The sequence below is a fragment of the Sphingomonas phyllosphaerae genome (assembly GCF_036946485.1).
GTDB classification, from domain to species: domain Bacteria; phylum Pseudomonadota; class Alphaproteobacteria; order Sphingomonadales; family Sphingomonadaceae; genus Sphingomonas; species Sphingomonas phyllosphaerae_E.
Window position 1 is genome coordinate 192,501 of the sequence record NZ_JAQIJA010000005.1, and the last position, 111,222, is coordinate 303,722.

112 protein-coding genes, 1 tRNA gene and 1 pseudogene (2 of these 114 running past the window's edge) are annotated in these 111,222 nt (G+C 68.0%); 48 read left to right on the forward strand and 66 right to left on the reverse strand.

What is annotated here, in order from left to right; translation table 11 throughout:
• From PGN16_RS09430 to PGN16_RS09440, 3 genes are all read left to right on the forward strand, one after another.
• Nucleotides 1-1,612 carry the 3' portion of a DUF3772 domain-containing protein gene (locus tag PGN16_RS09430; RefSeq protein WP_335309150.1) on the forward strand. The gene continues 749 nt to the left of window position 1, outside the view, so 1,612 of the gene's 2,361 nt are visible here — the last part of the coding sequence; its start codon lies beyond the left edge, outside the window; it ends in the stop codon at nt 1,610-1,612.
• Nucleotides 1,613-1,673: 61 nt separating this feature from the next.
• Nucleotides 1,674-3,629, forward strand: coding sequence for a putative bifunctional diguanylate cyclase/phosphodiesterase (locus PGN16_RS09435; RefSeq protein ID WP_335309151.1), 1,956 nt, complete (start codon nt 1,674-1,676; stop codon nt 3,627-3,629).
• Nucleotides 3,630-3,719: 90 nt separating this feature from the next.
• Nucleotides 3,720-4,910 (forward strand): MFS transporter, encoded by a 1,191-nt coding sequence (locus PGN16_RS09440; protein WP_335309152.1) that lies wholly within the window; start codon nt 3,720-3,722, stop codon nt 4,908-4,910.
• A gap of 49 nt (nt 4,911-4,959) precedes the next feature.
• Here the strand turns inward: PGN16_RS09440 and PGN16_RS09445 are convergent, their stop codons facing one another.
• The 3 genes from PGN16_RS09445 to PGN16_RS09455 are packed head-to-tail and all read right to left on the reverse strand — an operon-like array spanning nt 4,960 to nt 7,374.
• Nucleotides 4,960-5,751 carry a LysR family transcriptional regulator gene (locus tag PGN16_RS09445; RefSeq protein ID WP_335309153.1) on the reverse strand — a complete coding sequence of 264 codons (792 nt, stop codon included), beginning with the start codon at nt 5,749-5,751 and terminating at the stop codon, nt 4,960-4,962.
• 4 nt (nt 5,752-5,755) lie between these two features.
• Nucleotides 5,756-6,154, reverse strand: coding sequence for a Co2+/Mg2+ efflux protein ApaG (gene apaG / locus PGN16_RS09450; RefSeq protein WP_335310312.1), 399 nt, complete (start codon nt 6,152-6,154; stop codon nt 5,756-5,758).
• Between the two features lie 14 nt (nt 6,155-6,168).
• On the reverse strand, nt 6,169-7,374 hold the full coding sequence (locus PGN16_RS09455) for a trans-sulfuration enzyme family protein (protein WP_335309154.1): 1,206 nt from the start codon (nt 7,372-7,374) through the stop codon (nt 6,169-6,171).
• Between the two features lie 116 nt (nt 7,375-7,490).
• On the opposite strand from PGN16_RS09455, the gene PGN16_RS09460 reads away from it, so the two are divergent.
• Entirely contained in the window at nt 7,491-8,726 is a 1,236-nt protein-coding gene (locus PGN16_RS09460) for a glycosyltransferase family 39 protein (protein WP_335309155.1), read from the forward strand.
• Between the two features lie 90 nt (nt 8,727-8,816).
• Here the strand turns inward: PGN16_RS09460 and PGN16_RS09465 are convergent, their stop codons facing one another.
• The 13 genes from PGN16_RS09465 to PGN16_RS09525 form a co-directional block, all read right to left on the reverse strand.
• Nucleotides 8,817-9,911 (reverse strand): glycosyltransferase family 2 protein, encoded by a 1,095-nt coding sequence (locus PGN16_RS09465; protein ID WP_335309156.1) that lies wholly within the window; start codon nt 9,909-9,911, stop codon nt 8,817-8,819.
• Between the two features lie 120 nt (nt 9,912-10,031).
• Nucleotides 10,032-11,084, reverse strand: a complete 1,053-nt coding sequence (gene leuB / locus PGN16_RS09470) for a 3-isopropylmalate dehydrogenase (RefSeq protein WP_335309157.1) — start codon at nt 11,082-11,084, stop codon at nt 10,032-10,034.
• Nucleotides 11,085-11,113: 29 nt separating this feature from the next.
• Nucleotides 11,114-11,845, reverse strand: a complete 732-nt coding sequence (gene recO, locus PGN16_RS09475) for a DNA repair protein RecO (protein ID WP_335309158.1) — start codon at nt 11,843-11,845, stop codon at nt 11,114-11,116.
• Nucleotides 11,846-11,968: 123 nt separating this feature from the next.
• Complete coding sequence (gene uvrC, locus PGN16_RS09480) at nt 11,969-13,888, reverse strand: excinuclease ABC subunit UvrC (RefSeq protein WP_335309159.1); 1,920 nt, start codon at nt 13,886-13,888, stop codon at nt 11,969-11,971.
• Nucleotides 13,889-14,185: 297 nt separating this feature from the next.
• Nucleotides 14,186-15,991: a DUF885 domain-containing protein gene (locus PGN16_RS09485; RefSeq protein ID WP_335309160.1), complete on the reverse strand. Its 1,806-nt coding sequence runs from the start codon at nt 15,989-15,991 to the stop codon at nt 14,186-14,188.
• A 247-nt stretch (nt 15,992-16,238) separates the two neighbouring features.
• The gene (locus tag PGN16_RS09490; RefSeq protein ID WP_335309161.1) at nt 16,239-16,856 is read right to left on the reverse strand and encodes a F0F1 ATP synthase subunit B family protein; all 618 of its coding nucleotides are present in this window, start codon (nt 16,854-16,856) and stop codon (nt 16,239-16,241) included.
• Nucleotides 16,849-17,343 carry a F0F1 ATP synthase subunit B family protein gene (locus PGN16_RS09495; RefSeq protein WP_335309162.1) on the reverse strand — a complete coding sequence of 165 codons (495 nt, stop codon included), beginning with the start codon at nt 17,341-17,343 and terminating at the stop codon, nt 16,849-16,851. The genes PGN16_RS09490 and PGN16_RS09495 overlap by 8 nt, the downstream gene beginning before the upstream one ends.
• 60 nt (nt 17,344-17,403) lie before the next feature.
• The gene (locus PGN16_RS09500) at nt 17,404-17,631 is read right to left on the reverse strand and encodes a F0F1 ATP synthase subunit C (RefSeq protein ID WP_019515901.1); all 228 of its coding nucleotides are present in this window, start codon (nt 17,629-17,631) and stop codon (nt 17,404-17,406) included.
• Between the two features lie 41 nt (nt 17,632-17,672).
• The gene (locus PGN16_RS09505) at nt 17,673-18,461 is read right to left on the reverse strand and encodes a F0F1 ATP synthase subunit A (RefSeq protein WP_335309163.1); all 789 of its coding nucleotides are present in this window, start codon (nt 18,459-18,461) and stop codon (nt 17,673-17,675) included.
• A 26-nt stretch (nt 18,462-18,487) separates the two neighbouring features.
• Nucleotides 18,488-18,820: an AtpZ/AtpI family protein gene (locus tag PGN16_RS09510; protein ID WP_335309164.1), complete on the reverse strand. Its 333-nt coding sequence runs from the start codon at nt 18,818-18,820 to the stop codon at nt 18,488-18,490.
• Nucleotides 18,821-19,152: 332 nt separating this feature from the next.
• On the reverse strand, nt 19,153-19,524 hold the full coding sequence (locus PGN16_RS09515; protein WP_335309165.1) for a YdbL family protein: 372 nt from the start codon (nt 19,522-19,524) through the stop codon (nt 19,153-19,155).
• Nucleotides 19,525-19,533: 9 nt separating this feature from the next.
• The gene (locus PGN16_RS09520; protein WP_335309166.1) at nt 19,534-19,722 is read right to left on the reverse strand and encodes a YnbE family lipoprotein; all 189 of its coding nucleotides are present in this window, start codon (nt 19,720-19,722) and stop codon (nt 19,534-19,536) included.
• Between the two features lie 23 nt (nt 19,723-19,745).
• Nucleotides 19,746-22,817, reverse strand: a complete 3,072-nt coding sequence (locus PGN16_RS09525) for a YdbH domain-containing protein (RefSeq protein ID WP_335309167.1) — start codon at nt 22,815-22,817, stop codon at nt 19,746-19,748.
• Between the two features lie 110 nt (nt 22,818-22,927).
• Here PGN16_RS09525 and radC point away from each other — a divergent pair, with 110 nt between their 5' ends.
• Nucleotides 22,928-23,617, forward strand: coding sequence for a RadC family protein (gene radC, locus PGN16_RS09530; RefSeq protein WP_335309168.1), 690 nt, complete (start codon nt 22,928-22,930; stop codon nt 23,615-23,617).
• A gap of 3 nt (nt 23,618-23,620) precedes the next feature.
• On the opposite strand, the gene PGN16_RS09535 is transcribed toward radC, so the two are convergent.
• Genes PGN16_RS09535 through pdxH form a run of 3 tightly spaced genes read right to left on the reverse strand, consistent with a single transcriptional unit; the run spans nt 23,621 to nt 25,954 of the window.
• Nucleotides 23,621-24,415 carry a PhzF family phenazine biosynthesis protein gene (locus PGN16_RS09535; RefSeq protein ID WP_335309169.1) on the reverse strand — a complete coding sequence of 265 codons (795 nt, stop codon included), beginning with the start codon at nt 24,413-24,415 and terminating at the stop codon, nt 23,621-23,623.
• A 13-nt stretch (nt 24,416-24,428) separates the two neighbouring features.
• The gene (locus tag PGN16_RS09540) at nt 24,429-25,376 is read right to left on the reverse strand and encodes a cation diffusion facilitator family transporter (protein ID WP_335309170.1); all 948 of its coding nucleotides are present in this window, start codon (nt 25,374-25,376) and stop codon (nt 24,429-24,431) included.
• Nucleotides 25,373-25,954, reverse strand: coding sequence for a pyridoxamine 5'-phosphate oxidase (gene pdxH / locus PGN16_RS09545; protein WP_335309171.1), 582 nt, complete (start codon nt 25,952-25,954; stop codon nt 25,373-25,375). Before pdxH ends, PGN16_RS09540 begins: the two co-directional genes overlap by 4 nt.
• 84 nt (nt 25,955-26,038) lie before the next feature.
• On the opposite strand from pdxH, the gene PGN16_RS09550 reads away from it, so the two are divergent.
• The 12 genes from PGN16_RS09550 (at nt 26,039) to PGN16_RS09605 (ending at nt 38,844) form a co-directional block, all read left to right on the forward strand.
• The gene (locus tag PGN16_RS09550; protein ID WP_335309173.1) at nt 26,039-26,287 is read left to right on the forward strand and encodes a type II toxin-antitoxin system ParD family antitoxin; all 249 of its coding nucleotides are present in this window, start codon (nt 26,039-26,041) and stop codon (nt 26,285-26,287) included.
• Nucleotides 26,284-26,568: a type II toxin-antitoxin system RelE/ParE family toxin gene (locus PGN16_RS09555; RefSeq protein ID WP_335309174.1), complete on the forward strand. Its 285-nt coding sequence runs from the start codon at nt 26,284-26,286 to the stop codon at nt 26,566-26,568. Before PGN16_RS09550 ends, PGN16_RS09555 begins: the two co-directional genes overlap by 4 nt.
• Before the next feature lie 63 nt (nt 26,569-26,631).
• On the forward strand, nt 26,632-27,525 hold the full coding sequence (gene ku / locus PGN16_RS09560) for a non-homologous end joining protein Ku (protein ID WP_335309175.1): 894 nt from the start codon (nt 26,632-26,634) through the stop codon (nt 27,523-27,525).
• 27 nt (nt 27,526-27,552) lie between these two features.
• Nucleotides 27,553-29,991, forward strand: coding sequence for a DNA ligase D (gene ligD / locus PGN16_RS09565; protein ID WP_335309176.1), 2,439 nt, complete (start codon nt 27,553-27,555; stop codon nt 29,989-29,991).
• A 73-nt stretch (nt 29,992-30,064) separates the two neighbouring features.
• A complete protein-coding gene (locus PGN16_RS09570) occupies nt 30,065-32,536 on the forward strand; it encodes a circularly permuted type 2 ATP-grasp protein (protein WP_335309177.1) in 2,472 nt (823 codons plus the stop codon).
• Nucleotides 32,537-32,700: 164 nt separating this feature from the next.
• Nucleotides 32,701-33,600: a transglutaminase family protein gene (locus tag PGN16_RS09575; RefSeq protein ID WP_335309178.1), complete on the forward strand. Its 900-nt coding sequence runs from the start codon at nt 32,701-32,703 to the stop codon at nt 33,598-33,600.
• Nucleotides 33,601-33,660: 60 nt separating this feature from the next.
• On the forward strand, nt 33,661-34,614 hold the full coding sequence (locus PGN16_RS09580; RefSeq protein ID WP_335309179.1) for a DnaJ C-terminal domain-containing protein: 954 nt from the start codon (nt 33,661-33,663) through the stop codon (nt 34,612-34,614).
• A 6-nt stretch (nt 34,615-34,620) separates the two neighbouring features.
• Nucleotides 34,621-35,574, forward strand: coding sequence for a YihY/virulence factor BrkB family protein (locus tag PGN16_RS09585; RefSeq protein ID WP_335309180.1), 954 nt, complete (start codon nt 34,621-34,623; stop codon nt 35,572-35,574).
• Between the two features lie 13 nt (nt 35,575-35,587).
• Entirely contained in the window at nt 35,588-36,391 is an 804-nt protein-coding gene (gene fabI, locus PGN16_RS09590; protein WP_335309181.1) for an enoyl-ACP reductase FabI, read from the forward strand.
• An 11-nt stretch (nt 36,392-36,402) separates the two neighbouring features.
• Nucleotides 36,403-36,921, forward strand: coding sequence for a GNAT family N-acetyltransferase (locus tag PGN16_RS09595; protein ID WP_335309182.1), 519 nt, complete (start codon nt 36,403-36,405; stop codon nt 36,919-36,921).
• 55 nt (nt 36,922-36,976) lie between these two features.
• Complete coding sequence (locus tag PGN16_RS09600) at nt 36,977-37,297, forward strand: hypothetical protein (protein WP_335309183.1); 321 nt, start codon at nt 36,977-36,979, stop codon at nt 37,295-37,297.
• On the forward strand, nt 37,294-38,844 hold the full coding sequence (locus tag PGN16_RS09605) for a methyl-accepting chemotaxis protein (protein WP_335309184.1): 1,551 nt from the start codon (nt 37,294-37,296) through the stop codon (nt 38,842-38,844). The genes PGN16_RS09600 and PGN16_RS09605 overlap by 4 nt, the downstream gene beginning before the upstream one ends.
• A gap of 77 nt (nt 38,845-38,921) precedes the next feature.
• Here PGN16_RS09605 and PGN16_RS09610 read toward each other — a convergent pair whose 3' ends face one another.
• The 5 genes from PGN16_RS09610 to PGN16_RS09630 all read right to left on the reverse strand — a co-directional run bounded on the left by PGN16_RS09610 (nt 38,922) and on the right by PGN16_RS09630 (nt 43,250).
• Nucleotides 38,922-39,326 carry a reverse transcriptase-like protein gene (locus PGN16_RS09610; RefSeq protein WP_335309185.1) on the reverse strand — a complete coding sequence of 135 codons (405 nt, stop codon included), beginning with the start codon at nt 39,324-39,326 and terminating at the stop codon, nt 38,922-38,924.
• The gene (locus PGN16_RS09615; protein WP_335309186.1) at nt 39,323-39,862 is read right to left on the reverse strand and encodes a pseudouridine synthase; all 540 of its coding nucleotides are present in this window, start codon (nt 39,860-39,862) and stop codon (nt 39,323-39,325) included. Before PGN16_RS09615 ends, PGN16_RS09610 begins: the two co-directional genes overlap by 4 nt.
• Entirely contained in the window at nt 39,859-41,472 is a 1,614-nt protein-coding gene (locus PGN16_RS09620) for an NAD(P)/FAD-dependent oxidoreductase (RefSeq protein WP_335309187.1), read from the reverse strand. The genes PGN16_RS09615 and PGN16_RS09620 overlap by 4 nt, the downstream gene beginning before the upstream one ends.
• A 218-nt stretch (nt 41,473-41,690) precedes the next feature.
• Nucleotides 41,691-42,707 carry an LLM class flavin-dependent oxidoreductase gene (locus PGN16_RS09625; RefSeq protein WP_335309188.1) on the reverse strand — a complete coding sequence of 339 codons (1,017 nt, stop codon included), beginning with the start codon at nt 42,705-42,707 and terminating at the stop codon, nt 41,691-41,693.
• Nucleotides 42,708-42,860: 153 nt separating this feature from the next.
• Nucleotides 42,861-43,250 carry a winged helix-turn-helix transcriptional regulator gene (locus PGN16_RS09630; protein WP_335309189.1) on the reverse strand — a complete coding sequence of 130 codons (390 nt, stop codon included), beginning with the start codon at nt 43,248-43,250 and terminating at the stop codon, nt 42,861-42,863.
• A gap of 90 nt (nt 43,251-43,340) precedes the next feature.
• On the opposite strand from PGN16_RS09630, the gene PGN16_RS09635 reads away from it, so the two are divergent.
• From PGN16_RS09635 to PGN16_RS09650, 4 genes are all read left to right on the forward strand, one after another.
• Complete coding sequence (locus PGN16_RS09635; protein ID WP_335309190.1) at nt 43,341-44,465, forward strand: NADH:flavin oxidoreductase; 1,125 nt, start codon at nt 43,341-43,343, stop codon at nt 44,463-44,465.
• Between the two features lie 394 nt (nt 44,466-44,859).
• Nucleotides 44,860-45,384, forward strand: coding sequence for a ferritin-like domain-containing protein (locus PGN16_RS09640; RefSeq protein ID WP_335309191.1), 525 nt, complete (start codon nt 44,860-44,862; stop codon nt 45,382-45,384).
• Between the two features lie 88 nt (nt 45,385-45,472).
• Nucleotides 45,473-45,931, forward strand: coding sequence for a hemerythrin domain-containing protein (locus tag PGN16_RS09645; protein WP_335309192.1), 459 nt, complete (start codon nt 45,473-45,475; stop codon nt 45,929-45,931).
• Between the two features lie 48 nt (nt 45,932-45,979).
• Entirely contained in the window at nt 45,980-46,228 is a 249-nt protein-coding gene (locus PGN16_RS09650) for a hypothetical protein (RefSeq protein ID WP_335309193.1), read from the forward strand.
• Nucleotides 46,229-46,330: 102 nt separating this feature from the next.
• Here PGN16_RS09650 and PGN16_RS09655 read toward each other — a convergent pair whose 3' ends face one another.
• Nucleotides 46,331-46,591, reverse strand: coding sequence for a hypothetical protein (locus tag PGN16_RS09655; RefSeq protein WP_335309194.1), 261 nt, complete (start codon nt 46,589-46,591; stop codon nt 46,331-46,333).
• A gap of 126 nt (nt 46,592-46,717) precedes the next feature.
• On the opposite strand from PGN16_RS09655, the gene PGN16_RS09660 reads away from it, so the two are divergent.
• From PGN16_RS09660 to PGN16_RS09685, 6 genes are all read left to right on the forward strand, one after another.
• A complete protein-coding gene (locus PGN16_RS09660; protein ID WP_335309195.1) occupies nt 46,718-47,227 on the forward strand; it encodes a 2Fe-2S iron-sulfur cluster-binding protein in 510 nt (169 codons plus the stop codon).
• Nucleotides 47,224-48,189, forward strand: a complete 966-nt coding sequence (locus PGN16_RS09665) for an FAD binding domain-containing protein (protein ID WP_335309196.1) — start codon at nt 47,224-47,226, stop codon at nt 48,187-48,189. Before PGN16_RS09660 ends, PGN16_RS09665 begins: the two co-directional genes overlap by 4 nt.
• Nucleotides 48,186-50,435: a xanthine dehydrogenase family protein molybdopterin-binding subunit gene (locus PGN16_RS09670; RefSeq protein WP_335309197.1), complete on the forward strand. Its 2,250-nt coding sequence runs from the start codon at nt 48,186-48,188 to the stop codon at nt 50,433-50,435. Before PGN16_RS09665 ends, PGN16_RS09670 begins: the two co-directional genes overlap by 4 nt.
• Before the next feature lie 266 nt (nt 50,436-50,701).
• Nucleotides 50,702-51,625, forward strand: a complete 924-nt coding sequence (locus PGN16_RS09675) for an XdhC family protein (RefSeq protein ID WP_335309198.1) — start codon at nt 50,702-50,704, stop codon at nt 51,623-51,625.
• Nucleotides 51,612-52,283: a nucleotidyltransferase family protein gene (locus PGN16_RS09680; RefSeq protein WP_335309199.1), complete on the forward strand. Its 672-nt coding sequence runs from the start codon at nt 51,612-51,614 to the stop codon at nt 52,281-52,283. The genes PGN16_RS09675 and PGN16_RS09680 overlap by 14 nt, the downstream gene beginning before the upstream one ends.
• Before the next feature lie 86 nt (nt 52,284-52,369).
• On the forward strand, nt 52,370-53,269 hold the full coding sequence (locus PGN16_RS09685) for a diguanylate cyclase (protein ID WP_335309200.1): 900 nt from the start codon (nt 52,370-52,372) through the stop codon (nt 53,267-53,269).
• 204 nt (nt 53,270-53,473) lie between these two features.
• Here PGN16_RS09685 and PGN16_RS09690 read toward each other — a convergent pair whose 3' ends face one another.
• A complete protein-coding gene (locus PGN16_RS09690) occupies nt 53,474-53,893 on the reverse strand; it encodes a DUF2147 domain-containing protein (protein WP_443019612.1) in 420 nt (139 codons plus the stop codon).
• Between the two features lie 24 nt (nt 53,894-53,917).
• Between PGN16_RS09690 and PGN16_RS09695 the strand changes: the two genes are divergently transcribed.
• The 4 genes from PGN16_RS09695 to PGN16_RS09710 all read left to right on the forward strand — a co-directional run bounded on the left by PGN16_RS09695 (nt 53,918) and on the right by PGN16_RS09710 (nt 58,962).
• Complete coding sequence (locus tag PGN16_RS09695; protein ID WP_335309201.1) at nt 53,918-54,799, forward strand: phosphorylase family protein; 882 nt, start codon at nt 53,918-53,920, stop codon at nt 54,797-54,799.
• A 308-nt stretch (nt 54,800-55,107) separates the two neighbouring features.
• Complete coding sequence (locus tag PGN16_RS09700; protein WP_335309202.1) at nt 55,108-56,409, forward strand: Nramp family divalent metal transporter; 1,302 nt, start codon at nt 55,108-55,110, stop codon at nt 56,407-56,409.
• A 180-nt stretch (nt 56,410-56,589) separates the two neighbouring features.
• Nucleotides 56,590-57,690: a redox-regulated ATPase YchF gene (ychF, locus tag PGN16_RS09705; protein WP_335309203.1), complete on the forward strand. Its 1,101-nt coding sequence runs from the start codon at nt 56,590-56,592 to the stop codon at nt 57,688-57,690.
• A gap of 303 nt (nt 57,691-57,993) precedes the next feature.
• Complete coding sequence (locus PGN16_RS09710) at nt 57,994-58,962, forward strand: hypothetical protein (protein ID WP_335309204.1); 969 nt, start codon at nt 57,994-57,996, stop codon at nt 58,960-58,962.
• Between the two features lie 37 nt (nt 58,963-58,999).
• Here the strand turns inward: PGN16_RS09710 and PGN16_RS09715 are convergent, their stop codons facing one another.
• Nucleotides 59,000-59,257 carry a hypothetical protein gene (locus PGN16_RS09715; protein ID WP_335309206.1) on the reverse strand — a complete coding sequence of 86 codons (258 nt, stop codon included), beginning with the start codon at nt 59,255-59,257 and terminating at the stop codon, nt 59,000-59,002.
• An 87-nt stretch (nt 59,258-59,344) separates the two neighbouring features.
• On the opposite strand from PGN16_RS09715, the gene PGN16_RS09720 reads away from it, so the two are divergent.
• The 7 genes from PGN16_RS09720 to bfr all read left to right on the forward strand — a co-directional run bounded on the left by PGN16_RS09720 (nt 59,345) and on the right by bfr (nt 67,178).
• Nucleotides 59,345-60,697 (forward strand): ectonucleotide pyrophosphatase/phosphodiesterase, encoded by a 1,353-nt coding sequence (locus PGN16_RS09720; protein ID WP_335309207.1) that lies wholly within the window; start codon nt 59,345-59,347, stop codon nt 60,695-60,697.
• Nucleotides 60,694-61,014: an ArsC/Spx/MgsR family protein gene (locus PGN16_RS09725; protein ID WP_335309208.1), complete on the forward strand. Its 321-nt coding sequence runs from the start codon at nt 60,694-60,696 to the stop codon at nt 61,012-61,014. Before PGN16_RS09720 ends, PGN16_RS09725 begins: the two co-directional genes overlap by 4 nt.
• Entirely contained in the window at nt 61,011-62,438 is a 1,428-nt protein-coding gene (locus tag PGN16_RS09730) for a phospholipase D-like domain-containing protein (protein ID WP_335309209.1), read from the forward strand. Before PGN16_RS09725 ends, PGN16_RS09730 begins: the two co-directional genes overlap by 4 nt.
• Nucleotides 62,439-62,842: 404 nt before the next feature.
• Nucleotides 62,843-65,059, forward strand: a complete 2,217-nt coding sequence (purL, locus tag PGN16_RS09735) for a phosphoribosylformylglycinamidine synthase subunit PurL (RefSeq protein WP_335309210.1) — start codon at nt 62,843-62,845, stop codon at nt 65,057-65,059.
• Between the two features lie 118 nt (nt 65,060-65,177).
• Nucleotides 65,178-66,350, forward strand: a complete 1,173-nt coding sequence (locus tag PGN16_RS09740) for a DUF418 domain-containing protein (RefSeq protein WP_335309211.1) — start codon at nt 65,178-65,180, stop codon at nt 66,348-66,350.
• A gap of 52 nt (nt 66,351-66,402) precedes the next feature.
• Nucleotides 66,403-66,573 (forward strand): (2Fe-2S)-binding protein, encoded by a 171-nt coding sequence (locus PGN16_RS09745; RefSeq protein WP_028966957.1) that lies wholly within the window; start codon nt 66,403-66,405, stop codon nt 66,571-66,573.
• Between the two features lie 89 nt (nt 66,574-66,662).
• Nucleotides 66,663-67,178 (forward strand): bacterioferritin, encoded by a 516-nt coding sequence (gene bfr, locus PGN16_RS09750; protein ID WP_058755479.1) that lies wholly within the window; start codon nt 66,663-66,665, stop codon nt 67,176-67,178.
• A gap of 75 nt (nt 67,179-67,253) precedes the next feature.
• On the opposite strand, the gene PGN16_RS09755 is transcribed toward bfr, so the two are convergent.
• From PGN16_RS09755 to PGN16_RS09790, 8 genes are all read right to left on the reverse strand, one after another.
• A complete protein-coding gene (locus PGN16_RS09755) occupies nt 67,254-67,739 on the reverse strand; it encodes an Hpt domain-containing protein (protein ID WP_335309212.1) in 486 nt (161 codons plus the stop codon).
• 65 nt (nt 67,740-67,804) lie between these two features.
• Nucleotides 67,805-69,169, reverse strand: a complete 1,365-nt coding sequence (der, locus tag PGN16_RS09760) for a ribosome biogenesis GTPase Der (protein ID WP_335309213.1) — start codon at nt 69,167-69,169, stop codon at nt 67,805-67,807.
• Nucleotides 69,170-69,349: 180 nt separating this feature from the next.
• On the reverse strand, nt 69,350-70,675 hold the full coding sequence (locus PGN16_RS09765) for a PQQ-like beta-propeller repeat protein (RefSeq protein ID WP_335309214.1): 1,326 nt from the start codon (nt 70,673-70,675) through the stop codon (nt 69,350-69,352).
• Nucleotides 70,672-71,409, reverse strand: a complete 738-nt coding sequence (locus PGN16_RS09770; RefSeq protein ID WP_335309215.1) for a tetratricopeptide repeat protein — start codon at nt 71,407-71,409, stop codon at nt 70,672-70,674. The genes PGN16_RS09765 and PGN16_RS09770 overlap by 4 nt, the downstream gene beginning before the upstream one ends.
• Before the next feature lie 69 nt (nt 71,410-71,478).
• Nucleotides 71,479-72,357, reverse strand: a complete 879-nt coding sequence (gene panB, locus PGN16_RS09775) for a 3-methyl-2-oxobutanoate hydroxymethyltransferase (protein WP_335309216.1) — start codon at nt 72,355-72,357, stop codon at nt 71,479-71,481.
• A 23-nt stretch (nt 72,358-72,380) separates the two neighbouring features.
• Complete coding sequence (locus PGN16_RS09780; RefSeq protein ID WP_335309217.1) at nt 72,381-72,818, reverse strand: hypothetical protein; 438 nt, start codon at nt 72,816-72,818, stop codon at nt 72,381-72,383.
• Nucleotides 72,819-72,821: 3 nt separating this feature from the next.
• Nucleotides 72,822-73,562, reverse strand: coding sequence for a Crp/Fnr family transcriptional regulator (locus tag PGN16_RS09785; RefSeq protein WP_335309218.1), 741 nt, complete (start codon nt 73,560-73,562; stop codon nt 72,822-72,824).
• Nucleotides 73,563-73,747: 185 nt separating this feature from the next.
• Nucleotides 73,748-73,824: transfer RNA gene (locus PGN16_RS09790), tRNA-Pro, on the reverse strand.
• A 167-nt stretch (nt 73,825-73,991) separates the two neighbouring features.
• Between PGN16_RS09790 and yajC the strand changes: the two genes are divergently transcribed.
• The 4 genes from yajC (at nt 73,992) to PGN16_RS09810 (ending at nt 77,378) form a co-directional block, all read left to right on the forward strand.
• A complete protein-coding gene (yajC, locus tag PGN16_RS09795) occupies nt 73,992-74,330 on the forward strand; it encodes a preprotein translocase subunit YajC (protein WP_335309219.1) in 339 nt (112 codons plus the stop codon).
• Between the two features lies 1 nt (nt 74,331).
• Nucleotides 74,332-75,933 (forward strand): protein translocase subunit SecD, encoded by a 1,602-nt coding sequence (gene secD, locus PGN16_RS09800; protein WP_335309220.1) that lies wholly within the window; start codon nt 74,332-74,334, stop codon nt 75,931-75,933.
• Between the two features lie 61 nt (nt 75,934-75,994).
• Nucleotides 75,995-76,969, forward strand: a complete 975-nt coding sequence (gene secF / locus PGN16_RS09805; protein WP_335309221.1) for a protein translocase subunit SecF — start codon at nt 75,995-75,997, stop codon at nt 76,967-76,969.
• 22 nt (nt 76,970-76,991) lie between these two features.
• Nucleotides 76,992-77,378 carry an Mth938-like domain-containing protein gene (locus tag PGN16_RS09810; RefSeq protein ID WP_335309222.1) on the forward strand — a complete coding sequence of 129 codons (387 nt, stop codon included), beginning with the start codon at nt 76,992-76,994 and terminating at the stop codon, nt 77,376-77,378.
• Nucleotides 77,379-77,625: 247 nt separating this feature from the next.
• Here PGN16_RS09810 and PGN16_RS09815 read toward each other — a convergent pair whose 3' ends face one another.
• From PGN16_RS09815 to PGN16_RS09915, 21 genes and pseudogenes are all read right to left on the reverse strand, one after another.
• Nucleotides 77,626-78,039 (reverse strand): DUF983 domain-containing protein, encoded by a 414-nt coding sequence (locus PGN16_RS09815; RefSeq protein WP_335309223.1) that lies wholly within the window; start codon nt 78,037-78,039, stop codon nt 77,626-77,628.
• 44 nt (nt 78,040-78,083) lie between these two features.
• On the reverse strand, nt 78,084-78,362 hold the full coding sequence (locus PGN16_RS09820) for a DUF1467 family protein (RefSeq protein ID WP_335309224.1): 279 nt from the start codon (nt 78,360-78,362) through the stop codon (nt 78,084-78,086).
• 28 nt (nt 78,363-78,390) lie between these two features.
• Nucleotides 78,391-80,031, reverse strand: a complete 1,641-nt coding sequence (locus PGN16_RS09825; RefSeq protein WP_335309225.1) for a ribonuclease J — start codon at nt 80,029-80,031, stop codon at nt 78,391-78,393.
• Nucleotides 80,032-80,115: 84 nt separating this feature from the next.
• On the reverse strand, nt 80,116-80,904 hold the full coding sequence (locus PGN16_RS09830; RefSeq protein ID WP_335309226.1) for a type III pantothenate kinase: 789 nt from the start codon (nt 80,902-80,904) through the stop codon (nt 80,116-80,118).
• A gap of 13 nt (nt 80,905-80,917) precedes the next feature.
• Nucleotides 80,918-81,664 (reverse strand): biotin--[acetyl-CoA-carboxylase] ligase, encoded by a 747-nt coding sequence (locus PGN16_RS09835; RefSeq protein ID WP_335310314.1) that lies wholly within the window; start codon nt 81,662-81,664, stop codon nt 80,918-80,920.
• Nucleotides 81,642-83,102, reverse strand: a complete 1,461-nt coding sequence (gene nuoN, locus PGN16_RS09840; RefSeq protein ID WP_335309227.1) for an NADH-quinone oxidoreductase subunit NuoN — start codon at nt 83,100-83,102, stop codon at nt 81,642-81,644. The genes PGN16_RS09835 and nuoN overlap by 23 nt, the downstream gene beginning before the upstream one ends.
• Complete coding sequence (locus PGN16_RS09845) at nt 83,102-84,640, reverse strand: NADH-quinone oxidoreductase subunit M (RefSeq protein ID WP_335309228.1); 1,539 nt, start codon at nt 84,638-84,640, stop codon at nt 83,102-83,104. Before PGN16_RS09845 ends, nuoN begins: the two co-directional genes overlap by 1 nt.
• A 16-nt stretch (nt 84,641-84,656) precedes the next feature.
• A pseudogene (gene nuoL, locus PGN16_RS09850) lies at nt 84,657-86,771 on the reverse strand (NADH-quinone oxidoreductase subunit L).
• Nucleotides 86,772-86,777: 6 nt separating this feature from the next.
• Nucleotides 86,778-87,092: an NADH-quinone oxidoreductase subunit NuoK gene (gene nuoK, locus PGN16_RS09855; RefSeq protein ID WP_037489584.1), complete on the reverse strand. Its 315-nt coding sequence runs from the start codon at nt 87,090-87,092 to the stop codon at nt 86,778-86,780.
• 8 nt (nt 87,093-87,100) lie between these two features.
• The gene (locus tag PGN16_RS09860; protein ID WP_335309229.1) at nt 87,101-87,712 is read right to left on the reverse strand and encodes an NADH-quinone oxidoreductase subunit J; all 612 of its coding nucleotides are present in this window, start codon (nt 87,710-87,712) and stop codon (nt 87,101-87,103) included.
• 85 nt (nt 87,713-87,797) lie between these two features.
• On the reverse strand, nt 87,798-88,283 hold the full coding sequence (gene nuoI, locus PGN16_RS09865; protein WP_184038686.1) for an NADH-quinone oxidoreductase subunit NuoI: 486 nt from the start codon (nt 88,281-88,283) through the stop codon (nt 87,798-87,800).
• A 1-nt stretch (nt 88,284) separates the two neighbouring features.
• Complete coding sequence (gene nuoH, locus PGN16_RS09870; RefSeq protein WP_335309230.1) at nt 88,285-89,331, reverse strand: NADH-quinone oxidoreductase subunit NuoH; 1,047 nt, start codon at nt 89,329-89,331, stop codon at nt 88,285-88,287.
• Nucleotides 89,328-91,346, reverse strand: a complete 2,019-nt coding sequence (gene nuoG, locus PGN16_RS09875) for an NADH-quinone oxidoreductase subunit NuoG (protein ID WP_335309231.1) — start codon at nt 91,344-91,346, stop codon at nt 89,328-89,330. Before nuoG ends, nuoH begins: the two co-directional genes overlap by 4 nt.
• A complete protein-coding gene (nuoF, locus tag PGN16_RS09880) occupies nt 91,346-92,650 on the reverse strand; it encodes an NADH-quinone oxidoreductase subunit NuoF (protein ID WP_335309232.1) in 1,305 nt (434 codons plus the stop codon). Before nuoF ends, nuoG begins: the two co-directional genes overlap by 1 nt.
• Nucleotides 92,647-93,342: a complex I 24 kDa subunit family protein gene (locus PGN16_RS09885; RefSeq protein WP_335309233.1), complete on the reverse strand. Its 696-nt coding sequence runs from the start codon at nt 93,340-93,342 to the stop codon at nt 92,647-92,649. The genes nuoF and PGN16_RS09885 overlap by 4 nt, the downstream gene beginning before the upstream one ends.
• Nucleotides 93,342-93,680, reverse strand: coding sequence for a nuclear transport factor 2 family protein (locus PGN16_RS09890; RefSeq protein WP_335309234.1), 339 nt, complete (start codon nt 93,678-93,680; stop codon nt 93,342-93,344). The genes PGN16_RS09885 and PGN16_RS09890 overlap by 1 nt, the downstream gene beginning before the upstream one ends.
• A complete protein-coding gene (locus PGN16_RS09895) occupies nt 93,677-94,957 on the reverse strand; it encodes an NADH-quinone oxidoreductase subunit D (RefSeq protein WP_335309235.1) in 1,281 nt (426 codons plus the stop codon). Before PGN16_RS09895 ends, PGN16_RS09890 begins: the two co-directional genes overlap by 4 nt.
• Nucleotides 94,954-95,802: an NADH-quinone oxidoreductase subunit C gene (locus PGN16_RS09900; RefSeq protein WP_335309236.1), complete on the reverse strand. Its 849-nt coding sequence runs from the start codon at nt 95,800-95,802 to the stop codon at nt 94,954-94,956. The genes PGN16_RS09895 and PGN16_RS09900 overlap by 4 nt, the downstream gene beginning before the upstream one ends.
• Nucleotides 95,799-96,368, reverse strand: a complete 570-nt coding sequence (locus PGN16_RS09905; protein WP_443019614.1) for a NuoB/complex I 20 kDa subunit family protein — start codon at nt 96,366-96,368, stop codon at nt 95,799-95,801. Before PGN16_RS09905 ends, PGN16_RS09900 begins: the two co-directional genes overlap by 4 nt.
• A complete protein-coding gene (gene ndhC, locus PGN16_RS09910) occupies nt 96,359-96,733 on the reverse strand; it encodes an NADH-quinone oxidoreductase subunit A (RefSeq protein WP_058755455.1) in 375 nt (124 codons plus the stop codon). Before ndhC ends, PGN16_RS09905 begins: the two co-directional genes overlap by 10 nt.
• 105 nt (nt 96,734-96,838) lie before the next feature.
• Nucleotides 96,839-97,303 (reverse strand): NUDIX domain-containing protein, encoded by a 465-nt coding sequence (locus PGN16_RS09915; RefSeq protein WP_335309237.1) that lies wholly within the window; start codon nt 97,301-97,303, stop codon nt 96,839-96,841.
• Between the two features lie 100 nt (nt 97,304-97,403).
• Between PGN16_RS09915 and dcd the strand changes: the two genes are divergently transcribed.
• Entirely contained in the window at nt 97,404-97,958 is a 555-nt protein-coding gene (dcd, locus tag PGN16_RS09920) for a dCTP deaminase (RefSeq protein WP_335309238.1), read from the forward strand.
• Nucleotides 97,959-98,352: 394 nt separating this feature from the next.
• Here the strand turns inward: dcd and PGN16_RS09925 are convergent, their stop codons facing one another.
• The 5 genes from PGN16_RS09925 to PGN16_RS09945 all read right to left on the reverse strand — a co-directional run bounded on the left by PGN16_RS09925 (nt 98,353) and on the right by PGN16_RS09945 (nt 101,463).
• Nucleotides 98,353-98,517, reverse strand: coding sequence for a hypothetical protein (locus tag PGN16_RS09925; RefSeq protein WP_335309239.1), 165 nt, complete (start codon nt 98,515-98,517; stop codon nt 98,353-98,355).
• A 376-nt stretch (nt 98,518-98,893) separates the two neighbouring features.
• Entirely contained in the window at nt 98,894-99,322 is a 429-nt protein-coding gene (locus PGN16_RS09930) for an ExbD/TolR family protein (protein ID WP_037488544.1), read from the reverse strand.
• Nucleotides 99,323-99,338: 16 nt separating this feature from the next.
• The gene (locus PGN16_RS09935) at nt 99,339-99,809 is read right to left on the reverse strand and encodes an ExbD/TolR family protein (RefSeq protein ID WP_335309240.1); all 471 of its coding nucleotides are present in this window, start codon (nt 99,807-99,809) and stop codon (nt 99,339-99,341) included.
• Nucleotides 99,810-99,920: 111 nt separating this feature from the next.
• Nucleotides 99,921-100,718 carry a MotA/TolQ/ExbB proton channel family protein gene (locus tag PGN16_RS09940; protein WP_028966990.1) on the reverse strand — a complete coding sequence of 266 codons (798 nt, stop codon included), beginning with the start codon at nt 100,716-100,718 and terminating at the stop codon, nt 99,921-99,923.
• A 70-nt stretch (nt 100,719-100,788) separates the two neighbouring features.
• Nucleotides 100,789-101,463, reverse strand: coding sequence for an energy transducer TonB (locus PGN16_RS09945; RefSeq protein ID WP_335309241.1), 675 nt, complete (start codon nt 101,461-101,463; stop codon nt 100,789-100,791).
• Between the two features lie 225 nt (nt 101,464-101,688).
• On the opposite strand from PGN16_RS09945, the gene PGN16_RS09950 reads away from it, so the two are divergent.
• Nucleotides 101,689-102,579 (forward strand): hypothetical protein, encoded by an 891-nt coding sequence (locus tag PGN16_RS09950; protein WP_335309242.1) that lies wholly within the window; start codon nt 101,689-101,691, stop codon nt 102,577-102,579.
• Here PGN16_RS09950 and PGN16_RS09955 read toward each other — a convergent pair.
• Nucleotides 102,554-102,934, reverse strand: coding sequence for a dihydroneopterin aldolase (locus PGN16_RS09955; RefSeq protein WP_335309243.1), 381 nt, complete (start codon nt 102,932-102,934; stop codon nt 102,554-102,556). The two genes, PGN16_RS09950 and PGN16_RS09955, sit on opposite strands and share 26 nt — an antisense overlap.
• Nucleotides 102,931-103,563 (reverse strand): glutathione S-transferase family protein, encoded by a 633-nt coding sequence (locus PGN16_RS09960; protein WP_335309244.1) that lies wholly within the window; start codon nt 103,561-103,563, stop codon nt 102,931-102,933. Before PGN16_RS09960 ends, PGN16_RS09955 begins: the two co-directional genes overlap by 4 nt.
• Before the next feature lie 120 nt (nt 103,564-103,683).
• On the opposite strand from PGN16_RS09960, the gene PGN16_RS09965 reads away from it, so the two are divergent.
• From PGN16_RS09965 to PGN16_RS09980, 4 genes are read left to right on the forward strand one after another with little or no spacing between them, the layout of a single operon-like run.
• Nucleotides 103,684-104,193 (forward strand): GNAT family N-acetyltransferase, encoded by a 510-nt coding sequence (locus PGN16_RS09965; RefSeq protein WP_443019615.1) that lies wholly within the window; start codon nt 103,684-103,686, stop codon nt 104,191-104,193.
• Nucleotides 104,194-104,230: 37 nt separating this feature from the next.
• The gene (locus PGN16_RS09970) at nt 104,231-104,791 is read left to right on the forward strand and encodes a DUF1285 domain-containing protein (protein WP_335309245.1); all 561 of its coding nucleotides are present in this window, start codon (nt 104,231-104,233) and stop codon (nt 104,789-104,791) included.
• Complete coding sequence (locus PGN16_RS09975) at nt 104,788-105,372, forward strand: CoA pyrophosphatase (RefSeq protein WP_443019616.1); 585 nt, start codon at nt 104,788-104,790, stop codon at nt 105,370-105,372. Before PGN16_RS09970 ends, PGN16_RS09975 begins: the two co-directional genes overlap by 4 nt.
• Complete coding sequence (locus tag PGN16_RS09980) at nt 105,360-106,556, forward strand: CCA tRNA nucleotidyltransferase (RefSeq protein ID WP_335309246.1); 1,197 nt, start codon at nt 105,360-105,362, stop codon at nt 106,554-106,556. The genes PGN16_RS09975 and PGN16_RS09980 overlap by 13 nt, the downstream gene beginning before the upstream one ends.
• Here PGN16_RS09980 and PGN16_RS09985 read toward each other — a convergent pair.
• From PGN16_RS09985 to gcvA, 3 genes are all read right to left on the reverse strand, one after another.
• Nucleotides 106,526-108,157, reverse strand: coding sequence for a putative bifunctional diguanylate cyclase/phosphodiesterase (locus PGN16_RS09985; protein ID WP_335309247.1), 1,632 nt, complete (start codon nt 108,155-108,157; stop codon nt 106,526-106,528). The genes PGN16_RS09980 and PGN16_RS09985 overlap by 31 nt on opposite strands.
• 165 nt (nt 108,158-108,322) lie before the next feature.
• Nucleotides 108,323-110,572 (reverse strand): DNA topoisomerase IV subunit A, encoded by a 2,250-nt coding sequence (parC, locus tag PGN16_RS09990; protein WP_335309248.1) that lies wholly within the window; start codon nt 110,570-110,572, stop codon nt 108,323-108,325.
• A gap of 52 nt (nt 110,573-110,624) precedes the next feature.
• Nucleotides 110,625-111,222: the 3' portion of a transcriptional regulator GcvA gene (gcvA, locus tag PGN16_RS09995; RefSeq protein WP_335309249.1), read on the reverse strand. 317 nt of this gene lie beyond the right edge of the window; 598 of the gene's 915 nt are visible here — the last part of the coding sequence; the start codon falls outside the window, past its right edge; the stop codon is at nt 110,625-110,627.

Below are 111,222 nucleotides of genomic sequence, written 5' to 3' on the forward strand. Positions count from 1 at the left end.
GGCACCATTTTTCGCCGTCACGCTGCTGATGGCCGGCCTGCGCTGGTCGCAATGGTTGCCCGCCGTCTGGGAGCCGATCGCGGACGATCTGACGATCGCTGCCACCTACGCCTTCTTCGCGTCGTCGGTCACCGGCGCGCTGCTGTTGCGTGGCCAGCCGAGCTGGCGAGTCGCGCCGATCGCCGACGATGTCGCCACCGAATTGCGCCCCTATAGCTGGCTGCTCGCCGCAACCGCCTTCGTCAGCTACATGCTGGAGCGCACGAACGTCGAGATCGGGATCAGCCCGGCGGCACAAAGCGCGACGCAGGTGCTGGAGATCATCCTCCATCTCGTGGTGCTCGCCGGCGCCTTGCTGGCGCTCGGGCGGTTGCGCGCGAACCGCGCCGAGGAATCGGCGACCGCGCCGGCGCGCGCCGGACTGGGCGCGGCGGCATTGCTCGCCTGGGTGGTGGCGCTGGCCACGCTGGCGGCGCTGCTCCTCGGCTTTCTCGGCTTCGCGCTCTTCACCATGAAGCTGGTCGGGTGGAGCATCGTCCTGGCGACGGCCACGTATCTCCTGATGGCCGCGGCCGACGATCTGGCCGTGACGCTGTTCGCGCGCGACAGTACGCTCGGCCGGGCGGTGTCCCGTGGATTGGGTCTGCGCGGCGCGGTGGTCGACCAGTTCGGCGTGCTGCTGTCCGGCGTGACGCGCGTGACGCTCGCCCTGATCGCGCTGGGGCTCTTCTTCGTGCCGTTCGGTGCGGGCAGCGGGATCGGCACGTTGGTCGCGCGGATCGGATTGCTCGCACAAGGCGTGCAGGTCGGCGGCATCGCGGTGTCACCGGGCGCGATCGTGCGCGGCGTCGCGGTGCTGTTCATCGGGCTGACCCTGGTGCGCGCGTTCCGCCGCTGGCTTGAGGAGAAATACCTGCCCGCCACCGATCTCGACGGATCGGCGCGCAATTCGGTGGGGCTGGTCGCCCGCTATGTCGGCATCGCGCTGGCGGTGATCTGGTCGCTCGCCTCGCTGGGGATCGGCATCGAACGGATCGCGCTGCTGCTGTCGGCGCTGTCGGTCGGGATCGGGTTCGGGCTTCAGGCGATCACGTCGAACTTCGTCTCGGGGCTGATCCTGCTCGCCGAGCGGCCGATCAAGATCGGCGACTGGATCCGCGTCGGGGCCGACGAGGGCGACGTGAAGCGGATCAGCGTCCGCTCGACCGAGATCGCACTGGCCGACCACTCGACCCTGATCGTTCCGAATTCCGAGTTGATCACCAAATCGGTGCTCAACAAGACGCTGGCCGGGCCGCTCGGTCGCATCCAGGTGCAGTTCTCCGTCCCGCTGGAAACCGATGCCGACCGCGTGAGCGCGATCGTGGCGGACACGTTCGCGCAAGAGGCCGAGGTGCTCGACGATCCCGCGCCGAAAGTGTTCGTCGATTCGATCGCGGACGGCCGGATCTTCTTCAACTGTTTCGCGCATGTCGCGTCGCCGCGCGTCGCCTATGGGACGCGTAGCGCGATCCTGACCATCCTGCTGCGGCGGTTCCGCGCCGAAGACATTGATATCGGGACGATGCCGCAACGCATGGAATTGATCGGAGGCCAGCAAATCTCCTCTTAGCCTCTTGTTAACCTTTTAGCGTTAATATCCGATCCGGGGTATTCAAACGCGGGGGACGCGCGTGCGCGGAGGGAAATGCTGGCGGCTGTATCGCTGGTATGCCGACCTGGGGAGCGATCCGCGACTGGCCGTCGCGCAAGCCGTGTCGCTGCAACGGCAATTGCCCTTCCTCTACGCCTTGCTGCTCGTCAACTCGCTGGCGATCGTGGTGACCCACCGGCACGCCGCGCCCTTCGCGATCAGCACGACGATCCCGCTTTGCCTGTTCACGCTCAGCAGCGTGCGGCTGCTCCACTGGTGGCGCCGCGCGCACTGCGCCGACCATGTCGACGCCGAGGCCGCGCGCCGCCGGCTGCGGATGATCACGCTGCTCGGCACGTTCCTGGCGGCCGCCTATATCGCGTGGTCGATCGCGCTGCTCGGTTACGGCAATGCCATCCAGAAGGCGCACGTGATGATCTACGTCACGACCACCGCCATCGGCTGCATCTTCTGTCTGGGCGCCTTGCCACAGGCGGCGTTGCTCGTCGGATTGATCGTGATCCCGACCTTCATCGGTGCGTGCCTGGCGCGACAGGACACGATGTACACCGTGATCGCGGTGAACGTCGCGCTGGTGCTGATCGTGCTGCTGCATGTCCTGTTCAACAACTTCGATCACTTCCGAAAGCAGGTGATCGCGCAAACCCGGCTCGGGCGCCAGCACGACGAGCTGATCCGCCTGAACCACGACAACGAACGGCTGGCGCATACCGACAGCCTCACCGGCCTGCCCAATCGCCGCCGCTTCCACGACGACCTCGCCGAACTGGTCGCCAGCGGCGAGACGGGGCCGTTCGCGGTCGGGCTGCTCGATCTGGATCGGTTCAAGCCGGTCAACGACACGTTCGGCCACCACGTCGGCGACATCCTGCTGGTCCAGTTGGCGGAACGGATGCGCCCGATGCTGTCGGGGGGCGCGAGCATCTACCGACTGGGCGGCGACGAATTCGGCGTGCTCGTCCCCGGCAACGTGCGGACGGCGGCGATGGTCGGCGCGCGGCTGTGCGCGGCGCTCGAAGAGCCGTTCGCGATCGGCGAGCTGACCGTCTCGGTCGGCGGCTCGCTGGGCATCGCCCAGTTTCCCGACGTCGGGCAGGTCGCCACCGAATTGTTCGATCGTGCCGATTATGCGCTCTATCACGCCAAGCGGATGCAAGGCGGCGGGTTGTGCATCTTCACGCCCGATCTGGAAAGCGCGATCCGCCGCGACCGTGCGATCGAGGCCGCGTTGCAGGCGTGCGTCTTCGACGAGGAACTGCACCTCTACGGTCAGCCGATCGTCGGCGCGCGCACCGGACAGGTCGAGGCGATCGAACTGCTCGCACGCTGGCGCAGCCCGCTGGTCGGCGAGATCGCCCCCAGCGACTTCATCACCATCGCCGAGCGGTCGACCCTGATCCACGGCATCACGCTCGCGATGTTCCGCAAGGGGCTGGCGGCGGCGCGGCTGCTACCGTCCGACATCGCGCTGTCGTTCAACATTTCGGCCTGCGACCTGCATTCGCCCGCGACGCTGGCCGCGATCGAGCGTGAACTGCTCGCGTCGGGGGTGGCGGCGTCGCGGATCTGGATCGAGGTCACCGAAACCGCCGTGATGCGCGATCCTGCTGCGGCGGCGCGGGTGCTGCAACGCCTGCGGCGCCTGGGGATGAAGGTCGCGCTCGACGATTTCGGGACCGGCCATTCCAGCCTCAGCAACCTTCACCAGCTACCGCTCGACAAGGTCAAGATCGACCGCAGCTTCATCAACGATCTGCAGGCGCAGCGCGGCTGGGCGGTCGTGGAGGCGATGGTCGGCCTGTGCCGTGCACTGTCGCTCGAATGCGTGGCGGAGGGCGTGCAGACCGCCGAACAGCTCGAGACGCTGCTGCGGATGGGGTGCGAGCATATGCAGGGCTTTCTGTTTACCGAGCCCCTGCCTGTCGCCTTGCTGCCCGAGGCGGTTCGTATCATCGGCCGCCGCGCCGCCGCCTGATCGCGCCGGCCTATCGACGGGACGGCGCGTGCCGCATCACGGCGAGATGATCCCTTTCCCCTGATGACACAAGGCTCTACCGCGCCCGCGATGGTGCGTCCCCTCCCCCCTGGCTATCGGCTGCTCGCGGCCTTCTCGCTGGCACATGCCGGGGTGGTGATCGGCTACCTGCCGTTCCTGTCGCTGCTGCTCCCGCTCAAGGTCGATGAACTGGCCGGCGACGCCCGGATCGGCTGGCTGACGGTGGCCGTGGTGCTCGGCGCGGGCATGGCGAGCGGGGCGAACATCTTCTTCGGCTGGCTCAGCGACCGTCATTATGCGCGGGGCGGCGGGCGGCGCGGCTGGATCGCGGGCGGGCTGATCGCACTGACGGTCAGCTATGCGGGGATCGCGCTGGCCGCGCAGCCCGCGACCCTGATCGTCGCGGTGCTGGCGTTCCAGCTTGCGGTCAACGCCGTCCTCGCGCCGATGATGGCGATCATGGCCGACGAAATTCCCGACGATCAGCGCGGCTTGGCCGGCGGCTTGCTGGCGATCGGCCCGCCGGCGGCCGGGGCGGTGTCGGCCCTGCTCGTCGCCGATCCCCACTGGAACGACGCCGCAAGGTTTGCCTTGATCGTCGGCCTCACACTGGCGACGGTCGTGCCGCTGCTCGCGATCCGTCGACCACCGGTCCCCGCCGCGCCCGTCATGCGCGACGCCGCACCTGCCCACCGTTTGTGGGTGGCCAGCCTCTCGCGATTGCTGGTGCAACTCGCGGGCGGCGCGCTGTCGCTTTACCTGCTCTATTACTTTCAAAGCATCGTCGGCGCGGTGCCGCCTGCCACGCTGGCGGCGCGGGTCGGCACGCTGCTGACGATCAGCTACATCCTTCCGCTCCCGGTCGCGGTTTTCGCAGGACGGTTGTCCGACCAGGCGGCACGCCGCACACCCTTCCTGTTCGGCGCGGCGATCGCGGCGACGCTCGGGCTGCTGGCGATGGCCACGCTCACCCATCCGATCGGCGCGGCGATCGGTTTCCTCGTCTATTCGGTCGCCGCGGCGGTGTTTCTTGCGCTGCACCAGGCATTTGCGGTGCGCCTCCTCCCCGATCCGCGCCATCGCGGCCGTGATCTGGGCATCATCAACCTGTCGAACACCGTGCCGTCGTTGCTCGGCCCGCTGCTGACCTGGGCGCTTGCCACGCCGGGCGACTTCACCCCGCTGCTGCTCGTTCTCGCCGCGCTGACGCTGGCAGGCGGCGTGCTGATCCTCCCGCTGCGGCGGGGCAAACGCAGGTAGGTCGCGTTCCATTCCGCCGTTGCGAGCGCAACGCGGCGGGACACCGAGGCTAGCGTCCGAGCGTCTCGACCAGCACCTGCACCTTGCGCTGCCGCCATTGCGGGGTCGGCGCGACCAGCCAATAGCCCATCCGCGATGGCTGTGCTTCGCCGACCACCACCACCCGCCCCGCGGCGATGTCGCGCGCCGCCAGCATCTCGGGCACCGTGGCGCGCCCCAGTCCGGCCGCGGCGGCGTCGATCGCCAGCCCGGCGTCGCCGACCCGCACCTGCCCGGCGCTGTCCGGCTCGGGCGCGCCGGGCCACAGGATCACGGTGTCCGCCGCCCCTTCGGCGCGCGCGACCGTTACCAGCCCCTCGCTCTCGATCGCCTCACCCTCGTGGGTACCCGGGCCCTCGCCCCAGCGGATCGCGAGGTCGAGGTTCGCCTCGGTGAAATCCATCCCCTCGTCCGCGGCGACCAGCACGAAGCGCAGATCGGGGTCGGCGGCCGCGATCTCGGCGAGCCGCGGGAGCAGCCATTTCTCGGTCACGTCGCGCGGGGCGGCGATCGTCAACGACTTGGACGATTGCCCGGCCTGCATCGCGCGCACCGCTTCCTCGAACTCGAGGAACGCCTGTCGCAGCGGCGCGAGCCCCGCCTCACCCTCCGGGGTCAGCTCCAGCCCCTTGGTGGTGCGGCGGAACAGCACGACGCCGAGCGTATCCTCGAGCGCGCGGATTTGCTGCCCGACCGCCGCCGGGGTCACCGCCAGCTCGTCGGCGGCGCGGGTGAAGGACAGATGGCGCGCCGCCGCATCGAGCACGCGCAAGCCGTTGAGCGGAAGGTGGGTCCGCTTCACTGCCTTACTCCGCCACCGCCGGCGCATGGAGCGCGAAGCGCGGGATCGCGACGTCGAACACGCGCCCGTCCTCGGCGACCATCCGGTAGCTGCCCTGCATCGCGCCGCTCGGCGTCGCGAGCGGACAGCCGGAGACGTAATCGTAGCTGCCCTCGGGCTGGATCACCGGCTGCTCGCCGACCACGCCCTCACCCTCGACGGTATGACGCGCGCCATTGCCGTCGGTGATGATCCAGTGCCGCGTCAGCAATTGCACCGCGCCCGCGCCATCGTTCTCGATGCGGATGTGATAGGCCCAGAACCACCGCCCGCGCCCCGGCTCCGACTGTTCGGAGAGATAGCTGACCGAGACGCGGACGGTGACGTCCTCGGTCGTGGCGGCATCGGTGAACAACGCCTCCATGCCGGTGGCGGTACTCACAATCCGACCTGCCCCAAGGCACGGTCGAGATCGTCGATCAGATCCTGCGGATCCTCCAGCCCGACGTTGAGCCGGAGCAGGCCCTCGGTCACGCCCATTTCGGCGCGAGCCTCTGCGGAGACGCCATAATGGGTCGTCGACGCGGGGTGCGTCATCAGCGAGCGCGAGTCGCCGATGTTGTTCGAAATGTCGATCAGCTCCAGCGCGTTGAGCAGGGCATGGGCCTGCACGCGGTCGGCAACCTCGAACGCGAAGATCCCGCCGACCGCGCTCATCTGCGACATGGCGAGGTCGTGCTGCGGGTGGCTCGGCAGCCCGGGGTGGAGGATGCGCGGGACGCGGCCTTCGAGGAAGCGTCCGACCGCCAGCGCATTCTCCGACTGGCGGCGGATACGCAGGTCGAGCGTTTCCAGCCCCTTGAGCACCACCCAGGCATTGAACGCGCTCAGCGTCGGGCCGGTGTTGCGCGTGAACGGCAGCAAGGTGTTGTCGATGAAGTCCTGCGTCCCGCACACCGCGCCGGCGAGCACGCGGCCCTGCCCGTCCATCATCTTGGTCGCGGAATAGGCCGTCACGTCCGCACCGAATTCCATCGGCCGCTGGAGTGCCGGCGTGGCGAAGGCATTGTCGACGACGCTGGTGATCCCGCGCTCGCGCGCGATCCCGCACACCGCGCGCAGATCGACCACGTCCATGGTCGGATTGGCGGGGGTTTCGAAGAAGAAGACCTTGGTGTTGGGGCGCACCGCATCCTCGAACGCCTGCGGATCGCGCGCGTCGACGGTAGTGCTCTGGATGCCGAACTTCGGCAGCAAGGTATCGACCAGCCAGCGGCACGAGCCGAACGCCGCGCGCCCCGCGACGACGTGATCGCCCTGTTGCAACTGGCAGAGCAGCACCGCGGTCATCGCCGCCATGCCGGTCGCCATCGTCCGGCACGCCTCGGCCCCCTCCAGCAGCGCGATCCGCTGTTCGAGCATCTCGACGGTCGGATTTTGGAGTCGCGAATAGGTCATGCCGGTCTGTTCGCCGGCGAAGCGCGCCGCCGCATCCTCGGCGCGATCGTAACAATAGCCCGATGTCAGGAACATCGCCTCGGATGTTTCGCCAAATTCCGATCGGGCGGTGCCGCCGCGAACCGCGAGGGTCGCAGGGCGCCAGTTCTGGGTGATCGAACGATCCTGTCCGCTATGCCGCTTCATGCCTCCGCTTAGCCTCCGCGCCCCCGCCAGAACAAGTCAAACCGTCATCGCCCGGGCTTGTCGCCGCGGCCCGCCTGTCGCAAGCCCGCGCAGGGCGTGGCGGAGGATTGGCAGCGGTGACGAGGTTCGAAGATCGACGGGCAAAGCCGCGGCTGCTGATGCTCGGCATTGCGCTATCGAGCTGGCTGTTCTTCGTCTTTCGCCTGTCGGTGCCGGCCAAGCCGGTGTTCGACGAGGTCCATTACCTTCCCGCCGCGCGCGCGCTGCTCGCGTTGTCGGGGCCGACGAACATCGAACATCCTTTGCTTGCCAAGGAGTTGATCGCAGCCGGCATCCATCTGTTCGGCGACGTGCCGTTCGGATGGCGGATCGCCTCGACGCTGGCGGGCAGCGCCACGGTCGCGGGCGTATTCGCGCTGACCCATTTGCTGACGCAGCGTATCCGACCGGCGCTGCTCGCCACGACCTTCGCGTTGCTCGGCTTCACGATCTACATCCAGGCGCGGATCGCGATGCTCGACACGTTCATGGTCGCATTCCTGATCTGGGGGATCGTGTTGCTCAGTTCGGCGATCCGCGACGGCAGCGTCGTGCGATGGTGTGCGGGCAGCGTGCTGATGGGGCTCGCCACCGCGTGCAAATGGGCCGCCGCGCCCTATGTCGGCGCGGCAGCCGTCACCTTCGTGCTGATGCGCCGCGAACGGCCGCAGCGTTGGCCCGGGCTCGGCACCGTGCCGGCGCTGGCGCTGCTCGGCGGATTGTCGGTGGCGAGCTACTTCCTGACCTTCGCGCCCGCGTTCTTCTACGCCAATGACGCGCTGACGCTGCACACGCTCCCGCACTTCCAATGGGACATGTACCTGCGCCAGACGCAGAAATTGCCGCCGCACACCTATCAATCGACGTGGTGGACCTGGCCGCTGATGATCCGCCCGATCTGGTATCTGTATGAGCCGGTCGACGGGGCGCAGCGCGGCATCCTGCTGCTCGGCAATCCGGCGGTGATGTGGGGCGGGCTGGTCGCGGTGCTCGCCTGCTATCAGGCGTGGGTGCGGACCGGCGCGGCGCGGCTGCTTGCCCCCGCCGCGCTCTGGACCTTCTCGGTGGCGATCTTCGCGATCATCCCCAAGTCGCTCGGCTTCTATTATTACTACTATCCGTCGAGCGTGCTGCTGTGCGTCGCGCTGGCGGTGGCGATCGATCATCATCGCGCCGCGCTCGGGCGGTGGGTCGAGCTGTTCCTGCTGCTGGTGTTCGCACTGTGGCTGTACTTCCTGCCGGTGCTCAGCGCACAGGCGCTCGCCAATCCGGCGGCGTTCCATCGGTTTACGTGGTTCAATAGCTGGGTGTAGTTCTCACCCAAAGCCGTTCGTGCTGAGGAGGCATTGAGCCTGTCGAAATGCCGTCTCGAAGCATATGCCCTTCGAACGGAAGTGGAGAGTTCACCGATACCGCCCCCACGTAAACCGCGACGACAGCGCGTAATTCCACACCGCGCCGACCAGCACGCCGAGCAACGCCGACGCCGCCCATGCCCCCTGCCGCACGTCGTGGAGGAACGCCGCGACCCCGACGTTCGCCACCGCCCCGACCGCGCAGACGAGGCAGAACGCCACCCAGCCATCGAGCAGCGCGCGCGCGCCGCGCAGCCGCCGGTCGCGATAGGTGAGCGCGTTGTTTAGGAAGAAGTTGAACGTCATCGCCGCAAAGGTCGCGACGATCTGGCCGGTCAGGAACGACAACCCGGCGGCGACGTAAAGCAGCGACAGCACGCTCATATGCACCCCCGCGCCCAATGCCCCGATCATCGAGAACATCGCGAAGCGCACCGGCACGACGCGCCCGAGCCGCCGGTCGTAGAGCGCGATCAGATATTCCATCGCCACGACATGATCGAGCTTGCTCTCCCCGACTGCGCGGGTGCGAAACACATAGGGCAGTTCGACGAAGCGCAAGGGTCGTGGCGAAGCGCCGATGATGTCGAGCAGGATCTTGAAGCCGATCCCGCCGAGCTGCGGCACCAGCCCGCGCAACACCTCGGTGCGGATCGCGAAGAAGCCGCTCATCGGATCGCTCAAGTCGGTATGCACCACCCGCGCCGCGATCCGCGTCGCCAGCGCCGATTTCGCGACCCGATCGCGGTCCCACTCGCCGGTCCCGCCGCCCGCGACGAAGCGCGACCCGATCGCGAGATCGAGCGCCGGGTCGTCGCGCAACGCGGCGACCATCTTTGGCAGCAGCGTCTCGTCATGCTGGAGGTCGCCGTCCATGACCGCGACAACCGGTGCGGCGGTTGCGCACATCCCCTCGATGCAGGCGCTCGACAGCCCGCGCCGGCCGATCCGCTGGATGACGCGGACGCGCGGGTTCTCGAGGGCAAGATCGCGGGCGATCTGTGCGGTGCCATCGGGGCTGTCGTCGTCGACGAACAGAACCTCCCAGTCGAGCCCGTCGAGCGCCGCCGCCAACCGCGCGACCACGGCCGCGACGTTGCCGCGCTCGTTGAAGGTCGGGACGATGACCGCGAGGTCGAGCATCAGCGCCGCTTCGTCATTGCGAGCGTAGCGAAGCAATCCAGCGCCGGATCAGGACGCCCTGGATTGCTTCGCTACGCTCGCAATGACGTGTCATCTTTGCTCCGGTGGTTGTTGGTGCGCCTACAGCGCCGCCAGCACCGCATCGCCCATCGCGCGCGTCGTCGCGGTGCCACCCAGATCGGGGGTACGCGCGCCGGTCGCGAGCGCCGCCGACACCGCCGCCTCGATCCGGTCCGCCGCGTCGCCGGCGTCGAGCGAATGGCGCAACATCATCGCCGCCGACAGGATCGCCGCGCACGGATTGGCCTTGCCCTGCCCGGCGATGTCGGGCGCCGATCCGTGGATCGGCTCGTACAGCCCCTTGCCGTGCGCATCGAGCGACGCCGAGGGCAGCATCCCGATCGACCCGACGCACATGCTCGCCTGATCGGAGAGGATGTCGCCGAACAGATTGCCGGTCACGATCGTGTCGAACGCGCCCGGGTTACGGACGAGCTGCATCGCGGCATTGTCGACATACATGTGCGTCAGCTCGATCTGCGGGTATTCGGCCGCGACCTCGATCACCACGTCGCGCCACAATTGCGAGGTTTCCAGCACATTGGCCTTGTCGACCGAGCAGAGCTTGCCGCGCCGCTTGGCCGCGGTCTGGAAGCCGACATGCGCGATGCGGCGGACCTCGCTTTCGTCGTAGCGCATCAGGTCGTGACCCTCGCGCAGCCCCGCGTCGGTGGTGCCGCGGCCCTTGGCGCCGAAATAGACGTCGCCGTTCAGCTCGCGGACGATCACCAGATCGATCGCATTCGCCACCTCGGGCTTGAGCGTCGAGGCGTCCTCCAGCCCGGCGAACATCTTGGCGGGGCGAAGATTGGCGAAGGTCGTCAGGTTCTTGCGCAGCCCGAGGATCGCCTGTTCGGGACGCAGCGCGCGTTCGAGCGAGTCGAACTCGGGGTCGCCGACCGCGCCGAACAACACCGCGTCGGCGCGCTTGGCCAACGCCAGCGTCGCCTCGGGAAGCGGATGGCCGCTGGCGCGAAAGCCCGCGCCGCCGACCGGCGCCTCCTCGAACACCAGCCCGAGATCGAGCGCGTCGAGCACGCGCCGCGCCTCGGCGGTCACTTCGGGGCCGATCCCGTCGCCGGGCAGGATTGCGATGAGCTTGCCGTGTGTCATGGCCGCACCGCATGGCGCGCCCGCGCGCGTCACGCAACCGCCCTCTTCAATCGTTCGACCAGCCGCGCGCGCGCCGGCAACGGATCACGGCGGCGTTCGAGCAGCACGTCGCGTGCGAGGAAATGGCCGGTGATCGCCAGCGCCTCAAGCACTTGCGCGCCGTCCGCCGCCCCGCCGTCGCGCAGGAACGCGGGCAGCGGGAACAGCCGCGCCTCATATCCCGCCGCCGCGCCGCGCGACACCGCCGCGCCGCTCTTCGGGCTGACGAAGGCGAGGTCGTCGGTGGCGCCGGTCGCGACGCACGTCGTCAGGTCGAGCCCGAAGCCGAGTTCGGCGAGCACCAGCAGTTCGTAGCGCGCCATCGCCGCCGCCCAGCCGCGCGCGCTGGGGGCCGCTTCAATCGCGTCGAGCACGCCGCCGAGCGCGTCGTAGAGATACGGGTAAGGCTGCGCCTCGGGGAGCGCCGCGGCGGTCAGCGCGGTCAGCCAGTCGAGCCCCGCCGCCGGGAGCGCCGATTCGTGGAGCGCCGCGCGGCTGTGCACCAGTTCGCAGGTCAGCGCGGCAAGTTGCTCCTCGGTCCGCGCGCGCCACTCGCCGCGGATGAGGTTGCCCGGCTGGAGGACCGGGCGCAGCCCGCGCGCATGGCCGCCGCGGACGTAGCCGGGACGGACGCCATCCTCGCGCGTCAACGCCCGCGCCACCGCGCCATGCTCGCCGTGTGCGCGGACCGAGAGCAGGATCGCGTCGGCGGTCAGGTGCATGAGGATCGGGGCGCGGCACTCCCCTCACCCGTCGCCCCGGACTTGATCCGGGGCCCCGCTTCTTCTTGCAGGCGATGGGAGAAAAAAGCGGGGCCCCGGATCAAATCCGGGGCGACGAAGCGCTCACTTCGCATGATAGAAGTCGTACACCTGCTGCGCGACCGCGGCGCTGACCCCCGGTGCCTTGCGCAGATCCTCCAGCGAGGCGTTGCGCACCGCGCGGCCGGTGCCGAAGTGCATCAGCAACGCCTTCTTGCGCGCCGGGCCGATCCCCGGCACCTCGTCGAGCGGGCTCGCGCCGATCGCCTTGGCGCGCTTGGCGCGGTGCGCGCCGATCGCGAAGCGGTGAACCTCGTCGCGCAACCGCTGGAGATAGAACAGCAGCGGCGCATTGACCGGCAGCGTAAGCTCGCGCCCGTCCATGAGGTGGAAGACCTCGCGCCCCTCGCGCCCGTGGTGCGGCCCCTTGGCGACGCCGACCAGACAGACGTCCTCGATCCCGAGATCCTCCAGCACCGCCTTGGCCGCATTCAACTGCCCGCGCCCGCCGTCGAGCAGCACCAGATCGGGCCACGTCTCGCCGTCGCGATCGGGGTCTTCCTCCAGCGCGCGCGCGAAGCGGCGCGTCAGCACCTCGCGCATCATCGCATAATCGTCGTCGGTCGCGGCCTGTTTGATGTTGAACTTGCGATACTGGCCCTTGCGGAAGCCCTCCGGCCCGGCGACGACCATCGCGCCGAGCGCATTGGTGCCCTGAATGTGGCTGTTGTCATAGACCTCGATCCGGTCGGGCGGGTCGCCCAGCTCGAACAGCTCGGCCAGCTCGCGATGCAGCCGCGCCTGCGTCGTGCTTTCGGCAAGGCGACGCTCCAGCGCTTCCTTGGCATTGCGGGTCGCCTGATCGAGCAGCCGCTTGCGTACCCCGCGTTGGGGCACGGTCATCTCGACCTTGCGCCCGGCCTGTTCCGACAGCGCCTGCACCAGCACCTCGGCGTCGGGTAGCACGCGATCGATCAGGATCGTCCGCGCCGGCGGCACCTCCTCGTAGAATTGCGCCATGAACTGCGTCAGCACCTCGTCCTCGGGCACATCGGCGGTGTGCGCGGGAAAGAAGCTGCGGTGACCCCAATTCTGCCCGCCGCGGATGAAGAACGCCTCGATCCCGATCAGCCCCTCATGGCACGCGAGCGCGAAGATGTCGGCGTCGCCGACCCCCTCGGCATTGATGAACTGCGTGCCCTGGATGAAGGTCAGCGCCTTGAGCCGGTCACGCAGGATCGCGGCCAGCTCGAAGTCCATGTTCTCCGCCGCCGCCTGCATCTGCGCGCCGAGCTTGGCCTGCACGTCGGTCGCCTTGCCGGCGAGGAACTTCTTCGAATCGCTGACCAGTTCGGCATAGCCTGCCTCATCGATCCGCCCGACGCACGGCGCCGAGCAGCGCTTGATCTGGTACAGCAGGCACGGCCGGTCGCGGGTCTTGAAGAAGCCGTCGGTGCACGACCGGAGCAGGAACAGCTTTTGGAGCGCGTTGAGCGTGTTGTTGACGCTCCCTGCGCTGGCGAACGGGCCGTAGTAATCGCCCTTCGCGCGCCGCGCGCCGCGGTGCTTCTGGATGCGCGGGAACTGGTGATCGGCGCGCAACAGGATGAACGGGAACGATTTATCGTCGCGCAGCAACACGTTGTACGCGGGGCGGTAGCGTTTGATGAGCTGCGCTTCGAGCAGCAGCGCCTCGGCCTCGTTGTTGGTGGTGACGATCGTCATCGACCGGGTCTGCGCGACCATCCGCTGGAGCCGCTTGGGCAGCCGGTCGACCTGCACGTAACTGCCGACGCGGTTCTTCAGCGCGCGCGCCTTGCCGACGTACAGCACATCGCCCTTGGCATCGTGCATCCGGTAGACACCGGGCTTGAGCGGCAGCGTCTTGAGCACGTTGCGGATCGCCGCCACCCCGCCTTCCAGATCGGGCGCATCGGCGCCGCGGATCGCGTAGGTGGCCTTTTCCTCGTTGAAGCGGTCGGGGGGGCCGTAGCTGCCTGTCATCACCCGCGATCTAGGAAGTGCGGCGGGGTGGGGCAACGGGGAGAGCGTCGCCCCTGCGCAGGCAGGGGCCTATGTCTCTGTCGTGCGTCGGAGAGTGTGACACAGGGAACGTGCTGCGTGTGTCAGACCGACCTCGTCAATCGACAGACATGGGCCCCTGCCTGCGCAGGGGCGACGGCTTTACGTGGCGGTCCAGCTCCTATTTGTCGCCCCGGACTTGATCCGGGGCCCCGCTTCTTCTCCGCAACCAGAGTAGAAGCGGGATCCCGGATCGAGTCCGGGATGACGGTAGAAAGCTTACTTGCCCCCCGCCTTCACCCAGTCGGCGATCTTCTTCTCCAGCACCGGCATCGGCAGCGCGCCGGTGTCGAGCACCTGCGCATGGAACGCGCGCGGATCGAAGCGCGCGCCGAGCTGCTTCTGCGCATCCGCCTTCACGCGCGAGATCGTCAGTTGCCCGATCTTGTACGCCAGCGCCTGCCCGGGGATCGCGATATAGCGCTCGACCTCGGCGGTCGCGTCGGTGCGCGACATCGGCGAGTTGGCGAGCATATACTCGATCGCCTGATCGCGCGTCCAACCCTTGGCGTGGATGCCGGTGTCGACCACCAGCCGCATCGCGCGCAGCATCTCGTCGTTGAGCCCGCCCATCCGCTGGTACGGATCGGTCTCCATCCCGAGCTGCGGCCACAGGGTTTCGGAATAGAGCGCCCAGCCCTCGACATAGGCGGTGTTGCCGCCGAAGCGCATGAACGCGGGCAGCGCGTCATTCTCCTGCGCGAGGCTGATCTGGAAGTGATGCCCCGGCACCGCTTCGTGGAGGTAGAGCGTCTCCATCTCCCACATGTAGCGCGTCGGCAGATCGTAGGTGTTGTAATAGAAGACGCCGGGGCGCGAGCCGTCCGGGGTGCCCGACTGATAGGAGCCGCCGGCGTCGGTCTTCTCCTTGAACGCCGGCACCGGGCGGATCTCCAGCCGGGTCTTGGGAATCAGCGAGAATTGCTCACGCACGCGCGCATCGACGCGGCGGCCGATCGCCTCATAGCCTTCGCGGAGCTGGGCTGCCGAGGACGGCTGGAAGCGCTTGTCGGTGCGCAGGAAGGTGAAGAATTCGGGCAGCGTGCCCTTGAAACCGACCTTAGCCTTTTGCGTCTCCATCTCGCGGGTGATCCGCGCGACCTCGGACAGGCCGAGCTTGTGGACCGCATCGGCCTTGAGCGGCAGCGTCGTGTTCGATTCGATCAGATAATCGTAGAGCTTTGCGCCGCCCGGCATCGCCGACAGCCCGACGCTGTCGCGCGCGACCGGCAGATACTCGTCCTGCAGGAAGGTGCGCAGCCGCTGCTGGACCGGGTTGAGCACCTCGCTGATCTGGCGCGTATAGGCAGCGCGCAGCCGGGTCTGGTCGGCGGCGGGGATCGCGGCGGGGAAGGTCTTGACCGGACCGTAGAAGGGCGACGCCTCGACACCACCGGCGAGCAGGTTGTCGAGCTGGCCGATCATGTTGCGGACCACCAGCTTAGGCTGGACGATCCCGCTCTTCATGCCCTCGCGGAAGCGTGCGATCGCGGCGTCGATCTGCGCGGCATATTGCGCGTTGCGCTTCAGGTTGTTGTCGTAATCGGCGACGGTCTTGAACGGTGCCGCGCCCTGCCCGGACGCCAGTTCGGGGTAGAAGGTGTGCAGCCCGAAGAAATGGTCGAGCGGGCGGACGATCTGCACCGCGATCAGATCGGGTGCATAGCCGCGCAGGTTCAGCTCGGCCTGCTGTTTGAAGACGTCATAGGCGATCTGGTCGACCGGGGTGAGCTTGGCGCGGTCGATCGTCGCGAGCGTCGCGAGATCCTGCCGCGTCGCCGCTTCCTCGGCGGCGAGATGCGCGTCGGAGAAGAAGTCGCCGAGCTGGTCGGCGTAGCGCATGTCGCCGCGGAACAGCGCCTGCACCGGGTTGCGGCGCAGGCTGCCCTCGTCGCTGTCATGGAAGAGCTGGCGGAGCCGCGCGTCGGCGCTGGCGGGCGCGGTGCTTCGTGCGGCAGGTGCCTGCGCGATGGTCGGCGCGGCGACCGAGGCGAGCAGCAAGGCGGCGGTGATCGAGAAACGCATCATGGGCTTCCTTCGGGTCGGACGGCACTCGCCTGACGCGTCATTGCGAGCGGAGCGAAGCAATCCAGGGCCGGACCAGGACGCCCTGGATTGCTTCGCTCCGCTCGCAATGACGGATGAAGGTCTCTTGTCAACGCGGTATCGCCACGGCTGCGGGCAGACAGGGAAATTGCCCGCTCAAAGGCCCGCTAATACGAAAACGGGCGCCATTGGCGCCCGCTCCGTTCCGTCCTCGACAACCGTCAGCTCAGTTGAGGCGCCCGACGCCGGAAATCGCGCGATCGACCAGCGCGCGGTCGGCGCCGGCATCGTGGCGCTCGGCGATCAGTGCCGCAGCGGCGGCGGTCGCCGCTTCGGCGGTGCGCGCGCGGACCTCGGCAATCGCGGCGCGCTCGGCGGCGGCGATCTTGTCCTCGGCCATGCGCGTGCGACGCTCCATCAGCGCCTCGGTATCGCGCTTGGCCTTGGCGAGGATCTCGGCGGCCTCGTGATGCGCATTGTCGCGCATCTTGGCCGCGTCAGCCTCGGCACCCCGGGCGCGCGCGGCATATTCGTCGCGCAGCGCCTCGGCTTCCTTGCGGAGCGCGGCGGCCTCGTCGAGCTGGTGGCGGATCTCGCCGATGCGCTTGTCGAGCATCGCGCCGATCGCCGCCGGTACCTTCCACACGACCATGCCGATCAGCACGACCAGTGCGGCAATGCCGACCCAGCCGGTGTCGTTGAGGCCGAGCGCGGTCGGCGCGGCGTGCGACTCGCCGTCGCCCGCGCTGGTGCCGGCGTGGATGCCGCTGCCGTTCGCCATGTCCTGATGCTCGAGCGGCTGCGCTTCGAGATCCTGCGCCAGCGTGGAAGAGGGATTAGCCATGATTCAGCTGCCTGCGGACCGCCTCGTTGGCGGCGTCCGTGGGGACCGCGACGCCCGACAGGCGCTGCACCAGCTCCTGCGCGGCTTCGGTCGCGATCGTCTGTACGTTGACCATCGCCGCCGCCTTGGCGTTGCCGATGGCGACATCGTGGTGTGCGATACGCTCGGCCAGATCGGCGTCGGCGCTGCGCAGCTGCGCCTCGGCGGCGGCCTGCGCCTTCGCCTTGGCGGCAGCGACCTCGGCCTGCGCCGTGGCGCGCGCCGCGTCCATGTCGGCGTTCCATGCCGCCTCGGTCCGGTCGGCCTCGACCCGTGCCGCCTCGGCACTGGCAAGGTCCTGCGCGATCTTCGATTCGCGCAGCTCCATCACGCCCTGCACCCTGGGCACCATCATCTTGCCGATCCCGAAATACAGGATGCCGAAGGTGATGAGCAGCCAGAAGAGCTGCGAGGCGTAGGTGGCGGCGATCTGACTGATTTGAGGCATGGTGATCCGCTTCCTAGGTCAGCCCCGCCCGACGCGGGCGGAGCCATGTCGTCGGCGTGGTTACGCGACGAACACCAGGATGATCATCGTCACGAAGGCGAGCAGGCCCAGAAGCTCGGCACCGGCAAAGCCGATGAACAGGCGGCCCTGCTGGCCGTCGGCGGCACCCGGGTTGCGCAGCGCGCCTTCGAGGAAGGCGGCGAACACGTTGCCCACGCCCAGCGCGGCAATGCCCATGCCGATCGCGGCGAGACCGGCGCCGAGCAGCTTGGCGGCGTTTGCGTCCATGATAATAACTCCCGTTGAAACTCAGTGGTGGAAAAGGAAACTCAGTGCAGGTTGACCGCGTCGTTCAGATAGACGCTGGTCAAGAGCGCGAAGACATAGGCCTGGATCGCCGCGACCAGCAGCTCCAGCAGCGTGATGCCGATCATCAGCACGAAGCTGGGCAGCGACACGATCGCGATATAGCCCGGCCCGAGATTGATGCCGTTGATGACGAACGCCGCCAGCACCTTCAGCAGGATGTGCCCCGCGGTCATCGCGACGAACAGTCGCAGACCCAGCGAGAACGGGCGGACGAGGAAGCTCAGCAGCTCGACGACGAAGATCAGCGGGATCATCGGCAGCGGCGTGCCGTGCGGCACGAACAGGCTGAAGAAGTGGAAGCCGTGCTTGCCGAAGCCGACGATCAGCACGATCGAGAAGCTGATGATCGCCAGCACGCCGGTGACGGTCAGGTGGCTGGTGATCGTGAACGGGTGCCAGCCCGGCACGATGCCGACCGGCATCAGGCCCAGCACGTTGGCGAACAGGATGAACATGAACAGCGAGAAGACGTAGGGAACGAAGCGCTTGCCCTCCGGCCCGACGTTCGAGGTCAGCATGTTCTGGACGAAGCCGGTGAAGCCCTCCACCGCCGCCTGCCAGCGGCCGGGCACCAGCTCGCGCTTCATCCCGCCGAGCATGAACAGCCACAGCGCGACCAGCGTGATGACCATCCACAGCGCCGAATTGGTGAACGACAGATCATAGCCGCCCACGATCCAGGGCCGACCGAGCACGGGCTCGATCAGGAACTGGTGCATCGGATCGATCTTGCCGCCTTCTGCCGCCACTGCGAGGTTCCCGTTTCTCACATACGTCAAGCGCCCGGATCGCCCGGGCGCCTGTTCGTCAACCGAATGATTTGCCTGAACGCCACCGCGATTCCGAGGAACAGCATGACGATCAGCCCCCACGGCGCGGTGCCGATCCAGCGGTCGATACACCAGCCGATCAGCGCCGATCCGACGAGACTTCCGATCAGGGCGGCGAGCACGCGGTTGCCGAGCGAATACCCTGCATCCGCGTCGCTGCGTACCGTTCCCTGCCGAATCGCTTCGTCCCGGCGCGCCTGTTCCAGTCGACGATCGAGCTGGGTCAGGCGCGGGTCGTCCGCGTCGTGGAAATCCCGTCCGGAACCGTTCTCCGCCACGCAGCCACCCTCACCCTGGTTTTTTCTCGCCGGGGACAAGGGTGCGCGCAAGCGGCGAGCAGCCCCGCCAAGGCCCGGTCCGGTTAGACGGGGGGTTAAGGGGTGTCAACCGTTGCGAACACCGGCGGATGGGAGGAACCACCCTCGCCGTCGCTCCTGCACTCCCCTCACCGTCGCTCCTGCGGAGGCAGGAGCCTATGGCTGTGTCGTACCGGGAGACCCTTGACACAAGGAGGCCGGCGCATGTGTCAGACCGCAGCGATGAACGGTACAGACATGGGCCCCTGCCTGCGCAGGGGCGACGGCGTGGAACGAAACCGCCTCCCCTACCGTCAGACGCAGCGCGGATCGCGCTGGGGAGCGCCGGCGCCGCGCGTCTGCCACGATCCATCCGGCGCGCGATATTTCTCGCCCGGCTTGGTCTGCGCGATCAGGTTGCAGCCGCTGGTGAAGGCGAGCTGCTCGACCGTCGCGCCCGACGCCTGCGCCTTTTGCGTATAGGCCGCCTTGCGCTGGATGTTGATGTTGCTGACCAGCGCGCGCAGCGACGCCGATCCGCTGCCGACCACGCCGAGATAGCCGTCGGGCTGCTCGCCGACCTCGCCGGCCGCGCGCGCGGCGGCATAGGCCGGATCGCGCTGCGCCCAGGCGGCGACCGGCACCGCGACCGCGGCCAGCGCGGCGATCAGGACAAGGCTCTTCATACGCATGGCTTAGAAAATCCCCGGATTCTGCTGGATCAGCGACTTGGCGTCATTGTCGAGACGGTACACCACTTCCTGCGTCACGTTGATGTTGAGGTTGATCTGGATCGGCTTGTCGGGCGCGGAAATGTTCACGCACCCTCCCAGTCCGCCGGCCAGCGTCAGCATCGCGATCAGGGCATAGGTCGTGGGGCGCATCGCGTTCGTCAATCCTGTTGCCGTCATGGTACATTCTCGCTTGCGGGCGGCTGAACGCCCGTCTTCCGGTTCTGCTCGTCGATCAAGGCCTGCAGGTTACGCTTCACCAGCCGCTGCGGATCGTAGAAGCTCGCCGCCGAATCGATCAGCCCACGGAATGGTGCGCGGATCGTGATGTTGAAGCGGATCGGCAGGCGGGTCAGGCGGCGGAGCAGGAAATTGCTCTTCGCGCCTTCGCCCTGCTTGATCCCGGTGAAGCTGACGCCGGTGACCATCTCCCCCGCCAGTGGCCCGTTCATCTGCACGTCGAGGCTGCGATAGGTCAGCGAGCGCAGTGACTGGAAGGCGAGATTGCCCCAGAAGCCGAGATCCTTCTCGGTCAGCTCGCCCAGATAGGCGATCGATCCGCCGCCCTCACGCGCGGTCAGACGTCCGTCGGCGATCCGCCCGCCCTGGTCGTCGAAGATCATCGGCAGCACGCCGTCAAAGGTGCCGGTGGCGTTGAGATTGGAGAAGTCGAACTGTTGCAGGAACTTGCCGGCATCCATCCCATCGACCCGGAACGTCATCCGCCGTGCGGCGTCCGATCCGAAATCGAGCGTCGTCGGATCGAGCGTCAGCGTGCCGCCGGCGAACGGCCAGCGCGCGGTCTCGACCTGTACCTTGAGGTCGGGGAGCAGCCGGTAAACGATCCGCCCGTCAGTGACCGCGATGCCCGGATTGATCGAGGTCACCGTCGCGACCTGATCGGGGGCGCTCACCAGCCCGAGCAGGTCGGTGAAGCGGATCGTCCCCGCCAGCCCCGTCACCGGCCCGAAGGCGGCGGCGAGGTTCATCGCTTCGGTCGAAAAGGTGCCGGTGCTGTCGACACCCTGCGGCGTCCAGCGGATGTCGCCCTGGCCCCGCATCGTCCCCGCGACATCGGCGATCACCCCGAAGGTGAGGCGGGTGAGCAGCTCGGGCTGGAAGCCCTTGGCGAAGGTGATCCCGGGCACCGTCAGCTTCGCCGCGCCGCTGCCGGTCGACAGTCGATGATCCATCGCCACCCGGGCGACCGGCGTGCTGGTGGTCGGCTCGACCAACTGGCCGGTCGCGCGGATCGAATCACCATCGAGTGCGAAGGCGATGTCGCGTGCTGCCATCGGCTGGAAGCGTGGTGCCGCAGCGGTATCGGCGACGCGCATCGCACCGTCCAGTACCAGCCGCCGCCCGTCGAACCGCCAATTGCCCTCCCCCGCGCTCATCAGCAGCGGCACGGTCCCGACCTGCCCGCCGCCACCCGCGAACGTGCCTCGTGCGCCGCCGCCGGTGACCGTTCCGGCCAGCCGTGCCGCCACGATGCGGGTCGTACCGATCACGGTGGCGACATCGGTCAGCACGAAGCCGCGATCGGCGAGCGCCAGCGTCGCGCCGCCGGCGTCGAACCGGAACGCCGATCCGCCCAGGGTCCCTTCAAGACGGGTCGCGCCGAGCCGCGCCCCGCCACTCACCCCACCGGGCGTCACCGCGACCAGCCCAGCGCCGGTCGGGCACAGCCGCAGCGCGCCGCGGTCGAGCGTCAGGCTGGAGATCGACAGCCGCTCGAACCCGATCGGTGTGCAATCGCGGTTGACCGTCAATTGCCCGCGCCGGTCCCACAAGGCGGCGACGGGCACGCGCAGCCGCTCGACCCGTCCGCCGGCCAGCGGCCCGCTCACCACCGCTTCGGTCGTGATCCGCGTCGCGCCGCCGCCGCCGGTCCTGAATAGCACCGGCGCCAGGGCCAGCGCCGCGCCATCGCGTGCATAAGGAGCGATATCCGCCGTCCCGTTGATCGCCGCGCCGGGCGCTGCCTGCGCGAGGCGGATCGTCGCGCCGGGGAGCCCGCCGCCGCCGAGCGTGATCCGCCCGGCAAGCTGCACCCCGGCCGGGTGCCCGATCGTCACCGCGCCGTCGTCGAGCGTTGCGCGCACACCCGTGGCGGCGGTCACCGTGGCGCGCTCGATCGTCAGCAACGTGCGATCGCCAGTCGCCAGCGCCAGTTCCGCCGCGACCTGCATGTCACGACTGGCACGCGCCGCATCGCGCGCCGCCCCCGCGAGCAACGGCGTCACGGGCAGCCCCGCCGCCCCGTCACCGAGCGTCGCGATCGCGCGCTGGCGGGTGGCGGCCAGCGCGACATGCTGCGCGGTGAGCCGCCCCGACAGTGTCGCGCGACCATTGGCCAGCCGCCACTGACCATGCCAATCGGTCGCGCCGCTGGTGACCGCCACGGTCCGCACACCGTCCACCATCGCGGTCGCGATGCCGGTCGTACGGTCGGCATCGCCGCGAAAGCGTGTCGCCAGATTGACGTTACTAAGCGTCGCCGCCGCGGTTTCGACGCGCGCAGCCGTCAATTGCGTCCGCCCGAACCAACGATCGAACTGCGGCGACAACCCGAGGTCGAGGTCGCCGGCCAGCGCCCGCGCCGCCGCACCGTCGCAGGCGATCGCGGCCGCGCGCGCCGGTCCGGCGACCCGCGGGGCGGTCGCGGTGATGCGCAGCGCCATATCGGCCTGCAGCGCGTCGATCCGGCATCCCGCGACCGCCAGCCCCGGTGCGGTCGCCGCCAACCGCCCGCGGAACCCGTCGTTGAGCCGTCCGCGCCCGCTCAAGCGCAGCCCGGCCGCGCCATAAGGCGTGTCGAGCGCGATCCGCGCCTCCGTGACATCGACGTTCAAGGCCGGCAAGGCGAATGGCCCGCCCGACGATTCCGGCAACAGGCGATCGATCGCGCCCAGCGACAGCTTGCCGTCGCGCAGCCGCGCCGCGATGCGGACATGCCCGGCGCGCACGCCGATCAGCTTCGGTCCCGACAGCGTCAGATCGGTCTGCGTCTCCACCCAATCCGCGACCAGATCGGGGCGCGCCGGATCGCCGATCACGACATCGGTCAGCCGCTGCCGTCCCAGCCCCAGATCGGCGATATGGTAGCGCGCCGGCACGCCCTTGGCCGACAGTTCCTTGTCGATCACCCGCGTCGCGATCGGCACGCGCGACAACCACAGCCCGCCGCCGGCCGCCAGCGCCAGCACCGATACCGCCACCGCCATGCGCCGGGCCGCGTCGCTCACACGCGCCCTGTCGGTTTCTGGCCTGCGTCGCTCATGCTTTCGCCGTCATAGGGCAGCGCGCGCGGCACACGCAATTGCGTGGCGCGCCGAACCGACCTAGGCCGACGCGCATGGCCGACGACGAGACGCGCGCGCTGGATGCGAAGGGGCACCGCGCCCGACTGCGTGCGCGGCTGCTGGCCGATCCCGACGGCCTTCTCGACCACGAACTGCTCGAATATCTGCTCGCGCTCGCGATCCCAAGGCAGGATACCAAGCCGCTTGCCAAGATACTGCTGCGCGAATTCGGTGGCGTGGCGGGCGTGTTCGCCGCCGACCCCGCCGCGCTCGCGCGCGTTCCCGGCATGGGCGAAACCAGCACCGCGGCGGTCCGCATCGCGCACGCGGTCGCGATCCGGCTGGTCCGCAGCCGCACCCGTGCGGCACCGATCCTGTCGAACTGGCAGGCGCTGTCCGATTATCTTCATGCCGATATGGCGCACGACATGGTCGAACGGTTCCGCGTCCTGCATCTAAATACCCGCAACATGCTCGTCCGCGACGAGGTCATGGCGCGCGGCACGATCGACGAAGCGGCGGTGCACGTCCGCGAGGTGATCAAGCGCGCGCTCGATTTCGGCTCCGCGGCGCTGATCCTGGTCCACAATCATCCGTCGGGCGATCCCTCGCCCAGCCGGGCCGATATCGACATCACCCGCGCGATCGTCGCCGCCGGAAAACCGCTCAACATCGCGGTCCACGATCACCTGATCGTCGGTCTGAACGGTCAGGTCAGCCTGCGCGCCAAGGGGTTGATCTGACGATCAGGGCAGCAGGAAGACGCCTTCGATCGTGGTGACGCAGGTGCCGCTGAGCACCACGCGCCCGCCGTCGAACCGGCAGCCGAGCCGTCCGCCGCGGGCGCTGGCCTGATACGCAGAGAAATCGTCACGTCCCAGGCGCTCCGCCCAATAAGGCACGATCACCGCATGGGCGCCGCCGGTGACCGGATCCTCCGGGATGCCGAACGCCGGGGTGAAGGCGCGACTGACGATGTCGGTCGTGTCGCCGGGGGCGGTGACGATCACCAGCAAGCGCCCCTCCTGTTCCAGCGCGCGTTGGTCCGGGTTGCAGGCGCGCACCTCAGCCTCATCGGCGAGCACCGCGACCGCATAGCCGCCGTCGTGCCACAGCGTCTCGTGCGCCGTGACGCCCAGCGCGGCGACGACACCGGGCAGGTCGCGCGGCGCCGGGGTCAGGGCCGGGAGCGCCAGGGCATAGCCCGCGCCGTCGCGCGCGACCTCCAGCACGCCCGACTGCCGCGTCGCGAAGCGGACACGCGCGCGATCGGGATCGGAGGAGAGCACGACATGGCCGCTGGCAAGCGTCGCATGGCCGCACAGCGCGATCTCCGCGGCCGGCGTGAACCAGCGCAATTCATAATCGGTCGCGCCGCTGGAATCGGGGACCAGAAAGGCGGTTTCGGACAGGTTGTTCTCCTGCGCGATCGCCAGCAACGTTGCGTCGTCGAGCCATGTCGGCAGCGGCATCACCGCCGCCGGATTGCCGCCGAACGCCTGCTCGGCAAAGGCGTCGACCTGGGTGAACGGGATGCGCATCGTCGGCGGCTTTCTACAGGCGTTTCGAGAACCAGTGCGGCGTGACGTCCGCCTCGACCAGCGGATTGTCGGTGTCGACATGCCCCTCCGGATCGAGGTGGATCAGCGTTTCGACGCGCGGGAAGGTATCGCGCAGCGCACGCTCGACCCGCTCGACGATGTCGTGCGCGGCGCGCACCGACAGGTCGGCATCCACTTCCATATGGAATTGCGCGAAATCATGGCTGCCGGCGCGCCGGGTGCGGAAATCGTGGATGCCGCGGATACCGGGCTGACGCGCGGCGACCTCCATGAAGGCCGCGCGTTGCGCCTCGGGCCACTCCTTGTCCATCAGCATATCGATCGCCTGGCTCGACGCCTGAAAGGCTCCGAACGCCAGCCAGGCCGCGATCGCGATGCCGAACACCGGATCCGCGCCGGAGATGCCGAGATATTGATCGAGCACCAAGGCCGCGATCACCGCGACGTTGAGCAGCATATCCGACTGATAATGGACGTTATCCGCCATGATCGCGACCGATCCGGTCTGGCGGATGATGCTGCGCTGATAAGCGAGCAACGCAAAGGTGGCGACGATCGCGGCGATCGACACGCCGATCCCCAGCCCGGCATCCTCGTTGGCGACCGGATCGGAGAAGCGCCGGATCGCCTGCACGGCGATCCCGATCGCCGAGGCGGTGATGAGCACCACCTGGAACAGCGCCGCCAACGCCTCCGCTTTGCCGTGACCGAAGCGATGATCGTGGTCGGCAGGCTCGGCCGCGAGCTTGACGCCGTACAAGGTGACGAGGCTGGCGAGCAGGTCGAGCGCGGTGTCGGCAAGGCTGCCCAGCATCGCGACCGAACCGGTGTGCCAGGCGGCATACGCCTTCACGATCAACAACGTGCACGCCATCGCCACGCTCGCCAGCGCGGCGCGCATCGCGAGCGGGACAATGCGGCGGCGTTCGTCGCGGGTCATGGGAACAGCAATCCTTCGCGCCACCCGCCCCGACCATCGGGGGTGAAAATGCGCCGTTCGTGCAGCCGATGGGCGCGGTCGTGCCAAAACTCGAAATGGTCGGGCGTGACGCGATAGCCACCCCAATTGGGCGGGCGCGGCACGTCCTGCCCGTCGAAGCGCGCCTTCACCTCCTCGAACCGCGCCTCGAAGGTGGCGCGATCGTCGAGCGGCCGCGATTGCTCCGAGGCCCAGGCGCCGAGCTGCGAATCACGCCCGCGCGTTGCAAAATAGGCGTCACTTTCCTCATCGGTGGCGTGATTCACCACGCCCTCGATCCGGATTTGGCGGCGCAGAGACTTCCAGTGAAAGAGCAGCGCCGCCTGCGCATTGGCGGCCAGGTCGCCCGCCTTGCGGCTGCCGCGATTGGTGTAGAAGACGAACCCGTCAGGCCCATGCCCCTTCAACAGCACCATCCGCACCGACGGACGCCCATGCGCATCGGCGGTTGCGAGCGCCATCGCGTTCGGATCGTTCGGCTCGCTGTCGCGCGCCTCGGCGAACCAGCGGTCGAATAGCGTAAAAGGATCGTCGGCCATGCCGGCGCTCTTACCCCGACCGCGCGCAAAGGTCATCATTGTCGTGATCGCCGGTATTGATTATTATCACCATGGAGGTGGCAGATGGCGAGCAGCGTGAAATTGGGCGAGCGGCTGGAAAGCTATGTCGACGAACTGGTCCAGAAAGGCCGCTATGGCTCGCGCAGCGAAGTGCTGCGGGAGGGCGTGCGACTGATTCATGAGCGCGAGGCGTGGCTGGAGATGGTGCAGGCACAGGTCGACGAAGCGCGGCTGGACGTCGCCGCGGGGCGTTTCCAAACCGTCTCGGAGCTTCGGGCGGAGATGCGGGACCTGTTCGGCGACCCGCGTTGATCGTCGTTCTGTCACCGCGAAGTAGCAGGAACCTAATCGAGATCGGTCGTTATATCGCGCGCGACGATCCCGACCGCGCAGCGAGGTTCGTCGCGGAACTGCTAAGCGCCTGTGACGATCTGTCGACGTTCCCGCGTGCCTATCCCGCCGATCCACGCTTTGGACCTGCGGCACGTCGCCGCACGTTGGGCAATTACCACATCATTTACGATGTCCTTGACGACCGGGTCGTCGTGCTCACGATCGTTCACGCCGCGCGCGACCCCGACGCGATGCTCTGACGAACAGCGGAACCCTGCCCTCTCCGAAGGATTGAATCGCCCTCGCAACGAGAGGCTGATCCGATGGCGGCGCGCGCATACTGGCAGGGGCAGATCCGGTTGGCGCTGGTGTCGATCCCGGTCGAAATCTACTCCGCCACCAAATCCGGGGCGCAGGTCGCCTTTCACCAGATCCACGAACCCACCGGACAGCGGATCAAATATGAGAAGGTCGCGCCAGGCGTCGGCCCGATCGACACCGACGAGATCATGAAGGGATTCGAGATCGAGAAGGGCGAGTACGTCCTGCTCGAACAGGACGAAATCGATGCGGTCAAGCTCGAGTCGAAGAAGACGCTGGAGCTGACGCAGTTCGTCGACGCGCACGAAATCGACGTGCTGTATTACGAGAAGCCCTACTTCGTCGTGCCCGCCGACGATCTCGCCGAGGAAGCGTTCATCGTGCTGCGCGAGGCGCTGCGGCGGACGAAGAAGGTCGGCCTGGGCCAACTGGCGATGCGTGGACGCGAATATGTCGTCAGCCTGAAGCCGTGCGGGCGCGGCATGATCCTGGAGACGTTGCGCTACGCCGACGAGGTGCACCGCGCGCAGGGCTATTTCCGCGACATCCCCGACGACAAGCCCGATGCCGAATTGCTCGATCTGGCCGAGGCGCTGATCGAGAAGAAGGCCGCCGCCTTCGATCCGGCCGAGTTCCACGACCGCTATGTCGATGCGCTGAAAGACCTGATCGAGCGCAAGCGCAAGGCGAAGGGCCGCAAGATCATCGAGGACAAGGGTGACGATGGCGCGCGTTCCGGCTCGAACGTCGTCGACCTGATGGCGGCGCTCAAGAAGTCCATGGAGGGCAAGGGCGACGCCGCGGAGAAGAAGACAGCGACGCGCAAGCCTGCCGCCCGCAAGCCGGCGGCGAAGGCGTCGACCAGCAAGGCATCGACGGCGAAGAAACGTGCTTGAGCCGCACGGCCCTGACAGGAGGATTGGATGACGACCGATCCGCTCGCCTCCTACAACGCCAAGCGCGACTTCGCGAAGACCGCCGAGCCGGCCGGGACGCTCGCGCCGGGCAAGGGTAACAGCTTCATCGTCCAGAAGCATGACGCGACACGGCTGCACTGGGACTTCCGGCTCGAGGTCGACGGCGTCCTGAAAAGCTGGGCGGTGACGCGCGGCCCCAGCCTCGACCCGAACGAGAAACGCCTCGCGGTCCGCACCGAGGATCACCCGCTCTCCTATGCGACGTTCGAGGGCACAATTCCGGCGGGCGAATATGGCGGCGGGACGGTGATGTTGTGGGACCGCGGCACCTGGTCGCCGGTCAAGGGCAAGAGCGCCGCCGACATCGACAAGGGCCACCTCCACTTCATCCTCGACGGCGAGCGGATGAAGGGCGAATGGCTGCTGATCCGGCTACGCCCGCGCGGCAAGGAGAAGCGCGAGAACTGGCTGTTGCGCAAGATCGAGGATGCCGAAGCCGGCGGCACCGACACGCTGGTCGAAACCGCGCTGACCAGCGTCGCGACCGGCCGGACGATGCAGGAAATCGCCGAGGGGAAGAAAGCGAAGCCCGCCCCGCGCGCGGGCAGTCGCCCGAAGCCAGCGCCGGCGAGGAAGCGCAGCGCCGCCAAGGCACCCGCCTTTGAACCGCCGCAGCTCTGCACGCTGGTCGATCACGTGCCGACCGGCGGCGAATGGATCCATGAGGTCAAATACGACGGCTATCGCGCGCTGGTCGCGATCGGGGGCGGCACGGCGAAGGTCTATACGCGCAGCGGGCTCGACTGGACCGACAAGTTCGCGGGGATTGCCGAAGCCGCCGCCGCGCTTCCGGCGGCGACAGCGCTGATCGACGGCGAAATCGTCGCGTTCAAGGACGGCAAGCCCGATTTTTCGACGCTAAAGGACGCGATCGGCACGGGTCGCGCGATGACGCTATTCGCGTTCGATCTGCTCGAACTCGATGGCGAAGATTTGCGCGACCAGTCCAATGTCGCGCGCAAGGAACGGCTGCGCGCGCTGGTCGGCGATGGCGAGGAGCGACTGCGCTTCGCCGAGCATATCACCGGTTCCGGCGAGCAATTGTTCGAGACGATGTGCCGCGAAGGCTATGAAGGCGTCGTCTCCAAGCGCGCCGATGCGCCCTACCGGGGGCGGCGCACCCAGGCGTGGCTGAAGATCAAGTGCATCCGGCGGCAGGAATTCGTGATCGTCGGCTGGTTGCCGTCGACCAAGTCGCGCGGGCTGCGGTCGCTGCTGCTCGGCGTGCATGACGGGGACACGCTGCGCTATGCCGGCAAGGTCGGCACCGGGTTCGACGCCGCGATCATCGACGAGTTGCGGACGCGCCTCGACAGACTGGCGCGCAAGACCGCCACCGTCGAAGCGCCGCGCGCCGCAGTGAAAGGCGCGCATTGGGTCAAGCCAGAATTGGTGGCCGAGGTCGCCTTCGCCGAGACGACGCCCGATGCCGTCTTGCGCCATTCCAGCTTTATCGGGCTGCGCGGCGACAAGCCCGCGAAGGAAGTCGTCGCCGAACGGCCCGCCCCGACACCCAAGGTCGACTCGCGAATCAAGATCACCAACCGCGACCGCGTGATCTTTCCGGAGAGCGACGTCACCAAGGGGCAGCTTGCCGATTATTACGCCGCGGTCGCGGGGATCATGCTGCCCTGGGCCGGGCACCGGCCGGTCAGCCTCGTGCGCTGCCCGCAAGGTCGCGCACGGCAATGCTTTTTCCAGAAGCACGACGCGGGGTCGTTCGGCGACGCCGTGCATCAGGTGCCGATCCGCGAGAAGGACGGCAGCACCGAAAACTACCTCTATGTCGACGATGCCGACGGGCTGGTCGCCTGCGTGCAGATGGGGACGATCGAGTTCCATGGCTGGGGATCGCGCGTCGATGCGCTCGAATACCCCGACCGGATGGTGTTCGACCTCGACCCCGACGAAGGGCTCGGCTTCGAGGAAACCAAGCGGGCGGCGGTGCACCTCAAGGAACAGCTCGCCGAACTGGGGCTGGTCAGCTTCCCGCTATTGTCGGGCGGCAAGGGGGTGCATGTCGTCGTGCCGCTGACCCCCAAGGCGGAATGGCCGGCGGTGCGAGACTTCGCCGAGCGGTTCGCGCGTGCGCTGGCCCATGCCGACCCGGAGCGGTTCGTAGCGGTGATGAGCAAGGCCAAGCGCAAGGGGCGGATTTTCATCGACTATCTGCGCAACCAGCGCGGCGCGACCGCGATCATGCCCTATGCCGCCCGCGCGCGGGCCGGGGCGCCGGTCGCGGCCCCCGTGTCGTGGACCGAGCTACGCGATCTCGACAGCGCGGCGCACTGGCATGTCGGCGATGCCGAGGCGCTGATCGCGCGCGCCAACGGGCGGTCGCTCAAGGGCTGGGGCGTCGCCGATCAGGTGTTACCCGACCTTTGAGGTCGCCGGGGCGATTCCGATTGCTTAACCCGATTGCGGCATTAGGGTCCGCCCCGGTTGGCTGAAGGAGGAAATGCTGGCCACGCAGCCCCTCTTCGACAACAGCACCCTCGCCCGCCGCCGGTTCGACGACTATGCCGGGACGCCGTCGGACACGATGCGCGCCGGTGCCGCCGCACCGTGGCTGGCGGTGCTGGAGGAATTGTCCGCGGTCGCGGGTGACGATCTCGGCCATGCGCGCGAGCGGGTGCAGCGGCACGCGATCGACATCGGCACCGGTTTCCGCATCATCGGCGAGGACAGCGAGCGGCCGTGGCCGGTCAGCCCCGTCCCGCTGCTGATCGAGGCGCAGGAATGGGCGCGGATCGAGCGCGGGATCGTCCAGCGCGCCGATCTGTTCGAAACGATCCTACGCGATCTCTATGGCCCGTCCAAGCTGGTGGAGCGCGGGCATTTTCCCGCGACGCTCGTCACCGGCAGCCCGTTCTTCCTGCGGCCTTTGGTCGGGCTCGCGCCGCCGGGCGGGCACCATCTGCATTTCGTCGCGATCGATCTCGGGCGCAGCCCGTCGGGCGAGTGGCGGGTGCTTGCCGACCATCTGCGCGCGCCGACCGGGGCGGGCTATGCGCTGGAAAACCGGCTGGCGGTCAGCCGCACGCTGGGCGGGTTGCAGGCGCGGCTCAACGTGCGTCGGCACGCGCCATTTTTCGCCGCCTTTCGTGAGGGGTTGGCCGCTGCGTGCCGGCGCAGCGATCCGCGCATCGGGCTGCTGACGCCGGGGCGCTACAATCCCAGCTACCCCGAACAGGCGCATCTGGCGCGCTATCTGGGGCTGTTGCTGGTCGAGGGCGACGACCTCGCCGCGCTGGAAGACCGGCTCTACGTCCGCACGATCGCAGGGCTGAAGCGCGTGGACGCGTTGTGGCGGCGGCTCGACCCGCGGCTGCTCGACCCGCTGGCGTTCGATTCGCATTCGCGGATCGGGGTGCCGGGGCTGATCGACGTCTGGGCGCAGGGCAATGTCGTGCTCGCCAATGCGCCCGGCGCGGGCGTGCTGGAAAGCCCTGCGTTCGGGGCGTTTTTGCCGCAGCTCAGCACGCGGCTGACCGGCGCGGACCTGATCCTGCCCAATATCGCGACCTGGTGGTGCGGGCAGCCGCGCGAGGCAGCGCATGTCGCGGGCGAGTTCGGGTCGATGCTGCTGTCACCGGCGTTCGGCGCGCGGACGCTGGGGCTGCCCGGCGACGCGCCTGTGGCGGGGGCGGACCTGACGGCCGAGCAGCGCGCGGCGTTCCTCGACGATCTCACGCGGCGGCCGCAGGATTATGTCGGGCAGGAAATCGTCCGGCTTTCGACGATGCCGGTGATCATCGAGGACCGGCTGGAGCCGCGTCCGTTCACCTTGCGGGTGTTCGCGGCGCGCGATGCGCACGGAAACTGGCAGGTTTTGCCGGGCGGGTTCGCACGGATCGGCGAACATCCCGACCCACGGGCGGCAGTTCTGGGCGAAGGAACATGGTCGGCGGACGTCTGCGTGCACGGCGCGGAGCCGGTTTCGCCGGTTTCGTTGCTGCCCGCACCCGATTCGCTGCACGTCCGGCGCAATCCGGGCACGTTGCCGAGCCGCGTTGCGGACAACTTCTTCTGGCTCGGGCGCTATCTGGAACGCGGCGAGGCGCTGCTGGCGGCGATCCGGGTCATGCTCGGCCATTCGATTGACGCCGACACCGGCGCGGCCCCCGACGACGCGACGATCGCCAAGCTGGTCGCCGAAATCGTCGACAGCGGCGCGGCCCCGGCCCCGACCGGCTTCCGCCGCGCCGAGCTGATCGCGTTCGCGCGCACCGCGATGGAGGCGCGCGACGGCGGGTGGCAGTCGGTGGCGGCGATCAACGCCCATGCGCAGCGGATCGCGGGCGGATCGCGCGACCGGCTGTCGGTCGACATGGTGCGGCTGCTCGACGCGCCCTTCCCCACCCACCGCGGGATGCTCGACCGCGCCGGCTCGCTCCAGCGCCGCTATGCCGCGATCGCCGGGCTGTCCGCGGAGCATATGGGGCGGACCGCGGCGTGGCGGTTCCACGATCTCGGACGACGGATCGAGCGCGCGCGGGCGATCACGCGCGCGGCGCGGATCTTCGGGATGAGCGGCGCGTCGGCGGGCGACCTGTCGACCTTGCTCGATCTCGCCGACAGCCAGATCAGCTATCGCCAGCGCTACCTGACCGGGATCGCGCGGGTGCCGGTGGTCGATTTGACCGTGCTCGATCCGGGCAATCCGCGCGCGCTGGCGTTTCAGGTCGAGCGGATCCGCGAGCATCTCGCCGCGCTGCCGGTGCTCGACGACGATGGCATGGCCGAGCCGCAGCAGATCGAGGCGACCGAGTTGCACGCGTTGGTCGCCCCGGCGCAGGCGGCGCTGCTCGATCCGGAGACGCTGGCCGAGGTGGAGCACCGGCTGTTCCGGCTGTCCGAGGCGATCGCGCGGCGGTATTTCCTGCAAGGCGCGGAGCCGTTGCGGGCGAGTGGGTTGACGTTGGCGTGAGGCCGGTCGTTCTTTCGGCCACGCCCGTTCGCCCTGAGGAGGGGCTGAGCCTGTCGAAGCCTCGTCTCGAAGGGTGCGCGCCTCAAGGTGCTTCGAGACGGCATTTCGACAGGCTCAATGCCTCCTCAGCACGAACGGGGATTGGGACGGGACACGCCTGACCGATGCGCTATGACATCCGCCACATCACCCGCTTCGATTATGGCAATGCGGTCAAGTTCGCGCGCTGCAACCTGCGGTTGAAGCCGATCGACTGGCCGGGGCAGAAGCTGGAGCAATATGCCCTCCACGTCGCGCCGTCCGGGCGGACGACCGAGGCGCACGCCGAGGCGGGGCTGGCGCATGTCACGCGGCTGGTGGTCGACGAGCGCGTCCGGCGGCTGACGATCGAGAGCGTCGCGCGGCTGACCGTCGACCGGCTGGTGCCGGTGCCCGACGCCGGCGACCCGACGATCGCCGAGGTCTGCGCGCTGGCCCGCGCGTCGGGCGACGTGTCGGCGGCGGGGCCGGCGGCGTATCTGTTTCCCTCCCCGCTGATCCCGCTCGACCGCGCGATCGCGGAATATTGCGCCCCCGACCTGTCGCCCGACCGCAACGTATTGGAGGCCGGGATCGCGCTGGCGCGGCGCATCCAGCGCGACTTCGCGTTCGATCCCGCCGCGACGCTGGTCGACACGCCGCCGCACGAGGCGTTCGCCAAGCGCAGCGGCGTCTGTCAGGATTTCGCGCAGATCATGCTCACCGGGTTGCGCGCGGCCGGGCTGCCCGCCGCTTACGCCTCGGGCTATATCCGCACCATCCCGCCGCCCGGTCAGGAGCGGCTGGTCGGCGCGGATGCGACGCACGCCTGGGTGCTGATCTGGTGCGGGCCGGTGCGCGGCTGGGTCGGGGTCGATCCGACCAACGGCATCTGGATGGCGGGCGATCATATCGTGGTCGCGATCGGGCGCGACTATGCCGAGATCGCACCGGTCGACGGCGTGGTGCTGGGATCGGGCGCGCAGGCGATGGAGGTCAGCGTCGACGTCGCGCCAATTGCGGAGCCGATCGGAGAGCCCGCGTAACGATTGCGCTTCGCGCATCCCTGCCCCACATAGGCGAGTAACACACCAACCGGGGACGACATGGCCGATCCATATGCGACGCTGGGCGTGGCGCGCGGCGCCAGCGAGGCGGACATCAAGAAAGCGTATCGCAAGCTCGCCAAGGAGCTGCATCCCGACCGCAACCGCGACAATCCCAAGGCGGCGGAGAAGTTCGGGCAGGTCACCAGCGCCTATGACCTGCTGACCGACAAGGACAAGCGCGCGCGCTTCGACCGCGGCGAGATCGACGGCGACGGCAACCCGACCGCGCCGTTCGGCTTCGGCGCGGGCGGGCGCGGGCAGGCCGGCAACGGCGGCTTCCGGCCTGAGGGCTTCGACATGAGCGGGATGGGCGGCGGTGCCGGCGGCCCGGACATGAGCGACATCTTCGAGGGACTGTTCGGCGGCGGCCGCGCCCGCGGCGGCGGTGGCGGCGGGTTCGCCAGCGGGTTCGGCCGGCGGCAGCCGCCGCCGAAGGGCGGCAACGTCGCCTATTCGCTGCGCGTGCCGTTCACCGATGCCGCGACGCTCGCGCCGCAGCGGGTGACGCTGGCGAGCGGCAGCACCATCGACCTCAAGCTGCCGGCCGGGGTCGAGACCGGTACGCAGATGCGGCTCGCCGGCAAGGGCGACGAGGGGCCGGGTGGCCCCGGCGACGCGATCGTGACGATCGAGGTCCAGCCGCATCGTTTCTTCACGCGCGACGGCGACGACGTGCGCCTCGACCTGCCGATCACGCTGAAGGAAGCGGTCGAGGGCGGCAAGGTGAAGTGTCCGACGGTCGACAAGCCGGTGATGATCACGGTGCCGACCGGGGCAACCTCCGGCAAGACATTGCGTTTGAAGGGAAAAGGCTTTCACCGCAAAGGTGGCGAGCGCGGCGATCAGCTGGTGACGCTGATCGTCGACGTGCCCGCCGACGATGCGGCGCTGAAGGCGTTCGTCGCCGGCTGGGACGGCGGCGGGAACCCGCGCGCGGCGATGGGCGTCTGATCGTGCGTGACCGACGCCCCGCTATCGCTGACGCCTGAGGACCGCGGGCGCCAACACGGCGCCGCGCGTCGCCGGCTCGACCGCCAGCTCGCGCATCTTCGCCCCGGCGCCTATGCATGGGAGGTGTTCAAGCGCGCGGCGATCGGGGTGTGGACCGACGGGTTCATCTACGCCGGCAACCTCGCCTATCTCGCGCTGATGACGGTCTTTCCGTTCTTCATCGTCGCCGCCGCGGTGGCGTCGCTGTTCGGGCAGAGCGACGAGGTGCAGCACGGCCTCGCCAGCTTCCTGTCGGTGCTGCCGCACGACGTCGCGGAGGTGTTGCGGACGCCGATCGCCAATGTGTTGCAGGCGCGGACCGGGCCGTTGCTCTGGTTCGGCGCGCTGGTCGGGCTGTGGACGGTCGGCAGCTTCGCCGAGACGATCCGCGACATCTTCCGCAAGGCCTATGGCACGCGCTCGTCGCAATCCTTGTGGCGTGCCCGGCTGGGGCTGAGCATCGCGATCATCGCCTCGGTGGTGATCGCGCTGCTGGCGTTTCTGGTGCAGGGCATCCTTACCGCCGCCGAGCAATTCATCTATCGCCTGCTGCCGGTCGCGCAGCACGTCGCCGAATGGCTCAACATCGCGCGGCTGGTGCCGGCGGCGATCATGTTCGGTGCGCTCTACATGCTGTTCTATTCGGTGACGCCGGGCAAATACCGGCGCAGCGACGCGCGCAAATGGCCCGGCGCGCTGTTCACGACCCTGTGGTGGGTGAGCATGACCGCGGGGCTGCCCTGGGCATTGTCGCAGCTCGGCGGCTATGACCTGACCTATGGCAGCCTGGCGGGAGTGGTGGTCATGCTGTTGTTCTTCTATCTGATCGGGCTGGGACTGGTCTTCGGCGCGCACCTCAACGCGGCACTGGCGGAGCCGCCCGAACCGGTTGTAGAGGGGACCGGACAGGGTGAATCATAATGCAGGTACACGCGTGAACGGATTGATGGCGGGCAAGCGCGGGCTCATCATGGGGCTGGCCAACGACAAGTCGCTGGCCTGGGGGATTGCCAAGAAGCTAAGCGAGGCCGGCGCGGAACTCGCCTTTTCCTATCAGGGCGCGGCGATGGAGAAGCGCGTCCGCCCGCTCGCCGAGCAACTGGGGGTCGCACGGCTGTTCGATTGCGACGTGTCGGACATGGAGGCGCTCGACGCAACCTTCGCGGCGCTGGCCGAGGAATGGCCGACGATCGACTTCGTGGTCCATGCGATCGGCTTTTCGGACAAGTCGCAGCTGCGCGGGCGCTATTACGACACGACGCTCGACAATTTCCTCATGACGATGAACATTTCGGCCTATTCGCTGGTCGCGGTGGCGCAGCGCGCGCGGCGGATGATGCCCGAGGGCGGGTCGATCCTGACGCTGACCTATTACGGCGCGGAAAAGGTGATCCCGCACTACAACGTGATGGGCGTGGCCAAGGCGGCGCTGGAGACGAGCGTGAAGTATCTCGCGGTCGATCTCGGTCCCGACAACATCCGCATCAATGCGATCTCGGCCGGGCCGATCCAGACGCTGGCGGCGCGCGGGATCGGCGACTTCAATTACATCCTCAAGTGGAACGAGCTGAATTCGCCGCTGCGCCGCACCGTCACGATCGAGGATGTCGGCGGCGCGGGGCTGTACATGCTGTCCGACCTGGCGAGCGGCGTGACCGGTGAGATCCACCATGTCGACGCCGGCTATAACGTGATCGGCATGAAGGCCGAGGACGCGCCGGACATCGCGCTGGCATAAGGACGACGGGCGTGACGATCGCGATCCGTCCGGCGGCGGGCGGCGATGTCGCCGCGATCGACGCGCTGCTCCGCGAGGTCTTCCCGCGCGCCGACGAGGCCGATCTGGTGCGGCAATTGTGCGTCGACGGCGACATGGTGCTGATGATGGTCGCGGTCGATGAGGACAGCGGCGCGCTGGCCGGAACGGTGGCATTCAGCCGGATGGCGGTCGAGGTCGGCGGCAAGGCGATCGCCGCGGTGGCGCTCGCACCGGTCGCGGTCGCGGAAGGCTATCGCCGGCAGGGTGTCGCCGAGGCGTTGATCCAGGCCGGGATCGAGCGGATCGAGGCGGCGCGGATCGTGCTGTGCTTCGTATTGGGCGAGCCGGGTTTCTACGAGCGGTTCGGCTTCCACGCCGATTATGCGAAGAATTTCGCCTCGCCTTATGCGGGCGAGTATCTGATGGCCTTGCCGGTGCAGGGCGGTTTGATGCCGTGCGGCGCGCGCGGCGCTGCGACCCACGCGGCCGCGTTCGCACGGCTCGGCTGAGCGCGGATTCCGCGTCGATTACACTCCGTTAAGCACCAAATCTTACAAGGCACGGATGGATCACCCTTCCGACCGGCTCTTCCTCGCTGCGCAGGTGACGGCCGGCATCACCGCGCTGGCGGTCATGAGCCTGTACCCGCCCGCCGAGGGGCGCATCCTGCTGGTTCCGGTCATGGAGCGCGACGTCAACGCCACCGCGCGGCTGGCGCTGGCCTCCGGCGCTGCGCTGCTCGGCGAAGGGCCGCTGCGCGGGTCGCTGGTGGTGATCGGGAGCCGCGCGCGGATCGCGGCGCACAGCCGTCCGTGGCGCATGCTGATGCTGGCCGCCCCGCCCGCCGGATGCGGCTCCGCCCCGATACGGGCGCGTGTCGCATGACCGGGCAGAGCGATCCGCTCGACCGGATGCGCATCTATGGCGTGAAGGGTTGGGCCTGGGGCGGCTGGATCGTGCTCGCCGGACTGTGCATGGGGGACCTGCTGATCGGCGGGGGCAAGCTGCCGGTGGTGCTGGCGATCGGGCTGCTCGCCAATATCGGGCCGACCGCGATGATGGTGGTCGGGCGGCACGACGCCGCGGCGCGCGCGACGATGGGCGTGCTGGCGACGGTGCTGCCGGCGCTGCTGGTGTTCATCCTGCAAGGGCGCGCGTGGCAGATGGACGCGCACATGTATTTCTTCGTCGCGATGGCGGCGTTGCTGGTGCTCGCCGACTGGCGGCCGATCCTGATTTCGACCGGGCTGACCGCGGTGCATCATCTGCTGCTCGAAGGGTTCGCACCCGATTGGGTGTTCGACGGCAACGGCGATCTGACGCGGGTGCTGTTCCATGTCGTCGCGGTCGGGTTGCAGTTCGGTGCGCTGACGGTCGTGACGCTGATGCTGGAGCGGTTGTTCGCCGCGCAGGAGCGCAGCCTGCGCCGCGCGCGTGAGCTGACCGCGATCGCGGAGGAGGGCCGACGCGCAACCGAGAGCGCGCTGGAGCAGGCGCGGCTGGCCGAGGAGCGCGCGGGGCGCGAGCGGCGGCGACGCGAGGAACAGGCGGCGCAGGTCGCGCAGGAGCGGCGCGGCGAGTTGATGATGCTGGCGGGCGAATTCGAACGCTCGGTCACCTCGATCGTCGGCGGGATCGCGCAGGCCAGCGAGCGGCTGGAACAGGCGGCGATCCAGCTCGAAGGCGGCACCACCGCCGCGCGCGGCGACGCGGTATCGGCCGCGACCAGCGCGGGCGAAGCGGCGGCCGACATCGCGCAGGTCGCGGCGTCGATCCGCGACCTCACCCACTCGATTCAGACGATCGCGGTCGCCGCCGAGCGCCAGTCGCACTTGACCGACGGCGTCAGCACCGCCGCCCAGCGCAGCGTGCAGACCGCCGCGATGCTGGAGGAACAGGCGGTGCAGATCGAGGGCTTCCTCGACGACATCCGCCGGATCGCGGCGCAGACCAACCTGCTGGCGCTCAACGCCACGATCGAGGCGTCGCGCGCCGGGGAGGCGGGGCGCGGCTTCGCGGTGGTCGCGGGCGAGGTGAAGGCGCTGTCCGCCGACACCACGCGTGCCAGCGACCGGATCGGCGTGCTGATCGCGGGCATCCGCGAGGGCGTGGCGGAGACGGGCGACAAATTGCGCAGCGTGACGCAGGCGGTCGCCGAAGTGTCCTGCGCGGCGCGCGGGATTGCGGTGGCGGTCGGCGAACAGCGCAGCAGCGCACTGGCGGTCGACGGCGGCGCGGCGCGCGCGGCGACCATGGCGGAGGCGATCGGCGGTGGGATCGGCGCGCTGGTCGAGACGGTCGGCAAGGCCTCGACGCTGTCGGCGACGGTGCGCAACAGCGCGAGTGCGCTGGCGACCAGTGCGCGGGACCTGCACGGGTCGACCAACCGGTTCGTGGCGTTCCTGACCGGCGAGCGGACGACGGCGGAGTAAGGAGGTCATCGTCGCCCCGGACTTGATCCGGGGTCTCGCTTCTTTCTCGGTCGTGCAAGAAGAAGCGGGGGCCCGGGTCAAGCCCGGGACGACGGAAAATGAGGGCTCGGGTGCGGTGGAGCCCAGCGCTGCACCGCCTCCAGCGCGATGCCCGCCAGATTCTGCGTGCGCTTGATGTAGCGGATGCGCAGCCGTCCGGCGGGGCGCGGGAGCGAGTGGAAGCGCTCGTAATGCTCGCGGTACGCTGGCGGACAGCGGATCGCGCCATGCGCCTGCGCGATCACCGCCGCGGCGTCGCCGAGCAGCACCGCCTCGGGCAAGCCGAGATCGTTGGCGAGCGTCAGCGCGGCGATCAGCGCCAGCCACTCGGCCTCCATGCTGCTTCCTTCGCCGAGATTGCGGCGCATGTAGGTCCGCCCGCCTGCGACCAGCGCATATTCCATCCCGGCGGGTGAGTAGCCGCCGTCGAAGAAGATCTTCATGCCCGCCGCCACGCCCCCGGCCCGAGATCGCCGAGCGACCAGTCCCCGACGCGCCAGCGGATCAGCCGCAGCGTCGGGTGGCCGACCGCGGCGGTCATGCGCCGCACCTGCCGATTGCGTCCCTCGCGGATCGTCAGCGCGATCCACGAGTCGGGGATGCTGGCGCGGAAGCGGATCGGCGGCGTGCGGGGCCACACATCTGGGCTCTCCAGCCGCTCGACCTCGGCGGGGCGGGTCATGCCGTCCTTAAGCAGCACGCCGGTGCGCAGCGCCGCCAGTGCGGCCGCGTCGGGGACGCCCTCCACCTGTACCCAATAGGTCTTGGGCAGCTTGAACTTCGGATCGGCGATCCGCGACTGAAGCCGGCCGTCGTCGGTGAGCAGCAACAGCCCCTCGCTGTCGCGGTCGAGCCGGCCGGCGGGGTAGACGCCGGGCACGTCGATGTGATCGGACAGCGTCGCACGCGTCGTCGGGGAGCCGCGATCGGTGAACTGGCTCAGCACGTCATAGGGCTTGTTGAACAGGATCAGTGTCATGCGCGCGCGATCTGCTGCGCCACCGCCTCCGCGACCCGGATGCCGTCGACCGCCGCCGACAGGATGCCGCCGGCATAGCCCGCCCCCTCGCCCGCCGGGTACAGGCCGCGCGTGTTGAGGCTCTGCATGTCCTCGCCGCGCGTGAAGCGCACTGGCGAGGAGGTGCGCGTCTCGACCCCGGTCATCACGACATCGGGATGGTCGTAGCCCTTGATCTGGCGGCCGAACACCGGGATCGCCTCGCGCATCGCCGCAATCGCGAAGTCGGGCAGCACTTCGGCGAGGTCGGTGGGGGTGACGCCGGGCTTGTACGACGGGACGACGCTGCCGAGCGTCGTCGAGGCACGGCCGGCGAGAAAGTCGCCGACGCGTTGTGCAGGAGCGTGATAGGTCGAGCCGCCCGCGACGAAGGCCTTCGCCTCGATCTCACGCTGCAGCGCGAGCCCGGCGAGCGGGTCGCCGGGATAGTCGCGCTCCGGGTCGATCGCGACGACGAAGCCGGAATTGGCGTTGCGCTCGTTGCGCGAATATTGGCTCATGCCGTTGGTGGCGACGCGGCCTTCCTCGCTGGTCGCGGCGACCACAGTGCCGCCGGGGCACATGCAGAAACTGTAGACGGTCCGCCCGTTCGAGCAGTGATGCGAGATGTGATATTCGGCCGCGCCGAGGATCGGATGCCCGGCGTCGGGGCCGAAGCGCGCGCGGTCGATCCACGATTGCGGATGCTCGATGCGGACGCCGATCGAGAAGGGTTTGGCCTCGGCATGGACGCCGGCCTCGACCAGCATCCCGAACGTGTCGCGCGCGCTGTGGCCGATCGCCATCACGACATGCTCGGCCGCCAGATAGCCGCCGTCGTGGAGGTGCAGGCCCTTGATGCGGCGTGCTCCCGCCGTTTCCTCGACATCGAAGCCGGTGACGCGGGTCGAGAAGCGGTATTCGCCGCCGAGTTCCTCGATCGTCGCGCGCATGCTCTCGACCATCGTCACCAATCGGAAGGTGCCGATATGCGGATGCGCCTCGGTGAGGATTTCCTCGGGCGCGCCGGCCTTGACGAATTCGGTCAGCACCTTGCGGTTGAGGTGGCGCGGGTCCTTGATGCGGCTGTAGAGCTTGCCGTCCGAGAAGGTCCCTGCCCCGCCCTCTCCGTACTGGACGTTCGATTCGGGGTTGAGGACGCTGCGCCGCCACAGGCCCCAGGTGTCCTTGGTCCGCTCGCGCACCACCTTGCCGCGTTCGAGGATGATCGGGCGGTAGCCGGCCTGGGCGAGGATCAGCGCGGCGAACAGCCCGCACGGGCCGGCGCCGATCACCACCGGGCGCGGCGCGCCGTCTTTGGCGGGCTCCGGCGCGCGGTAGCGGGTGTCGGGGGTGAGCGACACGTCGCGGTCGCGGCGGTTGCGTGCGAGCACCGTGCCCTCGTTCTTCACCGCGACGTCGACGGTGTAGACGAGCTGGATGCGGCCATGTTCGCGTGCATCGTTGCCGCGCCGCGCGACCGTGAAGCGGATCAGGTCGCGCGGGGTGATGCGCAGCCGCTTGACGATCGCGGCGGGCAGCGCCTCGTCGGCATGGTGGAGCGGCAGTTTGAGGTCGGTGATGCGGATCATAAAGGCGGGGCTTTAGCGGGGTTCGCGGGGGGAGGCGAATGTTGTGAATGTTGAGACGAAAGCGGGGGTATGCGTCGGGTCGGCGGCTCGGGAATGAATAGCCGATTGCGGGTGATGTAGGACATCGCCTGCCCCGTCATTGCGAGCGTAGCGCGGCAATCCAGTGCCGGATCAGGACGCCCTGGATTGCTTCGCTACGCTCGCAATGACGGCAGGCCTCACCGCCACCCCAGCGCCGGGGCGACATGGCGGAGGATGTTCTCCAGCATGTGCGCGTTGTAGTCGACGCCGAGCTGGTTGGGGACAGTCAGCAGCAGCGTGTCGGCTTCGGCGATCGCCTCGTCGGCGCGCAGCTGTTCGATCAGCCGCTCGGGCTCGGCGGCATAGGAGCGGCCGAACACCGCGCGCATATTGTCGATCACGCCGATCTGGTCGCCGCCACCGTCGCGCCCGAAATAGGCGCGGTCGCGATCGTCGGTCAGTGCGAAGATCGAGCGCGACACCGACACGCGCGGGGTGCGGGTATGGCCCGCCTCGGCCCACGCCTCGCGATAGGCGCGGATCTGCTTGGCCTGCTGGACGTGGAACGGCTCGCCGCTTTCGTCCGCCTTCAAGGTCGAGCTTTGCAGATTCATTCCCATCTGCGCCGCCCAGATTGCGGTCGCGTTCGACGCCGAGCCCCACCAGATCCGCTCGCGCAAGCCTTCGGCGTGCGGCTCGAGGCGGAGCAGCCCGGGCGGGTTGGGGAACATCGGCTGCGGGTTGGGCTTGGCGAAGCCCTCGCCCTGCAACAGCCGCAGGAATAATTCGCTGTGGCGGCGGCCCATGTCGGCGTCGTTCTCCCCGGCGGCGGGGGCGTAGCCGAAATAGCGCCAGCCCTTGATCACCTGCTCGGGCGAGCCGCGGCTGATCCCGAGTTGCAGCCGGCCGCCTGCGATCAGGTCGGCCGCGCCGGCATTCTCGGTCATGTAGAAGGGGTTTTCGTAGCGCATGTCGATCACGCCGGTGCCGATCTCGATCGTGCGCGTCCTCGCGCCGACCGCCGCGAGCAGCGGGAACGGCGAGGCGAGCTGCTGCGCGAAATGGTGGACGCGGTAATAGGCGCCGTCCGCGCCGAGTTCCTCCGCCGCGACCGCGAGGTCGATCGACTGGAGCAGGACGTCGCTGGCCGAGCGGGTGGCGGAGCCGTGTGCGTTCGACCAATGGCCGAAGGAGAGGAAGCCGATCTTTTTCATGGTGAGTCCTTTCCATCCTCCGTTCGCCCTGAGGAGGGGCTGAGCCTGTCGAAGCCCCGTCTCGAAGGGCACGCGCGGAGCGGTGCTTCGAGACGGCATTTCGACAAGCTCAATGCCTCCTCAGCACGAACGGGAGGGGGCGGGTAAAGGGGGTTACGCCGCCACCTTCTCGTCGAAGCTGCGGCGCGCCTCCTCGACGTGCGGCATGTTCTCGATCGTCCAGCGGTACAGCGCCTTGAACGGCTGGTGGAGCGAGCGGCCGAGCGGGGTGATCGCATATTCGACCGCGACCGGCGACGCCGGGATCACGCGGCGCGAGACCATGCCGTTGCGCTCCAGCCGGCGCAGGCATTGCGTCAGCGCCTTTTGCGTCACGCCCTCCAGATGGCGGCGGATCGCGTTGAAGCGCATCGGGCCGGCGTCGAGCACGGTCAGCACCATCATCGACCATTTGTCGGCAATCTGGTCGAGCAGCGCGCGGCTCGGGCAATCGACCGAGAAATGCTGGCAGACGTGCGGTGGCGGGAGCGTGGCGGTTTCCATCAGTATACCTAGTCGATCGCAGGTGCGTTATTGACCTCAGGTTTCCGATATATACCTGAAGGGCCGCAATCACAAGAAAAGGCGCCGTGGATGTCCTCCGCTTCGGTCGATACGTTGTTCCGTCCCTTCTCGCTCGGCTCGCTCGAGCTGCCCAACCGCATCGTCATGGCGCCGATGACGCGCACGATGGCGCCGGGCGGCGTGGTCGGCGAGGCGAACGCCGCTTACTATCGCCGCCGCGCCGAAGGGGGCGTCGGGCTGATCCTGTCCGAAGGAACGGTGATCGACCGGCCGTCGTCGCGCAACCATCCGGGTATCCCGTTCTTCCATGGCGACGCAGCGCTGGCGGGCTGGAAGGGCGTGATCGACGCGGTGCACGCGGCGGGCGGCAAGATGGGGCCGCAGATCTGGCACACCGGCGCGACCAATGGTCCGCCCGCGGGTGACTGGGCGCCGCCGCAGCCGGTCGAGAGCCCATCGGGCTATAACGCGCCCGCGGAAGCGCGCGGACAGGCGATGAGCGACGAGGATGTCGCCGACACGATCGCCGCCTTCGCGCGCGCGGCGGCGGACGCCAAGGCGCTCGGCTTCGACACGGTCGAGATCCACGGCGCGCACGGCTATCTGATCGACCAGTTCTTCTGGGGCGGCACCAACCAGCGCAACGACACGTATGGCGGCGCGACGATCCGCGAGCGCTCGCGGTTCGCGGGCGAGGTGGTCAAGGCGGTGCGCGCGGCGGTCGGCCCCGACATGCCGGTGATCCTGCGCGTCAGTCAATGGAAGCAGCAGGATTATCGCGCGCGGCTCGCCGAGACGCCGGAGGCGATGACCGACTGGCTGCTGCCGCTGGTCGAGGCGGGCGCGAACGTGCTGCATTGCTCGCAGCGGCGCTTCTGGGAGCCCGAGTTCCCCGAGCTGGACGGCGAGGGCGGGCTCAATTTCGCGGGCTGGGCCAAGAAGCTGACCGGCGCGACGACGATCAGCGTCGGCTCGGTCGGGCTGTCGGGCGAGTTCCTCGCGGCGTTCGGCGGCGAGGGGTCGACCAGCACCGATCTCGACCGGCTGGTGGCGCGGATGGAGCGCGACGAGTTCGACCTGATCGCGGTCGGTCGTGCGCTGATCAGCGACCCGGAATGGGTGGCGAAGGTGCGCGCGGGCGACGCCGCGGGGCTGAAGGGCTTCGAGGCGAGCGCGCTGGCCGAACTGGTGTGAGCCAGGGCCGATCGACAGTCGCTATTCTCGTGACTGACCCGCCATTTGATGGATCGTCAGCCTCCTTCTTTCGTCGCCCCGGACTTGATCCGGGGCCCCACTTCTTCGGCAGCCGCAGCAAAAGCGGGATCCCGGATCAAGTCCGGGATGACGAAGGAGAGGGGAGCGCGGTGAATGTCGATCAACCCTAAGCCTTTATAGTCGTTATCCCGAACCCGATCCGGAATCCCGCTTCCCGCCTCTGCGCAAGGAAGAAGCGGGGCCCCGGATCAGGTCCGGGGCGACGACAAACAGGGTACAGCGATCTGGATCAGGTTGTTTTTGCTCGATTTTTCAGGAACGTCGCCGCCGGGGCACGGGTTCCTTTCCCATCCAGAACGGGAGAAGAACCACGATGCCGACCGATCAGGACACGCTGCGCGAATTGTTCGTGACGGGGCTGCGCAACGCGCATGCCGTCGAGAAACAGGCGCTGTCGATCATGACGCCGCAGGTCGCGCGGCTGGAGCATTATCCGGAGGTCGCCGAGCGGCTGCGGCTGCACATCGACGAGACCAACGGGCAGATCGAGCGACTCGACGAACTGTTGGCGTCGTTCGAGACGAGCGGGTCGGTGCTCAAGGACGCCGCGCTAAGCATGAGCGGCGGGATGGCCGCGATCACGCACACGTTCGCGGGCGACGAGATCGTCAAGAACAGTTTCGCGAACTTCGCGTTCGAGCATTTCGAGATCGCGGCGTACAAGTCGCTGCTGGTGCTCGCCGAGGATGGCGGGTTCGGGCAGGCGATGACCCCGCTGCGCCAGACGCTCGACGAGGAACAGTCGATGGCGCAATGGATCGACGAGGCGCTGCCGACCGTCACGCGCCGCTATGCCGAATTGTACGCGACCGGCGGCAGCAGCCAGGCGAAGGTCTGAGCGATGGCGACGAACACGCGCAGCGGCGTCGCGGTCGCCGCCGGGATTCGCGCTCGGGCTGGCGGCGCACTGGCTGCGCAAGGCGGCGGTGCAGGGCGCGAGCGCGGCAACCGGCGCATGGGACACCGCGCTGGCTGCCGAACATGCCGCCGCGCTGCGCGTGTTCGACCTGATCGAGCAAACCGACACGCACCAGGGCGCGCGGCGCAAGGTGCTGCTGGCGTCGCTCAAATATGCGATCGCGCGGCACGCGTTTCAGGAAGAGAATGTCATCTACACGATGATGCGCGACCACGGGCTGACCGAGGCGGCGGATCACCTCAACCACGATCACGGCTATGTGAAGCAATATTTCTTCGACCTCGGCGAGATGCCGGCGGACAGCCCGGATTGGCTGCCCAAGGTGCAGGAGTTCCGCGCGATGATCGTCGAGCATATGCGCGAGGAGGAGGACGAGCTGTTCCCGCGGCTGCGCGGGGCGCTGTCCGAGGCGCAGAACCGCCATGTCACGGTCGCGATGCATCGCGAGGGCGTCAAGCTGGCGTAGCTGCGTCCGTTTGGCGACCCCGTGCGTAGGGGACGTCTGGAGGATCTCATGACCGACAAGCAACCGATGCAGGCCGATGGCGAGGGCACCGCGCCGCACAATCCCGATGCCAGCGGCGAAGTGGCGAGCCGGCGCGACAGCAGCGGCGAGAGCCAGGGCGGCGCCTATCCCAACCCGCACACCGGCAAGGAAGGCGGCCACTTCAAGGGCGGCCAGTCCGAGCGGGGCTATCACGGCGGCAATCAGGCCGGCGAGGAAAAGGACGGGCCGCAGCCGAACGCGCCATCGACGGAGTGAAATTCTTGCCGTCACCCCGGACTTGATCCGGGGTCCCGCTTCTGCCCGACCGCAGAAAAGGAAGCGGGGCCCCGGATCAAGTCCGGGGTGACGATACTCAGGTCAGTAACGCGCCGGCAGGCGCTGCCCCTGATTACCGTCCGCCTCGCAGGTATCCGGATGCTTGCGGCATTCCTTGTCGCGTTTTTCCTGTTCCTTGCGCATCTTGCGGACGTATTTCTCGTCACGCTCCTTGGGGCTGGTCGTCAGCACATCGGCGGTCTTGCCGACCGCCTTCACCGGCAGCGTCGCGACGTTCCACGCGGTGCGCACGCACCCGCTGGTCGCCAGCAGCACCGCGCCTGCCATCATCACCGTACGCATCATACCGACCTCCCGCCTTTGCGCGCCGCATAGCAGCGCAAAGCTGAACGAATCCCATGAGAATCGTTCGCACGGACCTCCCCTCGCGCGCCGACGTTCTTGGCGGGTCAGCGAGAGGCGGATTCCATGCATTTCACGATCAATGGCCAGTCGTTCGAAGCGGAGGTGGACGTCCGCACCTCGTTGCTCGACCTGTGCCGCGAACATCTGGGGCTGACCGGCTCCAAGAAGGGCTGTGACCACGGGCAGTGCGGCGCGTGCACGATGCTGGTCAACGGGCGACGGATCAATTCCTGCCTGACGCTGGCGGTGATGCACCAGGACGACGAGATCGTGACGATCGAAGGACTGGGCACGCCGGAGAACCTCCACCCGCTGCAATCGGCGTTCGTGCGGCACGACGGCTATCAATGCGGCTATTGCACGCCGGGGCAGATCTGCTCGGCGGTCGGGATGCTCGACGAGGTGAAGAAGGGCTGGCCGAGCCATGCCTCGGCCGATCTGACCAGCGCCCCGCTCGACAATGCCGAGATCAGCGAGCGGATGAGCGGCAACATCTGCCGCTGCGCCGCCTATCCCAACATCGTCGATGCGATCCGTGAGGTCGCCGACGCCAGCGCGAAGGTGGACGCATGAAGACCTTCGACTATGCGCGTGCCGACAGCGTCGAAGGCGCCACGCGCGCGGGCGGGCGGTTCATCGCCGGGGGCACCAACCTGCTCGACCTGATGAAATTGCAGGTTGAAACTCCGGACAAGCTGGTCGACATCAGCCGGCTCGATCTCAACACGATCGAGGAGCGCGAGGATGGCGGGCTGACGATCGGCGCTTTGGTGCCGAACAGCGACCTTGCCGCCGACCCGCGCGTGATCGCCAAGTACGAGGTGCTGAGCCGCGCATTGCTGGCCGGTGCGTCAGGGCAGTTGCGCAACAAGGCGACGACCGGCGGCAATCTGCTCCAGCGGACGCGCTGCTATTATTTCTACGACACCGCCGCCGGGTGCAACAAGCGCCAGTCGGGCAGCGGGTGCGAGGCGATCGGCGGGTTCAACCGCATCCATGCGATCCTCGGCACCAGCGACCAGTGTATCGCGACGCACCCCGGCGACATGCCGGTGGCGATGCGCGCGCTCGACGCGGTGATCGTCACGCAGAAGGCGGACGGCGACAAGCGTCGCGTGCCGATCGGCGACTTCTACCGGCTGCCCGGCGACACGCCGCACATCGAGAACGTGCTGGAGGCGGGCGAACTCATCACGCATGTCGAGCTGCCCGCGCCGACCGGCGGGCGGCATCTGTATCGCAAGGTGCGCGACCGCGCGTCCTATGCCTTCGCGCTGTTCTCGGTCGCGGCGGTGGTGACGGTCGAGGACGGGGTGATCGCCAAGGCGGCGCTGGCGTTCGGCGGGGTCGCGCACATGCCGTGGCGGAACCCGGCGGTCGAGGCGGCGCTGGTCGGCAAGGCGCCCTCCGACGACGCCTTCAACGCCGCGGCCGATGCGCTGCTCGACGGCGCGAAAGGCTTCGGCACCAACGACTTCAAGATCCCGCTGGCGCGGCGCACGTTGATCGCCAGCCTGCGCGAGGTGACGCAATGACGCTGATCGACAAGGTGCTCGGGCGCGAGGACACGCGCTCGCTGACGATGAACGAAGCGCATCCGCACAGCTGGCTCGATGCCGGCACGCAGGGTGTGATCGGCAAGCCGCTCGACCGCGTCGAGGGCCCGCTGAAGGTGTCGGGCAAGGCGACCTATGCCGCCGAATATCCCGCCGAACGGCTGAGCTATGGCGTGCTGGTGCGCGCGCCGTTCGGGTCGGGAAAGATCACCGACGTGGTCGCCGATGCAGCGCGGCGCCTGCCCGGCGTGATCGACGTCATCACCGATTACCCCAGCTTCATCCGCAACCCGCAGCAGGGCGGCGAGAAGAAGGCGCCGACTCAGGGGGTCGAGAAGGTCGATTATCACGGCGAGATCGTCGCGATCGTCGTCGCCGAGTCGTTCGAGGCGGCGCGCGATGCCGCGGCGCAGGTCGAGGTGACGTACGAGCCGCGCGAGGGCCATTACGTCTTCGCCGCGCACCGCGATCAGGCGGACCGCCCGCCCCCCGACCAGATCCCGCCGCATATGGCGAAGGGCGATCTCGACACGGCGATGGCGGAGGCGGCGTTCACGATCGACGCGACCTACACCACGCCGAGCCAGAATTCGGCGGCGATGGAGCCGCATGCCTCGATCGCCGAATGGAAGGACGGCACGCTGGTCCTGCACGGCAGCTATCAGATGGTCGCCTCCGACCAGATGCAGCTCGCCGCGGCGCTGGGAGTGGCCAAGGACAAGGTGCGGATCATCTCGCGCTATGTCGGCGGCGGCTTCGGGTCGAAGCTGGGGATCGCGCCGGAGAGCGTCGCGGCGGCGATCGCGGCGAAGCGGCTCGACCGGCCGGTGAAGGTCGCGATGGCGCGCCAGCAGGTGTTCGACGCCACCGTGCGCCGCTCGAACACCGAGCAGCGGATCCGGCTGGCGGCCGACGCGCATGGCAAGCTGACCGGGCTCGGGCATGAGACGCTCGCCAGCAACTTGCCGGGCGAGGATTATTTCGAGCCGGCCGGGATCGGCACGCAATTCGCCTATGCCGCCGAGAATCGGCTGATCGATCACAAATTGGTGCGGCTGAACTGGCTGTTGTCGGGATCGATGCGCGCGCCGGGCGAGGCGGTCGGGATGCTGGCGCTGGAAGCGGCGATGGACGAATTGGCGTACAAGGTCGGGATCGATCCGATCGAGCTGCGCCGCCGCAACGAGCCGGCGATCGATCCGACCAACGACGTGCCCTTCTCGACGCGGCAGTTGATCCCGTGCCTCGACAAGGGTGCGGAATTGTTCGGCTGGTCGGATCGCAAGGCCGAGCCGGCGAGCGACCGGCGCGGCGAGTGGCTGCACGGCGTCGGGGTCGCGGCCGCGGTGCGGTCGAACATGCTCCAGAAGTCGTCGGCGACGGTCGAGCTGACGGCGGACGGACGCGCGATCGTCTCGACCGACATGACCGACATCGGCACCGGCACCTACACGATCCTCGCGCAGATCGCCGCCGAGACGCTCGGGCTGCCGCTCGATCGCGTAATAGTTCACCTCGGCGACGGTGCTGCCCCGCCTGCCGCCGGGTCGGGCGGATCGTGGGGCGCGAGCTCGTCGGGCTCGTCGGTCTATCTCGCGTGCGAAGGGCTGCGAGAGAAGCTCGCCAAGGCGATGGGCGTCGAGGTCGGCGCGATGACGCTCAAGGACGGGCGCGCGATCGCCGAGAACCGCGCGATCGACATCGCCGAGCTTGCCGGAGACGGCATGACGGTCACCGGCACGATCGCGCCGGGCAAGCAAGAGAAACTGCATCGCCAGGCCAGCTATGGCGCGCATTTCGCCGAGGTGAAGGTGAACGTGACGACCGGCGAGGTGCGCGTCGAGCGGATGCTCGGTGTGTTCTCCGCGGGGCGCATTCTCAACGCGAAGACCGCGCGCTCGCAATGCCTCGGCGGGATGACGTTCGGGATCGGCGCGGCGCTGACCGAGGAGCTGGTCCACGATCCGCGCAACGGCAAGGTGGTGAACCGCGATCTCGCCGAATATCATGTGCCGGTGAACGCCGACATTCCGCAGCTCGAGGTCGAATTCCTCGACGAGCGCGACGTCCACGCCAATCCGATCCACGCGAAGGGGATCGGCGAGCTGGGGATCTCGGGCGCGGGCGCGGCGATCGCCAATGCGATCTACCACGCGACCGGCGTGCGGGTGCGCGACTATCCGATCACCTGCGACAAGTTGCTGGCGGAGCTGCCGGCGGTTTGAGGGTGAGTGGTCTGGGTTGCTCATTCCCCTCGTTCGTCGCCCCGGACTTGATCCGGGGCCCCGCTTCTTCGTCGGGCGGTGAGAAGAAGAAGCGGGATCCCGGATCAAGTCCGGGATGACGGTGTTGGGCAGGTCAGCGTTTCAGTCGATCGGCTCCAAACCCTTGCCGTCATTGCGAGGAGCGCAGCGACGCGGCAATCCAGGGCAGCGCGCGAAACCCTGGATTGCTTTGCTCCGCTCGCAATGACGAACAACAGAGACACTGTATGGCCGACAACGATTCCGTCTTCGCCGCCGCTGCCGCCTGGAAGGGCGAGCCGCTGGCGCTCGCCACCGTCGTCTCGACCTGGGGCTCGGCGCCGCGGCCGCGCGGGAGCCATATGCTCGTCCACGCCGACGGGCGCTTCGAGGGCTCGGTGTCGGGCGGGTGCGTCGAGGGCGACATCCTCGACACCGCCGCGCAGGTGATCGCGGGCGCGCCGTTCGCGGTGAAGACCTATGGCGTCGCCGACGACAGCGCGTGGCAGGTCGGCTTGCCGTGCGGCGGCGAGATTTCGGTGATGGTGCAGCCGGTCAGCGCCGACGGCTTCGACCCCGAATTGTTCGACCGCATCGCCGAGGCGCGCGCAGCGGGCCAGTCGCTGACCGTCACCACCGATCTGTCGACCGGCCATGCCGACCTGCGCCCCCAGGAAACGGGCGAGGTGTTCGTCAACCGCTACGACCCGCCGCGCCGGCTGCTGATCGTCGGCGCGGTGCAGATCGCGCAAAGCCTCGCCGCGCTCGCGACGACGCTGGGGATCGAGGTGGTGGTGATCGACCCGCGCGGGCGGTTCCTGACCGAGGAGCGCTTCCCCGGCGTGACGCTCGACGATCGCTGGCCCGACGAGGCGGTAACGGCGTGGAAGCCGGGGCGCGCGACCGCGGTCGTGACGCTCAGCCACGACATCAAGATCGACGATCCGGCGCTGACCGCCGCGCTGGCGAGCGATGCCGCCTATGTCGGCGCGCTGGGCAGCCGCCGCAGCCATGCCGCGCGGCGGGAGCGACTGGCGGCGTCGGGCGTTGAGGCAGATCAACTCGACCGCATCGATGGCCCGGTGGGCATCGACATCGGCGCGATCGGCCCGGCGGAGATCGCATTGTCGATCGCCGCCGCGATGGTGGGAGCCTTTCATGATCGCCGTTGAAGACACCGTCCTGATCCTGCTGGCCGCCGGCCGCTCCGACCGGTTCGGCCCGGGCAACAAGCTGGAGGAGCCGTTCCTCGCGCGCCCGCTCGGCCTGCATGTCGCGGTCGCGCTGGAGGACATGCCGTTCCGCGAGCGGATCGTGGTCGTCGACGGCTGCACGATCGATTACGCCGCGCACCATTTCAGCGTGCTCCACAACGATGCCACAGATCGCGACATGGCATCGTCGGTGCGGATGGGGGTCGATTGCGCCCGCGCGCGCGACGCCAAGGCGGTGCTGATCGCGCTGGCCGACATGCCGCGCGTCACCGCGGCGCACATCTACCGGTTGTTCGACGCCGCCGCCGATCTCGACGGGCAGGCGGTGGTGGCGTCGAGCGACGGCACCACCCCGCGCCCACCGGTGCTGTTCGGGCGCGACCGGTTCGAGGAAGTGCTGGCGATCACCGGCGATCAGGGCGCGCGCGACCTGATCCAGGCGGGCCGGCACGTCGTGGCCAACGCCGCCGAGCTGATCGACGTCGACACCCGCGAGGATTTGGAGCGGCTGCGCGAACTGGTCCATGCGCCCGAGGCGCTGCTGCGCCCCGATTCCCACCTGCTGCGTGCTGGGTCGAGCGAGGAACGTCGCGCCGCCTTCGACCATCTCGAATGACGGCCCAGCGAGCGCTTTACCAAAATTAACCACGCTTTTACTGTTTGCCGCTACCACCGTCCTCTGGTGCAAACGGCGAACGTTCGATGTCCAACCCCGGAACCAGCGTCAGCAAATCCCTGTTCGAACTGGCGCTCGACTCGCTGCCCGACGGGGTGGTGCTGATCGATGCCGATCGGCGGGTGATCTACAGCAACGCCGCGCTGATCCGCCAATGGGGCGTGCCGGAGGAGATCGCAGCGACCCGCGACGAGCATTTGATGCTGGGTTATGCCTGTCAGCAGCTGGTCGACCCGGCGCAGTTCCTGAACGAGGTCGATCGCGTCACCCCAACCAACGAGCCGGTCGAGGACGAGTTGTTGCTGCGCGACGGCCGAATCCTGATGCGGCGCAGTGTGCCGTTCGTCACCGACGGCGCGTTCGCGGGGCGGCTGTGGGTGTTTTCTGATGTCACGGAGGCGCGGTCGGCACGACTCGATCCGTTGTGCGGCATCGCCAATCGCCGCGCCTATTCGGCCGACTTCCCCGCCTTTGCCGAGGGGGCGCCCGACGGATCGGTGCGATCGGTCGGGATTCTCGATGTCGACAATTTCAAGGCCTATAACGATCTGTACGGCCATGCCGCGGGCGATCTGGTGCTGCGGCAGATCGGCGCGCTGCTGCGCAAGCGGATCGCGCCGGTCGACGATATGGCGTTCCGGATCGGCGGCGAGGAGTTTCTGGTCGCCTGCCGCGTCGCCGAGGAAGGCGATGCGGTGGCGTTCTTCGAGGCGTTGCGCGCGGCGGTCGCCGGGCTCGACCTGCCGCATGAAGGCAATGCGCCGCACGGCAAGGTGACGATCTCGATCGGGATCGGCACGTTCCGCGAGCCGCAGCCCGCCAACGATCTGTTCACGCAGGTCGACGCCGCGCTGTACCGCGCCAAGCGCGACGGCCGGAACCGGATCGAGCGCACTGAAAGAGCAGCGTTGCAGGCGTCGGGGTGAGTTGCACTTTTCCTCTCCCCTTCAAGGGATCGTGGCACAAGTCGCCCTTCCAGCTCCCCTCAGGCTCCAACGCGGCGCACGCCGGGATCCAGTTTCAGCAAGATCCGAGCTACTTACCGACGCCTTCCCAACTGAATCGCGGCTTCTGCTGGAACGGCGGAGTGAGCTTCGCAACGGTTCCCTGAAGGGGAGGAACGACGTTACTTACTTCGCCGGCCGCCAGGTCTGCGTCTGGCAGAAGAAGGCGATGCAGCCCTTTACCGCCAGCGTGCCGTCGGCGTTCTTCGCCACGATCGACTTGTAGGTCTTGCCATTGCGCGGATCGTAGATCTTGCCGCGCCAGTCCTTGCCCGCGTCCTTGAACTCCGACAGGATCGGCATTCCCAGAACGGGACGGCTGCGCAGGCTGGCGTCGCTGTTGTTGACGTCGGTATCGGCGGCGCCGGGCCGCTTCTTGAGGATCGTCGTCAGCTTGCCGCAGGTCGTGCTGCCGCACGAACCGATCGTGACGATCCCGGCCCCGTCCTCGGTGACGTAGCGTCCGGCGATCGGGGTGGCGGCAAGGGCGGTCTCGGGGACGGCGGCGGCGAGCAGCGCAAGCGCGGCGGGGAGCATGATACGCATGGCCGGAACTATCGGAGATCAGTGATGAACACGCAATGGACCATCGGGATCATCGGCGGCTCGGGCCTGTATGCGATTGACGGACTGGAGGATGCCGAATGGCGCACGGTCGCGACGCCGTGGGGCTCCCCCAGCGACCAGATCCTGTTCGGACGCGTCGGCGATGTCGCGATCCGCTTCCTGCCGCGTCATGGCCGCGGGCATGTCCATCTGCCCGGCGACATTCCGGTGCGCGCCAATATCGACGCGCTGAAGCGTGCGGGCTGTACCGATCTGATCGCGATCTCCTCGGTCGGGTCGCTGCGCGAGGAGTTGCCGCCGGGCACGTTCGCGATCGTCGACCAGTTCGTCGATCGCACCGTGCAGCGCGCGGCCTCGTTCTTCGGCAGCGGGCTGGTCGCGCATGTCTCGCTGGCCGATCCGACCTGCGAGCGGCTGGGGGCGTTCGCGGCGGCGGCGATCACCGCGGCGGGCGGACGCGTCGCCGAGGGCGCGACCTATCTGGCGATGGAAGGGCCGCAATTCTCGACGCGCGCCGAAAGCCGGCTCTATCGCGACTGGGGCTGCGACGTCATCGGGATGACCGCAATGCCCGAGGCGCGGCTCGCACGCGAGGCGGAACTGCCTTATGCCTTGGTCGGGATGGTCACCGATGACGACTGCTGGCGCGACGATCGCGCCGCAGTCAACGTCGCCGAAATCGTCGCGCAGATGGCCGCCAACGGCCGCGTCGCGCGCGCGGCGGTGGCGCATCTGTTGCGGCACCTGCCGCCCGAGCGCACGCCCTCGCCGATCGACACCGCGCTGGGCGGCGCGATCATGACCGCGCCGGGGCAGCGCGACGCGGGGCTGATCGCGCGGAATGAAGCGATCGTGAGGCGGGTGCTGGGGCCGCTTCAAGGGTGAGGGAGTGACGCTCCGGGCTCGAACCCTCGATCGTCATTGCGAGCGGAGCGAAGCAATCCAGAGCCGGACCAGGACGCCCTGGATTGCTTCGCTACGCTCGCAATGACGGAGGTGCTTTGGATAATCCGTCCGCCTCCCCCCGTTCCGTCATCCCGGACTTGATCCGGGATCCCGCTTCTTCTTCCTCACCCGTCAAGAAGAAGCGGGGCTCCGGATCAATTCCGGGGCGACGGAAGATGGTCATTGTCATAAGCCACACCCCCCAGACGGTTGAAACCGTCACGCTTCTCCCGCATTCCTCCCCGCGCATGACGCTCACCACCCGTTCGCTCGGCGACAGCTTCGCCTCCGTACCCGTGCCCAAGGGTGCGGGCTTCTGGCGCAAGCTGCTGGCGTTCGTCGGTCCCGGCTGGCTGGTCGCGGTCGGCTATATGGACCCGGGCAATTGGGCGACCGACATCGCCGGCGGCTCGGCGTTCGGCTATACGTTGCTCAGCGTCGTGCTGCTGTCGAACCTGATGGCGATCGTGCTGCAATCGCTGTCGGCGCGGCTCGGCGTCGGCGCGGGGCTCGATCTGGCGCAGGCGTGCCGGCAGCATTCGTCGCGCCCGGTGGCGTGGCTGCTGTGGGCGCTCGCCGAAATCGCGATCGTCGCCTGCGATCTGGCCGAGGTGCTCGGCACCGCGATCGCGCTCAAATTGCTGTTCGGGATGCCCTTGATCTACGGCGTGCTGGTCACCGCGCTCGACGTGTTCCTGATCCTCGCACTCCAGCGCTACGGCTTCCGGCGGCTGGAGGCGTTCATCGCCGCATTGCTGATCGTCATCGCGGCCTGCTTCGCGTTCGAGCTGTTCTGGGCGCGCCCGGATTGGGGCGCGGCGGCGATCGGGCTGGTCCCCTCGCCCGAGATCGTTCGCAACCCGGCGATGCTCTACATCGCGATCGGCATCCTCGGCGCGACGGTGATGCCGCACAATCTCTACCTGCATTCGTCGATCGTCCAGACCCGCGCCTATGGCAGCGACGAGCGCGACCGGCACGAGGCACTGAAGCTGGCGACGATCGACTCGACCGTCGCGCTGGGGCTGGCCTTCTTCATCAACGCCGCGATCCTGATGCTCGCGGCGGCGGCGTTCCACAGCGCCGGGCGGTTCGAGGTCGCCGAGATCGAGGATGCGCACCGGCTGCTCGCGCCGATGCTGGGGGTCGGCGCGGCGAGCGTGCTGTTCGCGGTGGCGTTGCTCGCCAGCGGGCAGAATTCCACGGTCACCGGCACGCTCGCCGGGCAGATCGTGATGGAGGGGTTCCTCGACATCCGGCTCGCGCCCTGGCTGCGGCGGCTGATCACGCGCGCGATCGCGATCGTGCCCGCCGTGGTGGTGGTCGCCTCGGCCGGCGATCGCGGCGCGACCAACCTGCTGGTGCTCAGCCAGGTGGTGCTGAGCCTGCAACTGCCGTTCGCGGTGATCCCGCTGGTGCTCTACACCGGAAACCGGCGATTGATGGGCAGCTTCGTCGCGCCGCGCTGGCTGGCGGCGCTGGCGTGGGTGATCGCGGCGGTGATCGTGGTGCTCAACGGCTATCTGCTGTGGGGGATGGCGGTGGGATAGGGGTGCGTCATTGCGAGCGTAGCGAAGCAATCCAGGGCGTCCTGGTCCAACACTGGATTGCTTCGCTACGCTCGCAATGACGGCAACAACTCACTTCCGGCGCGGCACAAAGCCTCCCCCTAGCCATGGCCGGCGCGCTGGCCTATCTGGCGCGCTTTCCTCATCACACAGGTTTTCCCCATGGGTTTCCGCTGCGGCATCGTGGGCCTGCCCAACGTCGGCAAGTCCACCCTCTTCAACGCGCTGACCGAGACGGCCGCGGCGCAGGCGGCCAATTACCCGTTCTGCACGATCGAGCCGAACGTCGGCAACGTCGGCGTCCCCGATCCGCGGCTCGCCAAGCTGGCAGCGATCGCCGGCTCGGGCAAGATCATCGAGACGCAGCTCGGCTTCGTCGACATCGCCGGCCTCGTGCGCGGCGCGAGCAAGGGCGAAGGGCTCGGCAACCAGTTCCTCGGCAACATCCGCGAGGTCGACGCGATCGTCCACGTGCTGCGCTGTTTCGAGAATGACGACATCCAGCACGTCGACAACCGCGTCGATCCGATCGCCGATGCCGAGACGGTCGAGACCGAGCTGATGCTCTCCGACCTCGAAAGCCTCGAAAAGCGCGTCCCCAATCTCGCCAAGAAGGGCCAGCAGGGCGACAAGGAAGCCAAGCTCGGCGCGCTGGTGCTCGGCCGCGCGCTCGACCTGCTCCGCGACGGCAAGCCCGCGCGGCTGACCGAGACGCACGACGCCGAGGAACAGCGCGTGCTCGACCAGGCGCAATTGCTCACCGCCAAGCCGGTGCTCTACGTCTGCAACGTCAACGAGGAGGACGCCGCAAACGGCAACGCCTTGTCGCAGAAGGTGTTCGACAAGGCCGCCGCCGAGGGCGCGCAGGCCGTGGTCGTCTCCGCCGCGATCGAGGCCGAGATCGCGACGATGCCGCACGAGGATCGCGGCGAGTTCCTCGCCGAGCTGGGGCTGGAGGAGACCGGGCTCGCGCGCGTGATCCGCGCCGGCTACGAACTGCTCCACCTGCTGACCTTCTTCACGGTCGGCCCCAAGGAAGCGCGCGCCTGGACGGTGGAGGCGGGGTCGAAGGCCCCGCAGGCGGCCGGCGCGATCCACTCCGATTTCGAGCGCGGCTTCATCCGCGCCGAGACGATCGCGTTCGACGATTACGTCGCGTTCAATGGCGAGGCCGGCGCGCGCGAGGCGGGCAAGCTGCGGCAGGAAGGCAAGGAATATGTCGTCCACGACGGCGACGTGCTGCTGTTCCGCTTCAACGTGTGATGCCGAGGTCGGCGGAGGTCGGAGCGATCCCCGCCGACACGATGAAATTCCTTACAAGATGAATTTTCGAGCCATTTCGGATGAAATGGCCGAAGCGACACTGCGCCAGTAACTTGGCCTGATCTTCCCCGTCACGAACGGCCACTTCGGGTCATCGCCGGCATTTCGGCCGTGCAACGATCCCGACGTCGCGCCGTTTGCCGCCCGTAACAAGATCCGGTGCCCGGCGGACGACTCGATGCCACAACGTCTTCGCCTGTCGCCGGTCAACGGCCGCGCCTTTTACGACAGGGAGAGACAAGAATGCGCAAACTACCGCTGTTGCTGCTGCCGCTATTGCTGATATCCTGCGGCTCGGACGACGACGACGATCGTTCGACCCCGACCGCCGCCGCGACGCCGAGCCCGAGCCCGACACCCTCGCCCTCCCCGACCCCGACCCCGTCGCCGACGCCGACGCCGACGCCGACCGCCTCCAGCGGATCTTCGACCTACGCGCAGCTGACCGGGGAGACGTCGCTGTCGACGGCGCAGGCCAGCTACAACGTCACCGCGACGCCGCCGCAATTCCGGTCGTTCGACGCGTTCGGCAATGGTCCGACGCTGCGCTACAACGCCACCAACCGCAGCTACGACGTGAAGGTCGGCACCACCACCGAGTCCTTTGCCGCCAGCGAGATCGACGGCAGCGCCCCGGCCGGCACGACCCGCTATGCCAAGGCGAACGGCCACACGCTGGCGGTGGTTCAGCCGAGCGCGGGTGGACGCGGCTTCGATTACCTCCGCTTCGCACGGTGGACGTCACAGGACGCCACGGGACCGTTCGCCGCCACCTTCCTCACCGGCCTTCCGACGCTGGGCGCCGACGTGCCGACGACGGGCACGGTGACGCTGTCGCGGACGGTCGTCGCCGGTGAGGCTTATGTCACCGCCAATGGCGCGACGACCGCCTACTCGCTGGGCAACAGCCAGCTGACGATCACGATCGATTATGGCAGCGGGCTGGTCACCGGACGGCTGACGTTGATCGGCACACCGGTGAGCGGCGGAGCAGACGTGTCGCTGATCACGCTCGATGCCAAATTCGATTTCTCGGGGCTGGGCGGGTTCAACGTGGCCAGCGGTAGCTACGCAGCGGATTCCACGTCCAAGCTGGCCGGCGTCTTCTTCGGGCCGAAAGCCGCCGAAACCGGGCTGTTGCTTCATCTGAGCGCGCTCAACCCATCCGGCGCGACGCTCAAGGTGGTCGCGACCGGCGCGGCGGGAAGCTGATCGGGATGCCGGGTCGCGGACGGGCCGCGACCCGGCGTCACCGCGCCCGGCGGCGCTCGACCACCGGGTCGGTCAGCAGGTCGGCATGGGGCGCGCGCAGATCGGCCCCCTGCCCCGGGCGCGGCTTCAGCCACGCCGGCGTGGCGCCGGGCGCGGGCGTGATCTGCATCACCGGCGTGCGCGGCGCGGGAGCGGTTGCGCTGGGCAGCGGCGCGGGGGGCGGCGTCTTGTCTTCGTCACCCTTGCCGCAGGCCGCGAGCGAGAGACACAGCATTGGCAGGAGCGCACGGTTCATCCCCTCACAAAGCGTGAGGCAGCACACGCGTTCCGCCACGCCGCATCGGGTCTTTGTTCTGCAAGATGCGCCGCGTAAGGGATTGGAATGTCGTTCCGCGTTCCTCTGATCGCCGCGCTGGCCACCCTGTCCGCCTGCGCCTATCCCCATACTCCCCCCGCGCTGCCGCCGGTCACCGGCCCTGCCCCGGCCGGCACGACCGCGCCCCCCGCGCCCGTGGCGCAGCGCGCGCCGGTGACGATCCTGATCTCGATCGACGGTTTCCGTCCCGACTATCTCGACCGCGGGGTCACCCCGCATTTATCGCACCTCGCCGCGACCGGCGTCAGCGCGGCGATGCGGCCGTCGTTTCCGTCGAAGACCTTCCCCAACCACTGGACGCTCGTCACCGGGCTGGTCCCCGATCGCCATGGCATCACCGCCAACAGCATGGAGGATGCCGCCCGCCCCGGCGAAAAGTTCACGATGGCCACCGACGATCCGTTCTGGTGGAATGCCGCCGAGCCATTGTGGGTCACCGCCGAGCGCGCCGGCATCCGCAGCGCGACGATGTTCTGGCCGGGCTCGAACGTCGCCTGGGGCGGGACGATGGCGGGCGAATGGCCGCACGTCACGACCGGCGGCACCCGCCCGCACGACTGGCAGCAATATGGCGAGGCGGTCGACGATCGCCAGCGCGTCGACGCGCTCATCGACTGGCTGCGGCGGCCGCCCGCCACGCGCCCGCAGTTCCTGACGCTTTACCTCGACGAGGTCGACACCGCCGGGCATCAGTTCGGCCCCGCCGATCCGCGCACGCTGGAAGCGGTCGCGAAAGCCGATGCCGCGATCGGCCGGCTGGTCGCCGAGCTGGCGACGCTGGGACAGCCCGCCAATCTCGTCATCGTCTCCGACCATGGCATGGCCCCGACGGATTCGCGGCGCACGATCGCGCTCGACACGCTCGTCCCCGCCACCGACGCACGGATCGTCGAGGCCGGTCCCTATGCCACGCTCGAGCCGCTGCCGGGGCGCGATGCCGCGGTCGCCGCCGCGCTGCTGCGCCCGCATCCGCACATGCAATGCTGGCGCAAGGGGCAACTTCCGGCGCGCTTCCGCTACGGCAGCAACCCGCGGATCCCGGCGTTTCTGTGCCTCGCCGAGGATGGTCCCGGCGGCGCGTGGGAGATCGCCAAGTCCGCGCCGACGAAGCAGGTGTCGGACGGCGCACACGGCTTCGACAATGACGCGCCCGACATGCGCGCGCTGTTCATCGCGAACGGCCCGGCGTTCCGCGCGGGCAAGCGGCTGCCGACCTTCGACAATGTCGATGTCGCCCCGCTGCTGCGCGATCTGCTCGGACTGCCTGCGGGTCAGGGGCTCGACGGCAGCGACCGCCCGTTCCGCAACGTGCTGATCGCTGGACCACAGCGCCGCACCCTGCCAAACGCTGGCGGATGAACGCGACGATCCTCCACAATCCGCGCTGCTCGAAATCGCGCGCGGCGCTGGCGCTCCTGACCGAGGCCGGCGCCAAGGTGACGGTCGTCGAGTATCTCAAGGCCCCGCCGTCGCGCGACGAACTGGCGCGGCTGTGCGCGCGCGCCGGGATCGCCCCGCGCGCCGCGCTGCGCCCCGATGCGCCGGAGGTCGCCGGTGACGACGAAGCGCTCGACCTGATGGCGCGCGACCCCGCCACGATCGAGCGACCGTTCGTGGAAACCGAAAAGGGCGCGCTGATCGCCCGCCCGCCCGAGCGCGTGCGCGACCTGCTGTGAAGCTGCCCGCCGATACCCGCTGGCGCGTCGCGCGCGCGACCCGCGCCGCCGCCGTCGTCGATGCCGACAATTACTTCCGCGCCGCGCGTCAGGCGATGCTCAAGGCAAAGCACCAGATCCTGCTGGTCGGCTGGGACTTCGACGCGCGCATCCGGCTGGCGTGGGACGACGACCATCCCGAGGCGCCCGCCGACGTCGGCGCGTTCATCACCTGGCTGGTGAAGCGCACCCCCGGGTTGCAGGTCCATATCCTGCGCTGGGACACCGGCGCGATGAAGACGCTCGGGCGCGGCAAGACGCTGTGGACCTTGCTCAACTGGCGGTGGCGGCAGCCGCGCATCCACCTGAAACTCGACGGCCATCATCCGGTCGCGGCGTCGCAGCACCAGAAGATCGTCGTCATCGATGACTGCCTCGCCTTTTGCGGCGGGATCGACATGACCGACGAGCGCTGGGACACGCGCGAGCACCGCGACGACGATCCGCACCGCCGCTCGCCGAACGGCTTCCGCTACAAGCCGTGGCACGACGTCACCACCGCGCTTCAGGGGCCGGTCGCGAAGGCGCTCGGCGACCTGTGCCGCACCCGCTGGGAAATCGCCGGCGGCGCGCCGATCACCCCGCCCTCGCCCGCTTCCGGCAGCGATTGCTGGCCCGAAAGCCTGCCGGCGCAATTCACCGACGTCGAGGTCGCGATCTCGCGCAGCCAGCCCGAGCATGACGGGCAGGAGGAAGTGCTCGAGATCGAGCGGCTCTACCTCGCGCTGATCGCGGGGGCGAAGAAGCGCATCTACGCCGAAAGCCAGTATTTCGCCTCGCGCCGGATCGCCGAGGCGATCGCGAAGCGGCTGGTCGAGGACGATCCGCCCGAGATCGTCATCATCAATCCGGTCACCGCGCAAGGATGGCTGGAGCCGATCGCGATGGACACCGCGCGCGCGCGGCTGGTCGCGGAGCTGCGCAAGCGCGACCGCCACGGGCGCTTTCGCATCTACCATCCGGTCACCGAGGGCGGCGAGGCGATCTATTGCCATGCCAAGGTCACGGTGATCGACGAGGTGGCGATCCGCATCGGCTCGTCGAACTTCAACAACCGTTCGCTGCGGCTCGACACCGAATGCGACGTGACGATCACCGAGGAACCCGAAACGATCGCCGCGATCCGCGCCGACCTGCTCGCCGAACACCTCGGCGCCAACATCGACGAGGTTTCCGCGCGGATCGAGCGCGACGGGCTGATCGCAACGATCGAGGCGCTGCGCGGGAGCGGACGGACGCTGCTGCCCTATGAGATCGACGACCTGAACGGCGTCGAGAAGTGGCTGGCCGACAACGAGGTGCTCGACCCCGAAGGGCCGGGCGAGATGTTCGAGAGCTTCGAAAAGCGCGGATTGCTCCGACGCCTGCGGCGGCGGCGCAGGTAGGACCCGTCGCCCCGGACTTGATCCGGGGCCCCGCTTCTTCTTGGCGACCCGACCAATAGCGGGATCCCGAATCAAGTCCGGGATGACGGCGGTCCGTCGCCCATGCGCAGGCAGGGGCCCATGTCTGTATCGTCCGTCGGCGTGGCCTGACACAGACGCGACGCTGCTGTGTCGACCCGCCCACCCGAACTCGACAGCCATAGGCCCCTGCCTTCGCAGGGGCGACGGCGCGTAAGGCAGCCTGTCCTACACTCTCCAACATCTGCTACCCTCGACACGCGCCGACACCTCGGCCGCGGGAATGAGTCGCGTTCACACCCTCATCCTGCGCAAACATCGCCAACATCCACCCGCCGCCACGCCGCATCTGGCATCCTCGCCCCCGTCCCGCTATGCGCGCGGGCATGACCGTCATCACGCCCCAGATCGTCGCCGACCACGGCCTGTCCCCCGAGGAATATGAGCGCGTCCTGGGTGCGCTCGGCCGCGAACCCAATCTGGTCGAACTCGGCATCTTCTCGGTGATGTGGTCCGAGCATTGCAGCTACAAGTCGAGCCGCATCCATCTGAAAAAGCTCCCGACCGAAGGCCCGCAGGTCATCTGCGGCCCCGGCGAGAACGCCGGCGTGGTCGATATCGGCGACGGGCAGGCGGCGATCTTCAAGATGGAGAGCCACAACCACCCCTCGTACATCGAACCCTATCAGGGTGCGGCGACCGGGGTCGGCGGGATCCTGCGCGACGTGTTCACGATGGGCGCGCGACCGGTCGCCAATCTCAATGCCTTGCGCTTCGGTCGCCCCGACCATCCGAAGATGCGCCACCTGATCTCGGGCGTCGTCCACGGCATCGGCGGCTATGGCAATTGCGTCGGCGTGCCCACGGTCGGCGGCGAGGTCAATTTTCACCCGGCGTATGACGGCAACATCCTCGTCAACGCGATGACGGTCGGCGTCGCCGAAACCGACAAGATCTTCTATTCAGCCGCTTCCGGCATCGGCAACCCGATCGTCTATGTCGGCTCGAAGACCGGGCGCGACGGCATCCACGGCGCGACGATGGCCTCGGCCGACTTCGGCGAGGACGCCGATGCCAAGCGCCCGACCGTGCAGGTCGGCGACCCGTTCACCGAGAAGCTGCTGATCGAGGCGTGCCTCGAATTGATGGCCTCCGACGCGATCGTCGCGATCCAGGATATGGGCGCGGCCGGCCTCACCTCCTCGTCGGTCGAGATGGCGTCGAAGGGCGGCGTCGGGATCGAGCTGATCATGGACGACGTGCCGCAGCGCGAAGAGGGCATGACGCCCTACGAGATGATGCTCAGCGAGTCGCAGGAGCGGATGCTCATGGTCCTGAAGCCGGGCCGCGAGGATTTCGCGCGCGCGATCTTCGAGAAATGGGAGCTGGATTTCGCGGTGATCGGCCATGTCACCGACACCGGCCGAATGGTGCTGAAGTTCAAGGGCGAGACCGTCTGCGACATCCCGCTCGGCCCGCTCGCCGACGACGCCCCGCTCTACGATCGCCCGCACGTCCCGACCCCGGCCCCAAAGGCGTTGGTCGACGTGCCGGAGAGCAAGGACCCGGCCGCCGACCTGCTCGCGCTGATGGGCTCGCCCGACATCGCCAGCCGCCGCTGGATCTGGGAGCAATACGACCACATGGTCGGTGCCGACACCGTCCAGCGCCCCGGCGGCGACAGCGCGGTGGTGCGCGTCCACGGGACGGACAAGGCGCTGGCGATGACCACCGACTGCACCCCGCGCTATTGCTTCGCCGATCCGGTCGAGGGCGGGAAGCAGGCGGTCGCCGAGGCGTGGCGCAACCTGACCGCGGTCGGCGCGACCCCGCTGGCGATCACCAATTGCCTCAACTTCGCCAACCCGCAGCGACCTGAGATCATGGGCCAGATCGTCGGCTGCCTCGACGGCATGGCGCAGGCGTGCCGCGCGCTCGACTTCCCGATCGTGTCCGGCAACGTCAGCCTGTACAACGAATCGAAGGCGACCGGCGGCGGGTCGGCGATCCTGCCGACCCCCGCGATCGGCGGCGTCGGCCTGCTCAAGGACTGGCAGAAGAACGCGACGATCGCGTTCAAGCAGACCGGCGACATCATCGTCGTCGTCGGCACGCGTTCGGGCCACCTCGGCCAGTCGCTGTGGCTGCGCGAGCTGCACGGCCGCGAGGAAGGCCCGCCGCCGCGCGTCGACCTCGATCTGGAGCGCCGCACCGGCGACTTCGTCCGCGAACAGATCGCCGCCGGGCATCTCGGCGCGGTCCATGACGTGTCCGATGGCGGAATCGCGGTGACGATCGCCGAGATGGCGCTGGCCGGCGGGATCGGCGCGATGATCGACCGCGCGCTGCCCTATGACACCGCCGCCTCGCTGTTCGCCGAGGATCAGGGCGTCTACGTCGTGACGGTCCACGATCATGCCTTGCTCGATTTCCTGCAGGCGGCGCTTGATGCCGGCGTCGAAGCCGAGCCGCTCGGCCGCACGATCGGGACGCGGATCATCTTCGAGCTGGCGGGCGGCGACTTCTGCGTCCCGCTCGACGCGCTGCGCGCCGCGCACGAGGGGTTCTTCCCCAAGCTGATGAGCACCGAGGCGGCGCTATAAGCACCACCTCGTCATTCCCGCGCAGGCGGGAATCCAGATCCTCTGACGTGTCGGCAGGAGCACAAACGGCAGCACGTCTGAATTCCCGCCTGCGCGGGAACGACGGAAGGGTGAAACGTTGACCGCCCCCCGCATCGTCGCGCTCGACCATCTGCGCGGCGCGGCGGTGCTCGGCATCCTGATCGCCAACCTGCCCGGCTTCGCGCTACCGATCGCGGCCTATTTCTCCCCCGCGGCCTGGGGCGGAACGGCCCCCGCCGACGTGACCGCGTGGGCGCTCACCTACGTCCTCGTCGAGGGCAAGATGCGCGGCCTGTTCGCGATGCTGTTCGGCGCATCGATGCTGCTCGTCATCGACCGCGCCGACGCGCGCGGCGGCAACGGCGCGGCGCTGCACCTGCGTCGCATGGCGACATTGTTCGCGATCGGCTGCGCACACCTCTATTTCGTCTGGAGCGGCGACATTCTCAGCCTGTATGCGCTGGTCGGCTGTGTCGCCCTGTTGTTCAGCGCCGCGCCGCTGCGCTTGCTGTTGTTCGCGGCCGCCGCCTGCCTGTTGCTCGCGCTTGCCAACGGCTTGGCGATCGCGAGCCTCGGCAGCGCCGTCGAGCGCGTATTCGGGCGCTCCACCGCCGCCGATCTGGCGCGCGAAATCGTCGCGATGCGCGGTGGTTGGCGCAGCAACATCGCGTGGCGCTGGTACGAGGAAGCCGGGCCGTTCACCGCCTTCCTCGCCAACGGTCCCGAGACACTCGCCTATATGCTGCTCGGCATGGCGGGCCTGCGCAGCGGCTTCCTTACCGGTGCGTGGTCGCGCCGCCGCTACGCGCAGGTCGCGGCGGTGGCGCTGCTCACCACGCTCCCGATCTTCGCACTGTTCGCCGTGCACACGATCGCGCGGGATTTCGACGCGCACACTATCGTCCTCGCCAGCTTCGTCGTCGCGCCGCTGCTCCGTCCCGTGACGGTGGCGGGCTATGCCGCGCTCTTGCTGCTGACGGTTCGCGAGGGTCGCCTCGCTGCCGCCGGGCGGGTGGCGCTCAGCAATTATCTGGCGTGCAGCGTCGCCTTTACCGCACTGTTCTACGGCTGGGGCGCGGGACAGTTCGCCCGCTGGGACCGCGCGGCGCTCTACCTGCTGCTGCTTCCCGCATGGACGGCGATGCTGGTCTGGCCGCGCTGGTGGCTCACACGCTTCCGCCATGGACCGGCGGAGTGGCTGTGGCGATGTGCGGCACGTGGCACATGGATCACGCTTCGTCGCAGTTCTTGCGAACGCGACGCAAACTAGCTTGCGACATATTCGCATTATCGCTACTCGGGGCCATCAACGAGGAGCGGTTATGGTCGTTTGCGTCTGCAATGCGATTCGCGAATGCCAGGTACGCGAGGCGGCACGTGCCGGCGCGACCACGGCGTGCCAAGCCTATCGCTGTTACGGTCGACAAGCAAAATGCGGACAGTGCGTCGCGTTCGCACGTGAAATCATCGAACAGGAACGTGCGGCTGCGTAGCGCTCTCATCTTCTATCGATAGAGTTTTCCGGCTTCCGCCGAAGCACCCGTGTCTGTATTCGACTTCCATTCTTTTGGAGACGAATACAATGAAGGGTGATCCCAAAGTCATCGAGTTTTTGAACGAGTCGCTCAGGAACGAGCTCACCGCCATCAACCAATATTGGTTGCATTACCGTCTGTTCGATCACTGGGGCGTGTACAAGCTCGCCGAGTTCGAGCGCCACGAATCGATCGACGAGATGAAGCACGCCGACTGGCTGGCGGAGCGCATCCTGTTCCTCGACGGACTGCCCAACTTCCAGTTGCTCGGCCGGTTGCGGATCGGTGAGACGGTCGAGGAGATCCTCAAGGCCGATCTCGCGATGGAGATCGAAGCCGTCGCGCAGCTCAAGGCCGCGATCGCCTATTGCGAGGAAGTGAAGGACTTCGTCAGCCGCGAGCTGTTCGCGCGCATCCTCGCCAGCGAGGAAGAGCATGTCGATACGCTGGAACGCCAGTTCGAGATGATCGAGCGGATGGGCATCCACAATTACATCCAGCTCAATTCGATCAGCGAGCATGACAAGCCGGAAAGCGGCGCAGCACCCTATCTGAAGGGCTGATCTACCCCATCGCCCCGGATCGGATCGGATTCGGGGCGGCGGCTGCGGTAAAAGGACCGAGCCCAGCGTCGTTTCTCAGCCGATCTTGCGGCCAAACCCGCCCGGACCGCGCGGACGCATCGCCGAAGAGGGCGGCACGAAGGTCGGTGCCGCGGCGGCAGGCGGAGTCACCGCCACCGGCGCGGTCGCGACCGTCACGCCCGCCTCGCGCTCCAGCAGCGCCAGCGTCTGTAACAACAAGGGCCGCAGCGCCACGACATCCTCGATCGCACCCTCGGGCGAATCGTGATGTTCGATGCACAGCCGGGCGTGATCCTCGATCTTCTCGGCAAGCGTCGCCAGCGCCAACGCGCCGAACTGCCGCGCCTCGCCCTTTAGCGTATGCGCCGGGATGACCATCGCCACCGCATTCGCCTTCCGCACCGCTTCTTCGAGCGTCGTCAGCGACTTGATGCCGTCTTCGCGGAAATAGCCGAGGATGCGCGCGAAGCCGGCCCCCAGCTCGGCACGGGCACGCGCCAGCGCCGGACCATCGACCAGATTGCTCGCTTCCACCGACACCTACGTCTCCCCGGACACCTGCGCTCACGGATAACCGCGACCGGTAAACGCCGGGTAAGCGCGCGCTATTTGCCGAACGGATTCTTCGGCGCGCGCAGCATCAGCCGCACCGGTACCGCGCCGAACCCCAGTTCGCGGCGAATGCCGTTGATGAGGTAGCGCTGGTAGCTCATCGGCAGTTCATCGACGCGCGTGCCGAACAGCACGAAGCCCGGCGGGCGCGTCTTGGCCTGCGTCAAATAGCGCAGCTTGATCCGCTTGCCGCCCGGCGCAGGGGGCGGGTTGGCCTCGATCGCGCGCTCGAACCAGCGGTTCAGCTCGCCGGTGCCGACGCGACGCGACCATGCCTCGCGCGTCTCGAACGCCGCCGCGATCAATTGGTCGATGCCCTTGCCGGTCGCCGCCGATACCGCGAGCAGCGGCACGCCCTTGACCTGCGCCAGCCCTTCGTCGAGCGCCTTCTTGACGCCGTTGAACAGGCTGGAGGCATTCTCCGCCACGTCCCATTTGTTGAGCGCGATCACCAGCGCGCGGCCCTCTTCCAGCACGCGATCGGCGATGCGCAGGTCCTGCGCCTCCAGCCCGAGCGTCGCGTCGAGCAGCAGCACCACCACCTCGGCGAAGTCGACCGCGTGCAGCGCATCGGCGACCGACAGCTTCTCCAGCTTGTCCTGCACCTTGGCGCGCTTGCGCATCCCGGCGGTGTCGATCAGCCGCACCTGCCGCGGGCCGTCCGGCCCCTCCCAGGTCCAGTCGATCGCGATCGAATCGCGCGTGATCCCCGCCTCCGGGCCGGTGATCATCCGGTCCTCGCCCAGCATCCGGTTGACGAGCGTCGACTTGCCCGCGTTCGGCCGACCGACGATCGCCAGCTTGAGCGGCGCATCGGGGCTCTCGATGTCGATCGGTTCTTCGGGCTCGGGCTGGAGCGGGTCGAGATGCGGCAGCAGCGCCTCGAACAGCTCGACGATTCCCTCGCCATGTTCGGCGGAAAAGGCGACCGGATCACCGAAGCCGAGCGCCATCGCCTCGTAGAAGCCGCCCTCGCCCGCGCGCCCCTCGGCCTTGTTGGCCATCAGCACGATCGGCGTGTCCGATCCGCGCAGCCAGCGCGCGATCTCCTCGTCGAGCGGGACAACGCCGGCGCGCGCGTCGATCACGAACAGTGCGACGTCGGCGGCGTCAACCGCCGCCTGCGTCTGCTGCCGCATCCGGCCCGGCAAGGTGTTGGGATCCTCGTCCTCATAGCCCGCAGTGTCGACGACCCGGAAGTCGAGCCCGAGCAGATGCGCGTCGCCCTCGCGCCGGTCGCGGGTGACGCCGGGCCGGTCGTCGACCAGCGCGAGCCTCTTGCCGACGAGGCGATTGAACAGCGTCGACTTGCCGACATTGGGACGGCCGACGATCGCGACGGTAGGAAGGCGGGACATGTGGGTGACCTAGAGACTTATCGGCGCGGGGGATAGGGGCGGGTGGCGGTGCGCTGTACCGGCCTCACACTTGCACATCGCCCCGGGCTTGACCCGGGGCCCCGCTTCTCAACTCCCTGGAGCAGAAAGCGGGGCCCCGGATCAAGTCCGGGGCGACGAAGTTTAGTTAAGATCGCCGACTTACCGCCAGGCGGTGATCACACCCTTTTCGTCGAGCGTGTAGAGCGTCTGGTTGGCGACGATCGGCGCCATCGAGAATTGATCGCCCGCCTGGATCGTCGTCTGCACGCTACCGTCGGTCACCGACGCGCCGACCAGCTCGCCACGCGAGTTGGTGAGCCACAATTTGTCGCCCGCCAGCACCGGCCCGAACCAATTGTACGGATCGTTGCGCTTTTCCTCGTTCTTGAAGGCGCGCAACTGGCTGATCCAGCGCAGCTTGCCGTTGGCGCGCGACAGGCACACCAGCTTGGCATCGTCGGTGACGATGAAGATCCACTCGCCTGCCACCCATGGCGTCGAGATACCGGCGAGATTCTGCTCCCACGCGCGCTGCCCGGTGGCGATTTCCAGCGCGACCATACGGCCGCCCTCGCCGATCGAATAGACGCGGCCATCGTCGATCACCGGATCGGCGTCGATGTCCGCAAGGCTCGACACCGAGGTGGTGATCGAGGTGCGCGACAGCGCGTCCTGCCACAGCGTCCGGCCGTTCTCGTAACGATAGGCATTCAGCTCGCCGCTCGAAAAGCCCGCGATGACGGTGCCCGAGCTGGCCGCCGGCGCGGCGACGCCGAACACGCCCTGCGTCTCGAGGCTGGCCGACTGCGTCCAGACGACCTTGCCATCGCCCTGATCGAGCGCAAAGATCTGATTGTCCTGGCTCAGTACATAGACCTGGCCGTTGGCGACGGTCGGCGCGCCGCGCAGCGGGCCGCCCGGCTTCGCGCGCCACAGCACCGCGCCGTCGGCGGCGTTGACCGCAACGACGTCGCCGAGCCCGTCGGTGGCGTACAGCTTGCCCTCGTCATAGCTGACCCCGCCGCCGAACCGCGCGTTCTTGTTTTCCTCGGTGTCGGGCAGCACGCGCGTCCACAGCGCCGCGCCGCCATCGGCGGAGAAGGCGTGCAGCGTCGCATCGACGTCGACGACGAACAGCTTGTTCTCGGCCACCACCGGCCCGGCCGCGAGCCGCGCGCGGTTGTTGCCGCCGTTGATCTGCGCGCTCCACGCCTTCGCCGGGGTCGCCGAAGCGAGCAGCAGATTGCCCATCGACTTGGCGGCATTGCCGCCCGGCTGCGTCCAGGCGTCGTTGGCGACGCCGACCGGCAGCGTGACCGGAACGTTCTCCAGCCCCTTGTCGACGGTCGCCTGATTCTCCGACATGAGGATCGGAACGCGCTGTCCCACCGTCGGGGTCTTCTTGGGCGCGCCCTTGAAGATGCCGCAGCCGCTCAGCCCCACCAGCGCGGCGAGCGCCAGGCCGGTCGCCACCCGTGTCGTCATCGCGTCGTGTTACCTTCGTTCTTGGCCGGTGCGGCGGCACCGGCGGCCGTCGGCGACGCGGGCGTCGCCTTTTCGTCCAATACGCCCGCCATCTGAACCGCACGTTGACGCAGCGAGGACGGCACCTGCGTGTCGGCGGCGATCCGCGCGAACACCTGCGCGGCGAGATCGCGACGCCCCTGTTGCAGATAGGCGGCGGCCATCAGCTCGCCCGCGCTGCCCAGCCACGGATTGCCCGCAACCGCCAGCGGACGCATCCGCTCCGCGACCACCTCGGGCTTCAGCGTGTCGAACTCGGCGCTGGTCTGGCGGATCAGCGCGAGGTCGCGGAACGGCTGCGCCACCGACGCATCCTGCGCGACGCTGGCGAACTTGGCGGCCGCGCCCTTCAGGTCGTTCTTCTGGAGGAGCACGTCGGCCTGCGTGAACGTCGCCAGCACCCGGTATCCGTCGCGCTTGGACTGGGTCAGCGTCGCCAGCGTCTCGCCAGCCGCCTTCGTGTCGTTGGCGGCGAGCGCATCGTACGCCGTCTGCAACTGCTCGCCCTCGCGCCCGGCGGCCTGTTCCTGACGATGCTGCCAGAACAGATAGGCGCCGAACGCCGCGAGCGCGATCACGACCGCGGCGATCAGCGCCACGCCGTAGCGGCGCCAGACGTGCAGCGCCTGATCGCGACGCAGTTCGTCATCGACCTCGCGCAGGAACGCTTCATTGTTTTGCGGCGTCAGGGCCACCGAATACTCCGGGCTTCACGGAAAAACGCCCGGCGTGTAGCGGTTCGCCGGGATAAACGGAAGGCCCGCCTAGTCCTTTGGCGGATACAGTTGCTCCGGACCGGGAAAGGCGCGCGCACGGACCTCGGCGGCATATCGCTCCGCCCGCTCGGCGACGAACGTCGCCATGTCGCCGTAGCGCTTCACGAAACGCGGCGTGCGCTCGAACAGCCCGAGCATATCCTCGGCGACCAGCACCTGCCCATCGCAGCTCGCCGATGCGCCGATGCCGATCGTCGGGATGTCGATCGTGCGCGTGATCTCGACCGCGATCGGCTCGACCACCCCCTCGATCACCAATGCGAACGCGCCCGCCTCGGCGACCGCGCGCGCATCGGCGACGATCTTGCGCGCCTCGGCCGGGCTGCGCCCGCGCGCGCCATAGCCGCCCAGCGCGTTCACCGCCTGCGGCGTCAGCCCGATATGCCCGACGACCGGGATGCCGCGCTCCGACAGGAACTGTACGGTCGGCGCCATCGCGACGCCACCCTCCAGCTTCACCGCCGCCGCGCCGGTCTGCTTCATCAACAGCGCCGCGCTTTCGAAGGCCTGCGCCGAGGACGCCTCGTAACTGCCGAACGGCATGTCGACGACGACCAGCGCATGATGGCTGCCGCGCACCACCGCCGCGCCGTGCGCCGCCATCATCTCCAGCGTGACCGGCACCGTCGAGGGCAGACCGTAGATCACCTGCCCCAGGCTGTCGCCGACCAGCAGCATGTCGCAATGCGGGTCCATGAGTTGCGCCATCCGCACCGTATAGGCGGTCAGCATGACGAGCGGTTCGCCCTTGCCCGCCGCGATGGTCGCCTTGCGCGAACGGATGGCCGGGACGGTCAGCCGCTTCATCGGCGCGGCGACCGGCGTCGCTCGGCTGGTGGCGGTGTCGATGGTGAAGGTCGTGGACATCGCGCCCTGCTACGCCACGCGGGTCAAACGATCCAGCCGCGTCGGCGCGCGACATGCGCCAGTTGCAGCGCCAGCGCGCCGATCGCCATGATGAGCAGCGGGAAGTAGAGCGTGTACGGGCCCTTGACCGCGAGGATGTCGGTCATCGCGAACATCCAGCCGAATTGGATCAGCACCGCGACCAGCGACACCGTCAACAAGCCAACCGCAAGGCGCGACCGGAGCAGCAATGCCAGCGCGCCCGCCAGCATCGTACCGGTCGCGATCGCATAATCGGCGCGATACCAGAGCGGTAGCTTCGCGAACAAGGCGCGGTCGTAATCGCTCGCCGCGCCCATCGCTTCCGCGCCGTACCGCAACTGGCTGACGCACGCCGAAACGCCCATCGCGCCCCACAGCACCAGTACCAGCGCCGCAAGGCGGAACCACCGGGGCGCGCGCTTCTTTTCCTCGCCGATCATCGCTCAGCGCATAGCAACCGGCGGCACGGCCGGCGACGGATAATCCGCCATCCGTGCCAACTCGCCCGGCTGCAACAGCGTCACTTCCCGCCCTTCCAGCTCGATCAACTGCTGCTGACGCATCATCTGCAGCGTGCGGTTCACGTGAACGCTGGTCAGCCCCAGCGTGTCGGCGAGCATCTCCTGCGTCAGCGGCATCCTGAAATGCGTGTCGGTCGCCAGCCCCACTCCGCGAAGGCGATCGCGCAACTCCAGCAGCAGGTGCGCGAATCGCTCGATCGCCACCTGCCGCCCGAGCCGCGCGGTGGCGTCGAGCAGATGGTGGACGGTCGCCATCGTATGCCGTCGCAGCACGTCGTCGAGCAGCGCCGGGTCGGACAGCCAGGGTCCGTCGAGATCGATCAGCGTCACCGGCGTCAGCGCCACGATCGTGGCCGGATACGTCGCCTCGCGCTCCAGCGGCAGCGGGTCGCCGGGCAACAGCACATGTTCGATCTGCCGCCGCCCGTCCGCGAAGTGCCGCACCAGCGCCGCCCAACCCGCGCGTAGCGCCCAGACGCCGCTCACCGGCTCGCCGTCATGGACGATCTCGCGGCGCGAGCGGACGATACGCGGCGAGTAGCGCCGGCTGTGCAGACCGATCGTCGCGGCCAGCCCCGGCGAGAGCTGTTCGAGCCGTCGATGCACGGGATCGCTGCGGTCGATCGTCACGCGCGGCGGTGGCGGGCCGGGCGTCATGCTCATGGCGGCGGGCGCGCGTGATCCGCGCAGGGAGCAAGAACGGGTTCCGCGGCTGACGCCATCTGACCTCCACGCACCGGAGGCGCGGGAGCCGGGCGCGAGAGCCCCGGAGTCGCGTCGAACGGTGCGACGCACATCCTACCAGCCGCGGCCCCGCGACGGAACGGAAATCATTGATTTGTAATGATTGGTCGGGGCGACAGGATTCGAACCTGCGACCCCCACACCCCCAGTGTGATGCGCTACCAGGCTGCGCTACGCCCCGACCGAGGGGGCGCCTCTACGCCTGGTCGCGGCGCGATGCAAGCGCATTGGAACGCCGTGTCGAGGCAGCGGGGTCGGGCGCATGTTGCGCGCGGCGCGCCGCGATGATAGCGGCAGCGACTTCGCGCGGCCGTCTCCCGGCCGCCCAACGGTCATGCACGGAAACCGATGCTCATCTCTCCCGCTTATGCGCAGACCGCCAGCGGCGCCGCCCAGGGCGGCGGCCTCGCCGGCTTCATCAGCCTCGCGCCGCTGCTCCTCGTCTTCGTCGTCTTCTACTTCCTGATGATCCGCCCGCAGCAACGCCGCATGAAGGCGCTCCAGACGGCGGTCGCGGGCGTGAAGAAGGGCGATTCGGTCGTCACCGCCGGCGGGCTGATCGGCAAGGTCACGCGCGTCGAGGACGAGGCCGTCGAGGTCGAGATCGCGCCCAACACCCGCGTGCGCGTCGTCAAGGCGACGCTTGCCGAGGTGACGCCGCTCGGCGGCAAGCCGGCGAACGACTGACATGCTGGACTTCCCCCGCTGGAAGGTCGCCGGCATCTGGCTGCTGCTCGCGGCGTTGGTGTCGCTGTCGATCCCGACCTTCATTCCCGAAAGCGTGACGCAGGCGTGGGGGATCAATCTTCCGCGCGTCAACAAGGGGCTGGATCTGGCCGGGGGCAGCTATCTGCTGCTCGAGGCCGACACCAACGACGTCGCCGCGACTCGCGTCGAGGCGATGCGTGAGCAGGTGCAGACCGAAATGCGCCGCCAGAACCCGCGCATCGAAATCGGCGAAATCTCCAGCCGCGGCGGGCAGCTGTCGTTCCTGCTGCGCGATCCACGCCAGGTCGACGCCGCGCGCGAGCGGCTGCTCCAGATCACCGGCACCGGCGCGGGCATGACCGGCCAGCGCCAGTGGGACATCCAGGTCGTCGACACCAGCCGCTTCGTGCTGACGCCGACCGCCGAGGGTCTGAAGCAGGCGGTCGAGACCGCGATGGGCGACGCGACCGAGGTCGTGCGCCGCCGTATCGACGAGATGGGCACGCGCGAGCCGACGATCATCCGGCAGGGCAGCAACCGCATCGTCGTGCAGGTGCCGGGCCTTCAGGACCCGCAGGCGCTCAAGGACCTGCTCGGCAAGACCGCCAAGCTCGAATTCAAGCTGGTCGACGTCAACGCCGATCCGCAGGCGCTCGCCAAGGGTCAGGCGCCGGCCGGCGACCAGATCCTGCCCTACCCCAACAATCCGTCGGGCATCCCGCTGATCGCGGTGAAGCGGCAGGCGATCATCACCGGCGACATGCTGAGCGACGCGCGGCAGGAGTTCGAGCCGCAGACCAACGCGCCGCAGGTGTCGATGACCTTCGACAGCCAGGGCGGTCGCCGTTTCGCGCGCACCACGCAGGAGAATGTCGGCAAGCCGTTCGCGATCATCGTCGACAACAGCGTGATTTCCGCCCCGAACATCAACGAGCCGATCATCGGCGGTCGCGCCGCGATCAACGGCGGCTTCACGGTCGAGAGCGCCAACCAGCTCGCGATCGCGCTGCGCTCGGGCAAGCTGCCGGTCGACCTCAAGATCGTCGAGGAATCGACGGTCGGGCCGGACCTCGGTGCCGACTCGATCCGCGCCGGCATCCTCGCCTCCGCGGTCGCGGTCGCGCTGGTCGTGGCGTTCATGCTGGTCACCTACGGGCGATTCGGCGTCTATGCGAACCTCGCGGTGGTCATCAACGTGTTCGTCATCCTCGGCGTCATGGCGCTGCTCAAGGGCACGTTGACGTTGCCGGGCATCGCGGGCTTCGTGTTGACGATCGGCACCGCAGTCGACGCCAACGTGCTCATTAACGAGCGTATCCGCGAGGAGCGCCACCGCGGGCGCAACGTGGTGCAGGCGGTCGAGCTGGGCTATAAGGAGGCGAGCCGCACGATCTTCGAGGCGAACGTGACGCACGCGATCTCGGGCATCATCATGTTCGTGCTCGGCTCCGGCCCGGTAAAGGGTTTTGCGGTCGTGCTGCTGATCGGCATCGCCACCAGCGTGTTCACCGCGGTCACCTTCACGCGGATGCTGGTCGCGGGCTGGCTGCGCCGCGCCAAGCCGAAGACGATCAACATATGATCGCCCCCGCCCTTCTCTCCCCTAACCGGACCCCGGCTGCGGCCGGGGCGGCGAGGCCGTCATGAAACTGCTCAAGCTCGTCCCCGACGACACCAATATCGATTTCGTCCGCCTGCGCGGGCTGGCGTTCGGCCTGACGCTGTTGCTCAGCGTGCTGGCGGTCGGAATCACCTTCTACAAGGGGCTGAACTTCGGCGTCGACTTCGAAGGCGGCCTGATGATCGAGGAACGGTTCGCACAGGCGCCCGACCTCAACAAGGTCCGCAGCGTCGTCGATGCGCAGGGCGTCGGCGAAGCCGCGCTCCAGCAGTTCGGCGATCCGCGCACCGTGACGATCCGCCTACCCGTCCAACAGGGTGGCGATGAAGGCGCCACCAACCGCGCCGTCCGTAAGGTCGAGGCGTCGCTGTTGCAGGCGTTTCCGGGTGCCGAGTTCCGCCGCTATTCGACGGTGTCGGGCAAGGTGTCGGGCGAGCTGATCCGCAACGGCGTGCTCGCGGTGGTGCTCGCGATCCTCGGCATCGGGCTGTTCGCGATCTTCCGCTTCGAGTGGCAGTTCGGCGTGTCGACGATCGTCGCAATCGTCCACGATTTGTTGATGACGCTCGGCTTCTTCGCGCTGACGCAGTTCGAGTTCGACCTCAACATCGTCGCGGCGGTGCTGACGATCATCGGCTATTCGATCAACGACAAGATCGTCATCGACGACCGTATCCGCGAGAACATGCGCCGCTATCGCAAGATGGAAATGCGCGAGATCATCAACCTGTCGGTCAACGAAACCCTCCCCCGGACGGTCATGACCTCGGTGACGATCCTCCTCGCACTCGCCGCGTTGCTGTTCCTCGGCGGGCACGTGCTGCGCGGCTTCACCGCAGCGATGACGCTCGGCATCGTCGTCGGCACCTATTCGTCGATCTACGTGTCATCCTCGCTGCTCATCACGCTCGGCCTGCGCGCCGAGCCGGAGAACGAGAAGCCAGTGCGCGGCAAGAGTATCGCCGACAATGCGGAGCGCGTCGGGCCGCGCGCCTGACCCGCGTCGGGGAGCACGCACGATGAGAATGGACCGCGAGCGTGACGCCGCCGGCCCGCTGGTCCGCGGCTTCGGCCCGGCCGGCTTCAAGGTCGACGCGCCGGACGGGACGATGGGCGTCTATCCCGCGCTGCTGCTGACCGCGACGCGCGCCGACGGCTGGACCCCGCCGCCGTTCGATTCGCTGGACGAGGCGGCGCTGGCGCCGTTGCTGGGCGAGGCGATCGAGTTCGTGCTGCTCGGCACCGGCGCCGACCTGCGCCGCCCGCCGCGCGCGCTGGTCGCGGCGCTCGAAGCGCGCGGGATCGGGGTCGAGGCGATGGACAGCCGTGCCGCCGCGCGCGCCTGGGGCGTGCTGCGCGCCGAGGAACGCCGCATCGCCGCTGCGCTCTACCCGCTCGTCGACTGAATTACCGTTTCTCGCTGCCCACTCGCGTCGAGCTTGTCTAACGGGCGCCGTCTTCGGAGCCTTAAGACGCGAACACATCGTCTCGATCCGTCATTGCGAGCGTAGCGAAGCAATCCAGGGCGTCCTGGTCCAGCCCTGGATTGCTTCGCTATGCTCGCAATGACGATCGGCTGGTTTGACCTGAGATCGTATCCCCAAAGCGCACACCAGCACGTAGGCTAAAGACTCAGCGCATCGGCAAAGCCCGCTATTCCTCCTTCACCAGCCGCCCTTCGCGCGCCTTGAAGTAGAATTGGCTCGCCACCAGCCAGCCCTTGATCGGCCGCAGCGGCAGCACGGTGCTGACCAGCAGCACCGGCAGACTGACCAGCACATGCATCCACCATGCCGGGTCGGCGAGGATCTGGAACATCAGCGTGAAGATCACGCCGGGCAGGCACGCAAACAATTGCACGAACACCGCCGGCCCGTCCGCCGGATCGGCATAGGAATAATCGAGCCCGCACACCGGGCACCGCTCGCGGATCGTCAGAAAGCCGCGGAACAGCGCGCCCTTGCCGCAGCGCGGGCAACAGCCGCGCACCCCGGTGGCGAGCGGCGACAGTCGCGGCCACACATGGCCGGCGTCGTCGACGAGGCGCGGATCACTGGCGTCGGTCATCATCACTCCCTGCGCCGCCCAGCGACGCGCCGCCACAACCCGCGTCAGTCGATCGCGTTGGCCACGTCCATGACGTCGAGCGACTGCGCCGTAACCCAACCGAACTCATAATTGGCGACGAACAGCGTGAACAGCGTCGTCGCGACGATCGTCGTCCGCACGATGACCCGTTTCAGCGAGAATTCGTGCGGCGCGCTTTCGGCGGTACCGGGCATGTGCGCCTCCCCCGCCTCGGCGGAGGTGCGCACCCCGAACGGCAGGACCAGAAACACCGAAAACGCCCAGAAGAGGACGTAGATCGCCAACAATGATGTCCAGCGCACCTCGCGTCCTCCCGCCGGGCGTGCCGGATCAGACCTGCACGATTACGACGTCGACGATCGGCTTCTTGCCGGTCCACCGCGTCGCGACCTTGCGCACCGCCAGCCGCACGTCCTCGCGCAGCCGCTCGCGGTCGCGCGGGCGCCCAGCCATCGCCTCGACCGCCGCCTCGACCGCGTCGGCAAGGAACGGCTCGCGCTCCTCCTCGACCGGCACGCCCTGAACGCGCACCTCGGGGGTGCCGCCGGCGCGGCCGTTGCGATCGACCGCGATCCCGACCGAGATCTGCCCGTTGACCGCGACGCGCCGCCGTTCGTTGATCGTGCTGCCATCGGCGGGCAGGATCACATCGCCGTCGAGCACGAGCCGTCCGATCGGCACGTTGCCGATCTTCTTCGGCGCGCCGGGCGCCAGCCGCACCATGTCGCCATTGGTCTGGACGATCGTATTCGCGACGCCCTGCGAAAGCCCGTAGCGCGCATGCTCCATCAGGTGGCGCATCTCGCCATGCACCGGCACCAGCGAGGTCGGACGCAGCCAGCCGTACATCTTCGCCAGCTCCGGCCGGCCCGGATGCCCCGAGACGTGGACATGCGCCTGCTTCTCGGTGACCATCTCGACGCCCTTCGCGGCGAGCTGGTTCTGGATGCGCCCGATCGCGACCTCGTTGCCGGGGATCTGCTTGGACGAGAAGATCACCATGTCGCCCATGTCGAGCTGGACCGGATGGCTGCCGGCCGCGATCCGCGCCAGCGCCGCGCGCTCCTCGCCCTGCCCGCCGGTGGCGACGATCAGCACGCGGTTCTTGGGCAGCCGCATCGCCGCATCGACATCGATCGTCTGTGGAAAGTTCTTGAGATAGCCGGTCGCCTTGGCAACGCGGATGATCCGGTCGAGCGAGCGCCCGGTCACGCACAGCTTGCGGCCGGTCTCCTCCGCGACCTGCCCGAGCGTGTGGAGCCGCGCCGCGTTCGACGCGAAGGTTGTCACCACCACACGCCCGCGTGCACGCGCAACGCTCTTGGCGAGCCCCTCACGCACGCTCGCCTCGCTGGGCGACGCTTCGGCATTGAAGACGTTGGTCGAATCGCAGACGAGCACGTCGATGCCCTCCGCGCCAATCTCGGCGAGTTCCTCGGGGGTCGCCGGCTGGCCGATCACCGGGGTCGGATCGAGCTTCCAGTCGCCCGTGTGGAACACCTTGCCCGCCGGGGTGCCGATCACCAGCGCGTTCGCCTCCGGAATCGAGTGCGACAGCGGCACGACCTCGACCTCGAACGGGCCGACCTTGAACGACTTGCGCGCCTCGACCAGCCGGATCTTCACCCGGTCCTCGATGCGCTCCTCCTCCAGCTTGCCGAGCACCAGCCCGGCGGTGAACGGCGTCGCGTAGATCGGCACGCCCAGGTCTTCGGCGAGATACGGCAGCGCGCCGATATGATCCTCGTGACCATGCGTCAGCACGATCCCGACCAGATCGTCGATCCGCTCCTCGATGAAGCGCAGATCGGGCAGGATCACGTCGATCCCCGGATAATGTGCGTCGGCGAAGGTCACGCCGCAATCGACCATCAGCCATTTGCCGGCATGGCCGTACAGGATCACGTTCATGCCGATTTCGCCGGACCCGCCCAGCGCGCAGAAAAGAAGCTCGTTATTCTTCGGTGTCATTACATTCCTTTGGGTGCCGGCACCGCGGCCCGTCCGCATCATCGCGGCAGGCGGAAAAGACGGACGATCGCGCCGGCAAAGCGGTCATGCGTCGATATGGGCGCGCGCGTACATGATCGCCAGACCCTGGATCGTCAGGTCGGGTTCGATCGCGTCGAACGCGTTGGTATGTTGTTCGAATAGCGTGGCGAGGCCGCCGGTGGCGATCACCTTCACGGGGCGCGCGATCTCGCGCTTCATGCGTGCGACCAGCCCCTCGATCATCGCGATATAGCCCCAGTAGATGCCGATGTTCATTTGATCGACGGTGTTGCGGCCGATCACGCTTTCGGTGGCGGGCGCCTCGATCGCGATCCGCGGCAGCTTGGCGGCGGCCATCACCAGCGCGTCGAGCGACAGGTTGATCCCCGGCGCGATGATCCCGCCCTTGTAGGAGCCGTCGAAGTCGGAATGGTCGAAGGTCGTCGCAGTGCCGAAGTCGATCACGATCAGGTCGCCGGCATGGAGCGCGTGCGCCGCGATCGTGTTGACCGCGCGATCGGCTCCGAGGCTGCGCGGCTCGTCGACGTCGACCGACAGCTGCCACTCGACGGGCGCGCGCCCGGCGATCAGCGCCTCAGTGCGGAAATATTTGCTGGCGAGCACCTCGAGATTGTGGAGGGCGCGCGGGACGACCGTCGAGATGATAACCGCGGTCACATCCTCGCGCGTGTACCCTTCCAGCTGGAGCAACTGGCTGAGCCACACCGCATATTCGTCGGCGGTGCGGCGCGGGTCGGTGGCGATCCGCCAGCGCGCGCGGATCTCGCGTGTCGTCGGCTGGACGAGCGCGAAGACGATATTGGTGTTGCCGGCATCGACCGCGAGCAGCATCGCCTTCCTCTCCCTAGACCACGAACACGTCACCGGCATGGATGACATGCCGCGTACCGTCCGCCAAGCCGAGCAGCAGCGCGCCGCTCATATCGAGCCCGAGGAACTGCCCCTCCAGCGTGGTCTGGTCAGGAAGCCGCACGCTCAGCGCGGTGCCGACCGGGTGTGCGCGCGCACTCCACTGCGCAGCGACCGGTGCAATGCCCTGCGCGCGCCACACCCCGAGCCATGAGACGAAGCGCTCGGCGAGACGTTCCAGCAGCGTCGCCGCGTCCACCGTCGCCCCGGCTGCGCGCAGGCTGGTGGTGGCGCGATCGGCCAGCGCCGGATGATGCGCGACGTTGACCCCGATCCCGACCACCACATGCGCCGCGCCGCGTTCGAGCAGGATCCCGGACAGCTTCGCGCCGTCGAGCAACAGGTCGTTGGGCCACTTCAACTGTAACGCGCGCGCATCGGGCAGCACGCCACGCACCGTCTCCTCCAGCGCGACCGCCGCGACCAGCGCCAGCCCCGCGGCCGGCGGATCGTCAGGGCGGAGCGCGACCAACGTGCTCGCATAGAGATTGCCGGCGGGCGAGTCCCAGACCCGCCCCTGCCGCCCGCGTCCGGCGGTCTGCTGCTCGGCGCGCAGCCATGTGCCCTCGTCGACCACGCGGTCGCCCGCGAGCGCCAGCAGGTCGGCGTTGGTCGACCCGGTCGCCGGTACCGTCAGGATCCCGGGCAGCGCCGCCGCCTCAGAAGAGGCTGTTGGCGGCAGCGAGCGTCCAGGCCGACAGCGCCGGGATCGCGAGATAGCCGAGCGGCGAGACGAACACCGCCGCGACCACGATCAGCCCGCCTTCGAGCCTGTCGCCCGCGCCGAACGTTCCTGCCGGCTCGTCGAAGTACATCGTCTTGACGAGGCGCAGGTAATAATAAGCACCGATCACGCTGAACACGACGCCGATCACCGCCAGCGGGAACAACCCGGCCTGCACCGCGGCGTAGAAGACCGCGAACTTGGCGTAGAAGCCGAACAGCGGCGGGATGCCCGCGAGCGAGAACATGAAGATCGCCAGCGCCGCCGCCAGCCCCGGTCGCGTCCGCGACAGGCCGGCGAGGCTCGCAATCGTCTCGATCGGCTGCCCGTCGGCATCGCGCATCTGAAGCACGACCAGGAAGCTGCCCAGCGTCATCGCAAGATAGATCGTCATATAGGTCATCACCGACGCGACGCCTTCCGGCGTGCCCGCGGCGAGCCCGATCAGCGCGAAGCCGACGTTGTTGATCGACGAATAGGCGAGCAGGCGCTTGACGTTCTGCTGCCCGATCGCCGCGACCGCGCCGAGCAAGATTGAGGCGAGCGACGCGAAGATCACGATCTGCCGCCACTGAACCTCGGCCGGCCCCATCGCCTCGACCGCGACGCGCACCGCCAGCGCGATCGCCGCCACCTTCGGTGCGGAGGCGAAGAACGCCGTCACCGGGGTCGGTGCGCCTTCATAGACGTCGGGGGTCCACATGTGGAACGGCACCGCCGAGATCTTGAACGCCAGCCCGGCGAACACGAACACCAGCCCGAACAGAAGACCCAGCGAACGCCCGCTGCCCGTCAGCGGCGCGGCGGCATAGGCACCCGCGATCTCGTCGAACAGTGTCGAGCCGGTGAAGCCGTAGACGAGGCTGATGCCATAGAGCAGGATGCCGCTCGCCAGCGCGCCGAGCACGAAATACTTCAGCCCCGCTTCCGCCGAGCGCGTATCCTGCCGCATGAAGCTCGCCAGCACATAGGCGGCGAGGCTCTGCAGCTCGAGCCCGACATAGAGCGTCAGCAGGTCGCCCGCCGACACCATCATCCCCATGCCGCACGCCGACAGCAGGATCAGCACCGGATATTCCGGGCGCAGGTCCGCGCCCGCGGTGCGCCGGAAGAAGTCGGGCGCCATCAGGATCGCGACCGCCGCACCGACGTAGATCAGCACCTTGGCGAATGCCGCAAACGCATCCGCGCGGTACAGGCCGTAGAAGGCGTCACCGCCGGCCGACGCCGGGCCAGTCAGCGCGATCAACGCCCCGCCCAGCACCGCGACCGACGCCCATGACACCGCTTTGGTTGAGGCCGGCCCACCCCAGGCGGCGACCAGCATCAACGCGATCGCTCCGACCGCGAGCACTAGCTCGGGCAGCGTCATCGCCAGATTGGCGGCGTAATCCATCAGTGCGCGCTCCCATGCGCAGAAGTTTCGGCATGTGCGGCGGGTACGATCCCCGTGCCTTTCGTCGGCAGCGAATCACCGGCCGGCTTGGCGCGATCGATCCGCGCCAGCAGGATCTGCGTATCCTTGCGCATCGGCGCGAGGAAGCTCTCCGGATAGACGCCCATCCACAGCACCGCCGCCGCGATCGGCACCAGCAGCCACAGCTCACGCGGGGTCAGGTCCGACATCTGCCGCACCTCCTCCGACTTGATCTCGCCCCAGACGACGCGACGGTACAGGTACAGCATATAGGCCGCGCCGAGGATGATCCCGGTGGTGCACAGCAAAGCGATCGTGGTCGACACCTGATAGGTGCCCATCAGGCTCAGCAATTCGCCGACGAAGTTGCTGGTGCCCGGCAGGCCGATCGACGCCATCGTGAACAGCAGGAACAGGATCGCATAGCGCGGCATGTTGATCGCCAGCCCGCCGTAGCGGCTGATCTCACGCGTGTGCAGCCGGTCATAGATCACGCCAACGCACAGGAACAGCGCGCCCGACACCAGGCCGTGGCCCAGCATCACCATCATCGCGCCCTCGATCCCCTGCGCGTTGAACGCGAACAACCCAATCGTCACGATCGCCATGTGCGCGACCGAGGAATAGGCGATCAGCTTCTTCATGTCGGACTGCACCAGCGCGACGAGGCTGGTGTAGATCACCGCCACCGCGCTGAGCCCGAACACCAGCCACACGAGGCTCGCCGAGGCCTCGGGGAACATCGGCAGGCTGAAGCGCAGGAAGCCGTAACCGCCGAGCTTCAGCAGCACGCCCGCGAGGATCACCGACCCGGCGGTCGGCGCCTGCACGTGCGCGTCGGGCAGCCAGGTGTGGACCGGCCACATCGGCATCTTCACCGCGAACGACGCGAAGAACGCCAGCCACAGCCACGTCTGGACGCTGGCCGGGAAGTCGTAGTTGAGCAGCGCCGGAATGCTGGTCGTCCCCGCGGTGATGCTCATGTAAAGCATCGCGATGAACATCAGCAGCGAGCCGAGCAGCGTGTACAGGAAGAACTTGTACGACGCGTAAATGCGGTTCGCGCCGCCCCAGATGCCGATGATCAGGAACATCGGGATCAGGCCGGCTTCGAAGAAGATGTAGAACAGGAACAGGTCCTGCGCCGCGAAGGTGCCGATCATCAGCACCTCGGTGAACAGGAACGCCGCCATATATTCCGGCACGCGCTTCTCGATCGCCTGCCAGCTGGCGCCGATGCAGATCGGCATCAGGAACACCGACAGCACGATCAGCAGCAACGCATAGCCGTCGATGCCGAGCGCCCAGCCGAACCGGCCGAACAGCGGGGCATATTCGACGAACTGCCATTGCGCGCCGCCGACGTCGAACGACGTCCACAGCACCACGCCCAGCGCGAGGTCGATCAGCGTCGCGGCCAGCGCGGTGAGGCGCGCCGCGGGGGCGGAGAGGAACAGGCACGCGATGGCGGCGACCGCGGGGACCGCCAGCATCAGCGAGAGGATCGGGAACGACATCTTCCTTCTCCCCCGCTCAGCCCGCGATCGCCCAGGTGATCGCGGCGGTGAGCCCGATCAGCATGACGAAAGCATAAGTATAGACATATCCGGTCTGGAGACGAACCGCCGCCCGACTTCCCACCTGCACCAGCCACGCCGAGCCGTTCGGCCCGAAGCGGTCGATCGTCCCTTCGTCGCCACGGTGCCACAGCAGGCGGCCGATCGCGAACGCCGGGCGCACGAACAGGAAGTGGTAGAGCTGGTCGAAATACCATTTGTTGAGCAGGAAGCGGTACAGTGGCTGGAACGTGTCCGCGAACTTCGCGGGCGCATCCGGCGAGCGGATGTAGGTCAGGTACGCGATCAGCAGCCCCGACAGCATCACGATCGTCGCCGCCAGCTGCACCAGCAATGGGACCTGATGCATTTCGTGCATCAGATGCTCGTTGAAGAACAACGCGCCCTTCCAGAACTCGCCCGCGCTCTCCGGATCAATGAACCAGCGATGGAACACGAACCCGGCCGCGACCGCGCCGACCGACAGCACGATCAGCGGGATCAGCATCACGATCGGGCTCTCGTGCGGATGATAGCCGCCGGTGCCCTTCGGATCTCATTGAACCCGCGCGATTCGACGTGCGGTGCATGGCCGGCGTCCTCACCCGCGGGATCGGGATGATGCGCGTCGTCATGCCCGTGCGCATGCGCGTCGCCATGATCGTCATGCGCGTGATCTCCGTGACCGTGCGCGTCATGAAGCGCGTGCTGGATATGCTCCGACGCCGCCCAGCGCGGTTCCCCCCAGAAGGTGAGGAACATCAGCCGCCATGAATAGAAGCTCGTCAGCAGCGCCGCGAACACGCCGACCATCGACGCGACCGGCGATCCGGCCGCCCAAGCCACCTCGATGATCGCATCCTTCGAGTGATAGCCCGCAAACCCGCCGATGCCGTAGATACCGACGCCGGTGATCGCGAGCGTGCCCAGCAGCATCGCCCAGAAGGTGATCGGGATCGCCTTCCGCAGGCCGCCGTAGAAGCGCATGTCCTGCTCGTGGTGCATCGCATGGATCACCGAGCCGGCGCCGAGGAACAGCAGCGCCTTGAAGAAGGCGTGCGTGAACAGGTGGAACATCGCCGCGCCATAGGCGCCGACGCCCGCCGCGAAGAACATATAGCCGAGCTGCGAGCAGGTCGAATAAGCGATCACGCGCTTGATGTCGGTCTGCGTCGTGCCGATCGTCGCCGCGAACAGGGCAGGTCGCGGCCCCGATGAAGGTCACGAAGCCCATCGCGGTCGGCGAGGTCTCGAACATCGGCGACAGGCGGCACACCATGAACACGCCCGCGGTCACCATCGTCGCCGCGTGGATCAGCGCCGACACCGGGGTCGGGCCTTCCATCGCGTCGGGCAGCCAGGTGTGCAGCCCGAGCTGCGCCGACTTGCCCATCGCGCCGACGAACAGCAGCAGGCACAGCACCGTCATCGTGTCGGCGCGGAACCACAGAAAGCCGATCGTCGACCCCGCCATCGACGGTGCCGCGGCGAGGATCGCCGGGATCGAGACGGTGTTGAAGACGAGGTAGGTGCCGAAGATCCCGAGCATGAAGCCGAGATCGCCGACGCGATTGACGACGAACGCCTTGATCGCCGCGGCATTGGCGCTCGGCTTGCGGAACCAGAAACCGATCAGCAGATAGCTGGCGAGGCCAACGCCTTCCCAGCCGAAGAACATCTGGATCAAATTGTCGGCGGTCACCAGCATCAGCATCGCGAAGGTGAACAGCGACAGATAGGCGAAGAAGCGCGGCTGGTCCGGGTCTTCGCTCATATAGCCCCAGCTATAGAGGTGGACGAGCGCCGAAACGCTGGTGATCACCACCAGCATCACCGCGGTCAGCGCATCGACGCGCAGCGCCCACGACACGTCGAACGTGCCCGAGGTCATGAAGTGCAGCACCGGCGTCACCGACGCCTCGCTGCTGCCCATCAGGAAGCCGATGAACACCGGCCACGACAGCGCGCACGACAGGAACAGCCCGCCGGTCGTGATCGCCTTGGGCAGGGTCGCGCCGAACGACTTGTTCGCGAACCCGGCGACGATCGCCGCGACGAGCGGCACGAAGACGATGAAGAGGATCGAATGCACCGGAATTTACCCCTTCATCCGGCTGGGATCGTCGACCGAGATCGAGCCGCGGCCGCGGAAGAAGATGACGAGAATGGCCAGCCCGATCGCCGCCTCACCGGCGGCGACAGTCAGCACGAACATCGCGAATACCTGTCCGACGAGGTCCTGCAGCGCCGCCGAGAAGGCGACGAGGTTGATGTTCACCGCCAGCAGGATCAGCTCGATCGCCATCAGGATGACGATGATGTTCTTGCGATTGAGGAAGATCCCCAGCACGCCCATCGTGAACAGGATCGCCGCGACGACGAGATAGTGGACGAGGCCGACGCCCCCCGACATGGCCGCGTTCACAGCTGCACCCCCTGCCCGATTTCCGGCCGCACGTTGCGTGTCGCATCCTGCGGACGGCGCGCGTTCTGCCGCGCGATATTCTGGTAACGCGATCCAGACCGCTCGCGGTGGGTCAGCACGATCGCGCCGATCATCGCGACCAGCAGCACCAGCCCCGCGCCCTCGAAGATGAAGAGGTAGCGCGTGTAGAGCAGGTTGCCGATCTGAACGATGTTCGGGACGACATGATCGGTCGGCGCCGCGCGCCGCGCAAGGTCGATTCCGCCCGCGCTCCATGCGCCGACGCCGATCAGGATCTCGGCGACCAGCGCCACCGCGAGCACCAGCCCGATCCCGAAATAGCGGACGAACCCGGCGCGCAGCTCGGCGAAGTCGATGTCGAGCATCATGACCACGAACAGGAACAGCACCGCGACCGCGCCGACATAGACGATGACGAGCAGCATCGCGATGAACTCGGCGCCGACGAGCACCATCAGCCCGGCGGCGTTGAAGAATGCGAGGATCAGCCACAGCACCGAATGAACCGGGTTGCGCGACGAAATCGTCATCGCGCCGGACACCAGCACCACGAACGCGAACAGATAGAAGGCGATGGCCTGGATCATAGCGCCTTCCCCGCATCCGCACGCCCGCGGCGCGCGCTGAATGAAACCGTCAAAATCATCTCGACCCCTGATGTCACGCGAGCGCCTACCGGTACGGCGCGTCGGCGGCAAGGTTCGCGGCGATCGCGCGTTCCCACCGGTCGCCGTTGTCGAGCAGCTTGGCCTTGTCGTAGATCAGCTCCTCGCGCGTCTCGGTCGAAAAGTCGAGGTTCGGCCCCTCGACGATCGCATCGACCGGGCATGCTTCCTGACACAGGCCGCAATAGATGCACTTGGTCATGTCGATGTCGTAGCGGGTCGTGCGGCGGCTGCCGTCGTCGCGCGGCTCGGCCTCGATCGTGATCGCCTGCGCCGGGCACACCGCCTCGCACAGCTTGCACGCGATGCAGCGCTCTTCGCCGTTGGGATAGCGGCGCAGCGCATGTTCGCCGCGAAAGCGCGGGCTCAGCGGGTTCTTTTCGTACGGATAGTTGATCGTCGCCTTCGGCTTGAAGAAATACTTCAGCGTCAGCGCATGCGCCTTCACGAACTCGTAGAGCGTGAACGCCTTGATCGTCTGCGCGATACCCATCTTACACTCCCACGCGCATGAACATCAGCACGCCCGACACCAGGAACACCCAGAACAGCGACAGCGGCAGGAACACCTTCCAGCCCAGCCGCATCAGCTGGTCGTACCGGTAGCGCGGCACCGTCGCCTTGATCCACGAGAAGACGAAGAAGAAGAACAGGATTTTGGCGAACAGCCAGATGATCCCCGGCACGATGTACAGCGGCGCCCAGTCGAACGGCGGCAGATAGCCGCCCCAGAACAGGGTCGCGTTGAGCGTGCACATCAACAGCACGTTCGCATATTCGCCCAGCCAGTAGAGCGCGAACGCCATCGACGAATATTCGGTCTGATAGCCGGCGACCAGCTCGCTCTCCGCCTCGGTCAGGTCGAACGGCGCGCGCTGCGTCTCGGCCAGCGACGAGATCAGGAACACGACGCTCATCGGGAACAGCAAGGGGTTGAACCCGAAGCCGTTGATGAAGCCGTACAGCCCCTTCTGCGCCTCGACGATCGTCGTCAGGTTGAACGACCCCGCCCACATCACCACCGAGATCAGCACGAAGCCGATCGCGACTTCATAGCTGACCATCTGCGCCGCGGCGCGGATCGCCGAGAAGAACGGATATTTGGAGTTCGACGACCAGCCGGCGAGGATGATCCCGTACACGCCCAGCGACGACGCCGCGAGCACGTAGAGCAATCCCACGTTGATGTTCGCGAGCACCACGCCAGGCTGGAACGGCACCACCGCCCAGACGATCAGCGCGACCGTGAAGGTGATGATCGGCGCGAGCAGGAACAGCCCGCGGTTCGCCGCCGACGGGACGATCGTCTCCTGAAGGAACACCTTCAGCCCGTCCGCGAACGACTGCAGCAGCCCGAACGGGCCGACGACGTTCGGCCCGCGCCGCAACGCCATCGCCGCCCAGATCTTGCGATCGGCATAGATGATCATCGCCACCGACAGCATCAGCGGCAGCGCGATCGCCAGAATCCCGACGATCGTCGCGAGGAACCACGCCCAGCCATAAGGAAGGCCGATCGTATGATTGAAGAAGTCGGTCACTCCGCCGCCTCCGCGAAGCTCTCGCCATGCACCAGTTCGGCCGAGCAGCGCTGCATCGTCGGCGACGCCCGGCAAATGGCGTTGGTGAGATAGAAGTCCTTGATCGGATAGCCGTCGAGCACGCCCTCGGCGGTGGTGCCGAGCGCCGGCGCGCTCCACGCGAAGGTCTTGAGCCCCAGCGTCGCCAGCTCCGGACAGTCGAGCGCCATCGCCGCGCGCAGCTCGTCGAGCGTGTCGAACGGCAATGTCTGCCCAAGCCGCTCGCTCAACGCGCGGAAGATCGTCCAGTCCTCGCGGGCATCACCCGGCGGGAACACCGCGCGCTCGCCGCGCTGGACGCGACCCTCAAGGTTGACGAACGTCCCCGACTTTTCGGCGTAGCTCGCACCCGGCAGGATCACGTCGGCATGATGCGCGCCGCGGTCGCCATGGTGGCCGACATAGACCTTGAAGCCGGTGAAGCGCGCATGATCGCACTCGTCGGCACCGAGGAAGAAGGTCAGCTTCGCGTCGTACAGCGCGGAAATACCGGCCGTTTGCGCATAGCCGAGCATCAGCCCGCCCATCCGCGACGCCGCCATGTGAACGACGTTGAAGCCGTTCCAGCCCTGTCCCGAGCCTGTCGAGGCGGCGTCCTTGACGAGCCCCAGCGTCTCGACCAGCCCGAGCGCCGCGCCATGCGCGCCCTTCAGCGCAGCGCCACCGACGATCACCATCGGCTTAGCGGCCTTGCCGAACGCCTCGGTCACGCGCTCCGGCAGCTTGCCGAGCACCGACAGATCGGCGCCGAGCCAGTCGACCTTGTAGGTCAGCTCGGTTTCCGGGCCGACCGCGAAGACCTTCGCGCCCTTCTTGATCGCCTTGCGGATTCGCGTGTTCACCAGCGGCGCTTCCCAGCGCAGGTTGGTCCCGACCAGCAGGATCGCGTCGGCCTCTTCGGTGCCCGCGATCGTGGTGTTGAAGTTCACCGCGGCGAGGCTGGACGTGTCATAGTCCATCCCGGTCTGCCGCCCTTCGAGCAGCGACGAGCCGAGCCCCTTGAGCAACGCCTTGGCGGCGAACATCGTCTCGCAATCGACCAGATCGCCCGCGACCGCCGCAACCGCGCCGCCGTGATCGACGGCGGCGATCGCCGCGAACGCCTCATCCCACGTCACCGCGTGCAGCTTGCCGTCACGCCGCACATAGGGTCGGTCGAGCCGCTTGCGGACCAGCCCGTCGACCGCGTGGCGGGTCTTGTCGCTCGCCCATTCCTCGTTGACGTCGTCATTGACGCGCGGAACCGCGCGCAGCACCTGCCGGCCGCGGCTGTCGAGGCGGATGTTGGTGCCGACCGCGTCCATGACGTCGATCGTCAGCGTCTTGCGCAGCTCCCACGGCCGCGCCTCGAACGCATAGGGCTTGCTGGTCAGCGCGCCGACCGGGCAGAGGTCGACCACGTTGCCCGACAGTTCGGACGTGACCGCTTCCTCCAGATAGGAGGTGATCTGCATGTTCTCGCCGCGATAGATCGCGCCGATCTCCTCGACGCCCGCGACTTCCTCGGCGAAGCGGATGCAGCGCGTGCACTGGATGCAGCGGGTCATGACCGTCTTGACGATCGGCCCCATATACTTCTCGGTCACCGCGCGCTTGTTCTCGTCGAACCGCGAATGGCCGCGGCCATAGGCGATCGACTGGTCCTGCAGGTCGCACTCGCCGCCCTGATCGCAGATAGGGCAATCGAGCGGATGGTTGATGAGCAGGAATTCCATGATGCCCTCGCGGGCATGCTTCACCATCGGCGTGTTGGTGAAGATCTCCTGGTTCTCCGCGGCCGGCAGCGCGCAGCTCGCCTGCGGCTTGGGCGGTCCCGGCTTCACCTCGACCAGACACATCCGGCAATTGCCGGCGATCGACAGCCGTTCGTGGTAGCAGAAGCGCGGGATCTCCTTGCCGGCCAGCTCGCACGCCTGCAGCACGGTGGCGCCCTGCGGCACCTCGATCTCGACTCCGTCGACTTTGACCTTGGGCATTATTCAGCAGCTTCCTGCATCGGGGCGACGTTGCCGCCACGCTCGTTGATGCGGCGTTCCAGCTCGGGGCGGAAGTGGCGGATCAGGCCCTGGATCGGCCACGCCGCCGCGTCACCCAGCGCGCAGATCGAATGGCCCTCGACCTGCTTCGTCACCTGCTGGAGCATGTCGATCTCGCCGATCTCGGCGTCACCGGTGCGCAGCCGCTCCATCACGCGCCACATCCAGCCGGTGCCCTCGCGACACGGCGTGCACTGGCCGCAGCTCTCGTGCTTGTAGAAGTACGACAGCCGCGCGATCGCCCGCACCACGTCGGTCGACTTGTCCATGACGATCACCGCCGCAGTGCCGAGCCCGGAACCGACCGCCTTCAGGCCGTCGAAGTCCATCGGCGCGTCGATGATGTCCCTTGCGGGCACCAGCGGCACCGACGACCCACCCGGGATCACCGCGAGCAGATTGTCCCAGCCGCCACGGATCCCGCCGCAATGCTTCTCGATCAGTTCACGGAACGGGATGCTCATCGCTTCCTCGACCACGCACGGCGTGTTCACATGGCCCGAGATCTGGAAGAGCTTGGTGCCGCGGTTGTTCTCCGCGCCGAAGCTGGAGAACCACGCCGCACCACGCCGCAGGATCGTCGGCGCGACCGCGATCGACTCGACGTTGTTGACCGTCGTCGGGCAGCCATACAGCCCCGCGCCGGCCGGGAACGGCGGCTTGAGCCGCGGCTGGCCCTTCTTGCCCTCAAGGCTTTCGAGCATCGCGGTCTCTTCGCCGCAGATGTACGCGCCCGCGCCGCGGTGGACGAAGACGTCGAAGTCATAGCCCGACCCGCACGCGTTCTTCCCGACGAGGCCCTTGTCATACGCCTCGGCGACCGCCGCGAACAACACCTCGGCCTCGCGGATATATTCGCCGCGAATGTAGATGTACGCCGCGCGCGCGCGCATCGCGAAGCCCGCAACCAGCGCGCCCTCGATCAGCTTGTGCGGATCGTGGCGGATGATCTCGCGATCCTTGCACGAGCCCGGCTCGGACTCATCGGCATTGATGACGAGGAAGTTCGGACGATCCGGCTTCGGCTCCTTGGGCATGAACGACCATTTGGTGCCGGTCGGGAACCCCGCCCCACCGCGCCCGCGCAGGCCCGACGCCTTGATGGTGTCGATGATCTTGTCCTGGCCAAGCGCCAGCAGCGCCTTGGTATTGTCCCAGTCGCCGCGCGCCATCGCCGCGTCCAGCCGCCACGACTGATAGCCGTAGAGGTTGGTGAAGATGCGGTCCTTGTCGAGCAGGCTCATGCGTCCGCTCCCTGCGTCGCGACGTTCCATTCGTCGCGATAATCGTGGTTCTCGGTCACCATCGCGGTCAGCGAGGTCGGCCCGCCCTTCGGCTCGACCGTGTGGCGTCCCGGCTCCTGCGTGCCCGGCTTGGGCGATCCGCCGTTCGCCAGCGTCTGGAGGATCGCGATCGTGCGGTCATAGTCGAGGTCTTCGTAATTGTCGTCGTTGATCTGCACCATCGGCGCCGACGAGCAATTGCCCATGCACTCGACCTCGGTCAGCGTGAACAGGCCATCGGGCGTGGTCTTGCCCTTGATGAGGCCCTTGTTCTTGCACGCCGCCAGCACGTCGTCCGACCCGCGCAACATGCACGGCGTCGTTCCGCACACCTGCACGTGGAAGCGGCCGACCGGCGCGAGGTTGAACATCGTGTAGAAGGTCGCGACCTCGTACACGCGCATATACGGCACGCCGATCTCACGCGCGACGAACTCGATCACCGGAACAGGCAGCCACCCTTGCGTCTGCGTTTCCGCCCCGACCTGACGCTGCGCCAGATCGAGCAGCGGGATCGACGCCGATTGCTCGCGTCCGGCCGGGTAGCGTGACAGGATCGCGTCGCGCTTCGCCTTGCTGTCTTCGTTCCACTGGAACGCGCCCCAGCGCGCGCGGACCTCGGCCTCGTCGGGGATGATGGGAGCGTCGGCCATCAGCGGATGAACTCCACGCGCGACACTTTGTCGCCCTCGAAAGAATAGATCGACATCACTTCGAACTTCTCACCATCGGCCGCGCGCGCGACCTTCTCGTGCAGCAGCACCGTCTCGCCAAATTCCTGCGCCGCAATGATCTCGGCGCGGTTCTCGGGATATTGCGCGAACATCGCCTTAAGCCCCGAACGCACCCCTTCACGCCCGTCGCGGAGCACGGCGCCGCGATACGTCGCCTCGCACGCGTCGTCGGCCATCAACGCCACATAGGCGTCGGCGTCCTGCGCGTTATAATGCGCGATCATCTCGCGCGCGATGGCGACGCGATCGACGCTCACCGGTCGCACTCGCCGAACACGATGTCCATCGCACCCAGGATGGCGGTGGTGTCCGCCAGCATGTGCCCGCGGCTCATGAAGTCCATCGCCTGCAGGTGCGAGAAAGCGGTCGGGCGGATCTTGCAGCGATACGGCTTGTTGCTGCCGTCGCTGACCAGATACACGCCGAACTCGCCCTTCGGGCTCTCGGTCGCGACATACACTTCGCCTGCCGGAACGTGATAGCCCTCGGTGTACAGTTTGAAGTGGTGGATCAGCGCTTCCATCGAGCGCTTCATCTCGGCGCGCTTCGGCGGCACCACCTTGCGGTCGAGCGACGCGATCGGCCCTTCCGGCATCTCGGCGAGGCACTGCTTCATGATCCGCGCCGACTGGCGGACCTCCTCCACGCGCACCATGAAGCGGTCGTAGCAATCGCCGCGCGTGCCGACCGGCACGTCGAAGTCCATCTTCGCGTAGACGTCATACGGCTGCGACTTGCGCAGATCCCACGGGATGCCCGCGGCGCGGATCATCGGGCCGGAGAAGCCCCATTTGATCGCGTCCTCGCGGCTGACCGTCGCGATATCGACGTTGCGCTGCTTGAAGATGCGGTTGTCGGCGACGAGGCTGATCGCGTCCTCGAACAAACGCGGCAGCCGCGTGTCGAGCCAGTCGGCGATGTCGGTCAACAGCTTCAGCGGCACGTCCTGGTGCACCCCGCCGGGGCGGAAGTAATTGTGGTGCATCCGCGCGCCGGTCGCGCGCTCGAGGAAGCCGTAGCAATCCTCGCGAATCTCGAACAGCCACAGGTTCGGCGTCATCGCGCCGACGTCCATGACGTGCGACCCGAGGTTAAGCATGTGGTTCGAGATGCGCGTCAGTTCGGCGAAGAACACGCGCAGATATTGCGCGCGGATCGGCACCTCGAGATCGAGCAGCTTCTCGATCGCGAGCACGAACGTGTGCTCCATGCACGCCGGCGAGCAATAATCGAGGCGATCGAAATACGGGATCGCCTGCGCATAGGTCTTGTATTCGATCAGCTTCTCGGTGCCGCGATGCAGCAGCCCGACGTGCGGATCGATCCGCTCGATGATCTCGCCGTTCAGCTCCATGACGAGCCGCAGCACGCCGTGCGCCGCGGGATGCTGCGGGCCGAAGTTGATCGTGTAATTCTGGATCGCCACGTCGCCCTCGGTCGGGTGCGAAGCGTCGGTGGCGTGCAGGATCTTCTCGATCGCGGGATCGACCTCGCGATCGACCGCCTGCTCCTTCTGGACGTAGGTGTCGGTCATTGGTTCTGCCCTCCGCCCTTCGACGGCACGACATCGGGGTCGGCCGGCTTCGGCTCGGCATCGCTTTCGGAACGGCCCGCGCCGGTCTCGGCGGTGCTGGTCGTATCCTTCTTGGCATAAGGCTGGCTCGGTGCCGGCGCATCCTGCTTCGGCGTCTCGACGGCGCCCGCCTTCTGGACCTCGGTCGCGGTCGCCGGGGTCGGCGCGCCCTTCGCCTCGGGCAGCTTCGCCTTCTCGTCACCCGGCAGCACGTACTCCGCGCCTTCCCACGGGCTGGTGAAGTCGAAGGTGCGGAAGTCCTGCGCCAGCTTCACCGGCTCATAGACGACGCGCTTCTGCTCTTCCGAATAGCGTAGCTCGACGAAGCCGGTCAGCGGGAAGTCCTTGCGGAACGGATGCCCGCGGAAGCCGTAATCGGTCAGGATGCGGCGCAGGTCGCGATTGCCCGAGAACAGCACGCCGTACATGTCGTACACTTCGCGCTCCAACCAGCCAGCGACCGGCCAGATGTCGGTCACCGACGGCACCGGCGTATCCTCGGTCGCGCCGACATGGACGTGCAGCCGGTGGTTGCGCGTCAGCGACAACAGGCAATAGACGATCTCGAAGCGCTCCGCGCGCTCCGGATAGTCGACGCCCGCGATCTCCATCAGCTGCTGATATTCGAGCCCGGGCGTGTCGCGCAGCGCGGTCAGCGCCGCGACCAGACCGTCGCGCGTGACGTGCAGCTGCACCTCGCCCGCGATCTCGACCGCGTCGAGCAACGCGCCACCGATCGCGGCACGCGCCGCGTCGATCGTCGCCTCGTTGAGCTGCGCCGCAAAGGCAGGAGCCGGCGCCCTCACCGTTCGACGCTCCCGGCACGACGGATCTTCCGCTGCAACTGCATCACGCCGTACAGCAACGCCTCGGCGGTCGGCGGGCAGCCGGGGACGTAGATGTCGACCGGCACCACACGATCGCAGCCGCGCACGACGCTGTAGCTATAATGATAATAGCCGCCGCCATTGGCGCACGAGCCCATCGAAATGACGTATTTCGGCTCCGACATCTGGTCATAAACCTTGCGGAGCGCCGGCGCCATCTTGTTGCAGAGCGTGCCCGCGACGATCATCACGTCCGACTGGCGCGGCGACGCACGCGGCGCGGCGCCGAACCGCTCCATGTCGTAGCGCGGCATGTTGACGTGGATCATCTCGACCGCGCAGCACGCAAGCCCGAACGTCATCCACCACAGCGAGCCGGTGCGCGCCCACTGGAACAGCTCTTCGGTCGACGTGACGAGGAAGCCCTTGTCGTTCAACTCGCCGTTCAGACCATCGAAAAAGCCCTGGTCGGGCGCGATCACGCCCTGACCCGGCTCGGGATTGTTGACGAGCCCGATCGGCCCGGAGTGTGCTTCTACTCCCACTCCAGCGCTCCCTTCTTCCACGCGTAGACAAGGCCGAGAGCGAGTTCGGCGATAAAGATCATCATCGAGATCCATGCGGTCCAGCCGAGCGAAAAAACGCTGACTGCCCAAGGATATAGGAACGCCGCCTCGAGATCGAAGATGATGAACAGGATGGCGACCAGATAAAAGCGCACGTCGAACTGCGAGCGGCTGTCCTCGAACGCGGGGAAGCCGCATTCATATTCGGCGAGCTTTTCGGGCGTGGGTTTGGCCGCGCCGGTCAGCTTGGCGACCGCCATCGGCAGGAACACGAACGCGCTCGACAGGGCGAGCGCCACCCCCAGGAACAGGAGGATCGGTAGGTATTGCGACAGATCGACCACTATGTCTCTCTCGCCTCTCTCGCAGGTGCGAACGGAACCGGCACGCTCTAGACCCCCGCCCCCGGAGGGGCAAGGCCGTGGGCAGTGAGAATGAATCGCAAGGACCTACCAGTCGAGGCTGCGCTCCCGGCGGCCTTGCCACTCGTCGATGCGCCGCCGTGTCGCTGGCGAGACGGTCGGGGGCAGCGCGTCGAGCGGGTGAAACGTCGCCTCGGCCAGCTCGCGGCCATCCGGCACCGGCATCTCTTCGGTGCGCGCGGTGAACAAGAAGACGGTGTCACGCCGCCCCTCGGCTCGCGACTCGTACCGCGCCACCATCGTGAGTGCCCGGGCGACACAACCGGTTTCCTCGCGCAACTCACGTGCGGCCGCCAGCTCCGGCGCTTCGCCACGCGCGATGCCGCCGCCAGGCAACATGTGCAGATCGCTCCGCCCGTACCGATGTCGCACCAGCAGCACGCGGCCGTCACGATTGAATACCAGCAGCTTCACGCCGCGCGTCCGCCAGCGGAGCAGTGCCATCGCGCGGCGACGCATACGATAGGCGAACGGCAGGATCAGGCGGAGCATCGATCGAACGATAGCGCTGCGGACGTCAGCGGCCTAGCGATGCGTCTTGCACCGCGCGCGTTCAGCCGCGAAAGCGCATCCGTTCGAAGGGAATTGCCGTATGTCCGTCATGTCCGACCGCTGGATTCGCGAGCGCGCGCTCATCGACGGAATGATCGATCCCTTCGTCGAGTCGCAGCGCCGCGACGGCTGCATCAGCTATGGGCTGTCGAGCTACGGCTATGACGCGCGCGTCGCCGACGAGTTCAAGATCTTCACCAACGTCGACAATGCGCTCGTCGACCCCAAAGATTTCGCGGCGAACAGCTTCGTCGATCGCAAGACCGACGTGTGCATCATCCCGCCCAACAGCTTCGCGCTGGCGCGGACCGTCGAATATTTCCGCGTGCCGCGCGACGTGCTGGTGATCTGCCTCGGCAAATCGACCTACGCGCGCTGCGGAATCATCGTCAACGTGACCCCGCTCGAACCCGGCTGGGAGGGGCATGTCACGCTGGAATTCTCGAACACCACGCCACTACCCGCCAAGATCTACGCCAACGAGGGCGCGTGCCAGTTCCTGTTCCTCTCGGGGAATGAGCCGTGCGAGACGAGCTACGCCGATCGAGCGGGCAAATATATGGGCCAGCGCGGCGTAACCTTGCCACGCCTCTGACCTGACCGCCGGATCGCGGGGGCGCTCGGATCCCAGCGGTGCGGTGCGCCGAAGCTGAGCCGGTCTCCACCATATCGCTGCCATCCCGGTCTCGACCCGGAGCCCGCTTCCTTGCGGGCTCGGCGCAGTTGATTGTAATCACCCGCCGAGGAATGCCGACCGCGCCCATCGCGCAACACCTGATGCGCGACAGGCACAGGTTGGGAGTCAGCGCGTTGCGATCGTGGTGCTTAGCCGTGCCATCCCGGCGCGGGCTAGTTCATGCGAGCTTCGGACGCTGCCATCGGCCAAATCCATCGCAATCGGCTCCCGCCCGAGCACGTCGGCATATAGCGCCCGCGCCTGCGTGTCGCGTCCCGTCCGCGCGTAGACCGCCGCCAGATTGAGCATCAATTCAGGGCGCTCCGGGAAAATGGCGCGCTCCGCGGAAATCGTTTGCTCGGCTTTGGCGAGGCTTCCCGCTGCGATTCGCCTGATAGCCGACCCGGTCTTTCGCCATTGCGGGCGCAGCGATCAGCACCCCCAGCGCCACACCCGGGATCATCAGCTTGCTGTGCATTTCACCCTCCTATCCAGCGTGAACGACCAACGATCGCGTTACGCTTTTGTGACATGAAGGTGTCACTTATTTGACATTCCCGCAAGCCGCTTCGTCACCTAGCGCCTGGACGTATCGACGTTCCGGTAACCTGCCTCCTGCCCTCATCCCGGACGTGATCCGGGGTCCGCCTTCTTGATCCTGCCGGCAAGAAGCGGGGTTTGCCCCAGATACTCGTTAGCTTATCGCAGCCTCTGGTTAGCGGTCGAGGAGTGCTCGGCTGAACGGCGCCTCGGACGCGGCATCAGCGTCCTGCAAGTCCGTTGGGCCTGGAACACAACAAAAAGGGCGGCCCCGCAGGGCCGCCCATCGTTTGAACCGTCGATCGCCGTAGCGATCAGAAGTCCTTGTAGTATTGCTCGTTGCCGACGAAGCCGAGCTTCGTGACGTTCGACCGCTTGATGTCGGCCAGCGTCTGGTCGACGACGTCGTAGCGGGTCGCCGGATCGGGCTGGAACTGCAGTTCCGGCTCCGGGCTCATCGCCGCCGACTGGTCGAGATATTGACGCAGCACGGTCGAATTGACCGGGGTACCGTTCCAGGTGATCCCGCCCGCGGCGTCGATCGCGATCTTGTTCTTGATCGGATCGACCGGCGGCTTCTGCGCCTTCGGATCGTTGACCGGCAGGTCGACCTTCACCGCGTGCGTCGGGACCGGGAGGGTGATGATGAACATGATGAGGAGCACGAGCATGACGTCGATCAACGGCGTCGTGTTCATGTCCATCATCGGCTCGCCGTCATCGCGGCCTGCACTCATTGCCATGTCAGCTACTCCTCGCTCAGGCGCCGCCGCCCTTGGGCTGCGAAATGAACCCGACCTTGGCGAAGCCGGCCATCTGCATGTTGTAGATCGTGCCCGCGACACACCGCCACGGCGTGTTGACGTCGGCGCGGACGTGCGCTTCGGGAAGCTCGAGGTCGGGGTTGCCGGGGCCGCCCTGACGATCGATCTCGGTCTTCAGCTTGGCGACCGCGCGGTCCAGCAGTTCCTGGTGCGTCACCGGGGTGATGCCCCAATAGACCTGGCAGGCGCCGTTGTTGCCGGAGACCGACAGCGACACGTTTTCGGGCTTGGTCGTGGTCGGGTCGAAGACGACGCTGGGCAGCTTGATGCCCTTCACCGTCTGGATGGCGACCGGCACCGCGATCAGGAAGATGATGAGGAGCACCAGCATGACGTCCACGAGGGGCGTCGTGTTGATGTCCGACATCGGGGATTCAGCGGAATCTCCGCCAACGCTCATCGCCATCAGGCTATCCTATTCTCTCGTTCCGCCGCTGCGGGCCGCCGGGCGGCGCCGGTGCGACGGCAGGTGATCGACGGGGCCGCCGAACGCGACGGCCCCGCTTATCCCTTCGCCTTACGGGCGGGTCTGCACGCCACCGGTCTGGCCGGCGGTCGTGGTCGCCCCGACCGGCTTGGCCGGCGCCTTGGCGGTGGTGGTCGTCGCACCGATCGACGGGCGGACCGCGCCGTTCGAGGCCAGGAAGCCCAGCACGTCGTTCGAGAAGGCCGACAGGTCTTCCGCGATCGACTTGTTGCGGCGCTGCAGCCAGTTGTACGCCAGCACCGCCGGAACGGCGACGACGAGGCCGAGCGCGGTCATGATGAGCGCCTCACCGACCGGGCCCGCGACCTTGTCGATCGACGGATCGCCCGACGCGCCGATCTTGATCAGCGCGCGGTAGATGCCGACCACGGTGCCGAACAGACCGATGAACGGCGAGGTCGCGCCGACGGTGGCGAGGAACGCCAGACCGCCACCGAGCTTCGAGTTGATCGCGGCTTCCGAACGGGCCAGCGAGCCGTGCAGCCAGTCGTGCGCCTCGACCGGATCGGTCAGCTTCGAGTGCTGCTCCTGCGCCGCCAGACCGTCATCGACGAGCTGCTTGTACGCCGAGTTCTTCTCGAGCTTCGCCGAGCCTTCGCGCAGCGAGGTGCTGTTCCAGAAGTTCGACCGGACGCGCTTCGCCTGGTTGATGATCTTCTGCTGCTCGAACAGCTTCGAGAAGAGGATGTAGAAGGACACAACCGACATCACCACCAGGATGGTGAAAACCGACTGCGAGATGATGCCGCCTTCCTTCAGCGCCTGCTGCAGGCCGAACTGGTTCTCGGCTGCCGCGGTCCCACCCGCGGCGAGGATGTTGATGATCATTCGGTGTCTTCCTTAAGCCAAATAGATTGTCGGCCGGCGATTCTGGTCCGCGCGGCCAGGGTCACGCGGATCAATTCTGTGGCAGCACCCATCGCACCGGCAGCGTATAGCTGGAGACGATCGGATTGCCGGCCGCATCCTGCGCGGGCGAGAAACGCACGCGGCTCTTGGCGATACGGCAGGTCGCCTGGTCGAGCGCCGAGGAGTTGCTCGACGTGGTGACCACGCAGTCGGTGACGCGCCCGTCGGTGCCCACCGTCAGCTTCGCGACGACACGCCCCTGCTCTTCGGCGCGGATCGCCGAGGGCGGATAGTTGTCGGCACCGAAGAACTGGCCGGGGTTACCCTTCAGACCGGCAGCCTTGCTGACCGCAGGCGGAGCCGGCGGGGCGGGCGGCGCAGGCGGAGCGGGCGGAGCGACCGTCGGCGTGGCCACATAGACCGGCGGCGGGGTCGGCACCGTCGCGACCGTCACGGGCGGCGGGTTCGGATTCTGCACGATCGGCGGCGGCGACACCACCGGCGGCGGCGTCATCGGCGTGTCGGGCGGCGGGGGCGGCGGCTCCTCCGGCGGCGGGGGCGGTGGCTCCTCGACGTCGAACGTGTTCAGCTTCTCGACCTGCTTCTTGACGAAATTCGTCGCGAGGCCGGTTATGAAGGCATAGCCAAGGGCAACGTGGATCAACGCGACGATTACCAGCGCGCCGACCTTACCCCCGCTCATCTTCTGGTCAGAATAGGCCATTCAGCAACGAAACTCCCTCATCCTGCGGCCCGTGGCGTGACCGGATCGCGATCCGGCCGGGTTGTTTACCTTTCCGTAGCGCCCAATAGGCTACCTACAGACACACAAGTCCTATCGCGCACCTTTTGGGAGCGCAAACGCTTTGTCGGACGCAACAAACGTACAGCCGGACTGCGACGTTTTTATTTCTGTATCGTTTGTGCGCCCGCGTCTATCCCATGCGTTATGACCAAGCGCATTTTTTTCCTGTTCCCCGCCGCCGCGCTGCTGACCCCGGCGATCACGCCCGGTGCCGCCCGTGCCCAGCAAGCGCCCGCTGCCGCGCCGGCCGCCCCTTCGCTGGGCTATGCCGATCTTGCCGACCTGGTGATCGCCAGCCCGTTGGTAATCGACGCAACGATTCGCTCCGCCTCGCGAATCAAAGGCGCGGAGGCGGCTGGCCTGGCTCCCGGCAAGACCCGCTTCTACGTCGAGGCCGATGTGACGACACTGGTGCGTGGCGCCAGCGCGATCCCTGCACGCGTCGGCTGGCTGGTAGACGTCGCCCCGGACTGGCGCGGCCGCGTGCCCCAGCTCAAGAAGCGCCGCGTACTCGCCTTCGCGCGTCCCGTAGCGGGACAGGCGGGTCAAATCCAATTGGTCGAGCCCGGCGCGCAGCATGACTGGAGCCCGGCGCTCGAACAAAGGGTGCGTGCGGTCGCGTCCGAAATCGCCGCGCCGGATGCCCCGCCGGTCATCACCGACGTCGGCAACGCCTTCCACGTCCCCGGCGCGCTGCCTGGCGAGGGCGAAACGCAGATTTTCCTCCGCACCCGCGACAATCGCCCGGCGGCGCTCTCGATCCTCCGCCGTCCGGGCGAAGAACCGCGCTGGTCGGTCGCGCTCAGCGAGATCATCGACGATTCGGCGCCGACGCCGAAGCGCGACACGCTGCTGTGGTATCGGCTCGCCTGTGCGCTTCCGGCGACGTTGCCGGAGCGCAGCACGGCGTCGCTCTCGCCTGATGACGCGACGCAGGCACAGGCCGATTACGGCTTCGTCATGGAGCAGCTCGGCCCATGCCGCGCGGCCCCCGTCGCCGCGCAAACCGTCAGCGGCGGTGCCGGACCAATGTGATGCCGATCGCCTCGCCCGCCTCGGCGATGGCCAGCTTGACGATCTTCACCTTCACGCGCCGGACGCGCTGGTCCTGAAGGAACAGCGTGTCCGCGATGTGATCCGCCACCGCCTCGATCAGCGTGAAATGCCCGGCGGTCGCCAACGCATCGGTCGCGGCATGTTTGAGGTCGAGATAGTTCTTCGAGGCCGACAGCGGCGTGTCCGGCGCATAATGCGTCGGCGCGTCGAGCAGCACCGTCAGCGAGATGCGCAGCGGCTGCGGCAGATGCGTCTCTTCGGAGTAGATGCCGGTCAGCACCTGCACTTCGAGGTCGTGCACCTCGAGTTCGAGCGTATCGGGGGCGTAGCTCATGCGGCGGCACTCGGCCGCGCACTGGCGGCGGCGTGCCAGCGGCGCAGATGCGGCACCCCATCGGGCAGCGTCAGCCTCGCCATCGCCGCGAAATCGACCGTCACCAGCGCGGTGATGTCGGCGTAGCTGTAGCGATCGCCCGCCACCCATTCGTTGTCGGCAAGCCGCGCATCGAGCGTAGCGACGAACGTCTCCCACATCCGCGTGCCGCGCGCCGCGAGATCGGGAAGCTGCGGCAGCGCGGGCCAGATGCCCGGCTCGGCACGATCCGCGAACCGGGGCGCGGCGTTGCGTAGCGCGTAGACGCAGGCCGTATAGCCCTCCGCTTCGACGCGCCGGGTCCAGGCGGTGACGCGCGCGACCTCGACGGGCCGGGCGCCGAACAGCGGCGGATCGGGGTGCAGCGCCTCGAAGAAGCGACAGATCGCGGTCGAGTCGCCGATCACCTCACCATCGTCGAGTTGCAGCGCCGGCACAGTCCCGCGCGGATTGATCGCGAGAAAGTCGGGCTGCAGATGCGCGCCGCCCGCCAGATCGACCGGCACGCGCTCGACGGAGATTGCCTTTTCGGCCAGATAGATCCGCACGCGCCGCGGGCTGGGCGCGCGCTCGGCGTCGTAGAGCTTCATTCGATCATTCCGGTTGCCATCGCTGCCGTCGTCACGTGTCCGTTGCCGATCGGCGGGGCTCGCCCTAAAGCGCCCGCGCCCGGGCGTCCACCTCGATCGCGGGCAGGAGGCAGCGCGCGCGTGACCCAGATGGTGCCAATCGACACGATCCCCGACGAAGCGGTGGAGCGCTTGCTCGACCGGGCATTCGGGTGCGACCGTCATGCGCGCACCGCCTATCGTCTCCGCGCCGGTACGTGGGCGATTCCGGGGCTCAGCTTCGCGCTGGTCGAGGGCGATGCGTTGCTCGGTTCGATCCAATGCTGGCCGGTGCAGTTCGACGGCGACGACGGTACGGTCTGGCCGCTGGTGCTGATCGGCCCGGTCGCGATCGTGCCGGAGCGGCAGCAGGAGGGGCTGGGACGGCGGCTGATGGAGGCGGCGCTCGCCGCCGCGACGGGCGGGCCGCCGCTGACCTTGATCGGCGACCCGGAATATTACGGCCGCTTCTTCGGCTTCGACGCCGCCGCGACCGGATCGTGGCGTCTGCCCGGCCCGGTCGAGCGCCACCGGCTGCTCGCGCGCGGCGTGAATGTGCCCGCCATTCCCGGCGTGCTCGGCCCACGCCGCCACGCCACCGCGGCGGCCTGACCTTTACCGCGCGCCACCCGCACCCTAGGTGAGCGCGATGCCGATGGCGCCGCTCCCCGATTTCGACACGCTGACCATCGCCGACATCGCGCGGCTCGCCGACAGCGACCGGCTGCCCCCGGTCGAGCGCTGGAACCCGGCACATTGCGGCGACAGCGAGATGCGGATCGCACGCGACGGCACCTGGTATCATCAGGGTGCGCCGATCACCCGCGAGGCAATGGTGCGCGCGTTCAGCCGCATCCTGCGGCGCGAGCCCGATGGCGGCTATGTGCTGGTCACGCCGGTCGAAAGGCTCGACATCGCGGTCGAGGATGCGCCGTTCGTCGCGTTGGAGATGAAGGCAGAGGGTGACGGTCGCGACGCGACGCTCGCCTTTCGGCTCAACACCGGCGAGTTGGTGACCGCGTCCGCCGCGCATCCGCTGCGCTTCGAGGAGTGCGCCGACGGGCCGCACCCCTATGTTCACGTCCGCGGCGGGCTGGAGGCGCTGATCGCACGCCCCGTCTATTACGACCTCGCCGAGCGCGCGCTGGCGGGCGACGACGCCACGCCCGGCATCTGGAGCGCCGGCAGCTTCTTCGCGCTGCAACCGTGACGCTCGCCGAGCGGCTCGCCGCCGCGCTGACCACCGATGCGGCCCCGGCGCTGCTGGGGGACGATCACGATCACGCCGCCGACGCGGTGCTCACCCCCGCGGCGGTCCTGGTGGCGATCACCGATCGCCCTGCGCCCGGCGTGCTGCTCACCCAGCGCACCGAAACACTGCGCCGCCACGCCGGGCAGGTCGCCTTCCCCGGCGGCCGCGTCGACCCCGGCGAGGATGCGATCACCGCCGCGCTGCGCGAGGCCGAGGAAGAGATCGCCCTGCCGCGCGAGGTCGTCGGTGTGATCGGCACCTCCGATCCCTATCGCACCGGGACCGGCTATGCGATCACCCCGGTCGTCGGGGTGGTGCCGCCCGATCTGCCGCTGGTCGCGAGCGAGGCGGAGGTCGCGGCGGTGTTCGAGGTACCGCTCGCCTTCCTGCTCGACGCCGCCAACCAGCGCACGGCGACCGCCGTCTATCAGGGCCGTGAGCGCCGCTACGTGGAGATGATGTGGAACGAACGGCGGATCTGGGGTGCGACGGCGGGAATGATCGTCAACCTCGCTCGGCGGCTGCGATGGCCGGGATGACGCTGCCCGCCGCCGCGTGGCGGACGCGTGCGGGGCTCGACCGGCTGATCGACGCGCTCGACGGCGCGAACGGCATGGCGCGGTGGGTCGGTGGCGCGGTGCGCGACACGCTGCTCGGGCTGCCGGTCGCCGACATCGATCTGGCGACGCAATTCGCGCCGGAAGAGGTCGTGCGTCGGCTCGAGGCGGCGGGCATCAAGGCGGTGCCGACCGGGATCGCGCATGGCACCGTCACCGCCGTCAGCGACGGCACGGTCGTAGAGGTCACGACGCTGCGCCGCGACGTCGCCACGGATGGCCGCCACGCCGTGGTCGCCTTCTCCGACGACTGGCGCGAGGATGCGGCGCGGCGCGATTTCACGATGAACGCGCTCTACGCCGATCCGCTGACCGGCGAGATCTTCGACTGGTTCGGCGGGCTGGACGATCTCGCCGCGCGGCGCGTGCGCTTCATCGGCGATCCCTATCGCCGCATTGCCGAGGATCACCTGCGCATCCTGCGCTTCTTCCGGTTCCACGCGCGGTTCGGCGACGCGATCGATGCCGAGGGACTGGAGGCTTGCATCGCCCGCGCCAACGACCTGATGGCGCTCAGCCGCGAGCGGATCGCCGCCGAACTGCTCAAGCTGCTCGTCGCCCCCGGCGCGGTCGGCGTGGTCACGCTGATGGAGGCGCGCGGCATTTTCCGCCCGGTGCTGCCCGAAATCGATGGCGAGGGCGTCGCCCGGCTGGCCGATCTCGCCGCCCGCGAGGCCGCGGCAGAAGTCGCGCCCGACGCGATCCGGCGACTCGCCGCGCTGGTCGCGCCGTCGGCGGCCGAGGCGGTCGGGGCACGGCTGAAATTGTCGAACAACGATCGCAAGCGCCTGATCCAGGCCAGCGCCGGCCCGGGCGACGAAGGTCCGCTCGCGCTCGGTTACCGCGCCGGGATCGAGGGGGCGATCGACCGACTATTGTTGGCCGGGGCGGACCCGCGCGCGCTGGTCGGCTGGGAACGCCCGGCGCTACCGATCGGGGGCGGCGCGCTGGTCGCCCGCGGGCTTGCCAAGGGGCCGGACGTCGCGCGGACGCTCCGCGCGGTCGAGGATCGCTGGATCGCGGAGGGCTTCCCCCCCGCCGAACGGGTCGGCACGATCGCCGACGAAGAAGTGGCTCAGGCGTTGCGCTCGCACAAGAACGCATAGGCGGCGTCGGGTTCCAGCGGTCGGGCATAGGCATAGCCCTGTCCGAAGGTGCAGCCGAGCGCCGCCAGCGTCTGCCCGACGTCGATCCCCTCGATCCCCTCCGCGACCGTATCCATCCCGAGCGCCTGCGACAGGCCAAGGATCGCGCGGACGATCGCCACCTTGTCGCGGTCGGTCAGCAGCCCGGTGACGAAGCTGCGATCGATCTTCAACACGTCGATCGGCAGCTTCTGCAGCGAAGCGAGGTTCGAGAAGCCGGTGCCGAAATCGTCCATCGCGATCGAGACGCCGGTTTCCTTCAGCCCGTTCAGCACCCGCGCGATCCGGTCGGGATCGTTGATCAGCGCGCTTTCGGTGATTTCCAGCTTCAGCCGTCCGCCATCCAACCCCGAATCGTAGAGCGCGCGCCGCACCACCCCGGCGATCGAGTCGCGTTGCAACTGGATCGGTGAAAGGTTCACCGCCATCGTCGCGCCGCAATACCCCCCGGCGCGCGCATCCCACGCCGCCAGCGTCTGCAGCGCACTGCCCAGCGCCCAGCGCCCCAGCGGCACGATCAGCCCCGATTCTTCGGCGACCGGGATGAAGCGACTCGGTTCGTGGCGGCCGCCCTGCTCGTCGGTCCAGCGGCACAGCGCCTCGAACCCGTTGACGCGCCCCGTCTCCAGATCGCAGATCGGCTGATAGACGAGGTTGAGTTGCTCGCTCTCGATCGCGCGGCGCAGCGCGGTTTCCATCGCGAACTCGGCGCGTGCCGAATCGAGCGCGCGCGTCTGGTACGCTTCGGCGTTCTTGGTCGCCTTCGACTTCTTCATCGCCACCTGCGCATGGCGAATCACGTCTTCGGCATCGGCCACTTCGGCGTCGCCGAACGCGATCCCGATCGCGCATGACACGCGCAGTTCATATTCGCTCAGGCGGAACGGCGTCGCCAGCGCATCGCGGATGCGGCGCGCGACCTGATCGGCTTCCTCGCGCCCGGTGTCGATCGTCAACAGCACGCCGAATTCGTCACCGCCCGTCCGCGCCAGCGTGTCGCGTGCGCGCAACGCCCCCTTGATCCGGCGCGCGACCGTGATGAGCAGTTCGTCGCCGGTCAGCGATCCCAGACAGGCGTTGAAGCGGCTGAAGCGATCGAGGTCGATCATCAACACCGCCCAGCACGCATGGCCCTGCGCGATGCTCGCTTCCAGCGCGTCGGTGAAGCCACCTCGGTTCGGCAGCCCGGTCAGGCTGTCGGTGGCCATTTCGCGGCGCAGCGTCTCTTCGGTGCGCACCTCGGCGGTCTGGTCGACGAAGGAGACGACGCACGCCCGGTCTGTCCGTTGCGGCAGTCGCGACAGCGTGATGCGGTAATGCCGCCGTTCCACCGCCGCGCCGGTCTGCCAGTCACGTTCCTCCTCCTGCGCGTCGGAGGTGAGGAAGGTTTCGATGATCGGCTTCAGATGGGGCTCGTCGATCAATCGTGCGCGGGTGAAGGCGCGATTGTGGACCTCGAAGCCGACATGTCCCTTGTTCAGCGAAGCGAGCGCGAGCGGGATCGGAACAAGCTCCAACGATCCCTGATGCGCGGTCAGGCCGGGCGACTCGGGCGAAGTCACCAGGTGCCGGGTCAGCCATGTCGCACGCGTTGCCATCAACGGCACGACTAGAGGCGAAGGGTTAAGGTCGGCTTTAAGGCCGTCATCTTCCACGCTGGCAATCGATACGCTTCCGGCACGACCTTAGGCGCAGACGATGATCGGATGGTTAACGCGGTCGCAGCATTAAAACCGATTGTCGCGCGGGAAGCCGTTCGGCGGCATCCGTCCCGCCGCGCCGCGCGCGGTGCGCCATTGCGACAGGTCCGCCTCGGTGCGCGTCCGCCCGCTGCCCCCGCCCATCGCCCAGCTCAGCCCCTCGGCGAACACCAGCGTCCGCGCATCCGCCAGCCCGCCGTCGCGATAGCGTTGCAATTGCACGCCCTGCCCACGCGTCATCTCGGGCAGGTCGGCGATCGGGAACAGCGCCAGCTTGCGATTGTCGCCGATCACCGCGACGAAATCGTCGGCGGGCGCGACCGGATGGACCACTGCCAGCGTCGCGCCGGCGCGCGGCGTCACCACCGTCTTGCCCTTGCGCGTCTCCGCGATCACCTCGGCGACCGGCACGATGAAGCCGCGTCCGTCGCTCGCCGCGACCAGCAGCCGTGCCGCGCGCGCCGCGCTCAGGAAGGCGACGATCGGTACGCTGCCGTCGAGGTCGATCGACGCGCGCACCGGCTCGCCGAATCCGCGCCCGCCCGGCAATTTGTCCGCCGCCAGCGTGAAGAACCGCCCGTTGCCCGCCGCCAGCAGCAATTTGTCGGTCGTCTGCGCATGGAAGGCGAAGGCCGGGCCGTCGCCTTCCTTGAACTTCAACGTCTCGGGCGCGGACAGGTCGACATGCCCCTTCATCGCGCGGATCCAGCCGCGCGCCGACAGGATCACGCTGATCGGCTCGCGCTCGATCATCGCCTCCAGCGGGATGTCGCGCGCCACCGCCTGTTCGCGCAGCTCGGTCCGCCGCTTGCCGAGCGCCGTCTCGGGGCCGTAGCGATCGCGCACCTTGCGGAAATCGGCCTTGAGCCGCGTCCGCTGCTTCGCCTCGGAGCCGAGCAGCGCGGTCAGCGTCGCCTGTTCCTTCTCCAGCGCCGCCTGCTCGCGCTTCAGCTCCATTTCCTCCAGCCGGCGCAAGGACCGCAGCCGCATGTTGAGGATCGCCTCGGCTTGGCGATCGGTGAGCTGGAATTCGGCGATCATCACCGCCTTCGGCTCGTCCTCGGTGCGGATGATCTCGATCACGCGATCGAGGTTGAGGAAGGCGACGATATAGCCGCCGACCAGCTCCAGCCGGTCGGCGATCTTGCCCAGCCGATGCTCGGTACGGCGTTGCAGCACCACGAACTGATGCTCGACCCACGCCGCCAGCGCGGCGCGCAGCGACATCACGCGCGGCGTGCGCTCCTTGTCGAGCACGTTGAGATTGAGCGGTACGCGCGTTTCCAGATCGGACAGCCGGAACAGCCCGTCCATCAGCACTTGTGCGTCGACGGTGCGGCTGCGCGGCTCGAGCACGATCCGCACCTGCTCGTCCGATTCGTCGCGGACGTCGGCGAGAATCGGCAGCTTCTTGTCCTCGATCAGCGCCGCGAGCTGCTCGATCAACTTGCCCTTGGCGACGCCATAGGGGATCTCCGACACCACCAGATGCCAGCCGCCGCCCTTTTCGGCGATCTTCTCGATCCGCGCGCGGACCCGGAACGCGCCGCGCCCGGTCGCATAGGCCTCGGCGATGATCGCGGGCGCGTCGACCAGCAACCCGCCGGTCGGGAAGTCCGGTCCCTTCACATGTTCGAGGATCGCGGCATCGTCGGCGTCGGGCCGGTCGACCAACAGAATCGCGGCGTCCATCAGCTCGGCGGCATTGTGCGGCGGGACGCTGGTCGCCATCCCGACCGCGATCCCGCTCGCGCCGTTCGCGAGCAGATTGGGGAAGGCGCCGGGGAACAGCTCGGGCTCCTGCTCCTCGCCGTTATAGGTCGGGCGAAACTCCGTCGCGTCCTCGTCCAGCCCGTCCATCAGGTCGATCGCGACCTGCGTCAGCCGCGCCTCGGTGTAGCGATAGGCGGCGGCGTTATCGCCGTCGATGTTGCCGAAATTGCCCTGCCCGTCGACCAGCGGATAACGGAGCGCGAAATCCTGCGCCAACCGCACCATCGCGTCATAGACCGACTGATCGCCGTGCGGGTGGTATTTACCGATCACGTCGCCGACGACGCGCGCGCACTTCTTGTACCCCGACGCCGGATCGAGCTTGAGCAGCCGCATCGCCCACAGCAGCCGCCGGTGCACCGGCTTCAGGCCGTCGCGCACGTCGGGCAGCGACCGCGCGGTGATCGTCGACAGCGCATAGACGAGATACCGCTCGCTCAGCGCACTGTCGAACGGGGCGTCGAGGATGCCGATCGGGGGATTGTCGGAGAGGTCGGTGGCCATGTCGGCGCGGGTGGTAGCAGCGCGGGGCGACGTTCCACAACCGTTCCGCGCCTCAGCGCGGCGAATCGCCGAGCGTCGCGAGCAGCCATTCGCGGAAGCGCTTGATCTTGACCACCCTCGCCCTCGCCTCGGGATAAACGAGCCAATAGGCTTCGCCGTCGCGCCCGACATGCGCGAACGGCTGCACCAACCGCCCGGCGGCAAGATCGTTCTGCCAGAACAGCGGCGTCAGCATCGCCACGCCCTGTCCGGCAATCGCGGCACGTCCCTCGTGCGCCTGCGAATCGAGCCGGATGCCGGTGTGCCGCGCCGCGACGACGTCGAGCCCGGCATCGCGCAGCCATGTCGCCCACCATGGATCATGCGCGCTGATGAGCGGCAGCTGGAGCAGATCGGCGGGTTCGAGTCGCCCGCCATGGTCATCAAGGAACGACGGCGCGCACATCGGGGTGAAGTCGAGCGTCATCAGCCGGTGCGCGGCGAGCCCCGGCCATCCGCCGGACCCGGAGCGGATCGCGACATCGACCTCGTCGGCGGCGAAGTCGGCGAGCCGGTTGTCGGTGAGCATCCGCACCGCCGTATCGGGATGCGCGAGCTGGAAGCCGCCGAGTCGCCATGCCAGCCACAGGTTCGCAAAGGTATTGGTGGTC

What these genes read in the sequence shown, in the direction of transcription:
- PGN16_RS09515 (WP_335309165.1), bottom strand. Translation starts at nt 19,524, where the DNA reads ATGAAGAGCCTTGTCCTGATCGCCGCGCTGGCCGCGGTCGCGGTGCCG.
- dcd (WP_335309238.1), top strand. Translation starts at nt 97,404, where the DNA reads ATGTCCGTCATGTCCGACCGCTGGATTCGCGAGCGCGCGCTCATCGAC.
- PGN16_RS09535 (WP_335309169.1), bottom strand. Translation starts at nt 24,415, where the DNA reads ATGCGCATCCCGTTCACCCAGGTCGACGCCTTTGCCGAGCAGGCGTTC.
- PGN16_RS09940 (WP_028966990.1), bottom strand. Translation starts at nt 100,718, where the DNA reads ATGATCATCAACATCCTCGCCGCGGGTGGGACCGCGGCAGCCGAGAAC.
- PGN16_RS09615 (WP_335309186.1), bottom strand. Translation starts at nt 39,862, where the DNA reads ATGACACTGATCCTGTTCAACAAGCCCTATGACGTGCTGAGCCAGTTC.
- PGN16_RS09550 (WP_335309173.1), top strand. Translation starts at nt 26,039, where the DNA reads ATGGCGAGCAGCGTGAAATTGGGCGAGCGGCTGGAAAGCTATGTCGAC.
- PGN16_RS09455 (WP_335309154.1), bottom strand. Translation starts at nt 7,374, where the DNA reads ATGAAGCGGCATAGCGGACAGGATCGTTCGATCACCCAGAACTGGCGC.
- PGN16_RS09605 (WP_335309184.1), top strand. Translation starts at nt 37,294, where the DNA reads ATGACCGGGCAGAGCGATCCGCTCGACCGGATGCGCATCTATGGCGTG.
- leuB (WP_335309157.1), bottom strand. Translation starts at nt 11,084, where the DNA reads ATGACACACGGCAAGCTCATCGCAATCCTGCCCGGCGACGGGATCGGC.
- PGN16_RS09970 (WP_335309245.1), top strand. Translation starts at nt 104,231, where the DNA reads ATGCCGATGGCGCCGCTCCCCGATTTCGACACGCTGACCATCGCCGAC.
- PGN16_RS09980 (WP_335309246.1), top strand. Translation starts at nt 105,360, where the DNA reads ATGGCCGGGATGACGCTGCCCGCCGCCGCGTGGCGGACGCGTGCGGGG.
- PGN16_RS09575 (WP_335309178.1), top strand. Translation starts at nt 32,701, where the DNA reads ATGCGCTATGACATCCGCCACATCACCCGCTTCGATTATGGCAATGCG.
- PGN16_RS09685 (WP_335309200.1), top strand. Translation starts at nt 52,370, where the DNA reads ATGTCCAACCCCGGAACCAGCGTCAGCAAATCCCTGTTCGAACTGGCG.
- PGN16_RS09665 (WP_335309196.1), top strand. Translation starts at nt 47,224, where the DNA reads ATGAAGACCTTCGACTATGCGCGTGCCGACAGCGTCGAAGGCGCCACG.
- PGN16_RS09675 (WP_335309198.1), top strand. Translation starts at nt 50,702, where the DNA reads ATGGCCGACAACGATTCCGTCTTCGCCGCCGCTGCCGCCTGGAAGGGC.
- PGN16_RS09670 (WP_335309197.1), top strand. Translation starts at nt 48,186, where the DNA reads ATGACGCTGATCGACAAGGTGCTCGGGCGCGAGGACACGCGCTCGCTG.
- nuoI (WP_184038686.1), bottom strand. Translation starts at nt 88,283, where the DNA reads ATGGGTATCGCGCAGACGATCAAGGCGTTCACGCTCTACGAGTTCGTG.
- PGN16_RS09625 (WP_335309188.1), bottom strand. Translation starts at nt 42,707, where the DNA reads ATGAAAAAGATCGGCTTCCTCTCCTTCGGCCATTGGTCGAACGCACAC.
- der (WP_335309213.1), bottom strand. Translation starts at nt 69,169, where the DNA reads ATGTCCCGCCTTCCTACCGTCGCGATCGTCGGCCGTCCCAATGTCGGC.
- PGN16_RS09655 (WP_335309194.1), bottom strand. Translation starts at nt 46,591, where the DNA reads ATGCGTACGGTGATGATGGCAGGCGCGGTGCTGCTGGCGACCAGCGGG.
- panB (WP_335309216.1), bottom strand. Translation starts at nt 72,357, where the DNA reads ATGTCCACGACCTTCACCATCGACACCGCCACCAGCCGAGCGACGCCG.
- PGN16_RS09725 (WP_335309208.1), top strand. Translation starts at nt 60,694, where the DNA reads ATGAACGCGACGATCCTCCACAATCCGCGCTGCTCGAAATCGCGCGCG.
- PGN16_RS09765 (WP_335309214.1), bottom strand. Translation starts at nt 70,675, where the DNA reads ATGACGACACGGGTGGCGACCGGCCTGGCGCTCGCCGCGCTGGTGGGG.
- PGN16_RS09635 (WP_335309190.1), top strand. Translation starts at nt 43,341, where the DNA reads ATGTCCTCCGCTTCGGTCGATACGTTGTTCCGTCCCTTCTCGCTCGGC.
- PGN16_RS09700 (WP_335309202.1), top strand. Translation starts at nt 55,108, where the DNA reads ATGACGCTCACCACCCGTTCGCTCGGCGACAGCTTCGCCTCCGTACCC.
- PGN16_RS09825 (WP_335309225.1), bottom strand. Translation starts at nt 80,031, where the DNA reads ATGACACCGAAGAATAACGAGCTTCTTTTCTGCGCGCTGGGCGGGTCC.
- PGN16_RS09710 (WP_335309204.1), top strand. Translation starts at nt 57,994, where the DNA reads ATGCGCAAACTACCGCTGTTGCTGCTGCCGCTATTGCTGATATCCTGC.
- PGN16_RS09650 (WP_335309193.1), top strand. Translation starts at nt 45,980, where the DNA reads ATGACCGACAAGCAACCGATGCAGGCCGATGGCGAGGGCACCGCGCCG.
- pdxH (WP_335309171.1), bottom strand. Translation starts at nt 25,954, where the DNA reads ATGGCCGACGATCCTTTTACGCTATTCGACCGCTGGTTCGCCGAGGCG.
- yajC (WP_335309219.1), top strand. Translation starts at nt 73,992, where the DNA reads ATGCTCATCTCTCCCGCTTATGCGCAGACCGCCAGCGGCGCCGCCCAG.
- PGN16_RS09570 (WP_335309177.1), top strand. Translation starts at nt 30,065, where the DNA reads ATGCTGGCCACGCAGCCCCTCTTCGACAACAGCACCCTCGCCCGCCGC.
- PGN16_RS09640 (WP_335309191.1), top strand. Translation starts at nt 44,860, where the DNA reads ATGCCGACCGATCAGGACACGCTGCGCGAATTGTTCGTGACGGGGCTG.
- PGN16_RS09915 (WP_335309237.1), bottom strand. Translation starts at nt 97,303, where the DNA reads ATGCTCCGCCTGATCCTGCCGTTCGCCTATCGTATGCGTCGCCGCGCG.
- PGN16_RS09950 (WP_335309242.1), top strand. Translation starts at nt 101,689, where the DNA reads ATGACCAAGCGCATTTTTTTCCTGTTCCCCGCCGCCGCGCTGCTGACC.
- secF (WP_335309221.1), top strand. Translation starts at nt 75,995, where the DNA reads ATGAAACTGCTCAAGCTCGTCCCCGACGACACCAATATCGATTTCGTC.
- nuoF (WP_335309232.1), bottom strand. Translation starts at nt 92,650, where the DNA reads ATGAGCCTGCTCGACAAGGACCGCATCTTCACCAACCTCTACGGCTAT.
- PGN16_RS09860 (WP_335309229.1), bottom strand. Translation starts at nt 87,712, where the DNA reads ATGATCCAGGCCATCGCCTTCTATCTGTTCGCGTTCGTGGTGCTGGTG.
- PGN16_RS09490 (WP_335309161.1), bottom strand. Translation starts at nt 16,856, where the DNA reads ATGGCTAATCCCTCTTCCACGCTGGCGCAGGATCTCGAAGCGCAGCCG.
- ychF (WP_335309203.1), top strand. Translation starts at nt 56,590, where the DNA reads ATGGGTTTCCGCTGCGGCATCGTGGGCCTGCCCAACGTCGGCAAGTCC.
- purL (WP_335309210.1), top strand. Translation starts at nt 62,843, where the DNA reads ATGACCGTCATCACGCCCCAGATCGTCGCCGACCACGGCCTGTCCCCC.
- nuoG (WP_335309231.1), bottom strand. Translation starts at nt 91,346, where the DNA reads ATGCCCAAGGTCAAAGTCGACGGAGTCGAGATCGAGGTGCCGCAGGGC.
- PGN16_RS09810 (WP_335309222.1), top strand. Translation starts at nt 76,992, where the DNA reads ATGAGAATGGACCGCGAGCGTGACGCCGCCGGCCCGCTGGTCCGCGGC.
- PGN16_RS09745 (WP_028966957.1), top strand. Translation starts at nt 66,403, where the DNA reads ATGGTCGTTTGCGTCTGCAATGCGATTCGCGAATGCCAGGTACGCGAG.
- PGN16_RS09960 (WP_335309244.1), bottom strand. Translation starts at nt 103,563, where the DNA reads ATGAAGCTCTACGACGCCGAGCGCGCGCCCAGCCCGCGGCGCGTGCGG.
- PGN16_RS09610 (WP_335309185.1), bottom strand. Translation starts at nt 39,326, where the DNA reads ATGAAGATCTTCTTCGACGGCGGCTACTCACCCGCCGGGATGGAATAT.
- PGN16_RS09830 (WP_335309226.1), bottom strand. Translation starts at nt 80,904, where the DNA reads ATGCTGCTCGCGGTCGATGCCGGCAACACCAATATCGTCTTCGCGCTC.
- nuoK (WP_037489584.1), bottom strand. Translation starts at nt 87,092, where the DNA reads ATGTCGGGGGGCGTCGGCCTCGTCCACTATCTCGTCGTCGCGGCGATC.
- PGN16_RS09945 (WP_335309241.1), bottom strand. Translation starts at nt 101,463, where the DNA reads ATGGCCTATTCTGACCAGAAGATGAGCGGGGGTAAGGTCGGCGCGCTG.
- PGN16_RS09815 (WP_335309223.1), bottom strand. Translation starts at nt 78,039, where the DNA reads ATGACCGACGCCAGTGATCCGCGCCTCGTCGACGACGCCGGCCATGTG.
- parC (WP_335309248.1), bottom strand. Translation starts at nt 110,572, where the DNA reads ATGGCCACCGACCTCTCCGACAATCCCCCGATCGGCATCCTCGACGCC.
- PGN16_RS09695 (WP_335309201.1), top strand. Translation starts at nt 53,918, where the DNA reads ATGAACACGCAATGGACCATCGGGATCATCGGCGGCTCGGGCCTGTAT.
- PGN16_RS09925 (WP_335309239.1), bottom strand. Translation starts at nt 98,517, where the DNA reads ATGCACAGCAAGCTGATGATCCCGGGTGTGGCGCTGGGGGTGCTGATC.
- bfr (WP_058755479.1), top strand. Translation starts at nt 66,663, where the DNA reads ATGAAGGGTGATCCCAAAGTCATCGAGTTTTTGAACGAGTCGCTCAGG.
- secD (WP_335309220.1), top strand. Translation starts at nt 74,332, where the DNA reads ATGCTGGACTTCCCCCGCTGGAAGGTCGCCGGCATCTGGCTGCTGCTC.
- PGN16_RS09465 (WP_335309156.1), bottom strand. Translation starts at nt 9,911, where the DNA reads ATGCTCGACCTCGCGGTCATCGTCCCGACCTTCAACGAGCGCGGCAAC.
- PGN16_RS09440 (WP_335309152.1), top strand. Translation starts at nt 3,720, where the DNA reads ATGGTGCGTCCCCTCCCCCCTGGCTATCGGCTGCTCGCGGCCTTCTCG.
- PGN16_RS09600 (WP_335309183.1), top strand. Translation starts at nt 36,977, where the DNA reads ATGGATCACCCTTCCGACCGGCTCTTCCTCGCTGCGCAGGTGACGGCC.
- PGN16_RS09580 (WP_335309179.1), top strand. Translation starts at nt 33,661, where the DNA reads ATGGCCGATCCATATGCGACGCTGGGCGTGGCGCGCGGCGCCAGCGAG.
- PGN16_RS09930 (WP_037488544.1), bottom strand. Translation starts at nt 99,322, where the DNA reads ATGGCAATGAGTGCAGGCCGCGATGACGGCGAGCCGATGATGGACATG.
- PGN16_RS09500 (WP_019515901.1), bottom strand. Translation starts at nt 17,631, where the DNA reads ATGGACGCAAACGCCGCCAAGCTGCTCGGCGCCGGTCTCGCCGCGATC.
- PGN16_RS09885 (WP_335309233.1), bottom strand. Translation starts at nt 93,342, where the DNA reads ATGGCCGACGCTCCCATCATCCCCGACGAGGCCGAGGTCCGCGCGCGC.
- uvrC (WP_335309159.1), bottom strand. Translation starts at nt 13,888, where the DNA reads ATGACAGGCAGCTACGGCCCCCCCGACCGCTTCAACGAGGAAAAGGCC.
- PGN16_RS09630 (WP_335309189.1), bottom strand. Translation starts at nt 43,250, where the DNA reads ATGGAAACCGCCACGCTCCCGCCACCGCACGTCTGCCAGCATTTCTCG.
- PGN16_RS09955 (WP_335309243.1), bottom strand. Translation starts at nt 102,934, where the DNA reads ATGAGCTACGCCCCCGATACGCTCGAACTCGAGGTGCACGACCTCGAA.
- PGN16_RS09485 (WP_335309160.1), bottom strand. Translation starts at nt 15,991, where the DNA reads ATGCGTTTCTCGATCACCGCCGCCTTGCTGCTCGCCTCGGTCGCCGCG.
- apaG (WP_335310312.1), bottom strand. Translation starts at nt 6,154, where the DNA reads ATGGAGGCGTTGTTCACCGATGCCGCCACGACCGAGGACGTCACCGTC.
- PGN16_RS09620 (WP_335309187.1), bottom strand. Translation starts at nt 41,472, where the DNA reads ATGATCCGCATCACCGACCTCAAACTGCCGCTCCACCATGCCGACGAG.
- ku (WP_335309175.1), top strand. Translation starts at nt 26,632, where the DNA reads ATGGCGGCGCGCGCATACTGGCAGGGGCAGATCCGGTTGGCGCTGGTG.
- PGN16_RS09660 (WP_335309195.1), top strand. Translation starts at nt 46,718, where the DNA reads ATGCATTTCACGATCAATGGCCAGTCGTTCGAAGCGGAGGTGGACGTC.
- PGN16_RS09540 (WP_335309170.1), bottom strand. Translation starts at nt 25,376, where the DNA reads ATGACCCGCGACGAACGCCGCCGCATTGTCCCGCTCGCGATGCGCGCC.
- PGN16_RS09780 (WP_335309217.1), bottom strand. Translation starts at nt 72,818, where the DNA reads ATGATCGGCGAGGAAAAGAAGCGCGCGCCCCGGTGGTTCCGCCTTGCG.
- recO (WP_335309158.1), bottom strand. Translation starts at nt 11,845, where the DNA reads ATGCACCTGACCGCCGACGCGATCCTGCTCTCGGTCCGCGCACACGGC.
- PGN16_RS09680 (WP_335309199.1), top strand. Translation starts at nt 51,612, where the DNA reads ATGATCGCCGTTGAAGACACCGTCCTGATCCTGCTGGCCGCCGGCCGC.
- PGN16_RS09495 (WP_335309162.1), bottom strand. Translation starts at nt 17,343, where the DNA reads ATGCCTCAAATCAGTCAGATCGCCGCCACCTACGCCTCGCAGCTCTTC.
- ligD (WP_335309176.1), top strand. Translation starts at nt 27,553, where the DNA reads ATGACGACCGATCCGCTCGCCTCCTACAACGCCAAGCGCGACTTCGCG.
- PGN16_RS09715 (WP_335309206.1), bottom strand. Translation starts at nt 59,257, where the DNA reads ATGAACCGTGCGCTCCTGCCAATGCTGTGTCTCTCGCTCGCGGCCTGC.
- PGN16_RS09845 (WP_335309228.1), bottom strand. Translation starts at nt 84,640, where the DNA reads ATGTCGTTCCCGATCCTCTCGCTGATGCTGGCGGTCCCCGCGGTCGCC.
- PGN16_RS09520 (WP_335309166.1), bottom strand. Translation starts at nt 19,722, where the DNA reads ATGCGCCCCACGACCTATGCCCTGATCGCGATGCTGACGCTGGCCGGC.
- PGN16_RS09720 (WP_335309207.1), top strand. Translation starts at nt 59,345, where the DNA reads ATGTCGTTCCGCGTTCCTCTGATCGCCGCGCTGGCCACCCTGTCCGCC.
- PGN16_RS09690 (WP_443019612.1), bottom strand. Translation starts at nt 53,893, where the DNA reads ATGCGTATCATGCTCCCCGCCGCGCTTGCGCTGCTCGCCGCCGCCGTC.
- PGN16_RS09785 (WP_335309218.1), bottom strand. Translation starts at nt 73,562, where the DNA reads ATGAGCATGACGCCCGGCCCGCCACCGCCGCGCGTGACGATCGACCGC.
- nuoN (WP_335309227.1), bottom strand. Translation starts at nt 83,102, where the DNA reads ATGGATTACGCCGCCAATCTGGCGATGACGCTGCCCGAGCTAGTGCTC.
- radC (WP_335309168.1), top strand. Translation starts at nt 22,928, where the DNA reads ATGGCCGACGACGAGACGCGCGCGCTGGATGCGAAGGGGCACCGCGCC.
- PGN16_RS09935 (WP_335309240.1), bottom strand. Translation starts at nt 99,809, where the DNA reads ATGGCGATGAGCGTTGGCGGAGATTCCGCTGAATCCCCGATGTCGGAC.
- PGN16_RS09895 (WP_335309235.1), bottom strand. Translation starts at nt 94,957, where the DNA reads ATGACCGACACCTACGTCCAGAAGGAGCAGGCGGTCGATCGCGAGGTC.